Here is a 91,309-nt window from a genome sequence, read left to right on the forward strand (position 1 = left end):
TGTTACCTCGAGGCTGCCCCCATGCCGGGAAACATGACGGTCGTGCCTTTCCTTATCTGTGAGCCATCCCATTATCGGCAGCCATCCCGATTGTGTAATCTCTAAACAGGCCCGATTTATTACCGGTCTATTTCCCTGATAGCCCCCATCATAAGTAATTGACGATCGAGCTGCAGCCCCTGTCACCCGAACCGCTTGCCGTTCACCCGGACGGCAGTTCAAACGAAACTGCCAGGGCCGGGATACATCCGTCGGCAGGCCGGTTTGGCGACTGCCGCGCTCGCCGGGCAGCACCATGCAGAAGACCCCCTGACACAGCCAGGCCTGCAGCCGGCGTCCCGGCGGCACCTGATAGCGCCAACTCAGGCTCACCAGCCGCCGATCGGCAAGCGTGACCGACTCGGGCACGGCCAGCTCGGCAGACAGGTATTGCCGTCCGGGCACCGCCACTTGCATGGCCGGGGCATTCACGATCCAGCTTCCTGCCGCAGCCCGGATCTCGGCCACCGGAAAAAGTGTCAGCAGCAACAGCCAACCCCTCATCCCCGGGCCCCTGTTCAGGGGGAAGCGCCTGGTCATCAGCTCCCCCCGACCAGGCTGGTCACCCTCAGGGTACGATCATCCGGGATCTCCGCCTGGGACATCACCACCAGATAATTGAGTCGCCGACGCAGAAAGCGCGACATCAAGGCGCGCAGATGATGCTGCACCACCAGCACCGGCGGCTCACCCGCCGCCTCCTGGCGGGCCAGAGCCTGTTCGGTCTGCTCCATCAGAGTCTGGGCCAGGCCCGGCTCCAGGGCACCACCGCCGTTGAGGGCCTGCATCAACACTTGCTCCAGGCCGGCATCCAGCCCCAGCACATGCAGCTCCTGTTGGCCCTGAAACCACTGCTGGGTAATGGTCCGGCCCAGGCCAACACGCACCAGGGCGGTCAGTTCATGGGGATCGGACTGGTTCACCGCATATTCCGCCAGGGTATCGAGTATGGTGCGCATATCGCGGATCGATACATCTTCTTCCAGCAGGCTCTGCAATATTCGCTGCAGCTGGGTCAGGGACACCAGCTTGGGTACCACTTCTTCCACCAGCGTCTTGTTTTCGACCCCCAGCTTGTCGAGCAGCTGCTGAACTTCCTGACGGCCGAGCATCTCGGCCGAGTGACGCTGCAACAGGTGATTGAGGTGGGTGGCCGCCACCGTACTGGCATCCACCACCGTATAACCGTAGATCTGGGCATGTTCCCGCTGGCTGACATCGCTCCACACCGCCGGCAGGCCAAAGGCCGGATCCTGGGTCGGAGTACCCTCCAGCTTGCCGGTCACCTGACCCGGATCGATCGCCAGCCACTGGCCCGGGAAGACCTCGGCGCGACCAATTTCCGCCCCCTTGAGGGTGATAACATAGGTATTGGGGGGCAGTTCCAGGTTGTCGCGAATATGCACCACCGGTGGCAGGAAGCCCATGTCCTGGGCAAATTTCTTGCGCACACTCTTGATGCGGCCAAGCAGCTCGCCCTGCTGGCGTTGATCGACCAAAGGGATCAATCTGTGGCCCACTTCCATGCCCAGGGTATCGACCAGCTGTACATCATCCCAACTGGCTTCCGGCGCTTCCGGCATGAGCAGGGGCGCATTGACCACCTCATCGACGACCTGCTGTTCCCTATTACGTATGATCCACCAGGCCAGCCCTCCCAGCAGGGCGGTAAACAGCAGGAACACCAGGTTGGGCATGCCCGGTACCAGACCCAGCAGGCCCATCACCCCGGCGGCGAGGATCAGCACCTGCGGGTTGACGAACAGCTGGCTTAACATCTGCTGGCCCACATCCTGTTCGGTATTGACCCGGGACACGGTCACGCCGGCGGCGGTAGAGATCACCAGCGCCGGGATCTGCGCCACCAGACCATCACCGATGGCCAGTAACACATAGGTCTCGGCCGCCGTACCAAAACTCATATCATGCTGCATTACGCCGATCATCAGGCCGCCGATGATATTAACCACCATGATCATCAGGCCGGCTACCGCATCGCCACGCACAAACTTGCTGGCGCCGTCCATGGAGCCGTAAAAATCGGCTTCCTGGGAAACCTCGGCACGCCGCCGGCGAGCCTCATCCTCGGCGATCAGACCGGCGTTCAGATCCGCATCTATGGCCATCTGCTTGCCGGGCATGGCATCCAGAGTAAAACGGGCACCCACCTCGGCGATACGCCCGGCCCCCTTGGTGATCACCATAAAGTTGATGATCACCAGGATCATGAACACCACCAGACCCACCGCAAAGTTGCCGCCCACCAGAAACTGGCCGAAGGCCTCAATCACCTTGCCGGCCGAGTCTCCTCCCTGGTGCCCTTCCATCAGCACCACCCGGGTCGAGGCCACGTTCAGCGACAACCGCAGCAGGGTGGTAAACAGCAGCACCGCCGGAAAGGCGGCGAAATCCAGGGGCTTCTGGGTGAACATACTCACCAGCAAAACCATGATGCCCAGCGCAATATTGAAGGTAAAAAACAGATCCAGTGCAAAAGGCGGCAGCGGCAGTATCATCATCGACAGTATCATGATGATCAGCAGAGGGCCGGCCAGCACCTTCAGCTGCTCGCGATTCATTCCCTCAAGGCCCGCCAGGTAGCGACTCAACTCCTTCATTCACTCTCCTGCTGTGGTGGTCTAGTCCGGTGTTCGGACAGTTCTTCAGGTACCGGCAGATCCCGTGGGGTAACAGGCGGCTCGCCCCCTTCCGTCTGCGCCCGCCTGAGCTGGAATGCCCAGGCCATCACCTCCGCCACTGCGGTATACAGCGCCATGGGGATCTCCCGATCCAGATCCACATGATGGTAGAGGGCTCGGGCCAGAGGAGGCGCCTCCAGCAGCGGCACCCTGTGTTCACGACCCAGCTCGCGGATCTTCGCCGCCACCGCCTCGGCGCCCTTGGCCACCACTCTGGGTGCCGCCATCTTGCCGTCTTGATAACGCAGGGCGACCGCATAATGGGTGGGGTTGGTGATGATCACATCGGCCTCGGGCACCTTGCTCATCATTCGATTGCGGGCCATGGCCTGCTGTTGCGAACGGATCCGCGCCTTGATATGGGGATCGCCGTCAGATTCCTTGTGCTCGCGCTTGATCTCTTCCTTGCTCATGCGCAGCTTTTTGGCATGGCTCCACAACTGATAAGGTACATCGATCAGCACCACCACGATCAGGGTCAGTACCATGAGGCCACAGGCCTGGGCCGCCAGCATCAGGGCATTGGCCGTCGCCTGCTGGATGGATTGCTGCATCAGCGCCATCAGCTCACCGCGCTTGGACATAAGGAACAGCACCGCCACGCTGCCAACCAGCAACGACTTGGCAATCGCCTTGACCAGCTCCGCCAATGCCTGGCTGGAAAAGATGCGTTTCAGTCCCTTGAGCGGATTCAGCTTGGAAAATTTCGGTGTGAGCGACTTGACCGAAAACAGCCAGCCGCCCAGCAGGATAGGTGCCGCCAGCGCCAGCACCGTTAGCAGCAGGAACAGCGGCAACAACACCAGCAAGGTTCGCCGGCCCAGCTCGAAAGCATGGCTGAGCATGGCCATGGCATCGAACGCTTGGCGGCGTTCAAACAGGAAAGAGCGTTCCATCACCAGCCCCAGCTGGTCGTACAGGGCTCCGCCCATGGCCCACAAGCCCATAACGCCCCCGAGCAGCAACAGAAAGGTCGCCAGCTCCCGGGAACGGGCAATCTGGCCATCTTCCCGCGCTTTTTCCAGGCGTTGGGGCGTCGCGGCTTCGGTTTTTTCCTGATCGCTGCTGTCGTCGGACATGATATCGGGGTCAATTCAGGCTGGCGGTAATCAAATGGCCGCCATTGTCGGAAAAGCAGGGAGGGAGCAATACGCAGAACAAGGCCGGGAATCATGCCTTATTCCCGATTCGCTCACCCAACCGGGGATACTGTAGTGGTCAACTGTCCGATACGTCGGAGCAGCGCATCTGTGCTCTCGGACGCAGTAGCCAGCTGTTCATCGTCACCCATTCTCATCTCTCCATGGCGGGAGTGATTATCACCTATGTCGGTATCGATCACTTATTTACCCAACTTCTCGAAGATCTTGTTGAGTTTTGCTTCCAGTGTGGCGGCGCTGAACGGCTTGACCACATACCCGCTGGCGCCGGCCTGAGCTGCGGCAATGATGTTTTCTTTCCTGGCCTCGGCGGTCACCAGCAGTACCGGCAGCTGCTTGAGGCGCTCATCGGCACGGATCTGCTTGAGCATCTCCAGCCCGTCCATATTGGGCATATTCCAATCGGATATAACAAAATCGAAGTCGCCGCTGTTAAGCTTGAGCAATGCGCTGCTACCATCCTCGGCCTCCTCGATATTGTTAAAGCCCAGTTCTTTCAGCAGGCTGCGCAGGATGCGGCGCATGGTAGGGAAATCATCCACCACCAGTATGCTCATCTTCTTGTCGGCCATTTCACTTCCTTAATTTGTTATCACTATCGTGACCGACCGCCTGGGCCAACCCGCCCCGGAAAGGTTCACTGGCTGTTTTTACATGACTCAGACGGTGCATATCCACAATATCCAGGATCAGTGCCATCCTGCCGTCCCCCAATATGGTGGCGGCGGAAATCCCCGGCACCTTGCAATAATTGGTCTCCAGATTCTTGACCACTACCTGTTGCTGACCAAGCAACTCATCGACCAGCAAGGCATATCTCCGGCCTTCGCCCTGAACCACCACCGCAATACAATCGGTTGGCCGGGTCCGGGCATGGTTCACATTCAGCACCTGTCGCACGGCGACCAACGGCAGATATTCCTCCCTCACCTTCAGCAGGCAGGTCTGATCCGCAACCGTATATAAGATACCGGTCGTCGGCTGCAGCGACTCGATCACCGAACTCAATGGCAAGATAAACACCTCGCCGCCGACCTTGATCAGCATGCCCTCGAGGATCGCCAGCGTCAGGGGCAGGACAATACGGGTGCTGGTGCCCTGCCCTGGCCGGGACTGCAGCTCAACATGCCCCCCAATGGCCTGGATATTGCGCTTGACCACATCCATGCCGACCCCCCGGCCGGACACATCACTGATCTGTTCCGCAGTGGAAAAGCCGGGGGCGAAGATCAACTGCCAGACTTCATCATCGCTCATGGTGTCGGACACATTCAGCCCATTGGCTCGCACCCTGGCCAGCAGCTTACTCCGGTTCAGGCCGGCACCATCATCCTTGACCTCAATCAGGATGTTGCCACCCTGCTGACGGGCCGACAGGGTAAGCCGGCCGGTGGCCGGCTTACCCGCCGCAACACGAATATCGGGCCGCTCTATGCCATGATCCAGGCTGTTACGCACCAGGTGGGTCAACGGGTCTATGATGCGTTCGATCAGGCTCTTGTCCAACTCGGTGGATTCGCCCAGGGTGACCAGTTCCACTTCTTTATCCAAGCTCCCGGCCAGATCGCGCACCAGACGCGGAAAACGGCCGAACACGGAACCCATCGGTACCATGCGCACCGACATCACCGCTTTCTGCAAGTCCCGGGCGTTACGCTGCAGCAGGTTCATGCCATTGACCAGGCCGCCGTTTGTCCCGCCATCCAGTTCACTGATTGTCTGCACCAGCATTGAATGGGTGATCATCAGCTCATCCACCAGCTTGATGAGCTGATCAATTTTAGCCACCGGCACCCGCAACGATAAAGCTTCGCCAACGCCTTTCCGCTCCCGAAAATCAAGCTCGGGCACCGTCGGTAATGAGGTTCCGACAGCGGCGGCCTCCCTGGCTGCCGAGGCAACGGACGCGACAGCCTCTGGGCTGACAGCGGACAATGGCAACTCGGGCCTCGGATCCAGAACGCGAATTTTCAGCTGATCGGGCTCAAGAATAAAACACATGACGGCGGCAATATCATCGGCACTGGCCTGGGCGTCGAGTAGCACTTCATGACCATCAGCCAGCTCACGCACCTCGACCAATTCGCCAAACAGGGTCAATTCTTCCAGCAAGAGCCGATAATCCTGGTCGGTCACACCAAGCAAGGTGACCAGCAAGCGACAGGATGACACCTCCTCTTCCGGTTGTGCCATTGGAGCTGTCATCGAAGCGGGTAGCGCGATCGGTTCCGGATCAGCGGCAACAGGCATTTCCAATCTGGCGGTACTGGCCGAAGTTACCGATGTTGCCTCTGGATTATCGAGCTGTACGTCTTGCTCCAGGGCCATTTGCTGCAACATCTGGCAAATACGCTGATAGGTATCCGGATCCGGCTCTTGCCCCTGGCGATAGTCATCCAGTTGATCTTGCAGCATGTCTTTGGCCACCAGAAAGATATCGATGATATCGCGGCGTAATATCAGCACTCCCCGACGACTGCAGTCGAGAAGATTTTCAAGCAGATGAGTGCTGCCCTGCAGAGCAGAAAATCCAAAGGTGCCCGCACCTCCCTTTATCGAATGAGCCGCCCTGAAGATGGCATTCAGCCGCTCCGGATCCGGTTTATCCAGATCCAGCGCCAGCAGCTGCCGTTCCATTTCATCGAGCAGCTCATCCGCTTCTTCAAAAAAAGTGTCGTAGAAATCGCTAAAATCCATCTTCGTTTCCACAGGGGCAATAAGGCAGTGGCTTGTTCCGAGGCCGGGCACCAGAGGGGATGTTATCAACCGGAACCTGGAGGTATGACCGGGTTCAGGCCTGCGGGATGCTAATCACCGAGCGGCATCGACCCACCGGGGCTCTCACTCAGGCCCTGAGTGCGAATGGCATCGACGCTCTCTGCATTGTGAACAATCAGGCTTATCCGGCGATTGGCCGGATCCCCCGGATCCTTGTCATTCAACGGTACCCTGTCTGACATACCCGCCACCCGCAGCAGCTTGTCCGGACTCAGGCCCCCTGCCACCAACTCCCGACGCGAGGCATTGGCCCTGTCGCTGGACAGCTCCCAGTTGCTGTATCCCCGATGGCCACCGACATAGTTCAGACTGTCGGTATGGCCGCTGATACTGAGCTGGTTGGGTAACTCGTTCAGCAACGGCGCCAGGGTGAGCAGCAGCTCGCGCATATAGGGCGCCACCTGCTCACTACCCAGCTCAAACATGGGCCGACGTTCGGTATCCACCAACTGGATACGCAGCCCTTCACGGGTGATATCCATACGCATCTGGCTACGCAGCTCACTCAGGCTCTTGTTAGCCGCGATCACCGCCTCGATCCGTTGTTGCAGCCGGTGCAGGCGACTCCGGCTCTCATCGGGGCGAGGCAGGCTACGCACATCAATACGCATCCGCTCACCCTCCTGATGGATGGGATCCGGTCCACCGCCCGGAATGGCACTGGTGCTGGCTCGGCTTTTGTCGCCTCCTGCCATCGCCACCGACAAAGGGGTCCGGAAGTATTCGGCCACACTCTCCCGTTGACCTTGGGTGGAGGTCGACAATATCCACAACACCAGAAACAGCGCCATCAGCGCGGTCATGAAATCGGCGAAGGCAATCTTCCAGCTGCCGCCATGGTGGTGTTTGACCACCTTCTTGCGGCGAATGATGATGGGACGAGCGTTCTCACTCATGCGCTGCCCGCATCCCTGGCATTACGCACATAATTCTCCAGTTCGATGAAGGAGGGCCGCTCGGCGGTATGCAGCGTCTTGCGGCCAAACTCCACCGCCAGTTGTGGCGCATAGCCATTGAGGCTGGCCAGCAGGGTGACCCGCATGCACTGCAATACTTTCACCGCCTCGGCGACCTGGCGCTCGATACGACCGGCCACCGGAGCAACAAAGCCGTAGCCCAGCAATATGCCGAGGAAGGTACCCACCAGGGCTGACGCTATCATATGCCCCATCACATCCGGAGACGCATCGGCGGCACTCAAGGCCTTGACCACCCCCATCACCGCCGCCACTATGCCAAAGGCAGGCAGGCCATCGGCTACCTTGGTCAGGGCATCCACCGGAATATGGGCTTCATGTTCGAATATCTCTATCTCGTGGAGCATCAATTCATCGAGTTCATGGGGATTCATGCTGCCACTGGCCATCAGCCGCAGATAGTCGGTCAGAAACCCAATCATCATCGGATCCTGGAGGATCCTGGGGTGCTCGGTGAACAGGGCACTGCCCTCGGGATTATCGATATCCTGCTCGATCCCCAGCATACCTTCCCGACGGATCTTGGTCAGCAGCTTGAACTGCAGCGCCATCAGCTCCATATACATTTCTTTATTGTATTTTTTGGTGCGTTTTAGCCTGGAAGCACTGCGCAGGGTGGCTTTTATCGCCTTGCCGTTATTGGCGGCAACAAAGGCGCCCAGGGCTGCGCCACCGATCATCAACAGCTCTAATGGCTGATACAGAGGCCCCAAGTGTCCACCGGCCAGTAAATAACCGCCAAAGACGGAAAGCGTAACAATGATAAATCCCAGGGGTATCAGCACAAACGAACATCCTTAACAATGGTGCGACACAGGCAGTTTCAATGCTGTTATCGGCAGACAGGGCAGTAACTTGAGGACGAACAGGAAAAATCTTGCTCAGCCGAAGCAGGACCGGCCGGCTTCAGTTGCCAGTTTGATCCGCTTGCGGGTCTTGCCCGCCCGGGACGGTGGCTGGCAGATGCCGCAGACAAAGTCCTGACTGGGGGTGTGGGCATGAGCGACAAACTGCAGACCACAGTGGGTACATGCCGACAGCTGAAACATCTCGCTTTCAAAGAAACGTACCAGGGTCCAGGCACGGGTCAGCCCCAGCACCTGTTCCGATCCCTCCAGCTCGAGTTGCTCCAGATAAAGCCGGAATCCCCTGACAAACCCTTCCATCCGCTCACAGCCATGCTGCTCCGTCATCTGCAGGTAGATGTTATAGAAAAGAGAGGCATGAATATTGGGCAGCCAGGTCATGAACCAGTCTGTGGAAAAGGGCAGCAATCCCTTGGGCGGCGATATACCCCGCACTTCCTTGTATAAACGTATCAAGCGCCCGCGGCTCAGGGAGATTTCGGTTTCCAGCACCTGCAGGCGAGCCCCCAGCTCGATCAACTCGATGGCAGTCTGGACCTGCACTACTTCATCGAGCAAACTCTTTTCTGACATCGGATTGGCCCCCTTATACAGACGCCATCAGCAAGGCCAGGTGGGTTTGCGTCAGGCCTTGCTCGCGGGGATTACGCAGCAGCTTTTCCAGTTGTTCGGCATGCTCGAAATTCGGTCGACAGATCAACTGATTCATGCGAGCAAGCCGGCTAAGCTCCCTCGCCGACAGTGACAACAGCAAATCCGCCATCGGCTCGTCCATCTTCAGCCGATACATGGCCATGGCTTTGTCATCATTCAGCAGGCGCTTGACCAGCAGCAGATAAGAAAGGTTTAACTCCTGGATTTCATCCAGGATACTGTTTGTTTCCATCTTTTAACCTAACTCGACACGGAACAATATCCACATCCACGACTTCCCACCGGCCCGAGTATTTTTCATCAGGGTTTGATCTCAATCAAGGACTGTCGCGGAAAAAGGGAGCATACACTACCATTGTGTAGCAAATATTTCCTGAGGTATTAGGTTATTTAACCCTGCTCGATGTTGCTTTCGCTAACAGGACTACAAATAAATGTTCAAAAAGAAAACAAAGAGGAGTTAAAAAACAAACAAAAAGGAAAGTGGTATAACAATTCTGATCAAATATCACTCAACACGCTCGTCCAACATCAAAGGCGTAACCGGTCGTGGTCAGGTAATTTGTAGTCATTCAAACTTCAGCGAGCAAACCCGACTATCGGCGACTTACCCTTCATTATTGGCATAATCCTGTTCCAGTTCCCGGAGCCATAGCAGCAGTTCGGCTATCACCCGATACAGGGGCTGGGGTATCTGTTGATCGAGATCCAGCCCCATCAGCAGGCCGACCAGCTCGGGGGCATCGTGAATGAATATTTGCTGCCGCCTGGCCTCGGCAATAATCTGCTCGGCCAGTTCGCCATAGCCACTGGCCACCACTCGCGGAGCTTGAGTCCCTTCCCCGTAGGCCAGGGCCACCGCCTGCCGCCGCTTGATATCCTCTTCACTCATGGGTTTGCCGCTCGACCGTGCCGATATGCAGGCTCACCTCACGAAAGCCGCAGGCTGCAAGCCGCGGACGTATCCGTTCGAGATCGGCCTGCAGCCGAGCCGTGATAATTTCGGCCTCGGGCGCCAGGGTAATGGCCAATCGCTCCCCCTGCAACCACACACTTATCCGTATCTCGCCGAAATCACCATGCTGCAAGGTCAGTTCACTGCGCCAGCCCTGCCCCTCCGCTTCATCTTGCGGCTCTGCACCCGACTCCGGTCGATAACCGGTTTCGGGAGGCTGGATCAGCAACGCCATCAGGCACCCTGGCCAGGCCTGGCTCTCCCAGCGCAGGGTCGGCGTCACCAGCAACTCCAGTTGATGACGAACCAGCGCCTGCAACCCCTCATCCAGGGTGGCGCCTTCATCCATGCTGGTATTGTCCGCCAAATCCATAGCCTCTTGCCGCATCTGTGGTTCCTGTTCCAGCCGAGCACGCGGCCATTCGCCGCGAAACCAGCGGGCCAGATGGGATTCATAAAACAGACCGCTGTCACGAATGCCCAGTTCCAGGCGCTGAGCCAGCTCTGCCGCAGACAAAGGCTGAGCCGCCATCAATGGCAATGGGGGCCGGATCACTCCGGGCAGGGTGGGCTCGCCGTTCAGCAGCCTGGCAATGGTCAGTGCCGCCGGACTGAGATGGGTATGGATGGAGGCGGATAGCCCGGTCGCCGAAGCAGAGATACCGGCGTTGGCCTGGGTGAGCCGGGGATCGAGACGGGAATCACTGTGTAGCGGCCGGAGCGCCTCTGCGGGAGTCAGCGGCCTGACCTCCCGGTTAAGCTCAGATGCCACCGACTGCGGTTCTCGCCGGCCCAGCACCTGATGCAGCAGGGTATCGATAAGCGGGCTGATACCACTCACAATCAGCCCCGATCCTGCTTGCCCGCCCCTGGCATCATGGGGTATTGGAAGAAGAAGAGTAAGCGCGGTTCAGCTGGCGCTGGCGCTGGGACTGGCCAATCAGCCGGCTGAGCTCGGCCTTGCGCTGTGCCAGCCGCTCGCGGATCTCCCGATCCTGAACCAGGATCTGCGCCAACAGCTCAGCCTTGCGAACCACCTGCGCCGGTTCCAGCACAATGCCGGATTCCAGCCGGGTGAGTCGTTCCACCTGGGCGACATAGCTGGACTCTTCATCGATCAGCGAAACCCAGTCTTCGTCCTGCGCCTTGTGCAACATCCTGATCGAGCTGGCCAGCAAGGACTGGTAAGATGCGATGATGTCTTCCTGGGTAGTGGCATTTTCAGTCTGATGGCTGGGCATGTCAGGCTCCTTTGGCTCGTTCGCCAATCTCTCGCCAGGCCGAACCGATGCTTTCCAGCAGGCTGGCGGCTTCATCCAGGCGCTGCTGGTCGTTATGCAGGTTGGCCTGTATCAGGAGTCGGGCGGTATAGTCATAAAGTGACTCCAGCCGCTCGGCCAGTTCACCGCCCTGCTCCGAATCCAGTGCCGCCACCAGGCCATTGTTTACAATATCCAGTACCTTGGAAATAGCCTTTCCTTTCTCGGCGATATTGCCATTCTGCATGTGCAGCCGGGCGGTACGCAGACCGGACTGGGCGCCGTCAAACAGCATCATGATCAGCTGATGCGGGCTGGCTGACATCACATTGCTTTCGATCCCCACCCGCGCATAGGCGCCGGCACCCCTGCCGTAGGCGGCCGCTCCGCGCATTGAATTCATCGTTGTTAACCCCTCTTTATCTATTTCTGTCTAGCGAATGGGTGCAGCCATGCCTGCTGCTTTATTACCCCAACTGGGCATTCATCATCTCGAACTGCTGCGTCAGATAACTGCTGGTTGAATTCATGTTGGCCACCAGGCTGTCCATCTGGGCAAACTGGACACGATAGCGCTCTATGGTGGACTCGATACCCGATTCCAGCCGCTCGTAACGCAGATCCACCCGCTCGATACTGTTCTTCAGGCCACTGGTGGCATTATCCAGACGCCCGTCTTCCGCCAGAAACTGCGACAGGGTCTGGCCCAGCTGCCCGGCCAGGCCGGTTTCGTCGCTGCTGCCGGCAAAGAAGTCGGACAGGGCCGCCATATTGTCATCCAGCAGGGGATCCAGCTTGTCTTCATCCAGTTTCAGCTTGCCGTCCAGTTGCAGGCTGATGCCAATATCGCTCAGCATCTGCAGCTGACCTTCGGCCACCCCGTCGGTGATGGCCGTGCGCAGCTTGCTCTGTACATGACGCAGGGTACTGTCGCCCAGCAACAGGCCGGCAGAGCCGGTGGCGGCGTCAAAGCTGCTCAACTCCGACATACTGCCCTGCAGCGTGTTATAGGCGCTGACAAACCCCTTGACCGCGTCCTTGATCGACGGTGTATCCCGCACCACGCTCAGGCTGCTGGTGCCGGTTTCGGTCAGATCCAGGGTCACCCCCTGAATGGCCTCTTCAACCCGGTTGCTCTGGCTGACAATATTAATGCCGTTCACCGTTAGCGCGGCGTTTTTCGCCGACACTTCGGTATTGGTATCAATGGCTAGTCCGCCCACGGAGCCAAACTTGATTTTGGTAATCTCCGCCTCGGTGCCTGTCTCGGTGGAGGCAAAGACCAGCCGGTAGGGAGTACCGCTGCCGTCATTGATGATAGAGGCACTCACCCCGGCGTTTTTGGCATTGATAGCGTCGCGGATCCCCTCCAGCGAGCTTTCCGCCTGGGTCACATCGACTTCAAGCTCCTCGCTGGGATTGGCATTGCCGAAGGTAAAGGTCAGGGTGCCCGCCCCCAGTTCGGCTGTTTTATCGGCTATGCCGTCCGTCGCCACGCTGTAGGCCTTGGCCAGCGTGGACACCTCAATCTGGTAGCTGCCCACAGTAGCATCGGTGCCGGCCGCTGCCGTGACCGCGGTGCCGGTTACCTTGCTGGTTACGCTGTTATAGAATTTGGCATCGTTCAGCTTGTCCACCGCCACCTGGAACTGGGACAGGCTTCCCTCCAGCTTGCCATAGGCGGAGATCTTCGCCTGATAACTGCCTTTCTGCTGGGTGAGCGGCGTCAGCTTTTGCCGTTCTCCTGCCGCCAGCTGATCGAGCAGCCCGCTCAAGTCCAGGCCCGAGCCGATGCCCAGTGATGAAATGCTCGCCATAATGCCGCCCCCTGCTCATTGCCCTGTATTCTGACGCCCAATCGCCGTGGTCAGCGGCCGAAAAAACGCATTAATTACCGTTAATTCAGATTATCGGCGCCGGCTCAGCCAACTTTAGCCGGCACCACTATAGCCGGCACCACTATTTCCTTAATCGGCCCCAGCATGGCCAGCTCCCGCTTACGCAACACCTGACCCAGTGCGGGTCCGGGAGGTACCGGCTCTGAGGTCAGTTGTACCTGGCTCGGCTGTTTATCGGCATCCAGCCGCTGCACCCAGGCCAGTTCGCCCCCGCCATAACGCACCAGGGCACCGATGGGCCAGCGCCCAAAATGCCGCATATAACGTTTTACCCAGCGCTCGTCGTATTGCTGCGGCTGGCTGAGCAGATAGCGATAAATAACATGGATGGAATAAGCGGATCTGTCTGGCCGGGGCCGGCTCATGGCATCCGTGGTATCGACCACCGCCATCAGACGGGACAACTCGTGCAGCATGTCTCCGGCCATGCCCCTGGGGTAACCACTGCCGTCAAGCCGTTCGTTGGCGCCGCCGACCACGGCACTCAGTACCGCCGGCGCCAGCCATTGACAAGCCGACAGGCGTTCCTGCAGCAGGGTTACGTGCGCCTTGAGTTGTTGATACTGATCGTCAGCCAGGCTGGCCGCACCCAACAGCTCTGCCGGCAGCAGCGCCTTGCCCAGATCATGCACCAGGGCGCTGGCCGCCAGCGCCTTGCGTAACTCGCCGGGGATCTTCCGTACCCCGACGAGGTCCACCAGCCGCACCGCCACACTCAGGCAATGGCGCACCAGCGGTGGCTCATGATCCAGACAGACGGTGGCAAACAGCAGCGCCTCGCGATCCTCATCCAGCAGGCTCAGCAGCAGATCCGCATGGCGCGATAACTGTCGAGAGTCTATCCTGCCGTCCTGCCGTAACTCCAGCTGCAGCAGATCCAGATAGGCGGCCAGCCTGGCCAGCCGGCGGGCCATGGGAGTGGCGTAGTCCCGGGTATGACGCCGCTCAACCGCGGCCAGCGCCGCCTCGTCGGCCTGAAACAGCGTGGACGGCAACAGCGAGCCCTGATCATCTACCGCATTGCGGGCCGCTTCCCGTTCGATCTCACGTACCAGAAACCACAGGCGCCGCTCCCGCTCCGGGGTGCCCGGAGTAAACTCGAAGCCGACGGTAATCACCTGCCGATCATTATCGGCCTGCCGGTGCCGGATCTCGCCCTCGATGGCAAAATGCTGGCCGCCGGGAAAACACAATTCCAGGCTCAGTGGTCCATCACCCAGCATATCGGCCATTCCCGCGACCAGCGAAAACTCGACCCGACAGCCGGCCAGCGACAGATCCTTGAGATCGCCCTGCAGGGCAGGCTCGTCGCCCGCTGGCCTCAGACTCACGCCGACCGCCATGCCGATGCGCAAGCGGGCACGAAAGCTGCTTCGCCGCTGCATCAGCTCCAGCTCCGCCGGATAATCACAATAGCCCTGCAGCCGACCCTCAACCTCCCGACAGTCACGCAGTGTCATCGGCAGGGTACGCAATATCCCGTCCTGATTATGCCCCAGCAGGCGGAACGGCAAGCCCTTTATCAGCTCAAAGGCCAGCTCGCGGATGGCGCTGATATCCAGCAGCAGCGGTTGCCCCGGTTGTTGTTCCACCACCACCACTGGCAGCAGCCGGCTGTCTGCCTGCTCCGGCAGCAGGGAGGCCCCGCCCGGCTGAGTCAGGGTGTCCAGCAGCGATTGAATAGCGGCCCGGTTGACCACAGGAGTAAAGTCGTTATCTGCATGATCCATGGATTTCATCAAGGAGGTGAATACATTCCTGTCTTATCGGCCGGTCTGGCCATGACTTTAGGACTCACCGGCCCGCATGCTACGCCCGGGCCATCCCCGCCGGCCGCAAGCAAAAAAAATGATTCATCACCCTAAAGCTTGCGCGGCCGCGCCCGATATAAGGAGTAACAGCCCGACATACCGGCATAGTCCCGGCCAGGCAGACACAGTTACCCCGGGGCTCGCCCCGCCAAAAGGAAGGACACATCCATGTCAGTCATCAATACCAACATTACCTCGCTGATCGGCCAGCAGAACCTGAACAAATCCCAGAATGCCCTGTCGACCGCCATGGAGCGGCTGTCGTCCGGCCTGCGCATCAACAGCGCCAAGGATGACGCCGCCGGCCAGGCCGTCGCCAACCGCATGTCCAGCCAGATCAAGGGGCTAGCCCAGGCCCAACGCAATGCCAACGACGGTATTTCCATGGCCCAGACCGCCGAAGGCGCACTCAACCAGATCAACGATAACCTGCAGCGGGTGCGGGAATTGACGGTACAGGCCCAGAATGGTACCAATTCCGCTGATGACCTTACCTCGATCCAGGGCGAAATAAATCAACGCCTAGGTGAAATTGATCGCATTTCTAAAGAAACCAACTTCAACGGAACAAAAGTTTTATCAGATACAACTGGGTTAAATATCCAGGTTGGTGCTAACGATGGTGAATCGATCACAGTAAATTTAAATAAAATTGATTCTGACACCCTAAGTTTATCTGGTTTTTCAGTTGAAAAAGCATCACTAAAAACAAGTGCAGCAATCACCCAGCTCACAGATGGCCAAGGAGTGACTATAAGCGTAGATTTGTCAGCGGCGGCGACAACCCTTACGACCCAACTTGGTGAAACTGTCAAGGCTGAGGATCTGACTTATCGTAATATTCTTGATTCTAGCACTGGCGCATCTACGGCTGAGTTTGTTATAGAGTACAAGGGCCAAAACTATGCAGCTATGGACGCAACAGGCGGTGGTAGCGTCGATGTCGTAACTGGCGCTGACCTTGGGGGCACTGTTTCTACTGACGAAAACTTTGCAGTCAAAGTTTCGTACGATAAAGATGGTGTGGTAACCGGCTATACTGAAAATAAAGATGGCAACTTGGTTACCGTGACTACCCCATTTAATACAGCAACAGCCATAGCAACTGCGGCTACATTTGAAGGTGCTGCGACAGCTAATCCTTTGGATAAACTCGACGATGCTTTGAAAACTGTCGATACCTTGCGCTCCGATCTGGGTGCCATACAGAACCGCTTCGAATCGGCCATTACCAACCTGCAGACCAACCAGACCAACCTGACCGCCGCCCGCTCGCGCATCGAAGATGCCGACTATGCGGTGGAAGTGGCCAATATGACCCGGGCCCAGATACTGCAGCAGGCGGGCACCTCGGTGCTGGCCCAGGCCAACCAGGTGCCCCAGGGCGTGCTGTCGCTGCTGGGCTAAAGGCTGGAAGCTGAAAGCTGAAAGCTGAAAGCTGAAAGCTGAAAGCTGAAAGCTGAAAGCTGAAAGCTGAAAGAACAGACTATCGGGTGGGGCTCTGGCCCCACCTTTTTATTACCTTTTATTCCTTACACCGGCATATTCATCACGTCCTTGTAGGCGCTGACCAGGCGGTTTCTGACCTGAACCCCCATCTGGAAGGCGACACTGGCCTTTTGCATATCGACCATCACTTCGTGCAGGGCCACACCGGGGTCGCCGGTCTGAAACGCCATCGCCGTGTTGCCGGCACTTTGCTGCAGTTCATTGATGCGTCCGACCGCCGCCTTCAGCTCACCACTGAAGCTGCCCGGTTCAGTACCCTTGAGCGGCTGCTCATCGGCACTCTTGCCGGCACTCGGGCCGGCAGCCTGGGTGGCCAGGCTTGCCATCTGCTGCAGAGTCGATTCAATCGCTGACACGCTCATGCTAATTACCTTGTGAAAACTTCTCGTGAAAACATGGAGATGCAAGACTAGCAGTCCCGGTCGCTGGCCATATAGTCAATTGACGGCTAAAATGCCGTCTTTTCTGTCCATTGGCCTCTGTGCCACTGCGCATAATGAAATCCTTATATAGTTCAGCCCGAACGGGCGGCCGACACTGACGGATGTAACCATGTCTCCGGCTTTCATGCCTGCATCTTTCCAAGTTAGTCACGCCTTCCTGCCAGAAAGGTGTGCATGAACCAGGACGCCACCACCGCCCCTTCACGTCAGAACACTTCAACACAAGTGACTGGTATCGGTCGGCTGCTTGCCCGTGCGCGCAATAATCCCCTGCTGCCCCTGTTGCTGGCCGCCGCCGCCGTGGCCGCGATTGTCATTGCCCTGTTGCTGTGGGCGAGCAGCCCCGAGTACCGGGTGCTGTTCAGCAACCTGAGCGAAGCCGACGGCGGGCGTATCATCTCCGAACTGGACAAACGGGCCGTGCCCTACCGCTTTAGCGAAGGTGGGCACAGCCTGCTGGTGCCTGGCGATCAGGTGCACCGCCTACGCCTGCACCTGGCCGAACAGGGCCTGCCCCAGAGTGGCAATACCGGCTTCGCGCTGCTGGATGAACAGGCCTTCGGCATCAGTCAGTTCGCCGAGCAGATCAACTTTCAGCGGGCGCTGGAAGGAGAACTGGCCAGCTCTATCGAGTCCCTGGGACCCGTGGCCCGGGCCCGGGTGCATCTGGCCATGGCCAAGTCGTCGGTATTTATCCGGGACCGGGAGCCGGCCAAGGCATCAGTGGTGCTGAATCTGCACCCGGGGCGGGTCCTCGACGAGGGCCAGATCAGCGCCATAGTGCACATGGTATCGGGCAGCGTGCCCGAACTGGCGGCAGACAAAGTCACCCTGGTCGATCAACGTGGCAGCCTGCTGTCGCGTACCGGCAGCAGCCGGGGCGATCTGGACGGCACCCAGCTCAGCTACATAGAGGAAGTGGAGCGCTCTTTCCGCCAGCGTATCGAAAATATTCTGACGCCCATCATGGGCGCCCACAATGTGCGGGCCCAGGTCGCCGCCCAGATCGATTTTTCCAACCGGGAAGAAACCTCGGAGCGTTATTCCCCTAACCAGGGGGGCAGCCCGGCTACCGTGCGCAGCTCCCAGCACAGTGCCTCCTACAACGGCAGCCAGCAGCCGGCTCAAGGGGTTCCCGGAGCATTGAGCAATGTGCCGCCGGGTACTGCCGCCTCGCCCATCGAGCAGCCAACCGATGACAACGGCGCCGGCACCACGCCCTCTGCCGATGCGGTTCAGGCTGCCGCCTTGCAACAACAAAACAATGTCATCAACTACGAGGTGGATCGCAATATCACCCATATACAGTATCGCCAGGGCCACATCAAACGATTAACGGCGGCGGTGGTAGTGAACTACCGGAGCCTGCCCGGCGAGGGCGGAGAGTATATCAAGACCCCGCTCAGCGATACCGAGCTCGAGCACATCACCCGCCTGGCACGCCAGGCCATGGGTTTTTCCGAGATCCGCGGCGACCAGCTGGAAGTGGTCAACAGCCTGTTTATCGAGCAGCAGTCAACGCTGCCGCCCAGAGAATGGTGGGAGTCGCCGTCACTGCAGCGCCTGGCACTGACCTTTGGCCGCTACCTGCTGGTCGGCCTGGCCGCACTGTTGCTGTACCTGCTGCTGCTGCGACCACTGCTGCGCCGCTATGCCCCGCCGCCAGAACCAGCCGGTATTCAGGTGACGGTGGACGATGAGCAGAACGACGAGCCAGGACCGGAGAAGATGGTCGAAGCCACCTATGAAAGGGTACTGCAAAAGCGCAAGACCCACCCCCACGAGCAGCACCTCGCCCTGCTCCGGAAACTGGCCAAGGAAGACCCGCACCTGGTCGCCATGATCATTCGCAGTTGGATACATAAATATGAGTAACGATTTCCTCCTTGATATCAGCGGCGCCCGCCGGGGTGCCATCCTGCTGATGGCGCTGGATGAAGACAGCGCGGTCGACGTGTTCAAGCACTTTTCAGGCCCCGAGGTCCAGTTGCTGACCCAGGAGATGAGCAACCTGAGCAAGCTCACTCAGGAAGAAATGCGCCACATACTGCAGGAGTTCAAACAGGAAGCGGAAGAGTTTTCCGATATCAACCTGCATTCCGACGAACACCTGCACGGCATGCTGAGCAAGGCGCTGGGCAAGGAACGGGCCAGCAGTCTGCTTGAGGATGCGAACGAACACCGGCAGAAAAACACCGGCATCGACGCCCTCAACCTGATGGAGGCCTCGGTGATCGCCGAGCTGATCCGCGATGAACATCCACAGATTATCGCCACCATACTGATCCATCTGGAGCGGGCGCAGGCCTCAGACGTACTCGGGCACTTCAACGACCGGCTGCGCAACGAAGTCGTGCTGCGCATCGCCACCTTTACCGGCGTCCAGCCGGCGGCATTGCAGGAACTCACCGAAGTGCTCGGCGGCATGCTGAACGGCCAGACCCTGAAACGCAGCAAGATGGGCGGCATCAAGACTGCCGCCGAAATCCTCAACCGGATGAGCACCCATCAGGAAAGCGCAGTCATCGAGACTATCCGCGCCCACAACGAAAATCTGGCCCAGAAGATCATCGACGAAATGTTCCTGTTTGAAAACCTGCAGGATCTGGACGATCACAGCATACAGCTCCTGCTCAAGGAGATTAACGCCGACAACCTGATGGTAGCGCTCAAGGGCGCCTCCGAGGGTCTGCTGCTCAAATTCATGAGCAACATGTCCCAGCGGGCCGCCAAGCTGATGCGTGAAGAAATGGATGCCAGAGGCCCGATTCGCCGCTCGCTGGTGGACAGCGAGCAAAAGGCCATCCTGCAGGTGGTCAGGCGCCTGGCAGACAGCGGCGAGATAGTGCTGGGCGGAGGCAACGACAGCTATGTCTAAAACCTTCGAGCCCGATGTTCGTCCGTTCACCACGCAAGTACGGCAAGAGGCCTGGCAACCCTGGCAGATGGGACAGCTGGACCCCGCCAGCTCGGCGCGGCCATCGGCCGAGACACCGGAGCTGCAAGAATCCGCCCGCCAACAAGAACTCGATCAGCAGAGCGAACTGGACACTCTTCGGGAACAGATCCGCCAGCAAGCCCATGAGCAGGGCTACCGGGAAGGCCTGGAAGCCGGTCGTCAGCAGGGCTATGACCAGGGTCTGGAACAGGGTCGGGCCGCCGGCGCCGAGCAGGGGCTGGAGCAGACCCGGCAGGCACTGGCCCCCCTGCTGCCCCTGGCTCAGAACTTCAGCATGGCACTGACCAACCTGGATGATGATATCGCCGAGGCTCTGGTCGAGCTGGCGCTGAATACCGGCCGGCAACTGGCGGCCGATGCCCTCAAAGCCCGGCCGGAGCAGGTGCTGGTGCTGGTGCGTGAATTGTTGCAGGTAGAGCCAACCCTGTCCGGCTCGCCCCGTCTATGGCTGCATCCGGCGGATCTTGAGCTGGTGCAAGCTCAGCTGGGCGCCGAACTGGCCACTGCCGGCTGGCAACTACAGCCCGACGAACAGCTCGGCCGTGGCGGCTGTCGCGTGACCAGCGCCAGCGGCGAGCTGGACGCCAGCTGGGAAAGCCGCTGGCAGGCCATTACCGGCCAACTGCGACACCGTCATGCTCAGGTCGAGCAAGCGGGCACGGAATCGGCGCAATGACCATCAGCACCGCCACCAACGCCCATCAGCGTCGCTGGCTGCTGATCATGAACAAGGTCGGCAGCCGGATTGAGTCCCTGCCCGGTTACCGGGCCAGCGGCCGGATTATCCGCGCCACCGGCATGGTGCTGGAGGCTGTCGGGCTCAGGGTTCCCCTGGGCAGCGCCTGTCGTATCGAGCTGTCGAGCCCGGATGGTTCCCCCCAGGATCGTTTCGCCGAGGCCGAGGTAGTGGGCTTTGCGGGGGAGCGATTGTTCCTGATGCCGCTGGAGGAACTGAGCGGCCTGGCACCGGGAGCCAAGGTATATCCGATGGGGGAAGGCCCGACCAGCGGTGCTCGTCGCTTTCCCCTGGGAGAAGCCCTGTTGGGCCGGGTGCTGGACGGTAATGGCCGGCCCCTGGATGGCAAGGGACCTCTGGATGATGCGCCCCGGGCTCCGCTGGCCACGGCTCCATTCAACCCACTGATGAGGGCGCCTATCGACAGCCAAATCGATGTGGGCATTCGCGCCATCAATGGCCTGCTCAGCGTCGGTCGGGGGCAACGCATGGGACTGTTTGCCGGTTCCGGGGTCGGCAAGTCGGTGTTGCTGGGTATGATGGCCCGCTATACCAGGGCGGATGTGATCGTGGTCGGCCTGATCGGCGAACGGGGTCGGGAAGTACAGGATTTTATCGATAATATTCTGGGTGAAGAAGGCCGCCGCCGCGCCGTGGTGGTCGCCGCCCCCGCAGACACGTCTCCGTTGCAACGGCTGCAGGGCGCTGCCTATGCCACCCGTCTGGCGGAGGGCTTTCGCGATCAGGGCCTTGATGTCTTGCTGATCATGGATTCCCTGACCCGTTATGCCATGGCCCAGCGTGAAATCGCCCTGGCCATCGGTGAGCCCCCGGCCACCAAGGGCTACCCGCCCTCTGTATTTGCCAAGCTGCCCCGCCTGGTGGAACGTGCCGGCAACGGTCCACCCGGCGGCGGTTCGATTACCGCCTTTTATACGGTGCTGACCGAAGGCGACGATCAGCAGGATCCCATTGCCGATTCGGCGCGGGCCATCCTCGATGGCCATATAGTGCTGTCACGGTCGCTGGCCGAAGCCGGCCATTATCCGGCCATTGATATCGAGGCGTCGATCAGCCGGGTAATGAGCGCCATAGTCCCGCCTGATAGGCAACAGCAGGCTCAACAGTTCAAGCAACTGTTCTCCCGCTATCAGCGCAACCGGGATCTGATCAGCGTCGGCGCCTACAGCCCGGGTAAGGATCCCCTGCTCGATCGGGCGGTACAGCTCAACCCCCGGCTGGAAAGTTTTCTGCAACAGCATATTCATGAACACGCGGATCTCGATGCCACGCAACAGGCCTTGGCAACACTATTTGGAACTCAATGATGACAACTGCCAGCCCCCTGCACACCCTGATAGAACTGACCCGGGAAGCCAGAGACAAGGCCGGTCAGCTGCTGGCCAGCGAACGGCGTAGCGAAACCCAGCTGACCACCCAGCTGCAGACCCTCAATCACTACCGGCTGGAATATGCCGGACGCCTGCAGCAGCTGCTGTCCACCGGCATAGATCCGGCGACCCTGCACAATTATCAGCAATTTCTCGGCTCGCTGGACGCCTCCATCACCCGAGCCCGCCAGGCTATCGATCAGCAGCAGCAGAGAGTCAGCGCCGGTCAGCAGCACTGGCAGCAGCAACAACAACGCCTGTCTTCCTATAGCACCCTGACCCAGCGCCGAACAGCCGCGCTTCAGCGCCAGACCCAGCGTCAGGAGTTGCGTCAGAGCGATGAGCTGACCACCAATGCCCTGGCACGCCAGGGCGTGAATGGGCTGCACGAACATGAGACACAGGAGCGCTAATGGAGATCTGCGCCCTGATCAACACAGGCACATCCGCCATGCCCACGCCGGCGAAATCCCGCCAGGCGGCGCCCGAGAAAGCGTTTTCCCACCAGCTGGCCCGGCACGAAAAGCCCACCGCGCACAAAGCGGAAGGCAGTCGGCCCGGTTTGAAAAAACCAGAGCCCGAGCCGCCTGAAACCGTCTCGGATCCTGTCCTGGCTGCCAGCCAGCTCCCGCCCCAGGATAACGGCCTGCTACTGGCGATGGCCTTGCCCGGCGGCTTCAGCCCGGCGCCTGTGCCTGTGCCGACCACAGCAACCCCGGAGGCAGCACCGGAGATCACCGGCCTGCCACCGGCGCTGGTGGATATTCACCAGCGCCTGGCACTGATTGACCAGGCCGGCAGGCAGACCAGTATCCCGGTCGAGCCCTGGCCGCCGACCGAGGGGGGAAAACCGACGCTATTTGCTTTCGCTCCCCTGACAGGAGCCGGTCCGGAGGCGACAATGCAGGCCGGCAACCCGCTGCCGGAACCGGAGACGACAGCGCAGGCCGGTGACCTGCTGCCGGGACCTGAGACCATCATGAATACAGTCCAGGGCATTGCTCCGGGGATTGCCGACCGAGGGTTATTGCCGGCGAATGGCACACAGCTCAGCCCGGCACCGGGCATGGTGAGCCTGGCCGCTCCGGTCGCCAGTCAGGCCTGGCAGCAACAGCTTGGCCAGCAACTGATCGGGCTGGCGTTGCGTTCCGATCAAAGCATGGAGCTGCATCTTAACCCGGCTGAACTGGGGCCCTTGCTGGTCAGCCTGAAGCTGACCGAACAGGACGCCCAGGTACAGTTTTTATCCGCTCATGGCCCTGTGCGTCAGGCGGTAGAGCAGGCCATTCCCCAGCTGCGCGAGGCGCTGGCCGAACAGGGTATCAGCCTGGGTGAAACCTCGGTCGGGGAACAAGGGCAGTCATTTGCCCGTGAACAGCCCTCCCCGCCCCCCATGACCACCGAGCCCCAGTCGGAAGAAAATCTGGAACAAGCCGTCGAGCATAGTCAGGCAATCCGTCCCGTGCTCCTGGATGGCCGGGTGGATCTGTATGCCTGAACAGCCCAATCGGGGAAGATAAGCCGACCTGGCCCTACTTTCCGGTCAACGGTCATGCTGCTTTTCCGGTATACTCCCGAACCGCACGGACACCATAACTCACAGACAGTAAGACAAAAGGTAACAAAATGGCGAATGCCAAAGGCAACAGCAAGATGAAGTGGCTTATGGCGATAATGATGCTGGTCATGGTGGCGGTGACCGGTGTCAATGGCTACTTTCTGCTGGAAAACATGAACAACAAGGCAAGCAATGTCGAAACAGCAGAGCAGGAGGATGTTCAGCCTGCCCCCGAGCCCATTTTTGTCAAGATAGACCCCTTCACTGTGAATCTGCAGGACGATCGCTATGGCCCACGCCTGCTCTACATCGGCCTGACCCTGAAGGTGGGCAACAGTAAAACGGAAACCGTGCTGGCCAGCCACATGCCCCAGATTCGTAATCGGTTATTGCTGTTGCTGTCCGGGCAACAGGCCGATGAAGTCACCTCTACCGGCGGCAAGGAACTGCTGGCTGCCCGTATCCTCGAGCGGCTGCGTGCCCCCATGACCAACGCCCAGCCGGAGTTACTCATTGATGATGTGCTCTTTACCGAATTTATTGTCCAGTAACCGGTTAATGTTATTGCATCATGTCTAAAGACGAACTGTTGTCACAACAAGAAATCGACACCCTGCTCAATGGTGTCTTTGATGAAGAAGAGCATGCTGTCATCCAGCAGTCGCCGCGGGCGCGCCTGTTTGATCCCGCCACCCAACACAGGATTATTCGTGAACGCCTGCATGCCCTGGATGTCATCAATGAACGCTTCGCCAGGCAGTTTCGAATGGGTCTTTTTAACCTGATACGGCGCAGCGCCGATATTACCGTGGAATCGGTACGCCACCAGAGTTACAGCGATTTTGCCCGCAATGTGCCGGTGCCGACCAATATCAACCTGATAACCATGAAGCCCCTAAGGGGTACGGCTCTGGTGGTCTTTCCTCCCGGCCTGATCTTTATGGTGGTGGATAACCTGTTTGGCGGGGATGGCCGTTTTATTAGCCAGTCCGACGGGCGCGACTTCACCAATACGGAACAGCGTATCATCAGGCGTATCCTCAACCTGGCCATCGACGCCTATCAGGATGCCTGGAAAGCCGTCTATCCCCTGGAGATCGGCTATCTACGCTCGGAAATGCAGACCAAGTTCGCCAATATCACCAACACTCAGGCCGACATAGTGGTCAACACCAGCTTCCATATGGAAGTCGGCAACCTGTCCAATGATTTTCAGATTTGCATCCCTTATTCAATGCTGGAGCCGCTGCGTGACCAGCTCAGCAAACTCAAGGCCGAGAACAGCACTGCCAGTAACGGTGACGGTATGTGGACCCGACGCATGGCCGGAGAAATCAAGCAGTCCGAAGTCGAGCTGGTGGCGAATTTTGTCACCCTGCCTTCTCGCCTTGCTCAAGTGATGACACTCAAGGTCGGCGACGTGCTGCCCATGGAGCTGCCCGACTCAGTGCTCGCCGGTGTTGACGGTGTGCCTGTGCTGGAGTGTGAATTCGGCAGCGAGAACGAGCAACGGGCTCTGCGGGTGACCCGTATCATAGATCATACCGCCCACGCTGCCGATAACGCCGACAATTTTGTCAGGAACCTGTTACCGAAAGATCCGCTGAAGGAAACCAATCATGACTGATCATACCCCCTCCGAGCAGGGCACGGCCGACGATGAATGGGCCATGGCCATGGCTGAGCAGCAAGGCCAGGAATCGGCCTCACAGGAAGCCCCCAGAACCAGGGCTCTGGCCGAGCAGCTTCAGGGTGGTGAAAACAGTCCCTCGGGGGGGGTCCGCCCTGCCGGCAAGAGCGTGTTCAAGCCGCTGAAAAACAATGCCAATAGCGAGACGCCCCGAGAGCTGGAAATGATCCTGGATATTCCGGTCAAGCTCACCGTCGAACTGGGCCGCACCCGACTCACCATCAAGCAGCTGCTTGAGCTGGCCCAGGGCTCGGTCATCGAACTCGATGGGCTGGCCGGGGAGCCCATGGATATACTGATCAACGGCTACCTGATCGCCCAGGGCGAAGTGGTGGTGATGGATGACAAGTACGGGATCCGTATTACCGAGATCGTCACCCCTTCCGAGCGGGTGCAAAAGCTGAACCGATGAACGACACTTCCCTCCCCCTTGCCGGCACCGGCGGCGATGCCTTGCTGGGCATGGCTGCTCTGGGTAAAACCGCCGCCGTGCTGGCGCTGATCATCATGCTGATCCTGCTGTGCGGCTACCTGTTCAGGCGCCTGGGTAGAGCGGGTACGGGGATTGGGCCAAACATGAAGGTCATTGCCAGTACCGCCCTCGGTAACCGGGAACGGATTGTGGTGGTCGAACTGGAGGACACCTGGCTGATACTGGGCGTGGGCGGCGGTCAGGTCAACAAGCTGCATGAAATGCCGGCACAGCGGCGATCATCTGCAGAGCATGCCGGGCCTGACGTTGAGCCGGGCTTTGCCAGCCGTTTTGCCCTGGCCCTGAAACAGCAGGCCGGAGCGCGTACTGGCAGGGGACGCGCCGCGCCCCGCGACGGATCCTGAACATGAAGGCTTATGCTTGTCTCAGGATGTTGCTGCTTGCCGGCCTGTGCTGCTGGCCGGCGTTCACCGCCGCCCAGTCGCTTCCGGGCATTATCAGCCAGCCCACCGCCGATGGCGGCCAGCAATGGTCCATCCAGCTACAAACCCTGCTGCTGCTCAGCAGCATGGCTTTCCTGCCCGCCATGCTGCTGATGATGACCAGTTTTACCCGTATCATCATCGTCTTCAGCCTGCTACGCACCGCCATGGGCACCCAGTCCACGCCGCCCAATCAGGTGTTGCTGGGGCTGGCCCTGTTCCTGACCTTTTTTATCATGTCGCCGGTATTCAGCCAGATCTACGACACCGCCTGGCAGCCCTTGTCCCAGGACAAGATCAACATGGAGCAATTTTTATCCCTGGGCAGCCAGCCCCTGCGGGACTTTATGCTGGCCCAGACCCGGGATGCGGATCTGGCGCTGTTTGTGCGCCTGGCCGATGTCGGCCCGCTGCAGGGCCCGGAAGACCTGCCCATGCGGGTGCTGATGCCGGCCTTTGTCACCAGCGAGTTAAAAACCGCCTTTCAGATCGGATTCACCATTTTCATCCCCTTCCTGATTATCGATCTGGTGGTCGCCAGCGTGCTGATGGCGCTGGGCATGATGATGGTACCGCCGGCCACCATTTCCCTGCCGTTCAAGCTGATGCTGTTCGTGCTGGTGGATGGCTGGCAGCTGCTGATCGGCTCACTGGCCCAGAGTTTCCATGTCTAGCACGATCAGTCCGAGGAGACGGACATGACCCCGGAAGCGGTGATGAACCTGGCCTATCAGGGCATGCGGGTCACCCTGCTGTTGTCCGCCCCCCTGTTGCTGACCGCGCTGCTGGTCGGCCTGCTGATCAGCCTGTTTCAGGCCGCCACCCAGATCAACGAGATGACGCTGTCGTTTATTCCCAAGATACTGGCGGTACTTGCGGTGCTGGTGGCCAGCGGTCCCTACCTGTTGAAGCTGATCGTCGACTTTACCCGGGAACTGTTCACCAATATCCCGTTCATGGTGATGTAAGCGACCGTGGTCGAGGTCACATTTGCCCAACTGCAGGGCTGGCTGGTCACCTTTCTCTGGCCCTTTACCCGCCTCAGCGCCTTCCTGGTGGCCGCCCCCCTGCTCGGCCACTCCAGTATTCCCAATCGGGTAAAAATCGGCCTCGCCGCCTTGCTGACCCTGATTATCGCCCCCGGCCTGCCGCCACTACCGGATACCCCCGTGATGTCCTGGGCGGGACTCGGCATCCTGGTCGAGCAGATGCTGATCGGTCTGGCCATGGGTCTGACCATGCACATCCTGTTCGCCGTGGTGACGGCGGCGGGGGAATATATCGGCCTGCAGATGGGTCTCGCCTTCGCCACCTTCTTCGCCCCGGACACCGGTGCCAATACCATGGTGCTGGCGCGGCTGCTGTATATGATCAGCCTGCTGCTGTTTCTGGCCTTCGATGGCCATCTGATGGTTATCGAGATCCTGGCCGGCACCTTTTTCGCTCTGCCTGTCGGCAGCAGCGGCCTGAATACCGGCGCCTTCGAGCTGCTGGCCCGGTTCGCCAGCACCATCTTTGTCTCCGGGCTGCTACTGGCCTGGCCACTGGTCGCCGCCCTTCTGATCATCAACCTGTCGCTGGGCATCCTTAACCGGGCGGCCCCGCAGCTGACGGTGTTTTCGGTGGGTTTTCCGCTGACCATGATGGTGGGGCTGGTGCTGTTGATGGTTATGATGACCGATCTGGGTCGTTTCCTGCAGCGGCTGTTCGGCCAGGGGCTGACCTTTATGCAGCAGCTGGTAGGGGCCATGGTGCCGCTATGATGGGATCAAGGGAATGGGGAATCGGGAATCGGGAATCGGGAATCGGGAATCGGGAATCGGGAATCGGGAATCGGGAATCGGGAATCGGGAATGGGGAATGGGGAATGGGGAATGGGGCCATTACCCCCAATCCCTAATCCCTAATCCCTAATCCCGGACATTATTACTTGAGGAAGTTGAACAGCGACATTCCCTGAATGTCCACAAACGACTTCTGGGCAGCCTGCAACCCCACCTTGCGCAGACTGTAATTGGAGACCGCCTCCACATAATCCAGATCCACCAGATCCGAGAGCGTCTGCTCGTAGTTGAGCATACGGTTGCCGGCCACCGTATCGATCACATCCAGTTCGTTCAGCCGGGCGCCGACCGAGGCTCTCGCCGTCAGCACAGTATCCAGGCTGTTATCCAGCTTGCGCATCACAGTGCTCAGGGTGTTACTCAGCGCCGCCCGCTGCTGTTCGGTCCCCCCTGGCGCCTCCAGTGCGGCTATTGCCTGTTCCAGAGTGGTAAACAGATCCGCATCCATATTCTTCGCCAGTCCCAGATTGATGCGGTCACCGGTCACCGGGCTGCCTTCCAGGGTCAGGGACAGACAGCCAAAGCGGATCGCCTGTCCGGCTTCATATACCTGGGGATCACCGTCGTTGATACGGTAGCTGACGCTGTCATCGCTGACCTCGAAGGTCAGCGTAAAACTGACACCATAATCCGGATCGGTCGCATCCACCACGGCCGGCCCCGTAAAGATGACATTGCCGGCATTGGCGGCACCGGCCTCGGCCACATAACCGGCACCGGCAGTCACGCTGCGAAAAATGGTGTTGCCATTATCACCGACCGGCATCAGCCGGGAGGCGTCAATCCGTTGTTCACGAACCTGGTCATCGCCCACATAATTCACCGCACCGTCGACATTTTTGACAAAGGGGGGGCTATCACTCTGATAGCCACCGAACAGGAAGCCGCCGTTGCCGTCGCTGGCGTTGGCCTGCCCCAGAATCGACTCGTAAATGCCCCGCACCTCACTGACATTGGAACCACTGACAGACGTGCCATTGGCCGCCTGTATCATCAGCGTCTTGGCGCGGGTAATGCCGTCGCCCAGGCTGTTGAGCACGCTCTCTTCCTGGGCCAGCATATTGCGTACCGTGATCCTGGCATTGGTATATTGTTCGGTGACCGCCATCGATTGCTTGACCCCTACCGCGCGGGAGGCCGCCTGGGGATCGTCCGATGGGTTGACCACCCGGCGTCCGCTGGCAATCTGTTGACCCACCTTGAGAAATTCTCCCTGCTGGCGGTTCATCGACGAGATGTTCTGTTCAAAGATGGTCAGGGTACTGATGCGCATATCGGCTCTATCTCTTTAATCACTCTCAGGCACGCAGGCCCAGCATGGTATCAAACAGGGTGGCACCAACTTCGATGACTTTGGCATTGGCCTGGTAATACTGCTGATAGCGCACCAGGTTGGCGGCTTCTTCATCCAGGTTGACCCCCGACTCGGACTGCTGCTGGGCCCGTAGCTGCTCGTTCAGGGCCATCTGTGCGGTCAGATTGACCTGCACCGTCTGAGCCCGATTGCCCACTTCGCTGACCAGGGCGCCATATGACTGGCTCAGGGTGGCTCGCCCCGCCACCAGCGGCTGGTTCTGTAATTGCTGCAGAGCCAGGGCATTGCGATTATCTCCACTGCCCGACGCCGTACCTGCGGCGATGTCTGCGGTATCACTAATCAGGCTCTGCAAGTCACCGGCAGCCTGCTGCAGCGGATTGACATAAAAGCTATCACCCGCTGCCGGACTACCGCTCAGCGTCAGTGTCATGCCACCAAAGCTCAGGGTACCCGCAGAAGGATCATGGTCGGCCGCCACCTCGGCGCCGCTGTCGCGCCGGGTAACGGTAAAGGCGCCACCATCAAAGCGCAAATCATAGCTGCTACTGGTCAGCTGCGTGATGTCACTGAAGGCGGCACTCAGCTCGCCATTCCCCGAATTACGGGCATGGCTGTAAACCTGCGGCTCACCTACCGCAAAAAAGGCTGCGCCCGCCTCGCCATTGAGATCGATTCCCTGGCTGTGCTGTTCATTGAATCCCAGGGCCAGGGACACCGCCAACTGACCCAGTTTATTCTGGGTTGCATCCAGGGTTTCCGAACGGAAGCCCAGCAGCCCCCCCAGGGAGCCACCCTTGACGGCACTGTCGTTCAACTCGATCAGGTTACCTGCCGAGTCCTGGTACCCCACCGCCGTGCGTGAAGGATCGAGCGACGAGCTCATCGCCTCAAGCGAGTAGAACTGGCTGCCCGTCACCAGCGGCTGACCATTGCCGAAGGTCAGGTTATAGCTGCCGCCATCCTGCACATTAACCCGAACCCCAAGGCGTTCGCTCAGTTCCGACACCAGCTGATCCCGCTGGTTAAGCAAGGCATTGGGCTGACTGCCGGTTTTGGCATTGGCCAGACCGATTTCCCGGTTAAGCCCGGCGATTTGCTCGGCCCTGTTGTTGATCTGGATGACTTCGTCATGGATCTGCCCGTTGATACCCTGTTGCATACTGTCCAGATAATCATCGACAGAACGGAACTGGCTGGTCAGGCTGCTGGCGCTGCCCAGTACCCCCTGGCGCGCGGCCGGATCGGCCGGGGCGCCAGCCAGATCCTCGAGGGAGGAGAAAAACTGGTTCATCAAGGGTGCCAGACCCGCTTCCTGATCGGCCAGCAGGTTGTCTATTTGCCCGACCTGAAACTGATAGGACGCCAGCGCACTGAGGCTGCTGCTCGAGCTATTCAGCTGCGAGTTCACAAACTGGTCGAACTGACGCTGAACAGCATTGACCTGAACGCCATCGCCATACGTGCTCTCACCCAGCTGAACCACTTCGCGGCTATGACCTGGGGTGTATACGTTGCTGATATTATTGCTTGCGGTATACAGCGCCTGCTGTGCGGCATGCAGACCACTGATGCCGATGGAAAAAATACTCATGATCCCATTCCTTTAACACCTTGCGTATGGTTATCGGCAGTGAGCCCGGATCCTTGAGACGAATCCACCAGGATCAAAATATCTGGTCCAGCCTCCCCCCTCCGGGGAGTGAGTCAGCTTGAGCCAGCTGAAGCTCTTCGCTCACGGGGCCCATCAGTTTCATCACCGCCACCAGCTTGTCGGCATAACCGGGATCCGTGGCATAGCCGCCTGCCTGCAGGGCCTTGGCCGCCTGTTGGGCATCCGGTGCCGCCACCACACCCGCATAGCGCGGGTTGTCGCCGATCAGCCGGGCATAATCGGTAAACGCCTGCTCAAAGGAGTCATAGACCCGAAAACTGTCGCTGACCGCCACCCGCTCCCCTCGCACATATTCATGGGTGCCGACCTCTGTAGTCTTGCCCTGCCAGTGGCCACCCGCCTTGATGCCGAACAGGTTATGGCTGTTGCCGCCATCCGGGGTGGCGATCTCGTACCGTCCCCAGCCGGTTTCCAGCGCCGCCTGGGCCAGGATCAACTCGGCCGGCACCCCACTGGCCCGGCTGGCGGCAAGCGCGGGGGCCTCGAGCCGTTCCACAAACGTCTGAACATGGGCCGGAATATTCCGTTTGTTATCCGATGACGAAAGATTCGGTGATTCGGTGATGACCGCATTCCTGGCAGGCACTGGTTCGCTGGCTGCCTTGGGCTCGGCCATGGGCTGCACTGCAGCCAGGCTACCGGTCAGGACCCGGGGCTGGCCTCTGGGGATACCGGCAATCAAGGCTTCTGCCTGATTGCCACTGTCTGCTGCCCCCCCCTGCATTCGGGGGCCCAATTGCCGTAACAGCTGCTCGGCCAGGCCGATGCCACGGCCGGCCACATCCTGGGAAAGCTGTTGATCAAGCAACGAAGTATAGAACTGCCGCTGATTACCTTCGGTCAACCCGGAATCAGGCACCGCATCGCGCATGCTTTTCATCATCATCTGCACAAACAGCGCCTCGAACTGCCGGGTCGCCTGCTCCAACCCCAGCTCGGGATCCCGCCCTGCACTCTGTTTGAGCCGCTGCAAGCCCTGCATATCGAGGGAAAAGTGGGAGTTTACGCCAGAGCCGCTCATCAGATGATCTCCAGCTCGGCGCGCAGGGAACCCGCCGCCTTGAGTGCTTCGAGAATCGACATCAGATCCGCCGGGGTCGCTCCCAGGGCATTGAGGGCATTGACCACCGCCAGCAAATCCGCGCCTTCCACCACATGCAAGGCGCCCTCCTCCTGCTGCACGGAAATATTGCTGTCGGGCACTACCGTGGTCTCACCCTGGCTGAAAGGCGCCGGCTGGCTGACCTGGTACTGAGTATCGATCACAATGGACAAGTTACCGTGGGCGACGGCGGCCCTGTGCAGGGTCACGGCGCCATTAAGCACCACAGAGCCGGTGCGGGAGTTGATCACCACCCTGGCCGGGGCCGCTAGCGGCTCGACCTGCAGGCTCTCTATCCGTGCGATAAAGCGTACCCGCTCGTTCGCATTCAAAGGGCCACGCAAGCGGATCACCCGGCCGTCGAGGGCACTGGCTACCTGGCTGCCGAAGGACTGGTTTATGGCGGTCACCACCCGTTCGACGGTGCCGAAATCCGCCTCCTTGAGCTGCAGCTCCATCTCACCGGTCGCACCGCCCAGCTGCAACGGAACCTCCCGCTCCACGATGGCGCCGCCGCTGATGCGGCCGCCGGCCTGCTGGTTTATCTGTACGCTGCTGCCCCCAGACTCGGCGCCGGCGCCCCCCACCAGCAGGTTGCCCTGAGCCATGGCATAGGTATCGCCGTCTGCACCCTTGAGCGGGGTCATCAGCAGAGTACCGCCGCGCAAGCTGCGGGCGTTGCCGATGGATGAGACCACCACATCAAGCCGCTGCCCCGGTCGGGAAAATGGCGGCAGGTTGGCGGTCACCATCACCCCCGCCACATTGCGCAGCTGCATATTGGTACCCGACGGCACCGTAATGCCCAGCTGGGACAGCATGTTGGTCAGGCTCTGACCGGTAAAGGGCGCCTGCATGGTCTGGTCGCCAGAGCCGTCAAGGCCGACCACCAGGCCATAACCCACCAGAGGATTGTCACGCACCCCGGCGAAGGTGGCCAGTTCACGCAGCTGCTCGGCCCGGACCGACTGAGTGGGCGCCAGCCAGAGCAGGGCAAGCAGGCCGATGCCAATAACTTCCCGGACTGTCCTGGTCCCGGAGAGGCGCGAGAATGGGAGAGTCACTGACCGGCGTAACATTGAGAACAGCATAATAACCACAACTCAGAAAGGAGACACATTGAGGAAGAAGCGCTGCAACCAGCCCATATGCTGCGCCTCGTTGATATAGCCCTCACCCACATACTCGATGCGCGCATCGGCCACCTGAGTAGACACCACCGTATTCTGACCGGTAATGGTGCGGGGGTTGACCACCCCGGAGAAGCGGATGAACTCGATTCCCTGGTTGATGGCGATCTGCTTTTCTCCGCGCACCCGCAGATTGCCGTTATTCATCACCTCCAGCACCGAGACCGTGATGGTGCCGGTGAAGGAGTTATTCGCCTGGGAGCCTCCGCCCCCGGAAAAATCGTTGTTCCCGGACAGATCGAAACCATATTCCGCCAATGTGGCCAGCGCATCCGGCAACTCGGTGAGTCCCAGGCTGGCCGAACCACCCCGGTTGGCATTGGAAGCCGAGGTCTTGCTGGCACTGACCTGCTCGTCGAGCACTATGGTGAGGATCTCCCCCGCCATGCGTGGGCGCCGGTCTTCAAACAACGGCTGATAGCCGCGATGGGCCTGAAAGATGGCACCATTGTGCCTGGGGGGCGGAGATTCGGGGATGGACATCTGTTCCTGCTCCCCCACCACCGAAGAACGCGGCAGCTGGGCACAGCCGTTCAGCAACAGCACGACCAGGCCTGATAGCCAGACCTTGCCCATATATCTTTCCTGCCATCTCATGCGTATTGTTCCTGTTACAGCTGGGTCAGGCGAGCCAGCATCTCATCGCTGGTTTTGACCGCCTTGCTGTTGATTTCATAGGCCCGCTGGGTCTGGATCATATTGACCATTTCCTCCACCACATTGACATTGGAGGTTTCTACCTGCCCCTGATAGAGACGGCCGGCCCCATTCATGCCCGGTATGCTCTCATTAGCCGGCCCCGAGGCGGTGGTTTCCAGGTAGAGGTTGCCGCCTATGCTTTCCAGCCCGGTGGGATTGACGAAGGTCGCCAGGCTGATCTGCCCCACTTGCAGGCTTTGGGCGGTACCGGGCTGGGTCACGGAGACAGTGCCATCTTCTCCTATGGTCACCGACAGGGCGTTGTCGGGCAAGATCACCGCCGGCTCCATCGGGTAACCGTTGGCATTGACCATCTGACCGTTCTGATCGAGCTGAAAACTGCCATCCCGGGTATAGGCGAGGTTACCATCGGGCATCACTACCTTGAACATGCCCGCGCCGTTGATCGCCAGATCCCGGGAGTTTTCGGTGCTGACCAGACTCCCCTGATTATGCAACCGTTCGGTGGCCACCGGCCGCACCCCTGTGCCGATCTGCATACCCGAGGGCAGCGTATTCTGTTCATTGTTCATGGCGCCCGGCTGACGCATGTTCTGATAGAGCAGGTCTTCGAACACCGCCCGGGAACGTTTGAAGCCATTGGTATTGACGTTGGCCAGGTTGTTGGCGATCACGTCCATCTGCACCTGCTGGGATTCCAGGCCGGTCTTGGCGGTCCATAATGCTTTAATCATGAGTCATCCTTCGTTATCCCTGGAGCGACAGCAGGCTGTTGGCCCGCTGAGCATTGTCATCGGCACTGGTGATCACCTTCATCTGCATATCGTAGCGCCGGGCATTGTCGATCATCGCCACCATTGACTCAATGGCACTGACATTGCTGCCCTCCAGAGAGCCTGATACCAGCCGCAGGTTTTCATCCTGGGCCAGCACAGGTACATTGCCATTGGCATCGGGAGCCGGACGAAACAGGCCGTCGACACCACGCAGTAGCTGCCCGGGCTCGGGAGAGACCAGCTTGAGCCGAGCAACCTGCACCAGCGCATCCGGATCTTCCCCGGTGCCGATGGCACTCACGGTGCCGTCGCTGCCAATCGACAGCCGGGCACCGAGCGGCACGATAACGGGGCCACCAGCACCCAGCACAGGGAGGCCACCACTGAGCAGCAGGCCGTTTCCATCCAGCTGCAGATCGCCACGCCGGGTATAAGCCTCGTTGCCATCGGCACCCTGCACCGCCAGCCAACCGTTACCTTCGAGGGCAATATCCAGCTCACGTCCAGTGGAGGTAATGGGGCCGGGGCTGAAGTCGGCGCCCGGGGTCGACCCCACCACCGATACCCGGGTCGACAAGGCAGCATCGCCCTGAACCGGTACCGCCCGCATCGCCGACAATTCGGCCCGAAATCCCGCCGTTGATACATTGGCCAGGTTATTGCTGATCACCGCCTGTGAGTCGAGCGTCTGTTTGGCGCCGCTCATGGCGGTATAGAAAATGCCGTCCACGGTTCAGCCTCCGTTAGCGCAGGTTAATCGAGGTTTGCAATACCTCATCCTGGGTCTTGATGGTCTGGGCATTGGCCTGATAGTTACGCTGGGCAATGATCAGATTGACCAGTTCACTGGTCAGGTCGACATTAGAGGCTTCTACCACCCCGGACTCGACCCTACCAAACTGGCCGATACCCGCCACTCCCATTTGAGCCAGGCCTGAAGCCTGGGTTTCCACCCAGGCGTTATCACCGACAGAGGTCAGACCTTCCGGGTTGGTAAAATTGGCCAAGGCTATGGTGCCCAGTACCACGGATTGCTCATTGGAATAGTTACCGAGCACCTGCCCCCGTTCATCGATGGTTATCCCTACCAAACTGCCCGAGGCAAAACCGTCCTGGGCCTGGGAGCTCAGTTCGAATCCCCCCCCGAACTGACTGGAACCGCTGACATCCAACGACAGGCTCAAATCATCGGCGCCCCCTCCCAGGGTGAAAGTAAATGCATCCATTCCGCTGGCCGATTGCAGGGTCCCATTACTGTTGAAGGCAAGGCTCCCGGTTTCCGCTGCTGCCTCACCACCGAGGGCCTGTTTCACCTCCCATTTGTTATCCGCCGTCTTGGTAAAATACTGGGTCACGATCTGGGCATTACCCACAGAATCAAACACGGTGGAGCTGTTGGCGTAGGAATAGCTGTTGCTATCGGCCGCATCGAAAGGCACTGTGTCACGGTCGATAACCGCTGAGCGTGTATCCAGGTTCAGGCTGGCCTTGATGGCCGAGGTGGCGCGGGCCTGCAAGGCTTCTGCGGGTACCTTGATCTGTTGGGGCAGGGCGCCGGTGCCGGTATCGGCCGGATAACCGGTCAAGCGGGCACCCTGGGCATTGGCCAGGTAGCCGTCGGCCGTCATGGTCAGCTGACCATTGCGGGAATAGAGGATCTGATCGTTCTGTTCGAAGCGGAAGAAGCCGTTACCGCTGATCGCCAAATCAAGGTTGCGGTTGGTCGACTCCAGGCTGCCGTTGCCAAAGTTCTGTAGCACCCCGGCAACGCGGGTGCCCAGGCCGGCCTGGGCACCCGCGTACACATCGGAAAACTGGACGCTGGCCCCCTTAAACCCGACTGTCTGCGAATTGGCAATATTGTTGCCGACCACCTCAAGGTTGGTCGCCGCCGCTCTTAGGCCGCTGAGCGCCTGAGAAAAACCCATTTATCCGCTCCTTCAAGCTTATCTATTAATCGGTTACGCATCGTAACCTCAGAGTATTTGACGAACATCATCCAGACGAGCCTGCTCGGAAACACCACCCAGATCCAGACGCGGGCCATCACCGGCAGCGGTACTGATGCCAAGTACCCGGGCGTAATTAAGGCTGGTATGACTCAATGGCTGCCCTTCGGACAGCGCTGTTACCGACAACCGATAAGCACCGGCCGGTGCCTGGGTGCCATCATTCAGGGTACCGTCCCAGACAAATGACTCGACACCTGCTGCGATCTTGCCCAGTTCAAAGCTGCGCACCGGCTGGCCACTACCATCGAGGATACTGATAGTGACCTGATCGGCGGGGCTGTCGAGTTCGATACCGAAGGGGGTGCTGGCCCCGTCCTCACCCAACAACAGCCGATTGCCGGGCACCAGCACATCTTTGCCTATCAGGGCCGTGGCCTGCAGAGTCTGGCCGGCATCTATCTGGCCGGTAATGTTCTGCAGGGTTTCATTGAGGGATTCTATGCCGCTGACGGTATTGATCTGCGCCAGCTGAGAGGTCATCTCCGAGTTTTCCATCGGATTGAGCGGATCCTGATTTTTCAGCTGGGTAATCAACAGGCTCATGAAACTGCCCTGCAAATCTTCACTGACACGAGTGCCGCTCGTCTGAGCCGCTCCTGAATTCAGCGTGTTGATAACACCGCTATCTATGGTGCCGGCCATGGTCACCCCTCACCCAGGGTCAGGGTTTTGAGCATCAACTGTTTGCTGGTATTCATCACCTCGACGTTGGCCTGATAGGAGCGTGATGCCCCGATCATATTCACCATTTCATGTACCGGCTCCACATTGGGCATGGTGATATAACCCTGCTCGTCCGCCAACGGATGCCCGGGGCTGTATTCCTGACGCAGGGGGGTCGGATCCTCAATAACCTGGCTGACCCGAACCCCGCCGAGCCCCTGGCTTCCTTGTGTCTGAGCTTCAAACAATACCTGCTTGGCTCGATAGGCCTGACCGTCCGGGCCTGCCACGCTATCGGCATTAGCCAGATTGCTGGCCGTTACATTCATACGCTGAGACTGGGCACTCATGGCCGAGCCGGAAATGTCAAAGATGGAAAACATCGACATGGTCTACTCCTGTCAATTGCTCGGGTGGTGATTATTCCGGCTGCATCGCCGATTTAAGGCTCTGAATCCGGCTGTTGAGCAATACCAGACTGGCCTGATAGCGCACCGCATTATCGGTAAACTGGGCTCGCTCCGCGTCCATATCAACGGTATTGCCGTCCAGGCTCGGCTGGGTAGGAACCCGATACAGGAGATCCACCTTGCCCACACTGCTACCAGCCGAGGGCTGGATATGCCGTGCCGATGTGGTCGCCACGGTCAGATCCGGGCGGGCCGGTTGCTGCTGTTGCGTCACCCGGGACAATTCCTTGGCAAAGTCCAGATCACGCGCCTTGTAATTCGGCGTGTCGGCGTTGGCGATATTGCTGGCCAGTACCTTCTGGCGCTCATGGCGAAGATTCAGGGCCTGCTGATGGAAACCCAGGGCCCCTTCCAGTTTGTCGATCATGCTGTTGACCCTGTTGGCGGCTGGAAATATGTCAGACTGGAGCATACCCCCGCTTCTATCAGCATAAAGGCATAAACAAGCCGGTATTTCACCGTCAATTCTGTTCTTGGGCGCCGAGCCAGCCCCTTATAATACGAGCCATCACTGCGACACCTATCCAATCACGGGAAACATTCTATGCCTGTCTCCGAGTCCCGGGACACCCTCTACCCTCGCTTGCTGTCGCACCTGGTTGCCCTGCCGTGGCTGATGGTTGTCCTGCTGTGGCTGATGGCTCTTGGCTTGCCCGCACAGGCGAACCAGCCCGGGTTGATGGAAACCGTGCATGCCTTCCTCTACCAGCAGAGCCAGGAGCTGGGTGATGAGCTCAATATCGAGGTGTTTCCCCCCTCTGCCCGGCTGCCCGAGTGCCGGTATCCGCAGCCGTTTTTGCCCGGCAATGGGCAACAACAATGGGGGCGTATCTCGGTGGGTGTGCGCTGCGGGGAACAGGGGGAACAGGTCCGCTATATGCAGGCGGAGATCAGCGTCATGGGTCGCTACCTGGTGACGACCCAGCCCATTGCCGCCGGTAGCCGCATCGATGCCCACATGCTGGAGTTCCGACAGGGTGATCTCAGCCGGCTACCCCGGCAAACTGTCTTTGACCCAGATGAAGTGATTGGTCAGCAAACCAAACGGCCGCTGGCCGCCGGCACCGCCATACAGCGCCATCAACTGCGCTCAATCCCTCTGGTAGAGCGAGGGCAGCAAGTAGTGCTCGAGGCAGGCGGAGTCGGGTACCTGATTACCCGGGAGGGGAAAGCCCTGGATCCCGGCGGTCTGGGCGAACTGATCCGGGTCAGGATTTCCAGGCGTACCATCCTGAATGGCGTGGTGGTGGGACAGGCCAGGGTCGCCGTGAATGCCCACTGAGCCTTTGGACCGGTACCGTCTGAACGACTATGCTGCCAACAGCATTAAAGTTGCGACACCCGCTGCCGATATTACCGATAAGCCCATCAAGAGGAAGCTCCCTTGAAAATCGATCTTCATCAGCCACTCTCCCGTGCCGCTCAGCCGGAACAGGGCAGGTCCAACGGCAAGGTGGACTCCGTGCCGGCAGCCGCTGCCAGCAAGGCTGGCCCGGCGGTCGTTACACACCTGAGCCCGGCACTGCAGGACAGCAGCCGGGATATAGACATGAACCGGGTGAATGAACTGCGTCAGGCAATCAGCGAAGGGCGCCTGGAGATCCGTGCCGATAAAATAGCGGACGGCCTGCTGAACAGCGTACGCGATCTGCTGGATGATCAGAGCCGATGAGTCTGGGTCACCATCTTGCACAGCAACAGCAGCGTCTGGCGCAGCTGACCGAGTTGCTGACCGAAGAACAGGGTGCGCTCAGCCAGGTACAGGTAGACGGCGAGCTGCTGTCGCGACTCGCCGCCGACAAACAGGCCCTGCTCACCCAGCTGGAAACTTTTGAAAACCAACGGCGCCAGGCGCAAGTGCGTCTGGGCTATGGCCAGGATATGGCGGGCGCCGAGCAGGCCGCCAGGGACGCCGGCTGCCTGCCCCAGTGGTATGACCTACTGGACAGCACCCGGCGTATAGCTCATCTAAACAGCCTCAACGGCACCCTGATCAGCCAGCGCCTCCAGCATAATCAGCGCATGCTCAACTTCCTTAACGAAGCCACTGGTCAAACCCTGTATGGCCCCGATGGTCAGTCACACAGACGCGGCGGCAAGCTGAACTCCAGAGCCTGAGTCCCAGAGGCTTGTCTATCTCCTCATAGTCCTTCCACATAGTCCCTCCCCACAAGTCCGCCGCCAGCGGATAAGCAAGGCACCGCGGCAGGGAATCAGTCCAATCTGCTGAAGTATTCCTTCTGCTGGCTTTCAGTAAAGTTGCCCAGGTCACAGCCAGCACTATCGGCTGTATGTTAATATTAATGCAGACCTAAAAACCACTTTGACCACCAATAACAAAACTTATGACCACTTTTTTTAATCCTTTTGAAATCATGATGTTGCCATCTGAAATGGCACATCATCACCATGATTACAATCAAATCGTTATCGGCCTTGATGGCCGGACAGAATTTGATGTAGCAGGCAATGGTCATCTGCTGGGGCCGGGTCAGGGTTGCCTGGTATCATCAGATGTTAAGCATGCTTTCGGGGGCCTGGGCAGCAATACCATACTGGTGGTCAATCTCGCCCCGGAAGCGGATAGCGCACAGCAGCAAAGGGTCAATGAACTGTTTCAACACCCTGGGTATTTTCAGCTGAGCCCCCAGGCCCGGCAACTGGTCTCGGTGCTGAGTAACGAGATGAACAACAACCCGGATGACGAACTGCTGGGGCAGGCCTGTGCCCATACCCTGATGTGCGCCCTGCACCGGCATATGGCGCTTCCCTCCCGCCTTCAGGCAAGGCGTCTTAACCTGGACGTGATCGACAGCTATATCGAGCAGCATATAGGCCGCAAGATCACGGTGGCACAACTGGCAGGCTGCGCCTTTCTGGGTGAGAGCCAGTTTCATGTGCTGTTCAAAGAGCAGACCGGCATGTCACCCTATCAGTACCTGCTGGAAAAGCGGTTGATCGAGGCCCGCCAGATGCTGGCCCACAGCCATCACAGCCTGGCCTATATCGCCCAGCATTGCGGTTTTTCCAGCCAGAGTCTGTTTACCCAGGTGTTCTCCAGCCGACTGGACATTTCTCCCGCCCGTTACCGCCGGCTCCATCACTGACTTGTGCCCGACAACAGAGTCCGTCATGCCAGATACAGGGCGCAAGACAGCAACCTGCTGCGGAAAACCTGCGTTTGTGATCACCTTTCTCGAACTAGCGGAGTTTTCCTGAAAAATAACGCAGCAAAGCAAAAGATCCCGGCCTCGGTTCCCCCTACTATCCTTGTGAAGTAACAAAATTTTAACCACGCATTGTGCAAGCTCAGCCACGCGTTGTGCTCTGCCTGATAGCAAACAGGAAACCATCCTGGAGGAACAGGGAATGATAGAATCCAACTATGCCATTACCGGCACCTTTCTCGTATATCTGATTGGCATGATGGCCATTGGCTACTACGCCTATAAACGCACTTCCAACTCGGCCGACTACTTCCTCGGTGGTCGTTCTCTGGGTCCCTGGCCTGCGGCCATTTCCGCCGGCGCCTCGGACATGAGTGGCTGGCTGCTGCTGGGCCTGCCCGGCTTCGCCTATGCCGCCGGTTTCGAGTCCTTCTGGCTGGCCGGCGGTCTGCTGCTGGGTACCTGGGCCAACTGGATGTTCTGTGCCAAGCGCCTGCGCACCTATACCCTGGAAGTGGATAACGCCATCACGATACCGGCCTATCTGTCTCGCCGCTTCGAAGACAAATCCAAGGTGCTGCAGATTATCTCCGCCCTGATGATACTGCTGTTCTTCCTGTTCTACACCAGCTCGGGCCTGGTCGCCGGCGGCAAGCTGTTTGAAACCGTGTTCGGTCTGGATTATCAGATTGCCGTGGTGCTCGGTACCGTCTGCATCGTGTCCTACACCATGTTCGGCGGTTTTCTGGCTGTATCCTGGACCGATCTGGTACAGGGTCTGATGATGGCCGCTGCCCTGATGATAGTGCCGATAGCGGCGATGGAAGGCGGTTTTGGCCAGCTGGAAACCGATCTGAACAATCTTAATCCCGAACTGCTGACCCTGTGGAACGGTATCGATGGCGAGCCCCTGTCCGTCATCGCCATTGTGTCGCTGGCTGCCTGGGGTCTGGGCTACTTCGGCCAGCCTCATATTCTGGCCCGCTTCAATGCTACCCGTACCAATAAAGACATCACCACCGCCCGCCGCATCGCCGTAATCTGGAGCTTCCTGTCCATGGTCGGCGCCCTGATGGTCGGGCTGGTTGGGTTGCTCTATGTGCAGAAAAACATGGGTGGCGAGCTGGCCGATGCAGAAACCATCTTCATGGTACTGGTCAACGCCGTGTTTCACCCGGTGATCGCCGGCATTCTACTGGCCGCCATTCTGGCCGCCATCATGAGTACCGCCGACTCCCAGCTGCTGGTGTCATCTTCCGCCCTGGCCGAAGATTTTTACAAGCAGATGTTCCCCAACACCAGCGCCAAAAGTCTGGTCAACATCGGTCGTTTTGCGGTAGTCGCCCTGTCGCTGGTGGCACTGATGCTGGCGATGAACCCGGACAGCACGGTACTGGGTCTGGTGTCTTACGCCTGGGCCGGCTTCGGCGCCGCCTTCGGCCCGGCCCTGCTGTTCAGCCTGTACTGGCGCAACATGAACCGTAACGGCGCCTTGGCCGGCGTGCTGATCGGTGGCATCACAGTCGTTATCTGGAAGCAGATTTCCGGCGGCATCTTCGACATCTATGAAATCGTCCCCGGCTTCATCTTCGCCTCCATCGCCATCGTGCTGGTCAGCAAGATGACCGGCGGCCCCAAGGCTTCGGTCACCAAGACTTTCGATAGCTATCAGAAGAGTCTGGACACCCTGGACTAACCTCATACCAGCCCGGCACTCGCCGGGCTTTTTTAACACCGATCTTTTTCAAGCCTGTCGGCTAAGCTTGTGTCTATCCGCACCACACAAGAGCCGATGCCATGACCCCGCCTTTCCTTTATCTCGGCAGTAATCACCAACACCAGCCAATAGCGCTTTCCCTACTCATGGCCAACCGCCACGGGCTAATCGCCGGCGCCACCGGCACCGGAAAAACCGTCACCCTGCAACGCCTGGCCGAGAGCTTTTCTCGCGCCGGCACTCCGGTATTCATGGCCGATATCAAGGGCGATTTGTCGGGGCTGGCCGCTCCCGCCACGCCCGGCGGCAAGGTCGCCCAGAGGCTGGAGCAACTCGGGCTGAAAGACTATCAGCCGCGTGCTGTCCCCACCCTGTTCTGGGATCTGTTCGGGGAGCGGGGTCATCCGGTACGCACCACCATCTCGGAGCTGGGCCCGCTGCTGCTGGCCAACATCATGAACCTTAACGACACGCAAACCGGCATTCTCTACGGCTGCTTTCGCATCGCCGACGATCAGGGCCTGCTGCTGCTCGATCTCAAGGATCTTCGCGCCCTGCTGACCTGGGTGGCTGACAACGCCAAAACCCTGAGCAAGCAATACGGCAGCCTGCCCGGCAACAGTCTGGGTGCCATCCAACGGCGGCTGATGGTGCTGGAGCAAGAAGGGGCCGAGCGCTTCTTCGGAGAACCGGCGCTTAACCTGCGTGATTTGATGCAGAAGGACTTTTCCGGCCAGGGCGTGGTCAGCATTCTCGACGCCACCCGACTGATGCAGACACCCAGGCTGTATTCCACCTTTCTGCTCTGGCTGCTGAGCGAACTGTTCGAAACCCTGCCGGAAGTCGGGGATCCGAAACAACCGGTGCTGGTGTTCTTCTTCGATGAGGCCCACCTGCTGTTCGATTCGGCCCCCAAGGTGTTGCTTGAAAAAATCGAACAACTGGTGCGACTGATCCGCTCCAAGGGCGTGGGTATCTATTTTATCAGCCAGAATCCGCTGGATATTCCCGACAGCGTACTGGGTCAGCTCGGCAACCGGGTGCAACATGCCCTGCGCGCCTTTACCCCCCGTGATGAACAGGCGGTCAGAGCCGCCGCCCGCACCTTTCGCGCCAACACGGGGTTCGACATTCAAGACGCTATCACCCAGCTTGGCGTAGGCGAAGCGCTGGTGTCGGTGCTGGATGAACGGGGCAGCCCCACCCAGGTGGAGATCACCCTGATCTGCCCTCCCGAATCCCGCATAGGGCCGCTGAGCGCGGAAGAAAGAGCCGCGCACCTTCAGGCCTCCCCCCCTGGCCGGCCGCTATGAGCCGCTGCTGGACAGAGACTCGGCCTTCGAGATGCTCGCCCGCCGTGTGCCCGAGCCTGCGGCCATCACACCGGCGCCAGCACCGGCGCCGAAGCGTGGCCGCCAGCGGGACTCACTGCTCGAAAGCGTGGCCAAAAGTACCCTGCGCAGCATAGGCAGTCAGCTGGGCCGTCGCCTGGTTCGCGGCCTGCTCGGCTCACTGCTGGGCGGACGTTGAGTCTGTCGCTCTGCGCCAAAAAGCCTGACATCGAGCATCGATGTCAGGCTTTAACGGAAGCAAACGTGAGCTGTGGTGTGTGTTACCCCTCACGCCTCACATCTAACACCTCACCAGCAAACCTTACTACATTTGCGATTGCAGGTAGTTGGGCAGACCAATACGGTTGATCAGGCCCAGCTGTTGCTCCAGCCAGTGGGTATGGTCGTTTTCGGTGTCTTCCAGCAGCACCTGCAGCATGTCGCGGGTCTGGTAGTCACGTACTTGTTCGCACAGGGCCATGACGTTGCGCAGATCCTCGATCACCTTGTATTCCAGGTTCAAGTCGCTCTGCAGCATGGCCGGCACGTCCTTGCCGATATTCAATGGGACCCGGGTTACCATATCCGGGGTGCCACCCAGGAACAGGATGCGTTCAATCAGCTTGGATGCATGGCCCTTTTCATCTTCAAACTCATGATCGATGCGCTCGAACAGCTTCTTGAATCCCCAGTCGTCATACATGCGAGAGTGAATAAAATACTGATCCATGGCGCTCAGTTCGCCGCCCAGCAGCTCATTCAGCGCCGCTATCACCTTTGCATTACCTTTCATTTTCGGCTCCCCTTACATTTGCGACTGTTGGTAGTTTTCGAGTCCGATCTTGTCGATCAGATCGAGCTGGGTATCTACCCAGTCAAGGTGGGCTTCTTCGTATTCTTCTATTTCAGAGAGCAACTCGCGAGACACGTATTCCTGCACCGACTCGCAATAGGCGATGGCATCTTTCAGCACCAGTAACTGTTCTTCCACCTGCTGCTTGTCACATTGCAGCATTTCTTCTGTGTTTTCACCGATACGCAGGCGGTTGAGGTGCTGCAAGTTGGGCAGGCCTTCGAGAAACAGGACGCGTTCGATCAGCTTGTCGGCCTGCTTCATGTCTTTGATGGACTTCTTGTATTCGCGCTCGTCCAGCTGATGCAGACCCCAGTTCTTGAACATGCGGGCATGCAGAAAATACTGATTGATGGAGGTGAGCTCTATGCTCAGCACCTGATTCAGGTACTCAATGACTTTCTTGTCGCCTTTCATATCTTCCCCCTCTGAATAATGCGTCGATCATAGCCTCAAGTGAGCTGCTTTACAAACACCACAAAAACTAAGTTATTGATTTTACTTGTGTAAGGTCGTGCTAATAAGAACAAGTCTGATTGGTAGCCAGACTTGCCCACCGTGCTCTATGGTTACTACAGAATAGCCGCATATCCGGTCGGCGCCTTATACAAGCTGCCCACCTGCCGATGCGGCGCAACGGGTAATCGAAAAGGGCTTCCCGATATGGGAAGCCCTTGAAGAAGACCTTTACTTGATCCAGATGGGGTTGGAGTAAGCCCGGTTGCCCTGCTTGTCTTCCACTACCCACTGCATCCAGGTGCGCTTGGGCGGCACCGGTACGCCGGTTCTGAACCACTTGGCACCGTTAATTTTCCAGCCGGCTACCTGCTTGCCGTCCAGCCAGACCTCGGCCTTGGCCAGCCCTACACCAGAGCGGAATTCAACCTGGGTTTCACTGTAAGGTGTCGCCTCGCCACCGAAGTTGGTGGTGATGGGGTAAACCTCGGGACCAAAGCTGACGAAGCTGTGACCGCGAGCTGCGGCACTGGCAAAATCGGCGGTAATACGGCCCTTGGGAGTATAAGCGTAGAGCTTGCCACTGTTGTGCCGTGCATCCTTCAGCAGGGGGCCGGCATTCAGGTAAACGCGCTCGCCCCGGTTCCAACGCTGGCGCATTACCGACAAATAGGACTCGAAGTTACCGGTCATCGGCTTCAGATCAAATAACCCCAATTCGGCCTGAGGGCTGGAGGTGGTGTACATCTCTTTATCAGACAACAGATTACCCAGCGAGCCGGCACTGAGCCAGGCGGTGAAGTCACCATTCTGAACCGCAGCAGAAGAGCGGCGCAGATCATCGGTTTCATACAATTCGTTCAGACTGTTCTGCAGCTGGGCCGCAGTCCAGTGGCTGTGCACCATGCGCGTCATGTCGTTATAGCTGGGTAAGTCCGGATTAACCGGCTCGTTACGCTGCAATCGATAACCGGCAAACAGGGTTTCCTTTGCCGGATCCAGCATTTTAGTGCTGAGCTTGATGCCGGGGTAGTCTTTGTCCACCTCGTAACGGCTCAGCAGACGATGTCCGTTCCATTTACGCGTCAGCTCAATCACCAGCTGCTCCGGGGTATGCTTGACCACCTCCAGCTTTTCAACGGCCAGCTCGCCCTCGCCGGGAACGAAATCAACCGACTCGACAAGATCCGCGCCAAAGACACCATTTTCCACCATGGCCAGATCCACAATCCCGCCCCGGGAAAGGGCAAAGGTGAAATGCGGAGTACGAACGGTCATATCATCGGCACCGCGGGCATCACCACCGGCAATCTGGGTCGGGCCATGCACTACTTCAATACCGGCAGGCGGTGCATTCTTTGCGGAGTTGGATGAACAGGCAGTCAAAACCATGGCGGCCAGCAGCGACAGGCCGGATTGATAAAAGCGCATCTTGAAGAAACCCTGAATAAAGGAACGACGATGAAGCAGCGATTCTGACAGCTCCTTGCCAGAACTCAAGCTCCGCAAAAAAGAACCCACTGCCGTGGAATAGCGCCAGCCCCGTTAACTCCGGCATGCCTAGCAAATGCCATGTAACGGCCCGCTTGGCGCCGCGACGAACGGGGTCGCTCAGGGCTCGTTTTGCTCCAACCAGGCCCTGGCATCCTGCAGATGCTCGAAATACTGCACCTGACTACTGAGCAAAAACCAGTCCACCACCATGGCCATCAGCTTTTCCCTGAGATCGACCCCCACTATCGCCAGCTTGCTGAACTCATCACCATGCTTACGGGTAAACTGAATATCTTCCCACAGGGCCCGGGCCTCCCAGCCGTTGAAGTCAATCATGTCTACCAGGGCCTTGATCCTGGGGCTGTCCATGCCAACCAGAGCCTGTTCGAGCTCTTGCTCCATCTCCTTGAAGTCGTCGTAGGCGATATCGCCATAAATCTTGATGGTGAGCCACAGGGTATGGTTATCCTGCTTGCTCATCTCAACGGACATGCCGTGTGCTTCCAACATAATGGCTGCTCCCTGATGTGTGCCTCATGGTCATAATTATGGTCGCTACCGCCGCTTGCGCCTTTGATTGTCGCTAAAAAGTGACTAAAAATGACTTCCCGCCAATTTCAGCTTGCCTGAAGATCCCGTTGCAGGCAGCCTGACGCGAATATTGGTTTCCTGGAGTTTTAAGTCCGTGCGCAAAACAAAATATGTGCTGTTATTACTGATCCTGGGCGCTGTCGGCTACGTCGTGGCCGCCCCCTGGTTAACCGCCTACCAGATCAGCGACGCCGTCGACCAACGCGACAGCGCGGCGCTGGCCGAACAGGTGGAATTCGACAGCGTGCGCCTGAGCCTGAAGCAACAACTAAACAGCCGGGTGTTGCGCGAGCTGGGCGCAGATAACAAACAAAACCCCTTCGCCGCCCTCGGCGCCAGCCTGGCCAACATGATGGTGGACGGTCTGCTAGATACCTACATGACCCCGGTCGGCATAGAGCGACTGATGCGGGGAGAAACGCCAGCGCCAGGCATTCCCGAAAGCAGCCCGCTCCCGCCTTCCGATACCGGCGGCAGTAACGACTCCGATACCGGCAAGTCCGACGCCGAGCGTAAAAAACTGTTCTCGGACGCCCGCATGGGTTACCAGACGCTGGATAGATTTGTGGTGACCGTGACCGATGAAAAAGGCAGAGAAGCCGACTTTGTGTTGAGCCGGCGCGGCCTGGACTGGAAGCTGACCGCCATAGTACTGCCGCTGGACTAAAGGGCCATGGGCGGTCTCCCTCGGGAGGCGCCTAGGACTAATAGTGAAGACCCGGGCAGAGCCTGTGGATCGATGCCAGACTGATGATATGACTGGCGGGCCCTGCCCGGGCTTCGCCGGCGCCATCTTGATCCAAGGAGAATCATGCCATGCGTCACTGGTTCCAGTTTCCCATCCGTGAAGGCGACACCTCACGTCAGGCCCACTGCGACATGCCACCGGGAACCTTCGAACGAGAAATCGGCAAGGAAGGTTTTTTCGGCCCCGCCACCCACATGTACCATAGTCACCCGCCCACCGGTTGGAGTGACTGGGAAGGCCCGTTACGCCCCCGCGCCTTCGACACCAACAAGCTTCCGTCACTCGGACACAGCCCCTGGGATGCCACGCCGCTGCTGCACAACGCAAGCCTGAAGGTACGACTCTGGCAGAGTGACAAGTCGATGAATCATCTGGTGCGTAACGGCGACGGCGACGAATGTCTGTTCGTACATCGGGGAGAGGGCCGGCTTTTTTGCGACTACGGTCATCTGAGCTTCAGCGAAGGCGACTATATTATCCTGCCCCGCGCCACCAGCTGGCGGCTGGAGATCGAACAGCCGGTTACCCTGCTGATGATAGAGGCGACCCACGGCTCCTACATGAATGCCGAACGGGGTCTGGTCGGCCATCACGCGGTATTCGATCCGGCCATACTCGAATACCCACGCCTGGACGATGCCTTCAAGGCCCAGAGCGAGCAGCCCGGCGAGTGGCAGGTGCTGCTCAAGGCTCGGGGGCAGATAAACCGCATCTGCTTCCCCTTCAATCCGCTGGACGCCCAAGGCTGGACCGGCGATCTGACCGTGTTCAAGCTCAACTGGCGCGACATTCGCCCCTTGATGAGCCACCGTTACCACCTGCCGCCCTCGGCGCACACCACCTTCGTCGCCAACGACTTCGTGATCTGTACCTTCGTGCCCCGACCTATCGAGTCCGATCCCGGTGCGCTCAAGGTGCCCTTCTACCACAACAACGACGATTTTGATGAGGTCATCTTCTATCATCAGGGCAACTTCTTCAGCCGGGACAATATAGAAGCGGGCATGATCACCCTGCATCCCTGCGGCTTTACTCACGGCCCTCACCCCAAGGCCTTCGCCGCCGGCGCCAGGCACTCCCGCACCGAAACCGACGAAGTGGCGGTAATGATAGACTCACGGCTGCCGCTGGAAGTGGCAGAGCTGCCGGACGGGGTGGAAAACATCGACTATGTTAATTCGTGGCAGGTGAAATCGTAGCGCTAAAGAAGGCGCTGGATACATCAAGGAGGCAATGGTGAAACTGGCTTCTCTGAAACAAGGTCGTGACGGCCAGCTGCTGGTGGTGTCTCGGGATCTGAGCCGGGCGGTAACCGCCGACGGCATTGCATCCACCCTGCAGGCGGCTCTGGATTACTGGGCCGAAACCGAACCGGCATTGCAGGCACTCTATCAGCAACTGAATCAGGGCGGCTGTACCGACAGCTTCGCGTTTGACCCGGCCGCCTGTGCCTCGCCCTTGCCCCGAGCCTATCAGTGGGCCGACGGCAGCGCCTACGTCAACCATGTCGAGCTGGTGCGTAAGGCCCGGGGCGCCGAGATACCGGCCAGTTTCTGGACCGACCCGTTGATGTACCAAGGCATGTCCGATGGCTTTATAGGCCCATACGAAGACATCCGCCTGGCCGAGGAGGCCTGGGGCATCGACTTCGAAGGCGAAATCGCGGTGATCACCGACGATGTGCCTATGGGTACGACCGCAGAGCAGACAGGCTCCCATATCAAGCTGCTGATGCTGGTCAACGATGTTTCTCTGCGCAATTTGATCCCGAATGAGCTGGGCAAGGGGTTCGGTTTCTTCCAGTCCAAGCCGGCTTCCTCTTTCTCGCCGGTGGCCATCACCCCGGACGAGCTGGGCGATGCCTGGCGAGATACCAAGGTGCATCATCGCCTGCGGGTTCATCTGAACGGCAAGCTGTTCGGCGAGCCGGATGCGGGCACAGATATGACCTTCAACTTCGCCCGGCTGGTGGCACATATCAGCTTCAACCGGGCGCTGTGCGCCGGCACCATCATCGGCTCGGGCACAGTATCGAACACGGATCGCAGCACCGGTTCCTGCTGCCTGGCCGAGCGGCGCATGCTGGAGATCCTGGAGCAGGGGGAAGCCAGAACACCTTTTATGAAGTTTGGCGACCGGGTGCGTATCGAGATGCTGGACGCACAGGGCCAGTCCATCTTCGGCTCCATCGATCAACAGGTGATTAAATATGAAGCTCTATGATTATGTGCGCTCTTCCGCCGCCTACCGGGTACGGATTGCGCTCAATCTAAAAGGTCTGGTCTATGAAAGTGTCCCCATTTCGCTACTGGAGGGCACCCAGCTGGGCGAAGATTACCGGGCGCTCAATCCGACTGGTCTGGTACCCAGTCTGGCTATTGATGATCAAGGAAGCGGCGAAGGCATCCTCGGCCAGTCGCTGGCCATCATCGAATATCTGGACGAATGCTATCCCGAGCCCGCCCTGATGCCGGCTACCCCGCTGAAGCGAGCCCGAACCCGGGCCCTGGCGCTGCAGATCGCCTGCGATATTCACCCGCTCAACAACCTGCGGGTACTCAAGTACCTGACCGGCGAACTCGAACTCAGCGAAGAGCAGAAAACCACCTGGTATCATCACTGGCTTAAACAGGGGCTGTCCCCGCTGGAACAACAACTGGGCGGAGATGATAGCCGCTATTGCTGCGGCGACACGCCGACCCTGGCGGACATCTGCCTGGTGCCCCAGCTTTACAATGCCCGCCGCTTCAAGCTGGATCTGACGCCTTATGCCAGGCTTGTCGCCATCGATCAGGCCTGCAATCAACTCACGGAGTTCCGGCAGGCGCATCCGGACCAACAGCCATCTCATCCCGGCGAGAACCTGACCAGGAGGTGAACATGCCCCGGCAACAGTCACCCTTGTGGCGCCCTTCTCCCGCCCGGATAAAACGCAGCCAGCTGTATGAATTCATGCAACAGGCAAACCATCGTTATGGACTTGAACTAACCGACTATCAAAGTCTGCACGCCTGGTCGGTACAAGACAGTGCCACCTTCTGGAATCTGGTGTGGGACTTCGCCGAGGTAGTAGGTGAAAAAGGTGAACAGCTGGTGCTGAACGCCGCCAACACCCGGGAAGCGGTCTGGTTTCCCGAGGCCCGGCTTAACTTCGCCGAAAATCTGCTGCGCCATACAACAACACATCCGGCTCAGGACGCGCTGCTGTTTCAGGCTGAAGGCCAGAGCCAGCGGCGCCTGAGCTGGGCCGAGCTGACCGAACAGGTGGCGGCCATTCGTGCCGCCCTGGAGCACTTTGGCGTCAAACCCGGTGATGTGGTGGCCGGTTATCTGCCCAATCTGCCGGAAACCCTGGTGGCCATGCTGGCCACAGCCGCGCTGGGTGCAATCTGGACCTCGACCTCCCCCGACTTCGGCGCCGACAGCGTGATCGATCGCTTCAGTCAGACCCGGCCCAAGGTGCTGTTCAGCGCCGACGGTTACCGTTATAACGGCAAGCTGCACGACACCAGCGACAAGGCCAGAACCATGGTCGCCGTCATCGACAGCATCGAACACTGGGTGCAAATCCCCTATATCGGCACGCATCGGCTCAGCCCGAACGACAAGGTTCAGCACTGGCCGGAATTACTGGTTCGCCATGCCGGACAGCCGCTGCGCTTCACTCCCATGCCCTTCAATGCCCCCCTCTATGTGCTCTACTCCTCGGGTACCACCGGCCAGCCCAAGTGCATCATTCATTCGGCAGGCGGCATCTTGCTCAACCACCTGAAAGAACATCGTCTGCATTGCGACATTAGCCCCGGCGACCGGGTGTTCTATTTCACCACCTGCGGCTGGATGATGTGGAACTGGCTGGCCTCGGCGCTGGCCAGCGACGCCACCCTGCTGCTTTATGAAGGCTCGCCTTTCTTTCCCGATGGCAAGGTGCTGTGGGACTGGGCCGAAAAGGAAGCGATCACCCTGTTCGGCACCTCCGCCAAATACCTGGAAGCCATGGAAAAACAGCAAATCCACCCGCGGGATCACCATTATCTGGGGGCGCTGCGCACTCTTTGCTCCACCGGCTCGGCCTTGGCTCCCGAGCAGTTCGACTTTGTTTACCGCCGCATCAAGTCCAACCTGCAACTGGCGTCCATCGCCGGCGGTACCGATATCTGCGGTTGTTTCGTGCTCGGTAATCCCATTAGCCCGGTCTATCGTGGCGAGTGTCAGGGAATCGCTCTGGGGCTGGATGTACAGGTGTTCGACGAGCAAGGCCAGCCGTTACTGGAGCAGCAGGGCGAGCTGGTCTGTTGCAACAGCTTTCCCAACCGGCCTCTGGGGTTCTGGGGAGACGACGACGGCCATCGCTACGATGCCGCCTACTGGCAGACCTATCCGGGCTGCTGGCATCATGGCGATCTGGTGGCGTTGACCACGCACGGCGGCATAGTGTTCTATGGCCGCTCGGATACGGTGCTCAACCCGGGTGGTGTGCGCATCGGTACCGCCGAGATCTATCGCCAGGTCAGCCGCTTCGAACAAATAGTGGATTCGGTGGTGATAGGCCAGCGCTGGCACAATGATGAGCGGGTGCTACTGTTCGTCAAACTGGCCGACGGCGAAGAACTGAACGGCGCACTGAAAGCCGCCATTCGCCGACGAATTCGCAGCCAGTGCAGCCCCCGTCATGTACCGGACAAAATTCTGCCGGTCGCCGATATACCCAGAACCAAGTCGGGCAAAACCGTCGAGCTGGCGGTGCGCAACGTGGTCGAGAACAAACCGGTGAAAAACATCGGGGCCCTCGCCAATCCACAGTCGCTGGCATTGTTTCGCGATCTGCCCGAACTCAACGAATGATGAGCACAAGCCGGAGCCTTACCACCTGTGTCCGGACGGCGGGGAAATCACTCGATAGCCACGCTGATAGGGACGATAGTAATTGCCGCTGTGGTAGTAGTAGGGGTCGCCGCCCAGGCTGAAGCTGACATAACCGCCAGGCAGGCCGTGCACTATGGTACCCAGGGGCAGGGTCACCGAAATGTGGGCTCCCGAAGATCGGTGCTCACGGTAATAGTGACGGGGCGACTCCTGATAATAATATTGTTCTACCACTCTCACCCTGCGTGGTGCCTGGCGATAGTGGCGTTGGTATCTGTGATGCCTGAAGTGTTTACGATGCTTGAAGTGCTTGCCGTAGTGTTTACCTTGGTGCCTGTCGTAGCCCTGATCATAACTTCGGTCGTGGCCCCGGTCATAACTTCGGCCATCGCCGCGATCATCTCTGTCTGCCAGCACCTGAGGTGCCATCAGACCGAAGGTCAGTACCCCGAGCAGAGGCAACAGGCAGCGACGACGTTTGAACAGTTGCAGGATCATGGGTTTCTCCTCCTCTGAACAACTATCGGTATTGGGATAACCGATGAGTGTGGAGATACCTTAATTATGGGCCATATCCGGAGATAACGACAACCCGGCCTGACGTTGAAGTCAGCCTGTCTCTGTTGAATGCAAGCCTGTATCTGGAGTTGCCAGGAGCTATCGCCCTGTCTGACTCAAGCGGCTTTTATTGATCGAGAAAACGTCCCTGCAGCATTTCACGTTCACGCTGACATTCGGCCAGGTAGATGGCGGCGACAACGGCAGAGTGAGTGTGATAATCATCAATGGCTTTGGATACCATTAATTCCAGTGTCCTGTCATTCTTGGCCATGCGAAATTTACGCAGCCAGTACAGCTTGTCGGTCAATTCCCGATCAAGGGTGTTTTCTTCTATCATAGATGGGAAGTAATCCAGTGAGATAATCGAACCAGTGAAACTATCAATAACCCATCAATAGCCTATCAATCAACTATCAATAAATTATCAATAAATTATCGAGAAGTTATCAAATAGGTGAAGTTATCGAAAAAGGAGCCTTGACGGCTCCCTTAAGTATTAACGGCTTTTGGGTACAAAGCCAATCACATCATATACCTTTTCCAGGGTCTGTACAGCCTTCACCCGGGCCTTGTCGGCGCCCAGCGTCAGGATCTTGCACAGTTCGCCTTCGTCTTCCCGCAGCTCATGGAAGCGATGCTGAATCGGCTCCAGCATGGCCAGAACCGCTTCGGCAGTCTCGGTCTTGAGGTGGCCGTACATCTTGCCCTCGAAGTGTTGCTCCAGCTCGGGAATGGAACGGCCACTGGCACCGGCCATCAGCGTCAGCAGGTTGGAGACACCGGCTTTGTTTTCCACATCGAAACGCACAGTGGGCGGATCCTGCGAGTCGGTGACCGCCCGCTTGAGCTTCTTGGCGATGACCTTGGGGTCTTCCAGCAATCCGATGAAGTTATTGACGTTGTCGTCGGACTTGGACATTTTTTTGGTCGGCTCCTGCAGGCTCATGATGCGGGCGCCGTCTGCGGGAATAAAAGGCTCGGGCACGGTGAATACCTCGCCGTAGAGCTGATTGAAACGATAGGCCACGTCCCGGGTCAGCTCCAGATGCTGCTTCTGATCGTTACCCACCGGCACCTGGCTGGTCTGATACAGCAGTATGTCCGCCGCCATCAGCGCCGGATAAGTGAACAGGCCGGCGTTGATGTTCTCCGCATAGCGGCTGGATTTATCCTTGAACTGGGTCATGCGCGACAGCTCGCCAAACTGGGTATAGCAGTTCAGGATCCAGGACAACTCCGCATGTTCCGGCACGTGAGACTGCACAAAAATGGTGCTCTGGTCCGGGTCCAGGCCGATGGCCAGGTAAAGCGCTGCGGCATCCAGACAGGCCGCACGAAGTGCCTTGGGATCCTGGCGTACGGTAATGGCGTGCATGTCCACGATGCAGTACAGGCAGTCGTAGTCCTGCTGCATCTTCACCCACTGGCGCAAGGCGCCCATGTAGTTGCCTATGGTCAGCTGCCCGGAAGGCTGGGCGCCGCTGAAAACAATTGGTTTAGCCATGATTATCCTTTCTGTGTTCATTTTTTAGCAATAGGTCGAGCAGCCCGCGAATATCGCTCATCACCCAGTCGGGGTGGCTTTCGGCAATATCCCGGCCGTAGTTGTAGCCATAAGTCAGACCCACCACCGCCATACCAGCCGCCTTGGCCGCCAGTACATCGTTTTCGGAATCACCGATCATCAAGGAGCGCGCCGGCTCGATATTCAGTTCGCGACACACATGCAGCAGCGGGGCCGGATCGGGCTTTTTCTGTGCCAGGCTGTCACCGCCCAGCACCAGTGAGAAATAATCGCTCAAGCCCGCCGCCGCCAATATGGCAGGAACAAAACGGTAAGGCTTGTTGGTGACGATAGCCAGTGTCTTGCCTGACTGATGCAGCTGTTTCAGGGTATCCAGCACACCGGGATAAAACACCAGTTCGTGCTCGGCTACCCCTTCATAGGCGACGTCGAAAGCCATTCGCGCCTGTTGCTGCTGTGCTGCATCCGGTTCACACCCGAGCGCCGCGATGAGGGCCCGCCGTACCAGCATATCGGCACCGTTACCCACCCAGTTGCGCACCGCCAGCTCTTCCGCCGGGCCATGCCCCTGCTGCTCCAGCATGCGGTTTACCGCCAGCCGAAGCTGGGGCACGCTGTCGATCAGGGTACCGTCAAGATCAAACTGGACCAGTTCAATCTTATCCACGTACTTTGGCCAGTTCGCTGCGCATCTGGTCGATAACCGTCTTGTAGTCGGGCTGGCTGAAGATGGCGGAGCCGGCCACAAACATGTCGGCACCGGCCTCGGCGATGGCGCGAATATTGTCGACCTTGACGCCACCGTCTATTTCCAGACGGATGTTGCGACCGCTTTCATCGATGCGACGACGGACCTGACGCAGCTTGTCTAGGGTTCCGTCGATAAAAGACTGTCCACCAAAACCGGGGTTGACCGACATCAGCAGGATCACGTCCACCTTGTCCATCACGTAATCCAGGTAGCTGAGCGGGGTTGCCGGGTTGAACACCAGGCCGGCCTGACAGCCCTGTTCCTTGATCAGTCCCAGGGTGCGATCGATATGATCGGACGCCTCAGGATGAAAGGTAATGATGGAGGCACCGGCCTCGGCAAACTGCGGCACCAGGCTGTCTACCGGTTTGACCATCAGGTGAACATCGATGGCCGCCTGAATGCCGTAGTCGCGCAGCGCCTTGCATACCATGGGGCCTATGGTCAGGTTGGGCACGTAATGGTTGTCCATCACATCGAAGTGCACCACATCGGCGCCCGCTTGAAGAACCTGGGCCACATCGTCACCCAGGCGGGCAAAGTCGGCGGAAAGAATAGAGGGGGCAATCAGGTAGTCGGTCATCAAAGTTCCCTTGAGCGCAAAAAACCGTCCAATTCTACCCCAGTGTCCGGTGATTCTCTAGCAAGCCGTCTATGCTTGGCTCAAGTTGGGCCAAGCGAGGACATAATGAGCTGGAAACACAGGCTACAGGCGGTGGTGGCGGCGTTGTTTGGCGTGCAGTCACAGCAGAACCGGCAACAGCAGTTCAGCGGCAGCCCCTGGCCCTATCTGGGCCTGGGAGCGCTTGCCATCGTCGGGCTGGTGGTTATCTTGCTGCTGGTGGTACGGCTGGTACTGGCGTGAGTCAGGGCTTCTCTGCCAGAGTCTCGAGGGTGAACAGGGCCAGTAGCTCGTCCACTTTCTTGCGATTGTGCGCATGACGGCTGATGGTGCGCTTGACCGCCACCACATCCAGATCTGCATCGCGATACAATTCACGAGTCAGCGGAATATCATGATTGCTGATCAGCACAGGCACACCACGGGCTGCGGTTTCCCGCGCCAGTCGAGCCAGAATAGCCTGATCGTCCAGAGTAAAACCGTTGGCGGCATAGGTGGTAAAGCTGGCGGTGGACGATAACGGCGCATAAGGTGGGTCACAGTAAAACACCTGATCCGCACTAGCCTGGGCAAACACCTCGGTGTAGCTCTGGCAGACGAAGGTGGCTTTCTGGGCTTTCTCGGCGAAGAACCACAGTTCCCGCTCGGGAAAATAAGGCTTTTTGTAGGCACCGAACGGTACATTGAAACCGCCTTTCTTGTTGTAGCGGCAGAGGCCGTTATAACCATGTCGGTTCAGATACAGGAACAGCAGGGCTCGCCGGTAGATATCCCGCTCCTGATTAAAATCGACACGAAAGTCGTAATAGGTGGTTTTGTCGTTGTTGGCGGCGGTAAACAGAGCGGCTGCATCGCGGATAAAGGCATCCGGCCGGTTTTTGAGCAGCTGATAAAGATGGATCAGATCCGCATTGATATCGGCCAGCACATAGGCTTCAAACTCGGAATTAAGAAATACCGAGCCTGCGCCTACAAAGGGTTCCACCAGTACTCGGCCTTCGGGTAGACGTCGATTGATGCTGTCTACCAGGCCGTATTTACCGCCGGCCCATTTCAGGAATGCCCGAGTTTTAGTCATTGTCGTCATCAAAGCCTAACCGGTGAGGGGCGCGCATTGTAACCGCAAGCCAACCTCATGACTATGGTTTGACTTCTTTTTGCACCTGAGCAAAGGGTTTGGGCCAGGGCTTGGCCGCCTGCAGATCGGTTGACAGCACGCCGATGGCCCGTCGTGCCTGCTGAGGCGAGTCGAAATCGCCAAACACCAGTACAAACCAGGGTTGTCCGTTGATGATGCGTGGATAGACCCAGGCCGGCGTCAGGGTATGACGGAATGCCAGCTTCTCCAACCCGGCCCGGTCACGCCCGGCCATCAGCTGCAGGGTATAGCGTCCGCCCGGCTTTTGCATCAGCGCCGACAGCTGGCTCAGCCCCTCGGTTTTGGCCGGTTCCCGTGTTGCCGATGTAGCCGGTTTTGCCGATGGCTCAGTACCTGCCTTGCGCTGCATCAGCTTGCTGACCACCTGATCTTCGATCACCACACGTTCTTTGTCGCTGTCGTCCGGAGACTCCGCAACGCGGGTATTGATGGCCGGTGTCTCGGGCAATGATTCGGCCGGCCATTCCCGCACCTGACTATCGCCCGATGGCGTTAACGCCTCGGCATAGGGTACGGGAGCCGGTAACGACAACTCTCTTTTCTGCCCGAAGGGCTGGGCCAGTTCGGAGGCCGGCTTCTCGGAGCTACTCAGCAGGAGGACGATAATAATCAACAGCACCACCACGATCAGGGCGGTGAGCAGCATTTTGACTGACTTCTGCTCCAGCAACTGGAGATAACCTTGTGTTTTCATCTGCGGCTCCATCGTGTCAATCACATCGTCGGGATACTGAATCTCATGCGATGTGGCGGGGGGGGACTGATATCCTGGCGCTTGCCATAAATCCTTCTTCTCCGCCTCTGTCAACGACGGCACATCCACTTTAAACACCTGAGATCTCATCTCATCATCGAGCTGCTGACGAAGCTGTCTGGCCCAGTCAGCCGAACCCAGCAACACCATGAAGGGCCTAACCGAAGCAGATAACGCCAGATACAGCTGCACCAGCTCCTGCAGCAAAATGTCGGTCAGCCATTCGGCATTATCCACTACCAGCAATCGCTTGTGCTGATTGGTCGGCAGCAGCCTGGTCATCGTATCGGGTAGTGAATCGTCGGCATCGAATACCGCTCCCGGAAACCAGCTGCCAAGCAATACATCGCGAAAACGGGCATGACTGTCGAGCGCTTTCGCATCAAGCTGCGTGGGCAACATCAAGGTCGTTTCTTCGATCAACCTATCGACCAGATGAGACTTGCCGGCGCCTTGTGGGCCGGTGAGCAGAATAAAATCGGTATCGAGGCGGGAAAGGTGCAGCAGCCGCGCCAGCAACTGCTGCTGAGAGGAAAAGAGAAGATTAACCGGGTCGGTCACGGCTTCCGTTCCGACACCACCTGAGCCAGCTGCTGCTCGGTGACATCGTCTACTACCTGGGCCCGGCCTATACCCACCGGCAGCACCAGCCGCAACTTGCCGGCCAGCACCTTCTTGTCACGCAGCATATGCGGTAGATAATGGTCGAGTTTCATCTCGCCGGGCCCCAGCACCGGCAGATGCGCCTTGATCAACAGGGCTTCTACCCGCGATACCTCGGCTACACTCATTTCACCGCGCAGGCGAGCGGTATGGCAGGCCTGCATGGTCCCGGCGGCCACCGCCTCGCCATGCAGCCAGTTACCGTAGCCCATTTCTGCTTCGATGGCATGACCGAAGGTATGGCCCAGGTTGAGCAAGGCGCGCACTCCGTGCTCCCGCTCATCGCTGGCCACCATTTCCGCCTTGATTTCACAACAGCGACGAATGGCATAGCCCAGCGCGTCGGCCTCCAGCCGTTGCAGCCGCTGCAGGTTCTGCTCCAGCCAGCTGAAGAAGTTGGCGTCCCAGATGATACCGTACTTGATCACCTCGGCCAGGCCGGCAGCAAATTCCCGCTCTGGCAGCGTTTGCAGACAGAGGGTATCGATCAACACCAGCTGGGGCTGATAGAAGGCACCGATCATGTTCTTGCCGAGAGGATGGTTGACCGCGGTTTTACCGCCGACGGAAGAGTCAACCTGTGCCAGAAGGGTGGTCGGAACCTGAATAAAGGGGACTCCACGCTGATAACAGGCGGCCGCAAAGCCGGTCAGGTCACCAATCACGCCACCACCGAGGGCGACCAGGGTGGTGTCCCGACCGTGATTGCCGGCCAGCAGCGACCCCATCACCTGATTAAAGGTGTCCAGGGTCTTGAACTGCTCGCCATCGGGCAACACCAGTGATTCGACCTGCAGCGGTGCCAGCGCCGCCAACAGGGTATCGAGATACAGGGGCGCAACCACCTCGTTGGTGACGACCAGTACCTTGTTGCCCTTGACCATGTCCCGCAGCAGCGAGCCCTGTGACAGACTCCCTTCGGCAATAATAATGGGGTAGCTGCGCTCACCCAGATTAACGGTTAACCTTTCCATGGAGCTCCTGTCCGTTACAGGCCGATCAGTTCGGCTATCTGATTCGCTACCAGTTTGGCGCCCTGCTCGTCGGTGCGCACCACATAGTCGGCAATTTCCAGATACAAGGCGTTACGCTCGGCAGCCAGTCGCTCCAGCACTTCCTGCGGCGGCTCTTCGGTTTGCAGCAGCGGACGACGCTTGTCTTTCTGTACCCGGGCCAGTTGCTTCTCTACCGGCGTTTCCAGATACACGACGATGCCACGGGCCGACAGCCGATTACGGCTTTCTTTGCTCTTGATGGAACCACCGCCGGTGGCCAGCACTATGCCCTGCAGTTCGCTCAGATCGTTGATCACCTTTTCTTCGCGTTGGCGGAAGCCTTCTTCGCCTTCGACATCAAACACCCAGCTGATATCGGCACCGGTGCGATGCTCGATTTCATGATCGGAGTCATAAAACTCCATATGCAGTTGCTGCGCCAGGTATTTACCAATGGTGCTCTTGCCCGCACCCATAGGCCCTACAAGGAAGATATTGCGTTTCTCAGCCATGTTATTCGAAATTCTCACAAACAAATGCACCTCACGAACACCGCGAGGTAGAGGATGAACCCTTTACTTTCTGAAATTGGACGCCGGATTATCGCAACTGCGCCGGTCGCTGGCAAGGGTAACACCCGCCATGGAGCCAAAGTAGCCCGGAGCAAGGCACTGCCTCGCCATCTTGCTCTTGCGCCCATATTCCCGTTTTGGGTCTGTTTGGTGACGGCTTTGCCCCTGCTGGCAGGGGCAAAGCGTCCTGGAGTTCAAATACTGTCGTGCACAATACGGGGGGTGACGAAGATAATCAACTCGCGTTTCTTATTGCTGTCACTCGTGGTTTTAAACAGCCGGCCCACTACAGGGATATCGCCCAGCAGGGGCACCTTGGCGACACTGCGCAGGATATTCTGCTGAAATATACCCCCCAACACAAGGGTTTCACCATCGTTGACCAGCACCTGGGTGGTGATTGACTGGGTGTTGATCGCCACCGCTTCCCCCCCCGTCGCCTGAGGTATGCGCTCGCCAATAGAGTCCTGAGTAATGGTCAAATCCAGCACTACCCTGTTATCTGGGGTGATTTGCGGCGTGACCTTGAGGCTGAGCACCGCATCCTGAAATTCGACCTGAGTGCCACCATCACTGGCGGAGGAAAACGGCACCTGGGTGCCCTGCTCTATCAACGCCGGCTTCTGGTTGGAGGTGGTCACCCTGGGGCTTGCGATAATCTCGGCTCGGTTTTCCCGCTCCAGCGCCGACAACTCCAGATCGAGCAGGCGACCGCCACCGAGCTTGGCTACCTGAAAGGCGATGTTACCTGCCGCCCCCGCCGCCGGTAGATTGACGTTCAGAGAATTATCATTTACACCGGCACGAATGCCTTCCAGGGTGCCGCTCACCGACTGCTGGTTGCTGCCGGAACTGCTGTCGTTACTATAACCCCAGCGCACCCCGAAGGCCTCTTCGAAGCCGTCATCGATGGTCACCATGCGCGCTTCGATCACCACCTGCTTGATGGGAATATCGAGCAGAGACAGCATTCGTTTGATGTTATCGATACTTTGCTGGGTATCCTTTATAACCAGCATGTTGGTTCTGTCATCCACAGCAATGGCGCCCCGTTCCGTCAGTAAACCGGTACTTTCATTGGTCAGCAGCGCCACCACATCCACCGCCTTGGCATAATTCACCTGCAAAAACTCGGTGACCAGCGGCGCCAGCACTTCCGTGGCCTGACGATTTTCCAGCAGCTGCTGCTCTTGCTGAGACAACTCCGCCGCCGGTGCTATCAATAAAATATTACCGTCCAGCCGCTTATCAAGCCCCCGCACCTGCAGTATGGTGTCCAGCGCCTGTTCCCAGGGTACGCCATCGAGGCGCAGGGTGAGGTTGCCCTGTACCGAGTCGGTGGTGACCAGGTTGAAATTATTGAAATCGGCGATCAGCTGCAACACGGTACGCACCGGAATATCTTGAAAATTCATCGAGATCGGCTTGCCGGTGTATTGTCGGCGTGTTTTCGCCGACGCATTCGCCGCCACCGGTTTGGCCAGCTCCAGCACAAACAAGCGCGCAGATTGATCGTAGTGATAATCGAAAGTCCCACTGGTGTCGACCATCAGCAGCACATCGCCGCCCTCCCGACGGCTGCTGACACGGTTGACCAGGGTGCCAAAATCGTTGACATCCAGCACCTGCAGCAGCGCATCGTCGATATGGGTATTGTGAAACTTGGCGGTCAACCGGTTACCCTTGACCTGCATGTCGACTGCGGCGGTAGACTTGTCCAGCTGCACCAGCACCTGGCCCTGCCCATCGCGACCACGGCGAAAATCGATGCCGGTGATGGCATTGATCGCCCCCGGCGGCAGTACGGCTCCCTGACCATCCACACCGCTGACGCCCTCTCCCAGCAACAGCATCAGGCGATTGCCCTTGCGCTGTAACCGGTACGCCTGCATGGAGTCCATCATCAAGGCCACTTCCAGATTGGTGCCGACCCGACGTACATCCACGGAGCTTACGCCCTGTCGTTCGATGGGAAGCTGATTTTCCGGTAATGCGGAGAAACCATCCGGGATTTGCAGCACCAGCCGATCCGGATTTTGGCGAACAACATCAGTTACCAGCAACGGGGGGGCGTCAAACTCCAGCTCCAGCATCAACTGTTCTCCTGCCAACGGATTCACCCGCAGGTTTTCCAGGCTAACGGCGGCCAGTAGCTGACCAAGCGGAGCCATGCTGAGTGCCAGGCCGCACATCAGCTTTATCACCATATTTCTTGTCATAGCGCACTCCATGCCTATTGTTTTTATTTTGTTTCGGATAACACCAGTTGGGTTTCCCGGGTTTCCCAACAGCCTCTGCCATCGGGAATATGTTCTTTCAGAATCACTTCGTTGCCGGTGATCCTCACCACCTCTCCGTGATTAAGCCCCATGCGCTGTCCCATCCCCACCTGATGCGTCACCCCGTCCTGGGTACGGATCAGTGCCGATAGTCCCCGCTTGTCACCCAGGGTACCGCGCAGTGACAGATTATCGAGTGAATAACGTTCAAGAGACTCCGCCGGCCGTTCCTTGTTCGGCAGCTCACAGTCTGCCGCCGAACTGCCCGGCTTCCTGGTATTTTCCGGTTGAGGATGTACGAAGGGGCTACGCTTCGAGTCCGGCTGATAGTCATCCGGCACAAACGCCTTGGCCGTGGGCGGTGGTTCAGGCGGCGCGACAGGACGAGCTTTCACTTCAGCCACATAATGGCTCAGATCCTCGCCATCGGTACACGCAGTCAACAGCAGCAGCCCTGTCAACAGGCACAAAGCTCTCATTTTGCCTCCTGCTCGTTATATTTGTAGGTCTTGGCCAGCATGGACATGTTCAGCTGAGCACCTCCGGCCTGGGACAGGCTGAAGTTGTCGATGATCACGATTCGCGGCAAGGCCGCCACATCGGCCACAAAGTGCCCAAGCTGATGATAATCGCCGCTGACGATGATGCGCATCGGCAGTTCGGTGGAAAACTCGCTCGGCCTTTCCGCCTCCCAGTTGATACGCTCCAGACGCAGACCTGTGTCGGTTGCCATAAAGCTGATGTCGTCGAGCAGCCCGGCGATTTCCAGCGTGTTGGGCAGTTTGCGCAACTGGGCATTCAACTCCGCCTGCAGCTCCGCCAGTTGAAGCTTGGAGCCGGGTAACCCGCCCGCGTGTCGCGCCTTCTCCTCGAAGGTGGTTTTCAGTTGTTCCTGCTGCACCTTGCTGCTGTCCAGCCGGGTGAGGCTGTCTGTAATAAAAAAATAACCGACGGCACCGGCCAGAAGTACGCATATCAGGGCAATCGCAATGGCCTTGACCGGCCGCGGCCACTGGCCGACATTATCAAAGTCCAGTTCGTTCAGCTGTTGCAAGTTCATTGGATCACTCCTGGTGTGTGTTCACGAACCTTTAGCTGCATGGAAAACTGGCTCAGGGCGATGGGTTGCACATCACTGGCAAAAATGGAGCTGAGACGGGGATCATACAGCCAGTCACGACGCTCAACCTCGCGGATCATGTTGGCCACCCGAGGATAAGCTTCGGTTTTACCGACGATATCGATTTGGTTGTTGACCACATTAAGCGAGCTCAGATAAACCCCGGGCGGCACCAGCTCGGGCAACTGATTGAACAACCGCACCGACAGGTTACGCCGTTGCTGAAAACTGTCGATCAGGTTCATCCGTTCCAGCAGCTTGAGACGCTGTTCCCTGATGTTACTCATCTCACCCAGTATCAAATCGAGTTTGGCTGTTTCGCTCTGCAAAAACTGATTCCGCTGCTGCTGTCGGGCTGTCTGCTGATTAATCCACATATTCGCCACCAGCATCACCGACACCGTTATCAAGGAGGCAACCGACAATATCACCATGAATTGTTTTTTCTGAGCTGCACGTACGCTTTCGCGCCAAGGTAACAGGTTTATATTGGACATGGGGTAAAACTCCTCAAGGCCAGCCCCAGCGCCGTGGTAAAGGCTGCCGCATCGGGGGGATTCTTCGACATACCGTTGAACAGACGATCAAAATCCGGCTGCAGTACAGGCATGCTCAGTTCCTGCTGCAGTATCTGCGCCAGTTCCGCTAACTGACTGCCGCCGCCGCTGAGAAACAAGGCTGAGGGGGGCTTGTTACCGGAGCTGCTGCAAAACAGCTGAATATTACGCCGAATATGCTGCAGCAAGGTATTGATATGCAGCTGCTCGATATCCTCCCGGATTTCGGCGGGAAAGGTATTGTCTACCTTGGCCTGTTCCACGCGGTCTGCCGGCATGTCACTCATTCTGGCCAGCTCCCGGCTCAGCTGAGCACCGCCGAAGTTCTGCAACCGACTGTAGATGACCTCTCCCTCCTCCATCACCACAAAGGTCAGGCATTCGGAACCGATATCCACCACCGCCAGCAGTCTGGCTTCGGTTTTTTCCGCCGCCAGGCAGGCATCAACTCCCCGCGCCAGTGCGTGCACACCGATATCCACCACCCGGGTCTGCCAGCCTGCCAGCTCCAGGGCACTGACGCGGCTGTTGATGCTTTCGGTACGGGCCGCACTCAACAGGACATTATCCCGTTCCGGATGGCTGGCATTGATACCGAGGCTTTCGTAATCCAGGCTGATTTCATCGAGCGGAAAAGGAATATGCTGCTCGGCTTCGAGCAATATCTGTGTTTCCAGCTCCTCGTTAGACAAACTACGCGGCACCAGGATCGTCTTGGTCGTCACACTACTGCCGGTCACAGCGGTCGCCACCCAGTCACAACGGCTGTTCAGCTGCCGCCGCAACAGCTTGAGCGCCATTACCACCTGATCCACATCCTGCAACTGATGATCGACGATGCTGCCTTTGGGCGTGGGGACACTGGCCATCGCTTCGATCTCATACTGACCCGGTTTTCCTTTCAGGGCCAGGGCCTTGATGCTGCTCATGCCGAAATCGATTCCAATCATCCCTTGAAAATCTTTTCGTCTCTTCAGGTTCAACATAATCATCCATGTGTTTGTTATGATTGGTCTTGGTAATAATATACAGACTCAAGCAAATCGCTAAGGTTATCGCAGTATAAAAACAAAGCGCTCGAATAACACCGCCGACACAGGATATACTTGCTCACTATTTGGTTAAAAATGATTTTTCAGGTGTTATCTTCATGCTCAAATGGCTCATTCGCCTGTTTTTATTCGGTCTCTTTCTCGCTCTGAGCGGCGTGGCTGCAGTATTTGTCCTCTACCAACAGATCAAACCCGAGCTGCCGGATGTATCCACTCTTAAAGATGTGCGCCTGGAAACACCAATGCGCATCTTCAGTCAGGACGGTGAACTCATCTCCCAGTACGGCGAGCAGCGCCGGTATCCCATTACCGTGGCGCAGATGCCGCCGATGCTGATCGATGCCTTTCTGGCCACCGAAGACGACCGTTTCTATGAGCATCCGGGCATAGATCCCATCGGCATCAGCCGGGCGGCGTTCGTCTGGCTGACCACCGGTGAAAAGCGCCAGGGCGCCAGCACCATTACCCAGCAGGTGGCGAGAAACTTCTTCCTCAGCCGGGAAAAAACCATCATACGCAAGGTAAAGGAAATTTTCATAGCCCTGCATATCGAATCGCTGCTCAGCAAAGACGAAATTCTCGAGCTCTATCTCAATAAAATTCCGCTCGGGCATCGTTCTCATGGTGTCGGTGCCGCCGCCCAGGTGTATTACGGCAAAGAAGTCGGCGACCTGACGCTGGCGGAAACGGCGATGATCGCCGGTCTGCCCAAGGGGCCCTCCATATTCAACCCCATCAGCAACCCGCGCCGGGCCGCCGAACGTCGAGCCACCGTACTCGGCCGCATGCTGGACACCGGCAAGATCAGCCGCTCGCAATATGATGAGGCGATGGCAACGCCGGTTGCGGCCCGCTATCACGGTGCCGAAATCACCCTCGATGCTCCCTACCTGGCAGAAATGTCACACCAGTTTGCCCTGGCGATGTTCGGCAAGGAAGCCTATACCCGAGGGTTGAGCGTGTACACCACAGTGCAGTCAGACGAGCAGAAGGCCGCCAATACCGCACTGGTCGATGGGCTGCTGGCCTACGATCTGCGCCATGGTTATCGTGGCCCAGCGGCCACCCTGTGGCAGAACAGCCCCTGGAGCCTGGAGCAGATTGAACAGCATCTTGAGCAGCAACCGAGCTACTGGCCGTTGGAGCCTGCCGTGGTAACCGCCGTGGCCGAGCGTCGCGCTACCCTGATCATCAAGAACAGAGGCGAGGTGCAGCTCGGGTGGGATGGCATTAAATGGGCGCGTCGTTATATCTCCGACAAGCGTCAAGGCAACGCCCTGCGTCAGGCCAGAGAGGCCCTGAGCCCGGGCGATCAAATCTGGGTCCGACCTCAGGGAGAACAATGGATGCTGGCTCAGCTGCCCGAGGTCAACGGCGCCTTGGTGGCCCTGGAGCCGTCAAGCGGAGCTGTTACCGCGCTGGTGGGCGGCTTCAACTTCACCCTCAACAAATTCAACCGCGCTCAGCAAGCCGAACGACAGATGGGCTCCAATATCAAGCCTTTCATCTATTCGGCCGCGCTGGACAGCGGCTTCACCCTGGCCAGCATGATCAACGATGCGCCCATCAACCACTGGGATGCCGGCAGCGGCAACTCTTGGAAGCCCCGCAACTCTCCCAATGTCTATGATGGCCCAATACGGATACGGGAAGCACTGGCCCGCTCCAAGAACGTGGTGTCTATTCGCCTGTTGCGGGATACCGGAATTCCGGTGGCCATGCAGCGACTGAATGCCTTCGGCTTCGACACCGCCAACATTCCGGCGACCGAAAGCCTGGCGCTGGGCTCTCCTTCCGCCACCCCGCTGCAGATGGTGACCGGCTTTGCGGCCTTTGCCAACGGCGGCGCTCGGGTGACTCCCTTCGTGGTGCAGCGCATCGAGGATGCGCAGGGAACCGTGTTATATGAGACAACCCCCAGCAGAGTGCCGGTGATCAGCAAAGAAAATGCCTTCCTGATAAGCCAGGCGCTGAACTCCGCCATCCAGGGCGGAACCAGTGCCGGTCGACGCTGGACCGGCACCGGCTGGCGTGCCGGCCGAGCCTTGCAACGACAGGACATCGCCGGCAAAACCGGCACCACCAACGACTCCCGCGATGCCTGGTTTTCCGGCTTTACCCCCGACAGGGTGGCGACCGCCTGGGTCGGGTTCGACGATTTCGGTCGCCCGCTGGGCCGCACCGCGCACAACCCCAACCTGGGTGCGGATCAAACTGCCGGTGGCGAGTTTGGCGGTAGCACCGCCTTGCCCATCTGGGTGAATTACATGAAGGTGGCGCTGAAGGACTATCCGGAGCAGACACGCCCGGTGCCGGAACATCTGGTTACCGCCACCATAGACACCGGCAGCGGTTTGCTCAGCCATGGCGAGGGCATGACCGAATACTTCATAGAAGGCACCGAGCCCAGACGCTACGGTCGTCCGGAAACTCAGCAGCAGTTTGGCGGCACCAGCATTACCGACGAGCTGTTCTGAGCCACCGGCAGCTTTATTCCAATTCCATTAAGAACCAGATCATCTTGTGGGCCCTGACACCAGAGGAAACACAGCCGTCTCCCTCGACTCGCTTCGAGTACACCCATGTAGGCTCGGACATGCCATCCATGGCATGTCACGGTCGTGGGAGCCGTTCTCTGTTGCCTCTTATCGTACACCGAATTGTCTGTAGACGGCGCCAACAGGCGACTCTGCAGCATAAGGAGGACAAAGGGATCTGCTCCGCCGACCATTACATGACAGGGACGTCATGTGCTAAGCGTCACAGGAAGGTGCTTGAGCGGGTCGGCGGGGCGGGCCCTTTGTTCGGGATTGATGTAGCACTCAAGAAGATAGATTCTTTAAATGGGTTCGGTATTACAGCAGCCCCTTGATCAGCTGGCTGATGACCTTGGCCATTTCATTGAAGCAGGGTCGACGCACCGAATGAATGCGATACAGCAGGGCGATGGTGCGGCAGGGTTCGGGATCCGTCACCGGTAGGTAACTCACCCCCAGGTTGCCATTGTGCTGGCCGATGGCCAGCTGCGGGATCAGGGTCAGCCCCGACCCTGCCGCCACCATGTTGCGCAGGGTTTCCAGACTGGTGGCCTGAAAATGATTGTCTTCACCGATGCCGGCGGCAAAGCAGAAGCCCATGGCCTGATCCCGCAGGCAATGACCGTCTTCCAGCATCAGCAGTTTTTCTCCCTGCAGCTCGCTCAATGCAATCTGTTCACGTCCGGCCCAGGCATGCTCTGTCGGCAGCGCCAGCATCATCGGCTCGTCGTATAACGGCAATGAGCCGAAGTTATCCATGTGCTCGAGTTGCGCCAGGATCAGGCAGTCCAGATCCCCATCCGCCAGCTGTTTCAGCAAACTGTGGGTCTGGGCTTCATACAGATAGATATGCAGCTCGGGAAAATGCTGTTTCAGTACCGGAATGATATGGGGCAGCAGGTAAGGGCCTACGGTCGGGATCAGGCCGATGTGCAGTTCACCGGACATCGGCTCGGTGAAGGTGCGGGCGATATCACGCAGCTCCTTGGTCTCTGCCAATACCCGGCGGGCCTGGGCGGTGATGGCGTCTCCCGCCGGCGTAAACAATACCTTGCGGGAAGTGCGCTCCATCAGCACCACACCCAGCTCGTCTTCCAGCTTGCGCAGCTGACCACTCAGGGTAGGCTGACTGACGAAGCATTTTTCCGCCGCCTTGCGAAAGTGGCGCTCTTCGGCCAGCGCCACCAGATATTCCAGATCCCTTAGATTCACGTCTTCCCCGTTGTTTTTATGCCGCTTCTACGGTCATCATCACCGATTTGACGGTAAATAGAAAGTCGCGCTCAGGGCGTTACCGACTCTAGATCACAGAACGAAAAAAGGGGCTTTCGCCCCTTTTTCTTGCTTTCGTTTATGCCCGCGTTTATGCCAGATGCTCGGCCAGCTCATCGCTGCCGCCGATGTGGCGGCCATCGATGAAGATCTGCGGCACCGTGGACCGGCCCGACACCGCCTTCAGGGTAATGCTGGTGGCATCCTGACCCAACACCACTTCTTCGTAACGCATGCCCTGATCCAGCAGCATCTGCTTGGCACGGGCACAGAAGGGGCAGCCCGGCTTGCTGAACAGGGTAATGGAAGATGGCTTGGCCGCCTGCGGGTTGATGTGCGCCAGCATGGTATCGGCGTCGGACACCTCGAAGGGGTCACCGGGCTTGTTCGGCTCGATGAACATCTTCTCGATGATGCCGTCCTTCACCAGCATGGAATAACGCCAGGAGCGCTTGCCGAAGCCCAGATCCTGTTTGTCCACCAGCATGCCCATGCCATCGGTGAATTCGCCGTTGCCATCGGGAATCACCCGAATGTGCTCCGCTTCCTGCTCCTTGAGCCAGGCGTTCATCACGAAGGTATCGTTGACGCTGAGGCAGATGATGTCGTCCACACCGTTTTCAAACAATACCGGTGCCAGCTCGTTGTAGCGCGGCAGATGGGTGGAAGAACAGGTCGGGGTAAAGGCGCCGGGCAGGGAGAACACCACCACCGTCTTGCCTTTGAAGAGTTCGTCGGTGGTGACATCGACCCACTCCTCGCCCTGACGGGTTCTGAAAGTAACCTGGGGAACGGCCTGGCCGGTTTTATCAGTCAACATATAGTGATCCTTATCTAGTGAGGTTCCGCTTGAGTGGACTCAGTATGCCAAGAATCGTTCTATTGCTGAAATCGTTATAATCAAAGAAATTGATAGCCAGGGACTATTAACATTAACTAATGAAAACGGGAACTTCGTTTCATACCTGCCCCACTAAACAAATGATCTCTTTCATTTCTGTACCAATGTCGGACAAAGAGTCTGCTCCACCGACCCGCTCGAGCACATCCATGTGACGGTCGGTGGAGCAGATCCCTTTGTTCTCCTTGATGCAGCGGAGTTGCCTGTTGGCATCGTCTACAGACAACTCGGTGCTCGAGAAGAGGCAACAGAGATCGACTACCACGACCGTGAAATGCCATGGACGGCATTTCCCGAGCCCTCAGGGATGAGTTTATGGCGCGTCGTGGGAGGCGGCTGTGTTGCCTCTGAGCTCGGATTTAAAAATGATCAGATGTTTATTCAAATTGGTATTACCACCGTTCCCGTTTGAATGACTCCAGGCCGTTGTGCTGATGCTGGAAAATGTGATGATCAGCCAGGAGTCCTTAGCTGTAGTCAAGCACCGTCTCGGGTACCGACTCCGGTACCTTGGCCATGGCCGCCTCCACCACCTCGATACCGGAACCGGCCTTGTGGGCATTTTCGCTCAGATGACGCCGCCAGGCCCTGGCACCCGGCAGCCCCTGAAAGATGCCCAGGGTATGACGAGTGATACTGCCAAGATAGGTGCCCCGGCTCAGCTCCTGCTCTATATAGGGCAGCAGGTTGCGTACGACCTGATGGCGGCTGGGCACCTCCTGCTCGTCACCAAACAGCTCGGCATCCACCTGCGCCAGCAGATAGGGATTCTGATAGGCCTCACGCCCCAGCATGACCCCATCCAGCTGCGCCAGATGCAGTTTCGACTCATCCAGAGTCTTGATGCCGCCATTCACGGCGATGGTCAGCCCCGGATAATCGCGCTTGAGCTGGTAGACCCGTTCGTAGTCGAGCGGCGGAATTTCGCGGTTTTCCTTCGGGCTCAAACCCTTGAGCCAGGCCTTGCGGGCGTGCACCACCAGCGCATCGACCCCGACGTCCACCAACCCGTCCACCAGGGTGCAGAGAAACTCGTAGCTGTCCTGCTCATCGATGCCGATACGGGTTTTCACCGTCACCGGTATCGCCGCCGCCGCTTTCATGGCCGCCACGCTGTCGGCCACCCGCTTAGGCTCCGCCATCAGGCAGGCACCGAACATGCCGTTTTGCACCCGATCCGAGGGGCAACCCACGTTGAGGTTGATTTCGTCATAGCCGCGCTGTTCGGCAAGCTCAGCACAACGCGCCAGCGCCACCGGATCACTCCCACCCAGTTGCAGCACCAGCGGGTGCTCTTGTTGACTGAAGGCCAGATAATCGCCCTTGCCATGCAGAATGGCGCCCGTGGTCACCATTTCGGTGTACAGCTGGGCATGGCGGCTGAGCAGTCGATGAAAATAACGGCAATGACGGTCCGTCCAATCCAACATGGGGGCGACGGAAAACCTGCCAGAGCTGAAACCGCCAGCCCTGGCGGCTCCGTCCTGAGTTCTTGCGGTGTTGGGCGTTGTGCTGTTTTCACTCATTAAGCGTTGTTCTCTGCTATTTTTACGGCTACGGTATCCCGCCGAGTATCCCAGATAAATGGGATACCAGACCAAGGGGGCGTTGTGGCCAGTTTTACGGTAGAGAAACGCAAGACGGCGGCCGGGGTGATCCGGTATCGCTGCATCGTGCGTGTCAAAAAAGATAGTGCAATAGTGTATCAGGAGTCTCGCACCTTCGGGAAATTGGCGGACGCCCGCGCCTGGGGCAAGCTGATGGTGTCCCATATCGAGACCCAGGGGATACCGGGCCAGCAGCCGGCCGTGCCCACCATTCGAGAGCTGATAGCCATGTATCGGAACGACCCGGATATCAGCAAGAAGATCGGCCGCACCAAGGGGTATGTGCTCGACCTGCTGGCCGATAGTGACATATCAAGGCTGCAGGCCGATCAGCTCAGTACCATGGCCATCATCAACCACTGCCGCGACCGGAACGCTGCCGGGGCCAAGCCCCAAACCGTGGCCCAGGACATCAGCTATCTGAAATCGGTGTTTGCTGCCGCCCGCCCTGTGTTTGGGATACCCGTGGGTGACGACGTGATCCGGGAGGTGATCCCTGTGTTGCACAGCATGGGCCTGATAGGCAGGTCGGAGCGCCGGAGTCGGCGGCCAACCGAGGCTGAGCTGGACAAGCTGCGCGCCGGGCTGGCCAGCCGCATGAATCATCACGCCAGTAAAATACCGTTAACCGATATTCTCGACTTCTCCGTGCTCAGTTGCATGAGGATCAGCGAAGTCTGCTCCATCTTGTGGGCTGATGTGGATGCCGCTGAGAGGGTGGTGCTGGTGCGCAACCGGAAGGATCCCCGTAAGAAAGCCGGGAACCATATGTGGGTGCCGTTGCTGGGTGACGCCTGGGATATCGTGCAGCGGCAGCCAAGAGACTCCGACCGGGTTTTTCCCTACGAATCGACCAGCGTCACGGCGGCATTTCAACGGGTGCGCAATGCGCTGGGCATTGAGGACCTACGCTATCACGACCTGAGACGAGAGGGTGCCAGCCGCCTGTTCGAGGCAGGTTATGCCATTGAGGAAGTCGCACAAGTGACCGGTCACAGAAGTTTGAATTTGCTGTGGCAAGTCTACACCGAGCTGTTCCCTGGGCGACTGCATGCAAAAATGAAGGTTGAGAAATAAAAAGGGCGCTTATCGCGCCCCTTCCAGTTCCTTCAATAGATCCCGTTGCATCTCTGGTGCCAGTGATTTGACCAACTGAAACGCCATCTGGCTGGCGGTCTTGGCGCTTGGGCTCAGGGTGTGTCGATAACCGAAGCCACCCACCCAGGTGTGGCCGCACTCGGCATCGTTGCACTGGCAATACAGTTCGGTGTAATCCCGGCTCAGGCGATTGGTATTTGTTATCCGCCCCTTGTTTCCGCACTCTCTGCAGTACACGCGCATCTTTATTTTTCTCCCGTACAAACAAGCACCTATCATACGATATCTGGCATCACACGGCACCCATGCAACTGGTTATTTATACAGTCATTCCAGCGCAAACTGCAGGGCTAGCCGGGCCGGAATATCCGGGTCCGAATTCACCTCGTCGGCAATCAGCTCGCACAGCGGCAGCACCTCGTTACGGGTGTAGACCGCGTCCGTTTTTTCCGGGTCGCCCAGGCCGGCGGCGTTGCTGGGGATAATGCCCGCCTGCCCTGGCGGGAACCGGTGCGCGGTCAGTACGTCCTGGGCGCTGATGTTCTTGATGCGGTCAAAGTCGTCTTTGGTGGCAATGTCGCCCACCGGGATCAGCTTGACCCCGTCCGGGTTGCCGTTGGGAATGTTGATAAACAGGCTGCGAAAGTTACCCACCCCCTTCGAGCTTTGGATCTTCTTCTTTAGCTCTTCTTCCTGGTCTTCGCTCAGGTTCGGATCGGTGGCGTAGAAGATAAAGCCCATGTGCGCCCCGTTCTGGTAATAGCGCCGGCGAAACATGGTGGCGTCCCGGTTCAGCAGCGCCGACTGAATGCCGCCCAGGTAATCCGGCAGACCATAGATTTGCTGGCGGGGGTCGTATTGGGTCAGATAGATCACGTCTTCCTGCCGGTAACGGATTTGTTCGTTGTTGGCCTGCAGCAACACAAAGTCGCCGCTCTGGTGCCGACGCAAATAGATGGACGGCAACGGGTGTAACCGAACCACTCGGCCCAGGCTGTTGCGGATTTTCAGAAAAGCCGCATCACCAAACTGGATCAGGTCATGAGCGAAGGCCTGCATCTGCCGGCGTTTCAGGCCGCCGCCGCCCTTGAATCGCCCCGCCACCATGTTGCGCCGGGCATAAATCAGCGCCCCGTGGTGGGCGTTGGTGTTGGCAATCTGGGCCAGCCCCTGGCGGCTGATGGGGGTGCTCCAGTAATCGGCAAAGTGGTCGTAAAACAGCTCGGTGTAATCGGTGAGCCAGCGGCCGCTTTCTATCGGTTCCGGCTCGCCAAAGTTAAAGGCGGTCATCGGGTTGGAGGCAGGGTTGGAAATAGCTTGCTCGGTCATGCTTGTATGGCCCAGGTTGAAGAACGTTTGTTCGAGTGATCCAGCGGTTCGTTGATCACCGCGTGAGAAATGGCAAAGAAGGCGTCGGCGTGGCCGGTGGTGGCGTCCCGCCCCGCCTTGAAGGTCATGGCATTACCGCTGCCGGTAGTGGTGCGCTTGATGGCCATGAACGACAGGGGTATGTCTTTATGCTCCTGATCCCAGCTGATGCGGCCGGCCTCCACCACGTCGATCATCTTCAGTACCAGGCGGTTCTTGCTCTCAACCGAATAGTGAATAGCGTGTGCCTCGCGCGGATACTTGGTCTTGATCAGGTCAAACACCCCGGCGCCGATGCCGGTGATATCGACCCCGATGTAGGTCACCCGATAGCGTTTGAACAGCTTGGCAATTTCCGCCACATGATGCTGAAAGTTAAGCCCTCGCCAGTGGTGCTTTTCCAGCACCCGAAACGGCTCGTCGGTGACTTCCGGCGGGGCCAGTACCACCAGGGTGGCATTGTCCCGGGTGCGGCTGGGGTCATAACCCAGCCACACTTCCCGGTTGCCGAACGGTCGTACCTCTCGTGGTTTGAAGTCGGTCCAGATATCGGTATCCACGCCGCAGCCTTCCAGCTGGTTGAACTTGAACACGCTGGCCGCATCGTCCACAAACTCGCACATGAACAGGTTGCGAAATACCTCATCGGCGTATTCGTCGCGCAGCTCGTCCACATCAATCAGGTTGCAGCCACTGGCCACCGCGTCTTCTACGGTAATGGCATAACGCCATTGCCGGTCCGGGCACACCCGGCCGCCGTCGCGGATATCGTCGAGCGTCGGGAATTCAATGTCTTTGCGGCTGTCTTTGCCTTCCTTCCAGGTGTCGCCGGTCCAGAAGCCATAACCCGGATGCGACTTGGCCGAAGGGGTCGAGAAGTAGGTTTTTCGCCAGCGGGTTTGGGTGGCCATGGCCGAGGCCACGTTGCTGAGCTTGGTGAAGCCGGGGATCCAGAAGTATTCGTCAATGTAGACGTTGCCGCTTCGCGACTGGGCGCTGTTGGAGTTGGTGGATAGAAAATGCAGCTCGGCGCCGTTGCTCAGAATAATCGGGTTGCCCGACAGCTCCACCTGCAGGAACTCGCGGGCGATGTTGATGATGTAGGCCCGAAATACTTCCGCCTGGGCCCGGGTGGCCGACAGGAAGATCTGGTTGCCACCGGTGACCACTGCGTCTTCCAGCGCCTCGCCGCCAAAGTAGTAGGTCATGCCCACCTGGCGCGACTTCAGAATGTTGCGGGTACGCGGCACGCTGGGGTCGTCTTTCGCCTCGCGGCAGCGCAACTGGTAGCCGAACAGGGTGCCAAGCCAGTCATCAAAGTCTTCCGGCAGCAGTTCGCTGATGTCGTTCTTGCGCTGCTTGCCCTTCTTGCCCTTGCCGCCCTTGTTCTGCCCGCCCCCGCGTCTGCCTCTCGGTGCCGCCAGCTCGGGCAACTCATCGGCCTGCACCCCGGCGGCAATGGCCGCTTCCCGCTCCTTCAGGCCCACTTCTTTCTCGCGCAGCTGCAGCAGCTCTTTCTTCAGCCGCACGTGCTGACCAATCAGCCGATCCAGTTCGTCCAGCTCGGTCTGGTTCTTTTTCTCGCGGCCCAGCAGCAACTGCACTCGCCGGGCAATGGCGTCTTCCAGTTGCTCGTCCGACAGCAGCGCGTCCCAGCTGTATTTCTCCACCCACTGATACACCACCCGCACCGATGCCAGGTTAAGTTCCAGGGCAATCTCCCGGGGCAGCCAGCGCTTTAAATACAGCCCTTTGGCGGCGTTGCGGATTTCTTCGGTGTAGGCCATGACAGTCCGTATTTCCGATTAAGGCGCATGATAAATGCGGCCATCATACCCACCGTAAATACGCTTCTATCTCACTGAAATTGCGCGGTTTTGCGATTTATCAAAAATCGCAATTCGGCACAATTTAACAGAGTGAAATCAACATGGATTGCTCATAGCCTGTCGCCATCACAGGAAATGGGCAGGACCATGAGCACCGATTCAAAGTTGAGAACAGGTTGGGTTTGCATCGCCACCGAAGGCAACAGCGTCGACGAACGCGTTATCTCTCGCGAGTGGCTGACCGACATGGCCGAAACCTACGATCCCGACCACTACACCGCCGTTATTTGGCCGGACCATTACAAGTGGTCAGCCATGGGCACCGTAGAGGCGCTCAAGGCCGAAGAGGTTGACGGCAAGATGAAGCTGTTTGCCATCCTGCGCCCGACTCGCGAGCTCATCTATCAGAACCAGCAAGGTCAGTACCAGTTCTGCAGCATTGAACCCAAAGAGCAATTTGCCGGTAGTGAGAAAACCTACCTCGCCGGTCTGGGCGTGACCGACCGACCGGCCAGCACCGGTACCACTCGCATGCAGTTCAGCGCCAAAGACCAGCCCCCGAAAGTCATTGGCCAGAGCGAGCCGTTTAGCCTGGCCGACATGGCCGACCGCGAACAAGAAGCCGGCATGTTCAAAAAGTTCATGACCTGGTTCAAAGCCCAGGAACCTGACACCCCTGCCCCCCAAATACCAGAACCCGAGGAACCCATGGATAAAGCACAGTTCAGCGAATTGCTCACTGCCGTGAACAGCGTTGCCGACAAACAAGGCGAGCTGGAAGCCAAGTTCGAGCAGTTCAGCAAGAAAGAACCCGAGCCTGCCCCAGCCCCAGCCATAACGCCCGATCCACCGCCGGTGCCTGCAGAAACAGGCGTCACGGCCGAGCAGTTCAGCGAGTTGATGACGGCGGTAAAAGGCATGACCGATAAGCAGGGCGGGCTGGAAATCCAGTTCTCTACCCTGCTGAAAGAAAAGCCCGGCCAGACCCCTAATCCCGCCCCCGCCGGCGGCGACATTTACCACGTGGTGTAAGGAACCAGCATGAGCATGATTCTCACCCAGGCCGCCGAGTCCCAGCTGAATAAATACTTTCAGGCGCTGGCCACCGGCTATGGCATCGATGTTAGCCGCATCAAAGAAAAGTTCTCCGTTACCGGCCCGCAAGAAAACCGCCTGCGCGCCGCCCTGCTGGAGTCAATCGATTTCCTGCGCATGATCACCCTGGCCGACGTCGACCAGATCAAGGGCCAGGTTATCGATGTCGGTATCGGCGGTATCCACTCCGGCCGCAAGGCTAATGGCCGTTTCCTGAAAAACGTCGGTGTCGATGGCCACAACTACGAGCTGACCGAAACCGACTCCGGCGCCGTGCTGCCCTGGGCCACCCTGGCCGTGTGGGCCAACGCCGGTAACGAAGGCGAGTTCCTGCGGAAGGTGAACGAGTTCATCAACCGCAGCTTTGCGCTGGATATGCTGCGCGTCGGCTTCAACGGTATCTCCATTGCCGCCGACACCGACCCCGACACCAACCCCCTGGGCCAGGACGTCAACAAGGGTTGGCAGCAGTTGGTGGCCGAGTGGAATAGCGGCTCACAGATTGTCGGTAGCGCCGGCAGCAAGGTCTACTTCGAGCCCGAAGGCACCAAGGGCGAATACAAAACCCTGGACGCCATGGCCTCGGACCTGATCAACAGCACCATAGACCCGGCGTTTCGTAACGATCCGCGTCTCACCGTATTGGTCGGTGCCGACCTGGTCGCCGCCGCCCAGGGCCGTTTGTACAGCGAGGCAAACAAGCCCACCGAGCAGATTGCCGCCCAGCAGTTGGCCACCTCCATTGCCGGCCGTCGCGCCATGACGCCGCCGTTTTTCCCCGGCAAGCGCATGGTGGTCACCATGCCCGGCAACCTGCACCTGTATACCCAGCGCGGCACCCGACAGCGCAGCGCGGCCCAGAACCAGGACCGCAAGGGCTTCGAGTCCCAATACTGGCGCATGGAAGGCTATGCCGTGGGCGACTACCGCGCCTATGCCGCCTTCGACGAAGCCCATGTGGTTATCGGCCCCGATCCGGCGGTGTAAGGACTAACCCATGAGCACCCCGGCCCAGCGACACAGAGACAAGCACCGCGCCATGCAGGCGGCTGAACACGCCGCCGCCACCGGTCAGGCGGTGGGTGATTTGGCGCACAGCCTGCATCTGCAGTTACTGGCCCTGGAGCAAGACCAGCAGCGACTGAAGGCGCTGGACCGCATCGCCGACAAGGTCACGCTCAAGCGGGAACTGCTGCCCAAGTATCGCCCTTATGTGGAGCAGTACCTGGCCGGGGAAAAGACCCACCAGAACCCGCTGTTCGCCACCCTGGTGGTCTGGCTGTTCGACCTGGGCGAGTTCGAGCAGGCGCTGGACTGGGCCGAAGTGGCCATCGCTCAGGGCCAGCACACGCCCACCCGCATGAAGCGCGACTTCCCCCACTTTGTGGCGGATACCGTGCTGGAGTGGGCCGAACAGCAGGCGGCAGAGGGTCAGGCGGTCGAGCCTTATTTCAGCCGGGTGTTCGCTCATGTGGCCAAAGACTGGCGACTGAACGAAAAGCTGACCGCCAAGTATTTCAAGTTCGCCGGGCTGCTGTTGCTGCGCGATGCACTGGGAGAACCCAGGCCCAGCGCAGTGAGCGACCCGGACGTACTGGAGCAGGCCGATACCCTGCTGGTGAAAGCACATGAATGGGATCCGGTGGGTGCCCAGGTAAAAACCCACCGGAGCCGAATTGCCATGCGCCTGCGGGCACTTGAGCAAGACTAGCTCCACGCCGCCGCGCCCCGGCGGTGCGGGAACAGCCAGGCAATGCCTTAACGCTGTTGCCCAACACCGTGGCCAGGGGCGCACCTATTTAACGCAGAGGGCAAGCCATGTTTAACGGCAAGACCACCGACTACCAGCAAGCCACCATCACCAACGATGGTTTTTGGCCGGACATCGAGGTCGGCGAATTCGAGCAAGGCCGGGCCATACCGGCCGATATGCAGCCGGAAACGGTTGCCGCCGCCGTGCTCTCTGCCGTCGCCCAGGTCAACATCGAGCTGATGATCACCAAAAGCAAGCTGCAGGCCGAAGGGCACTGGATGGCCGCCGAAGTCGACGGCCCCCACATCAACGGCCAGAACCAGCTGGAAATACTCTACCGCCAGGCGGTGTTTGCCCGTGCAAAGGCCGATTTGGTAGTTGAGTTCGGCAGCGTGACCCAGCGCGACACCGGTAATAACCAGGCCACCCAAAGCGGTGATGCCCGCGCCGCCCTGCTGGCCGAAAGCCAGCAGCACATCCGGGCCATCAAGGGCGTGCACCGTTGCGGGATCGAACTGTTATGAGCGAGCTGTTATGAGCCAGGGTTATTACCTGCAGGCCCTGAGCGGGGTTATCAAGGAGCTGCTGCCACGCAAGTGCCACAAGGACTTTGATGCCTGGATGCAGAACGGCACCCTGCGCCTTGCACCCAAGCACGGCGGCAACGGCATGCAACTGGCCCGGCTGGATTACCAGGCGGTGTTTTTGATTGAAGACTTGCCGTTTAAAGAGCTGGACCCGGCCCTGGTGCTGGCCACCGTGGCCGCCTGGCTGCAGGACGTTGATACCGAGCGGGAACAGTTCGAGCTGCCCGATCCGGATTACGACGTGGAGCCGATAGACGACCGCACCGCCGATTTGACCATCAGCGTGCAGTTCAGCGAGCCGCTGTTTCTGCTGCCGGACGCCGCCGGCCCCATCGCCTACGGCGGCCAGCGTTATAGCGTAGCCCCCTACGAAGTCTGGGTGGCCGAAACCGGTCAGGTGCGGGTCAATGGTGGTCAGCCGGGTTCGACGGAGGAGCAGCCGTGATCGCGTTTGATTTAAAAGGCGCCGTTTCCGTCTCCGACCGGCTCAAGCTGGCCATGATGCCGCCAGAGCGCCGCAAGCGGCTGCTGGAAAAAGTCATGCGGCAGGCGGTGAAAGACACCAAGGCCAACCTGAAAGCGCAGCAAGGTCCAGATGGCCAGCCCTGGCCCAAGCGACAGCAGGGCCGAAAGAAGATGCTCCGCAAGATGGGGCGCGGACTAAAAGTGCAGGTTAGCAAAAACGAAGGCACCGCAGCCTGGAAAGATAAAAAGGCCGGCCAAAACGCCTTCAAGCATCAGTACGGATTGCCCGAGATTTACACCAAGGCCAAGGCCAGAAAGCGCAGCGGCAAGTCAAAAGATGCCGCCGACCCTGACGGCCCGGCGACCCGCCACCAGGCGCGGCTGCTTCGGCGGCTGGGCTACAGCATCACCGTCGGCAAAAAGGTGAAGCGTACCCGCAAGCCGGGGCTGGCCTGGATACAGAAAAACATGAGCTTCGAGCAGGCTGGCCAGACCCTGAAGATGCTGATCGCCGAGAAGCGCAACAAACGAGCCGGCAAGACAAGCTGGGAAATAAAGGTACCGGCCCGCCCCTTTATGGAGCTGGATCCTCAACTGGTCATCAATGCCCTGGCCGCCGAATTTAACCGGAGACGTTAACCATGATCCCAATCATTCAAGTCAACAACCTGAACCAGATGCAGGGGCCGACCAACGAAGTTGAACGCCACTTCCTGTTTGTGGGTCAGGCCGCCGCCAACAGCGGCAAGCTGCTGTCGGTCAACACCCAGTCGAAGTTTGACGAACTGCTGGGCACCGAAGACAGCACGCTTAAAACCAACGTGCTGGCCGCCATGCAGAACGCCGGCCAGAACTGGAGCGCCCACGTGCACGTGCTCGCCGTGGCCGAAGACTGGAAAGCCGCCGTTCGCGCCGCCCAGGCCGCCGCCTCTTTTGAAGCCGTGGTGCTGACCGAGCCGGTCGCATCTGCCGCCGCCATCAATGACGCCCAGACCCTGCGCAATGAGCTGATCGCCACCTGGGGCCGCTGGCAAACCATGATCATCGCCGTGCCGGGTATCGATAATGCCAGCCAGGACTGGCCCGCCTACGAGGCCGCCATGGCCACCCTGCAAGAGGGTATTGCCGCCGATGGCGTCATGCTGGTGCCCCAACTGCACGGCAACAACGCCGGCGTGCTGGCCGGTCGCCTGTGCAACCGGCTGGTGACCATTGCCGACACCCCCATGCGGGTGAAGACCGGTGCCGTCGTGGCTCTGGGCGCCGAGCCCCTCGACAGCAATAGCGCCCCCTTGACCCTGGCCACCCTGCAAACCCTGGAATCAAACCGTTACTCGGTGCCCTGGTGGTTCCCGGACTACGACGGCGTCTATTGGGCCGACGGCAACATGCTGGACGTAGAAGGCGGTGATTACCAGGTGATCGAAAACCGCCGGGTGGCCGACAAAATCGCCCGCAAGCTGCGCATTAGAGCCATCGCCCGCATCGGTGATCGCCAGCTCAACAGCACCCCGGCAAGCATGGCCGCCGCCGAGCTCTATTTCACCCAGGACCTGCGGGCCATGAGCAAGTCGGTAACCATTGCCGGCCTGACCTTTCCCGGCGAAATCACGCCGCCCGACGACGGCGATATCGTCATCGAGTGGCTGAGCAAGTACGAGGTGGCCATTTACACCCTGGCCCAGCCTTACGACTGCCCCAAGAAGATTGGCATTAACATCATGCTCGACCTGAGCAACCCAGGAGGTAACACCTGATGAGCCGCCGCATATCCGGCATTAACTTCGACGTGGAGCTGCTGGGCGCCATGATCCACCTCGAAAAAGCCACCCTCACCATTAACGACAGCACCGCCGTCACCCAGACCCGCGGCATTACCGACGGCTTTGTGGACGGCGACGTCACCGCCGACGTGGAATACGAGCTGGATACCAAGAACTTCAACCTGCTCAGTCAGGCCGCCAGAAGCGCCGGTTCGTGGCGCGGTATCGAGCCCCACGACGTGCTCTATTACGCCAACACCGGTACCGAAGAGCTCAAGGTAGAAGCCTTCGGCGTAAAGTTGGTGCTGTCCGACCTGCTCGACATCGACACCAAGGGCGGCGACAAGAGCATCCACAAGATCAAGGGCTTCATCACCAGCCCCGACTTCGTGCGCATCAACGGCGTGCCCTACCTGTCCCGTGACGACACTCGTCACCTGATTGGGTAACCGCCATGGATGTCATCGACCGCGCCAATGACATGAGCGACTGGCTGCTGGCCAAGCAGCTGGCCGCCCAGACCGGTCGCAGCACCAGCGGCACCAGTCGCCACCAGTGCGACGAGTGCGCCGAGCCCATTCCCGAGGCCCGCCGGGTTGCCCTGCCCGGCGTTGACCTTGTGTGTGGATTGCCAGACCCTGATGGAGAAAAGACGCTGATGTTCAACACCGTATTTGATCGCACCGTGGGCCACGAGGGTCGCTTTCAGGCCCACCCGGACGACCGTGGCAACTGGACCTCTGGCCAGGTAGGCAAAGGCCAGCTCAAGGGCACCAAGTTTGGTATCTCGGCCATGACCTACCCCGAGCTGGATATCGAGGGGCTGACCGTCGAGCGAGCCAAAGCTATCTACTGGCGCGACTGGTGGGATCGCCTGGGCATGGCGCGCTTTCGTCCCGCCACTCAGTACCAGCTGTTTGATGCCGCCATCAATCATGGCATGCACCACAGCACCCGCATGCTGCAGCGGGCCGTGGGCGTCAAGGACGACGGCGTCATTGGCCCTCATACCCTGGCCGCCGCTCAGGGGGCCGAGCTGAATGATCTGCTGATGGCCTTTCTGGCCGAGCGGCTGAACTTCATGACCGGCGTGCGTACCTGGGCGCAGTTCGGCCGTGGCTGGGCCCGCCGCATCGCCCTTAACCTGCACTATGCCACCGAGGATAACGACCGATGAGCGACTGGAAAGACATTGCCACCACCGTAGGCCGCATTGCCGGCACCGTAGCTCCGCTACTGAGCGGCCCCGTGGGCGTGGCGGCTACCATTGGCGCCCAGATAGCCGGGGCGCTCGGTACCGATAACCGGCCCGATGCCGTACAGCGGGAGCTGGTGCAGAACCCCGGCGCCGCGCTCAAGTTGCAGCAGTGGGCCCATGAAGAGCGGGAGCAAATCCGCCAGGCCAACCTGAAGTTGGTCGAACTGCACCTGAAGGAAACCGACCTCTTTCTGGATGACGTAAAGAACGCCCGCACACAACACCACGACAGCCCCATGCCGGCCCGCCTGACCCTGTCACTGGCGATCATGGTGGTGGCCTTGACCGTGGCACTCATGGTCATGCCGGTACCCGACAGCTCCAAGGAAGTGGTGTTCTACCTTGCCGGGCAAATCGTGACCGCCTTTCTGGCCGCCGTCACCTACTGGCTGGGAAGCTCACGCGGCAGCGCCGAAAAACAAAAACAAATCGACCGAATCGCAGGAGGTCACATTGGACCAGGTAACCGAGTGGCTGGGCGTGGGGATCTCGATGGGTCTGCTGCTGGCCGCCGTGCTGACGCCCGTCCTCAATAACCTGGGCGGCAAGGTACACAAGAATCAGGTAGATAACGCCAACCTGCGGGCCCATGTGGCAGAAAACTACGCCACCAAGCCCGAGCTGAAGGAAGGCATAGACCGCATAGAAAAACGCATCGATGACGGTTTCGACCGTCTGGATAAAAAACTGGAGAGACTGCAAAAATGAGCAAACAAACCATCACCCTGATTGTAAGCGGCGCCGAACTGGCGTTTGAGCCCACCACCCAGGCATACAACAAGTACATCAACGAACTGACCATGGACGACAAGGTGGCCCCGGCTCACAACTACCTGAACCGCATCGTGGCCGCCGACGGCAAGGAAGCCCTGGCGAAGCTGCTGGCCTTGCCCGGTGCCGGCTTGAAGCTGGCCGCCAAGGTGAACGAGGCCTTCATTCCCGAGCTGGAAATCTCGGTAAAAAACTAACCCGCCGGGCCGAGGCCATAGAGCACAACCAGCTGGAGCAGATACTGACGTTACGCCGCCACTATCTGCCCCATGAGCCGGACGATGAAGAAGCCCTGGCCCGGGCTATCTGGCTGAACAAGCAGCACTGGGACAACACCTCTCACGCCATCGCGGCGGGTATAGCAAAGGCATTTAACGGCGCATGAGACATCTGGAACAATTAATGCTCACGGTTGGCCTGGTGGACAAGGTCACCAGGCCCATACAGGGTATTAACGATCAGATAAGACAGACCGGCGACCTCGGCCGTCAGAGCATGGATCGCATCGTGGGTGGTGTGGCCGGCCTGGCTGCGTCCGGTGTTGCCCTTTATCAGGCGCTGATGCCCGCTATCGAGATGGACCGGGTGCTGGGAGAAGTGAAATCGCTGGGCGTGGTGCAGCAAGACCTGGATCTGCTCAGCCAGACCGCCACCGAGTTTTCCATCGAGTTTGGCAAGTCGGCCACCGAGTTCGTGGGTGCCGCCTACGATATCAAGTCGGCCATGGGGGAGTTGTCCGGCGACGAGCTGGCCGGCATTACCAAGGCATCCGCCGTGCTGGCTGCCGCCACCAAGGCCGACACCGCCACCATTACCAGTTACATGGGTACCATGTACGGGGTGTTCAAGCGGCAGGCCGATGCCATGGGCAAAGACAACTTTGCCGCCATGGTTGCCGGCCAGACCGCCCAGGCGGTGGAGTCCTTCAAAACCACCGGCGCCGAGATGAGTGCCGCCTTTACCAGTATTGGCGCCACGGGCACCGCCGCCGGGGCCAGCATGGCCGAACAGATGGCGGTACTCGGTACCCTGCAGGCCACCATGTCCGGCTCCGAGGCCGGTACCAAGTACAAGTCGTTTCTGAACGGCATTGCCGGTGCTCAGGACAAGCTGAACATGAGCTTTGTCGACGGCAACGGCAATGCCCTGGGCATGGTCGAGATACTGCAGAAGCTGAAAGACCAGTTTGGCGACACCCTTACCGTGGCCGAGTCGGACGCGCTGAAAAAAGCGTTCGGCTCCGACGAGGCGGTGGCGCTCATCAAGCAGATGCTGCCGGACATCGACGGCCTCGCCGCCAGTATCAATAACGTCGGCCAGCAGACCGGCATGGACAAGGCCACCCAAATGGCCGGCGCCATGACCGACCAATGGGAGCGGCTGGGCGCGGCCTGGTTCGCCTTGGCGGCTGGGGCCGGGGGTAGCGTGCTGCCCGCCATCAACGACATGGTGAGCGTCCTGGTGGATGGCATGGCGGTACTCACCCAGTGGACCGAGATGTTCCCGAACCTGACCGAAATGGTGACCTGGGCGGCTATTGGTGTCGGCGGCCTTACCGCCGTAATGGCGGCATGGAGCGTCGTCGCTGGCATTGCCGCCCTGGCACTGGGCGCCGTGAGCTGGCCGATCCTTGCAGTGGTGGCAGCCATTGCCGCGCTTATATGGCTGTGGGAACCGCTTTCCGCCTTTCTGGGAGGATTTATTGGCACTCTGGCACCGGCAATTGGCCAGGTATTCGAACCCTTTGGCGATATTCTGGGGGCTATTGGTAACGGCATTGTCTGGCTGATAGACCTGTTTGGTCTGGCGGGGGAAGCCCTGGACGGTATGGGTGTAGGTTTTGTCACTATGCAGGGACTGGGTCAGGCCGCAGGTACCATTATCGGCACTGTGTTCAAGCTACTGCTCGCCCCCTTGTGGGCAGCGGGAAAAGTGGTGCAATGGGTACTGGAAAAACTGAGCCTGATCCCGGGCGTGGATATTGATATCGGCGGCGCAGATATGTCGCTGCCGGAAGTTCCCGAAATGCCCTCTATCACACAGGAAGTCGAGCGCACTGGCAGTGGAGTGCTTCCTGCTGAAGCAGTGGCAGGCACTCCTAATATGCCCAAGAGCTTATCTCAGGCCAAACAAAACACCATCAACCAGCAACTCAGCAACGCCCGCACACCGGACACCATCAAGGCGCCGGCGGCACCGCTGATGCCACAAATGGCCAGAGTCGCCAGCCAGAACGCCGGTAAAACCGTGCAGTTTGGCGATGTGCACATCAAAGCCGAGCAGGGCATGGGCCCGCAGCAATTGGCCGAATGGGAGGAACTGCAGCATGGCTTCTGACCGCCAATACATCGACCTGCTGATTGAAGACGGCGGCATCGTGCTGGATGCCGGCGCCCAGCCGGTTTATACCGACAACCGCCACAGCATCGGCCAGGACATCAAGCACGCCGTGCTGGAGTCCGGGCTGGCCCGGGCACTCATTGGCGAACGCAGCCCCACCCTGCGCGCCGACGTGCGCACCCAAATCCGCATCCTGGTCGAGCAGGACAGGCGGCTGGTGCCCGGCACCGCCGAGCTGCGTGAAGAGGCCGCCGACCGCTACCTGCTCACCGCCACCACTTACGATTTCGGCCACCTGGAGGTAACACTGTGACCGCTCGCCCTACCGTGGATTTTACCCGGCTGGTTGCCGCCGAAGGCATCCCGACCACCGAAGAAGCGCTGGCCGTCGAGCTGGCCACCGAGGTAACCGCCTCCGGATCGGTGATCACCAACGACAGTCGCATGAGCCCGTTTTGGAGGTTACAGCAGGCGCTGGTGATCAAGCCCGCCCTTTGGCTGCTGCGCAACCTGCTGGTTGGCCATGTGCTGCCCAACAGCTTTGCCGCCACCGCCAAGGGCTACTATCAGGATCTAAAAGCCTGGGACGTGGGACTGACGCGCAAGCCCGCCACCCGCACCCGCGGCACGGTCGAGCTGTTCAAGGGCGCCGCGCTGGATGAGACTCTGATCCCGGCCGAAACCCTGATCAGCACCGAGCGCATTAACGGCGTGACCTACACCGTCAAGTCGGTGGCCGATGTCGTGATTTCGGCCGGTTCCGACTCCGGCCTGGTGCTGTGCGAAGCACTCGAACCGGGCACGGCATACAACCTGCCCGCCGGCTATTTCAACATTCTGCCCAAAGCGGTACCGGGCATCTCTCATGCCAGCAACCCGGAAGACTGGATCACCCAGCCCGGCGACGACGAAGAAGACGACGACGAACTGGGCCTGCGCATTCAGAATCAGTATTCCGTGGTCGGCCGCTACCATATCGACGCCGTTTATCGCTCCATGCTCGCCAGCGTGGCCGGCATTCGCTCCGATCACATCTTCTTCGAGCACGACGCCCCACGCGGCCCCGGCACCGCCAACGCCTATATCCTGATGGAGGTCGGTGCCACGCCCCAGACCCTGATCGACAAGCTTAACCACCATGTCAGCACCGAGGGCAACCACGGCCACGGCGACGATTTGCAGTGCTTCGCCCTGCCCTATACCGACCACGCCCTGGTGCTGGATATCTGGCCCCGGGCCTTTATCAGCGACGCCGACAAGGCAGCCCTGCAGGCCGAGGCCGACAGCCTGGTGCGCGCCGCCTTTCGCGAAACCGCCGCCTGGCCCACCGTGACCCGGGTGCAGCCTTTTTCCCGCTTCTCGTTCAGCCGCCTGGGTCAGCAGCTGCATAGCCTGCTGCCCGATATCGACGGCGTCGATTTTTCCGACGACCTCGGCGAGACCACGGCGCCGGTCGCCAACATCGAGAGCGGCCAGAGCATTCCGCGACTCACCAGCCTGACGGTGATCATCCATGACTAATCAGTCAGGGCATGATATCGAGATAGTCGAGGGTCGGGGATTCGCCCTGCCCCTGGTGCTGGAAGCCGGCGCCGGTCAGATGGGTCTCACCGGCTATCGGGTGTCCGCGCAGATCCGCCAGACCTTTGAGCAATCGTCTCCGGTGGTGATTGAGCTGACCGCCACCCTGGCCGACCCGGCGCGGGGGCGGCTGAACCTGTCGCTCACGGAGCAGCAAACCCGAAAGCTGTTCCCTAAGGCGCTGCACCCGCGCGCCCCTGTCGGCTATTACGACGTTTTCATCACCTCGCCCAGCGGCGCAACCCGATATCTGATGGGCGGTCAGGTGCTCTATACCGCCGAGCCGGACACCCATCAGCAGCAGGCAGTCGCCTTGCCCGAGCACATGGCACCCTGGTGGATGGACGGCAATGGCATGCAGGAGCCGCATTTCATGACCAGGGGCGTTAATGCCTTTTGGCGGCGCTGCTGGCGGTACCTGTTGTTTCCGCTGCGTCAGTCCGACCCGCTCAACTGCTCCGAAGCCATGCTCAACCTGCTGGCCTGGGATCGGGGTATCCGTCGCTTCACCAATGAACCGTTAGACCTGTACCGCAAGCGGGTGAAGTACGCCTTTGTGAATGCCCGTGACGCCGGCGAAACGGCCGGGTTCAAGCGCATCTTTGAACGGCTGGGCGTCGGCTGGGTCGGCATTCACGAGCGTCGCCCCGGCGAGCCCTGGGACCTGATCACCATCGAGCTGAGCGACAGCAACCTGGCCCAAAACCAGACCCTGCTGCAAAGCCTGATCGAGCAATACGGTCGCACCTGTCGCCGCTACCAGTTTGAAGTGACGTTCCCGATCAAGGTGCAACTCAATCACGGCCGCTTCGACGGCAGTTATCAGATCATTGGAGCCAGTCTGTGACCCAATCCGTTATTACCTCCGCCTTCGAAACCTACCTGGCCGATCGATTACAGGCCGGCGAGCCGACGATCCTGGATGAAATGGTACTGGCCTATATTCCAGACCTCGACTTACAGCAGCCCATCGACAGAACCCAGGGCTTGCCCCCCATCGGCCAGATAGTGCACCGCCAGCCCATCGACCAGGCCGGCCGCGTCAACAGTAACGCAGTGGTCTACTCCGTGGTCATGGATGCCACGGTCGGCGACTTCGACTTTAACGCCCTTTACCTGGTCAACAGCACCGCCGACATGGTGGCCATGGCCGTGCATAAAGAGACGGAGCAAAAAATAAAAACCGCGGGGGCGTCCGTGGGCAACTCTCTGGTGAAGTCGCTGCTGATGGAATACGACGGCGCCGTGGCCGCTACCCAAATCAATGTGGATGCCGGCACCTGGCAAATCGACTTTTCGGCCCGCCTGCGCGGCATCGATGCAGACCTGCAGGCTCAGGCACAGGACCACTACGGCCAGGCCGCCTTTCACGCCGCCGCCTTTGCCGTGACCGCCGCCGGTGGCAACGACTACAGCCTGGCCCCCGGCCGTGCCTACATCGGCGGACTGCGTGCCGAACTGGCCGCCAGTCAATCGGTAACCGTGCCCGCCCGCCCCGCCACCATCTATGCCGACGCCTATTACGCCGGCAGCCTGCTGTCGGACTGGGACACCATGCTGACCATCACCGTCAGCACCGATCCCTTGCTCGACTACATCGACGGCGCCGGCTATCAGCACCGCGTCACCCCCGTCGCTCGCATCGAAGTTAGTGGCGCCATTACCGACCTGCGCGGCCGCGGCGGACTCTGGTGGCACGAACAGCGCCCCGCCGCCCACACCAAAGATCAGGTTGGCCTGGATAAGCTGGATAACTTCGCCACCGCCAGCCAGGCCGAAGCCGAAGCGGGCAGCAAAGCCGACCGCTTCATGACCCCGCTGCGCTCAAGGCAGCTGGCCGACAAGCTGATCCAGGCGCACAAGGGCGAAACCAGCCCCCACACTAAAGGCCAGGTTGGCCTGGACAGCGTCGACAACTTCGCCACCGCCAGCCAGGAAGAAGCCGAGGCGGGCAGCAAAGCCGACCGCTTCATGACCCCGCTGCGAGTTAAGCAGGCCATCGCCAAGCTGGTACCGGCGACCTTTCCGGCCGGCACCCGCATGTTGTTTCAGCAAACGTCGGCCCCCGCCGGCTGGGTAAAAGAAACCGCCAGCTTCAACAACCACGCCTTGCGTGTGGTCACCGGTACCGCCGGCAACGGCGGCGGCACCGACTTTACCGCCGCCTTTACCGCCAATCGCGCAACCAGCGAGAGCGGCGAACACAACCACTCGATCACCGTGAACAATCACACCCTGACCCTGAGTCAGATCCCGGCGCACAAGCATGGCGGTTATGTGGGTAAGGGAAGTTATTCATTTGAGCACCATCAATACAACTCACGCATGCCCATCGGCAGTTACCAAGATGGCACCGACAGCGCCGGCGGCGGCCAACCCCACAGCCACGGCGGTAGCTCAGATCTGAACGGCAAGCACAGCCACACCCTGAAAATGGACGTGAAATACGTCGACATCATCATCGCCACCAAACAATAAGGAGCCGTCATGCAAATCAAACCCGGCAGCTACTGCCCGTTACTCAAAAAAGACTGCATCGGCATCAAGTGCGCCTGGATGACCCAGGTAAAGGGCACCCACCCGCAAACCGGGCAGGACGTGGATGAATGGTCCTGCGCCATTACCTGGCTGCCCCTGCTGCTCATCGAGAACAGCCAGCAGCAACGCCAGACCGGCGCCGCCGTCGAGTCGTTCCGTAACGAAATGGTTAACGGTAACCAGGTGCTCGGCCTCTTGCTTGCCGAGGGCGCCCAGCTGGAAGCAAAGCCATGAGCCTGACATCTACACCAAAATACGACATCACCATCACCGAAGGCGCAGATTTCACCCTGTCACTGGTGCTGGAAGAAGACCGCGAGCCCATGGTTCTGACCGGCTACACCGCACAGGCCCAACTGCGCGAGAGCTACGACCAGGGCGCCGCCCTGATCCGCGAGTTCCGCGCCGACATCATCAATCCGCCCAGCGGCGAACTGATCCTGTCACTGACCAGCGCTCAGACCATGGCCCTGTTCCCGGTTGCGCACCCGCAGCGCCCGCGCACCCTGGCCGGCTATTACGATGTCTTTATTACCTCCCCCACCGGCACCGTGACTTATCTGCTTGGCGGCCGCGTTATCTATTTCCAGACCATTACCCGGAGCTGAATTTATGGCTATCACCGTCAAAGTCTCCCCCCTGACCAGTCAGGCCTCGGTGGATGACCTCATCAACATCCGCAACGCCGCCCAGTCGGCCGCCAGCGGTG

99 protein-coding genes and 1 pseudogene are annotated in these 91,309 nt (G+C 59.1%); 49 read left to right on the plus strand and 51 right to left on the minus strand.

What is annotated here, in order from left to right; genetic code table 11:
• The 15 genes from UN63_RS07330 to UN63_RS07400 form a co-directional block, all read right to left on the minus strand.
• Positions 1 to 528: flagellar protein FlhE (locus UN63_RS07330; RefSeq protein ID WP_181068200.1), on the minus strand; the 528-nt coding region annotated here is incomplete at its 3' end.
• Positions 529 to 578: 50 nt separating this feature from the next.
• Positions 579 to 2,657 (minus strand): flagellar biosynthesis protein FlhA, encoded by a 2,079-nt coding sequence (flhA, locus tag UN63_RS07335; protein WP_104486126.1) that lies wholly within the window; start codon positions 2,655 to 2,657, stop codon positions 579 to 581.
• A complete protein-coding gene (flhB, locus tag UN63_RS07340) occupies positions 2,654 to 3,817 on the minus strand; it encodes a flagellar biosynthesis protein FlhB (RefSeq protein ID WP_104486127.1) in 1,164 nt (387 codons plus the stop codon). The genes flhA and flhB overlap by 4 nt, the downstream gene beginning before the upstream one ends.
• A 263-nt stretch (positions 3,818 to 4,080) precedes the next feature.
• A complete protein-coding gene (cheY, locus tag UN63_RS07345) occupies positions 4,081 to 4,470 on the minus strand; it encodes a chemotaxis response regulator CheY (protein ID WP_104486128.1) in 390 nt (129 codons plus the stop codon).
• Between the two features lies 1 nt (position 4,471).
• Entirely contained in the window at positions 4,472 to 6,595 is a 2,124-nt protein-coding gene (gene cheA / locus UN63_RS07350; protein ID WP_104486129.1) for a chemotaxis protein CheA, read from the minus strand.
• A gap of 110 nt (positions 6,596 to 6,705) precedes the next feature.
• Positions 6,706 to 7,572, minus strand: a complete 867-nt coding sequence (gene motB / locus UN63_RS07355; RefSeq protein WP_104486130.1) for a flagellar motor protein MotB — start codon at positions 7,570 to 7,572, stop codon at positions 6,706 to 6,708.
• Positions 7,569 to 8,438 (minus strand): flagellar motor stator protein MotA, encoded by an 870-nt coding sequence (gene motA / locus UN63_RS07360; RefSeq protein WP_104486131.1) that lies wholly within the window; start codon positions 8,436 to 8,438, stop codon positions 7,569 to 7,571. The genes motB and motA overlap by 4 nt, the downstream gene beginning before the upstream one ends.
• A gap of 96 nt (positions 8,439 to 8,534) precedes the next feature.
• A complete protein-coding gene (gene flhC, locus UN63_RS07365; RefSeq protein ID WP_104486132.1) occupies positions 8,535 to 9,092 on the minus strand; it encodes a flagellar transcriptional regulator FlhC in 558 nt (185 codons plus the stop codon).
• A 13-nt stretch (positions 9,093 to 9,105) separates the two neighbouring features.
• A complete protein-coding gene (flhD, locus tag UN63_RS07370; protein WP_104486133.1) occupies positions 9,106 to 9,405 on the minus strand; it encodes a flagellar transcriptional regulator FlhD in 300 nt (99 codons plus the stop codon).
• 375 nt (positions 9,406 to 9,780) lie between these two features.
• Complete coding sequence (locus tag UN63_RS07375; protein ID WP_104486134.1) at positions 9,781 to 10,065, minus strand: EscU/YscU/HrcU family type III secretion system export apparatus switch protein; 285 nt, start codon at positions 10,063 to 10,065, stop codon at positions 9,781 to 9,783.
• On the minus strand, positions 10,058 to 10,969 hold the full coding sequence (gene fliK / locus UN63_RS07380) for a flagellar hook-length control protein FliK (RefSeq protein WP_104486135.1): 912 nt from the start codon (positions 10,967 to 10,969) through the stop codon (positions 10,058 to 10,060). Before fliK ends, UN63_RS07375 begins: the two co-directional genes overlap by 8 nt.
• Positions 10,970 to 11,003: 34 nt before the next feature.
• Complete coding sequence (locus UN63_RS07385) at positions 11,004 to 11,369, minus strand: flagellar protein FliT (protein WP_181068201.1); 366 nt, start codon at positions 11,367 to 11,369, stop codon at positions 11,004 to 11,006.
• A gap of 1 nt (position 11,370) precedes the next feature.
• On the minus strand, positions 11,371 to 11,790 hold the full coding sequence (gene fliS, locus UN63_RS07390) for a flagellar export chaperone FliS (RefSeq protein ID WP_104486137.1): 420 nt from the start codon (positions 11,788 to 11,790) through the stop codon (positions 11,371 to 11,373).
• Between the two features lie 64 nt (positions 11,791 to 11,854).
• Positions 11,855 to 13,204 carry a flagellar filament capping protein FliD gene (fliD, locus tag UN63_RS07395; protein WP_104486138.1) on the minus strand — a complete coding sequence of 450 codons (1,350 nt, stop codon included), beginning with the start codon at positions 13,202 to 13,204 and terminating at the stop codon, positions 11,855 to 11,857.
• Positions 13,205 to 13,308: 104 nt separating this feature from the next.
• Positions 13,309 to 15,024 carry an HD domain-containing phosphohydrolase gene (locus UN63_RS07400; protein ID WP_104486139.1) on the minus strand — a complete coding sequence of 572 codons (1,716 nt, stop codon included), beginning with the start codon at positions 15,022 to 15,024 and terminating at the stop codon, positions 13,309 to 13,311.
• Positions 15,025 to 15,264: 240 nt separating this feature from the next.
• Between UN63_RS07400 and UN63_RS07405 the strand changes: the two genes are divergently transcribed.
• Entirely contained in the window at positions 15,265 to 16,503 is a 1,239-nt protein-coding gene (locus UN63_RS07405; RefSeq protein WP_104486140.1) for a FliC/FljB family flagellin, read from the plus strand.
• A gap of 125 nt (positions 16,504 to 16,628) precedes the next feature.
• Here UN63_RS07405 and fliE read toward each other — a convergent pair whose 3' ends face one another.
• Complete coding sequence (gene fliE / locus UN63_RS07415; protein ID WP_104486141.1) at positions 16,629 to 16,967, minus strand: flagellar hook-basal body complex protein FliE; 339 nt, start codon at positions 16,965 to 16,967, stop codon at positions 16,629 to 16,631.
• 255 nt (positions 16,968 to 17,222) lie between these two features.
• Between fliE and fliF the strand changes: the two genes are divergently transcribed.
• From fliF to fliR, 13 genes are all read left to right on the plus strand, one after another.
• Positions 17,223 to 18,923: a flagellar basal-body MS-ring/collar protein FliF gene (gene fliF, locus UN63_RS07420; RefSeq protein ID WP_104486142.1), complete on the plus strand. Its 1,701-nt coding sequence runs from the start codon at positions 17,223 to 17,225 to the stop codon at positions 18,921 to 18,923.
• The gene (fliG, locus tag UN63_RS07425; protein ID WP_104486143.1) at positions 18,916 to 19,926 is read left to right on the plus strand and encodes a flagellar motor switch protein FliG; all 1,011 of its coding nucleotides are present in this window, start codon (positions 18,916 to 18,918) and stop codon (positions 19,924 to 19,926) included. The genes fliF and fliG overlap by 8 nt, the downstream gene beginning before the upstream one ends.
• Positions 19,919 to 20,683, plus strand: coding sequence for a flagellar assembly protein FliH (fliH, locus tag UN63_RS07430; RefSeq protein WP_104486144.1), 765 nt, complete (start codon positions 19,919 to 19,921; stop codon positions 20,681 to 20,683). The genes fliG and fliH overlap by 8 nt, the downstream gene beginning before the upstream one ends.
• Before the next feature lie 47 nt (positions 20,684 to 20,730).
• Positions 20,731 to 22,071 carry a flagellar protein export ATPase FliI gene (gene fliI / locus UN63_RS07435; RefSeq protein WP_181068206.1) on the plus strand — a complete coding sequence of 447 codons (1,341 nt, stop codon included), beginning with the start codon at positions 20,731 to 20,733 and terminating at the stop codon, positions 22,069 to 22,071.
• Positions 22,068 to 22,547: a flagellar export protein FliJ gene (gene fliJ, locus UN63_RS07440; RefSeq protein ID WP_219821088.1), complete on the plus strand. Its 480-nt coding sequence runs from the start codon at positions 22,068 to 22,070 to the stop codon at positions 22,545 to 22,547. The genes fliI and fliJ overlap by 4 nt, the downstream gene beginning before the upstream one ends.
• Positions 22,547 to 23,632, plus strand: a complete 1,086-nt coding sequence (locus tag UN63_RS07445; protein ID WP_104486147.1) for a flagellar hook-length control protein FliK — start codon at positions 22,547 to 22,549, stop codon at positions 23,630 to 23,632. The genes fliJ and UN63_RS07445 overlap by 1 nt, the downstream gene beginning before the upstream one ends.
• 128 nt (positions 23,633 to 23,760) lie before the next feature.
• Positions 23,761 to 24,243: a flagellar basal body-associated protein FliL gene (gene fliL, locus UN63_RS07450; RefSeq protein WP_104486148.1), complete on the plus strand. Its 483-nt coding sequence runs from the start codon at positions 23,761 to 23,763 to the stop codon at positions 24,241 to 24,243.
• A gap of 20 nt (positions 24,244 to 24,263) precedes the next feature.
• Complete coding sequence (gene fliM / locus UN63_RS07455) at positions 24,264 to 25,319, plus strand: flagellar motor switch protein FliM (protein ID WP_104486149.1); 1,056 nt, start codon at positions 24,264 to 24,266, stop codon at positions 25,317 to 25,319.
• Positions 25,312 to 25,794: a flagellar motor switch protein FliN gene (fliN, locus tag UN63_RS17405; RefSeq protein ID WP_104486150.1), complete on the plus strand. Its 483-nt coding sequence runs from the start codon at positions 25,312 to 25,314 to the stop codon at positions 25,792 to 25,794. Before fliM ends, fliN begins: the two co-directional genes overlap by 8 nt.
• Complete coding sequence (fliO, locus tag UN63_RS07465; protein WP_104486151.1) at positions 25,791 to 26,219, plus strand: flagellar biosynthetic protein FliO; 429 nt, start codon at positions 25,791 to 25,793, stop codon at positions 26,217 to 26,219. The genes fliN and fliO overlap by 4 nt, the downstream gene beginning before the upstream one ends.
• A 2-nt stretch (positions 26,220 to 26,221) precedes the next feature.
• Positions 26,222 to 26,971: a flagellar type III secretion system pore protein FliP gene (gene fliP / locus UN63_RS07470; RefSeq protein ID WP_219821089.1), complete on the plus strand. Its 750-nt coding sequence runs from the start codon at positions 26,222 to 26,224 to the stop codon at positions 26,969 to 26,971.
• 24 nt (positions 26,972 to 26,995) lie between these two features.
• Positions 26,996 to 27,265, plus strand: a complete 270-nt coding sequence (gene fliQ, locus UN63_RS07475; protein ID WP_104486152.1) for a flagellar biosynthesis protein FliQ — start codon at positions 26,996 to 26,998, stop codon at positions 27,263 to 27,265.
• Between the two features lie 6 nt (positions 27,266 to 27,271).
• Complete coding sequence (fliR, locus tag UN63_RS07480) at positions 27,272 to 28,060, plus strand: flagellar biosynthetic protein FliR (protein ID WP_104486153.1); 789 nt, start codon at positions 27,272 to 27,274, stop codon at positions 28,058 to 28,060.
• Positions 28,061 to 28,223: 163 nt separating this feature from the next.
• Here fliR and flgL read toward each other — a convergent pair whose 3' ends face one another.
• The 11 genes from flgL to flgB all read right to left on the minus strand — a co-directional run bounded on the left by flgL (position 28,224) and on the right by flgB (position 38,371).
• Positions 28,224 to 29,414 carry a flagellar hook-associated protein FlgL gene (gene flgL / locus UN63_RS07485; protein ID WP_104486154.1) on the minus strand — a complete coding sequence of 397 codons (1,191 nt, stop codon included), beginning with the start codon at positions 29,412 to 29,414 and terminating at the stop codon, positions 28,224 to 28,226.
• A gap of 25 nt (positions 29,415 to 29,439) precedes the next feature.
• Positions 29,440 to 31,050 carry a flagellar hook-associated protein FlgK gene (gene flgK, locus UN63_RS07490; protein ID WP_104486155.1) on the minus strand — a complete coding sequence of 537 codons (1,611 nt, stop codon included), beginning with the start codon at positions 31,048 to 31,050 and terminating at the stop codon, positions 29,440 to 29,442.
• Positions 31,051 to 31,123: 73 nt separating this feature from the next.
• Positions 31,124 to 32,152: a flagellar assembly peptidoglycan hydrolase FlgJ gene (gene flgJ / locus UN63_RS07495; RefSeq protein WP_104486156.1), complete on the minus strand. Its 1,029-nt coding sequence runs from the start codon at positions 32,150 to 32,152 to the stop codon at positions 31,124 to 31,126.
• Positions 32,152 to 33,297: a flagellar basal body P-ring protein FlgI gene (locus UN63_RS07500; RefSeq protein WP_280530383.1), complete on the minus strand. Its 1,146-nt coding sequence runs from the start codon at positions 33,295 to 33,297 to the stop codon at positions 32,152 to 32,154. Before UN63_RS07500 ends, flgJ begins: the two co-directional genes overlap by 1 nt.
• A gap of 39 nt (positions 33,298 to 33,336) precedes the next feature.
• Positions 33,337 to 33,999, minus strand: a complete 663-nt coding sequence (locus tag UN63_RS07505) for a flagellar basal body L-ring protein FlgH (RefSeq protein WP_229793438.1) — start codon at positions 33,997 to 33,999, stop codon at positions 33,337 to 33,339.
• Between the two features lie 35 nt (positions 34,000 to 34,034).
• Entirely contained in the window at positions 34,035 to 34,817 is a 783-nt protein-coding gene (gene flgG / locus UN63_RS07510) for a flagellar basal-body rod protein FlgG (RefSeq protein ID WP_104486158.1), read from the minus strand.
• A gap of 13 nt (positions 34,818 to 34,830) precedes the next feature.
• Positions 34,831 to 35,589 (minus strand): flagellar basal body rod protein FlgF, encoded by a 759-nt coding sequence (locus UN63_RS07515; protein ID WP_104486159.1) that lies wholly within the window; start codon positions 35,587 to 35,589, stop codon positions 34,831 to 34,833.
• Between the two features lie 13 nt (positions 35,590 to 35,602).
• On the minus strand, positions 35,603 to 36,787 hold the full coding sequence (gene flgE, locus UN63_RS07520; RefSeq protein ID WP_104486160.1) for a flagellar hook protein FlgE: 1,185 nt from the start codon (positions 36,785 to 36,787) through the stop codon (positions 35,603 to 35,605).
• Between the two features lie 48 nt (positions 36,788 to 36,835).
• Complete coding sequence (locus UN63_RS07525; protein WP_104486161.1) at positions 36,836 to 37,513, minus strand: flagellar hook assembly protein FlgD; 678 nt, start codon at positions 37,511 to 37,513, stop codon at positions 36,836 to 36,838.
• 2 nt (positions 37,514 to 37,515) lie between these two features.
• Complete coding sequence (flgC, locus tag UN63_RS07530; RefSeq protein WP_104486162.1) at positions 37,516 to 37,923, minus strand: flagellar basal body rod protein FlgC; 408 nt, start codon at positions 37,921 to 37,923, stop codon at positions 37,516 to 37,518.
• A gap of 31 nt (positions 37,924 to 37,954) precedes the next feature.
• The gene (flgB, locus tag UN63_RS07535; protein ID WP_104486217.1) at positions 37,955 to 38,371 is read right to left on the minus strand and encodes a flagellar basal body rod protein FlgB; all 417 of its coding nucleotides are present in this window, start codon (positions 38,369 to 38,371) and stop codon (positions 37,955 to 37,957) included.
• Positions 38,372 to 38,548: 177 nt separating this feature from the next.
• Between flgB and flgA the strand changes: the two genes are divergently transcribed.
• The 6 genes and pseudogenes from flgA (at position 38,549) to UN63_RS07565 (ending at position 44,418) form a co-directional block, all read left to right on the plus strand.
• Positions 38,549 to 39,286 (plus strand): flagellar basal body P-ring formation chaperone FlgA, encoded by a 738-nt coding sequence (flgA, locus tag UN63_RS07540; protein ID WP_104486163.1) that lies wholly within the window; start codon positions 38,549 to 38,551, stop codon positions 39,284 to 39,286.
• Positions 39,287 to 39,388: 102 nt separating this feature from the next.
• Entirely contained in the window at positions 39,389 to 39,676 is a 288-nt protein-coding gene (flgM, locus tag UN63_RS07545) for a flagellar biosynthesis anti-sigma factor FlgM (RefSeq protein WP_104486164.1), read from the plus strand.
• On the plus strand, positions 39,673 to 40,122 hold the full coding sequence (locus tag UN63_RS07550; protein ID WP_104486165.1) for a flagella synthesis protein FlgN: 450 nt from the start codon (positions 39,673 to 39,675) through the stop codon (positions 40,120 to 40,122). The genes flgM and UN63_RS07550 overlap by 4 nt, the downstream gene beginning before the upstream one ends.
• A gap of 257 nt (positions 40,123 to 40,379) precedes the next feature.
• Positions 40,380 to 41,111 carry a helix-turn-helix domain-containing protein gene (locus UN63_RS07555; protein ID WP_219821090.1) on the plus strand — a complete coding sequence of 244 codons (732 nt, stop codon included), beginning with the start codon at positions 40,380 to 40,382 and terminating at the stop codon, positions 41,109 to 41,111.
• A 262-nt stretch (positions 41,112 to 41,373) separates the two neighbouring features.
• Entirely contained in the window at positions 41,374 to 42,867 is a 1,494-nt protein-coding gene (gene putP, locus UN63_RS07560) for a sodium/proline symporter PutP (protein WP_104486167.1), read from the plus strand.
• A gap of 101 nt (positions 42,868 to 42,968) precedes the next feature.
• Positions 42,969 to 44,418 (plus strand): annotated as a pseudogene (locus UN63_RS07565) (helicase HerA-like domain-containing protein).
• Positions 44,419 to 44,544: 126 nt separating this feature from the next.
• Here the strand turns inward: UN63_RS07565 and bfr (UN63_RS07570) are convergent.
• The 4 genes from bfr (UN63_RS07570) to UN63_RS07585 form a co-directional block, all read right to left on the minus strand.
• Entirely contained in the window at positions 44,545 to 45,012 is a 468-nt protein-coding gene (gene bfr / locus UN63_RS07570; RefSeq protein WP_104486168.1) for a bacterioferritin, read from the minus strand.
• 12 nt (positions 45,013 to 45,024) lie between these two features.
• Positions 45,025 to 45,489, minus strand: coding sequence for a bacterioferritin (bfr, locus tag UN63_RS07575; protein WP_104486169.1), 465 nt, complete (start codon positions 45,487 to 45,489; stop codon positions 45,025 to 45,027).
• 270 nt (positions 45,490 to 45,759) lie between these two features.
• Positions 45,760 to 46,959, minus strand: coding sequence for a CehA/McbA family metallohydrolase domain-containing protein (locus tag UN63_RS07580; RefSeq protein ID WP_104486218.1), 1,200 nt, complete (start codon positions 46,957 to 46,959; stop codon positions 45,760 to 45,762).
• 180 nt (positions 46,960 to 47,139) lie between these two features.
• Positions 47,140 to 47,532: a SpoIIAA family protein gene (locus UN63_RS07585; RefSeq protein WP_104486170.1), complete on the minus strand. Its 393-nt coding sequence runs from the start codon at positions 47,530 to 47,532 to the stop codon at positions 47,140 to 47,142.
• A gap of 175 nt (positions 47,533 to 47,707) precedes the next feature.
• Between UN63_RS07585 and UN63_RS07590 the strand changes: the two genes are divergently transcribed.
• The 5 genes from UN63_RS07590 (at position 47,708) to UN63_RS07610 (ending at position 53,206) form a co-directional block, all read left to right on the plus strand.
• Positions 47,708 to 48,280 carry a DUF2939 domain-containing protein gene (locus tag UN63_RS07590; protein ID WP_181068202.1) on the plus strand — a complete coding sequence of 191 codons (573 nt, stop codon included), beginning with the start codon at positions 47,708 to 47,710 and terminating at the stop codon, positions 48,278 to 48,280.
• A 149-nt stretch (positions 48,281 to 48,429) separates the two neighbouring features.
• Positions 48,430 to 49,560 carry a homogentisate 1,2-dioxygenase gene (locus UN63_RS07595; protein ID WP_104486172.1) on the plus strand — a complete coding sequence of 377 codons (1,131 nt, stop codon included), beginning with the start codon at positions 48,430 to 48,432 and terminating at the stop codon, positions 49,558 to 49,560.
• Positions 49,561 to 49,597: 37 nt separating this feature from the next.
• Positions 49,598 to 50,584: a fumarylacetoacetate hydrolase family protein gene (locus tag UN63_RS07600; RefSeq protein WP_104486219.1), complete on the plus strand. Its 987-nt coding sequence runs from the start codon at positions 49,598 to 49,600 to the stop codon at positions 50,582 to 50,584.
• Positions 50,571 to 51,239, plus strand: a complete 669-nt coding sequence (maiA, locus tag UN63_RS07605) for a maleylacetoacetate isomerase (protein ID WP_104486173.1) — start codon at positions 50,571 to 50,573, stop codon at positions 51,237 to 51,239. The genes UN63_RS07600 and maiA overlap by 14 nt, the downstream gene beginning before the upstream one ends.
• 2 nt (positions 51,240 to 51,241) lie before the next feature.
• Positions 51,242 to 53,206, plus strand: coding sequence for an acetoacetate--CoA ligase (locus UN63_RS07610; RefSeq protein WP_104486174.1), 1,965 nt, complete (start codon positions 51,242 to 51,244; stop codon positions 53,204 to 53,206).
• Between the two features lie 18 nt (positions 53,207 to 53,224).
• On the opposite strand, the gene UN63_RS07615 is transcribed toward UN63_RS07610, so the two are convergent.
• From UN63_RS07615 to rpe, 5 genes are all read right to left on the minus strand, one after another.
• The gene (locus UN63_RS07615) at positions 53,225 to 53,725 is read right to left on the minus strand and encodes a DUF6515 family protein (protein ID WP_104486175.1); all 501 of its coding nucleotides are present in this window, start codon (positions 53,723 to 53,725) and stop codon (positions 53,225 to 53,227) included.
• 187 nt (positions 53,726 to 53,912) lie between these two features.
• Entirely contained in the window at positions 53,913 to 54,125 is a 213-nt protein-coding gene (locus tag UN63_RS07620; protein WP_104486176.1) for a hypothetical protein, read from the minus strand.
• A 159-nt stretch (positions 54,126 to 54,284) separates the two neighbouring features.
• A complete protein-coding gene (trpS, locus tag UN63_RS07625; protein WP_104486177.1) occupies positions 54,285 to 55,292 on the minus strand; it encodes a tryptophan--tRNA ligase in 1,008 nt (335 codons plus the stop codon).
• Positions 55,285 to 55,980 (minus strand): phosphoglycolate phosphatase, encoded by a 696-nt coding sequence (locus UN63_RS07630; RefSeq protein ID WP_104486178.1) that lies wholly within the window; start codon positions 55,978 to 55,980, stop codon positions 55,285 to 55,287. The genes trpS and UN63_RS07630 overlap by 8 nt, the downstream gene beginning before the upstream one ends.
• Positions 55,973 to 56,647 (minus strand): ribulose-phosphate 3-epimerase, encoded by a 675-nt coding sequence (rpe, locus tag UN63_RS07635; RefSeq protein WP_104486179.1) that lies wholly within the window; start codon positions 56,645 to 56,647, stop codon positions 55,973 to 55,975. The genes UN63_RS07630 and rpe overlap by 8 nt, the downstream gene beginning before the upstream one ends.
• A gap of 105 nt (positions 56,648 to 56,752) precedes the next feature.
• Between rpe and UN63_RS07640 the strand changes: the two genes are divergently transcribed.
• Entirely contained in the window at positions 56,753 to 56,929 is a 177-nt protein-coding gene (locus UN63_RS07640) for a DUF2970 domain-containing protein (protein ID WP_104486180.1), read from the plus strand.
• A 1-nt stretch (position 56,930) separates the two neighbouring features.
• Here the strand turns inward: UN63_RS07640 and UN63_RS07645 are convergent, their stop codons facing one another.
• The 9 genes from UN63_RS07645 to pilM form a co-directional block, all read right to left on the minus strand.
• Entirely contained in the window at positions 56,931 to 57,764 is an 834-nt protein-coding gene (locus tag UN63_RS07645; RefSeq protein ID WP_104486181.1) for a Dam family site-specific DNA-(adenine-N6)-methyltransferase, read from the minus strand.
• Between the two features lie 61 nt (positions 57,765 to 57,825).
• A complete protein-coding gene (locus UN63_RS07650) occupies positions 57,826 to 59,160 on the minus strand; it encodes an AAA family ATPase (protein WP_104486182.1) in 1,335 nt (444 codons plus the stop codon).
• Positions 59,157 to 60,236 carry a 3-dehydroquinate synthase gene (gene aroB, locus UN63_RS07655; protein WP_104486183.1) on the minus strand — a complete coding sequence of 360 codons (1,080 nt, stop codon included), beginning with the start codon at positions 60,234 to 60,236 and terminating at the stop codon, positions 59,157 to 59,159. Before aroB ends, UN63_RS07650 begins: the two co-directional genes overlap by 4 nt.
• Positions 60,237 to 60,250: 14 nt before the next feature.
• Positions 60,251 to 60,769, minus strand: coding sequence for a shikimate kinase AroK (aroK, locus tag UN63_RS07660; protein ID WP_104486184.1), 519 nt, complete (start codon positions 60,767 to 60,769; stop codon positions 60,251 to 60,253).
• A gap of 254 nt (positions 60,770 to 61,023) precedes the next feature.
• Positions 61,024 to 63,048, minus strand: coding sequence for a type IV pilus secretin PilQ (locus tag UN63_RS07665; RefSeq protein WP_181068203.1), 2,025 nt, complete (start codon positions 63,046 to 63,048; stop codon positions 61,024 to 61,026).
• 23 nt (positions 63,049 to 63,071) lie between these two features.
• Positions 63,072 to 63,587, minus strand: coding sequence for a pilus assembly protein PilP (locus tag UN63_RS07670; protein WP_104486185.1), 516 nt, complete (start codon positions 63,585 to 63,587; stop codon positions 63,072 to 63,074).
• Positions 63,584 to 64,168, minus strand: coding sequence for a type IV pilus inner membrane component PilO (locus UN63_RS07675; protein WP_104486186.1), 585 nt, complete (start codon positions 64,166 to 64,168; stop codon positions 63,584 to 63,586). The genes UN63_RS07670 and UN63_RS07675 overlap by 4 nt, the downstream gene beginning before the upstream one ends.
• Positions 64,165 to 64,725, minus strand: coding sequence for a PilN domain-containing protein (locus UN63_RS07680; RefSeq protein WP_104486187.1), 561 nt, complete (start codon positions 64,723 to 64,725; stop codon positions 64,165 to 64,167). The genes UN63_RS07675 and UN63_RS07680 overlap by 4 nt, the downstream gene beginning before the upstream one ends.
• On the minus strand, positions 64,713 to 65,735 hold the full coding sequence (gene pilM / locus UN63_RS07685) for a type IV pilus assembly protein PilM (protein ID WP_104486188.1): 1,023 nt from the start codon (positions 65,733 to 65,735) through the stop codon (positions 64,713 to 64,715). The genes UN63_RS07680 and pilM overlap by 13 nt, the downstream gene beginning before the upstream one ends.
• Before the next feature lie 200 nt (positions 65,736 to 65,935).
• On the opposite strand from pilM, the gene UN63_RS07690 reads away from it, so the two are divergent.
• Positions 65,936 to 68,314, plus strand: coding sequence for a penicillin-binding protein 1A (locus tag UN63_RS07690; protein ID WP_104486189.1), 2,379 nt, complete (start codon positions 65,936 to 65,938; stop codon positions 68,312 to 68,314).
• Between the two features lie 378 nt (positions 68,315 to 68,692).
• Here UN63_RS07690 and oxyR read toward each other — a convergent pair whose 3' ends face one another.
• On the minus strand, positions 68,693 to 69,586 hold the full coding sequence (gene oxyR / locus UN63_RS07695; protein WP_104486190.1) for a DNA-binding transcriptional regulator OxyR: 894 nt from the start codon (positions 69,584 to 69,586) through the stop codon (positions 68,693 to 68,695).
• A gap of 151 nt (positions 69,587 to 69,737) precedes the next feature.
• Positions 69,738 to 70,466 (minus strand): glutathione peroxidase, encoded by a 729-nt coding sequence (locus UN63_RS07700; protein ID WP_104486191.1) that lies wholly within the window; start codon positions 70,464 to 70,466, stop codon positions 69,738 to 69,740.
• Positions 70,467 to 70,698: 232 nt separating this feature from the next.
• Between UN63_RS07700 and UN63_RS07705 the strand changes: the two genes are divergently transcribed.
• Positions 70,699 to 70,959, plus strand: a complete 261-nt coding sequence (locus UN63_RS07705) for a hypothetical protein (RefSeq protein ID WP_104486192.1) — start codon at positions 70,699 to 70,701, stop codon at positions 70,957 to 70,959.
• 55 nt (positions 70,960 to 71,014) lie between these two features.
• Here UN63_RS07705 and dusA read toward each other — a convergent pair whose 3' ends face one another.
• Positions 71,015 to 71,977 carry a tRNA dihydrouridine(20/20a) synthase DusA gene (gene dusA, locus UN63_RS07710; RefSeq protein ID WP_229793436.1) on the minus strand — a complete coding sequence of 321 codons (963 nt, stop codon included), beginning with the start codon at positions 71,975 to 71,977 and terminating at the stop codon, positions 71,015 to 71,017.
• Between the two features lie 180 nt (positions 71,978 to 72,157).
• Between dusA and UN63_RS07715 the strand changes: the two genes are divergently transcribed.
• Positions 72,158 to 73,231, plus strand: a complete 1,074-nt coding sequence (locus UN63_RS07715) for a tyrosine-type recombinase/integrase (protein WP_104486194.1) — start codon at positions 72,158 to 72,160, stop codon at positions 73,229 to 73,231.
• Positions 73,232 to 73,240: 9 nt separating this feature from the next.
• Here UN63_RS07715 and UN63_RS07720 read toward each other — a convergent pair whose 3' ends face one another.
• From UN63_RS07720 to UN63_RS07730, 3 genes are all read right to left on the minus strand, one after another.
• Positions 73,241 to 73,495: an Ogr/Delta-like zinc finger protein gene (locus UN63_RS07720; RefSeq protein WP_104486195.1), complete on the minus strand. Its 255-nt coding sequence runs from the start codon at positions 73,493 to 73,495 to the stop codon at positions 73,241 to 73,243.
• Positions 73,496 to 73,579: 84 nt separating this feature from the next.
• Complete coding sequence (locus tag UN63_RS07725; protein ID WP_104486196.1) at positions 73,580 to 74,581, minus strand: phage portal protein; 1,002 nt, start codon at positions 74,579 to 74,581, stop codon at positions 73,580 to 73,582.
• Positions 74,578 to 76,407 (minus strand): terminase large subunit domain-containing protein, encoded by a 1,830-nt coding sequence (locus UN63_RS07730; RefSeq protein ID WP_104486197.1) that lies wholly within the window; start codon positions 76,405 to 76,407, stop codon positions 74,578 to 74,580. Before UN63_RS07730 ends, UN63_RS07725 begins: the two co-directional genes overlap by 4 nt.
• A 189-nt stretch (positions 76,408 to 76,596) precedes the next feature.
• On the opposite strand from UN63_RS07730, the gene UN63_RS07735 reads away from it, so the two are divergent.
• The 20 genes from UN63_RS07735 (at position 76,597) to UN63_RS07830 (ending at position 91,208) form a co-directional block, all read left to right on the plus strand.
• Positions 76,597 to 77,481, plus strand: coding sequence for a GPO family capsid scaffolding protein (locus UN63_RS07735; RefSeq protein WP_104486198.1), 885 nt, complete (start codon positions 76,597 to 76,599; stop codon positions 77,479 to 77,481).
• Between the two features lie 9 nt (positions 77,482 to 77,490).
• Entirely contained in the window at positions 77,491 to 78,531 is a 1,041-nt protein-coding gene (locus UN63_RS07740) for a phage major capsid protein, P2 family (protein ID WP_104486199.1), read from the plus strand.
• 10 nt (positions 78,532 to 78,541) lie between these two features.
• Positions 78,542 to 79,255, plus strand: coding sequence for a phage terminase small subunit (gpM, locus tag UN63_RS07745; RefSeq protein ID WP_104486200.1), 714 nt, complete (start codon positions 78,542 to 78,544; stop codon positions 79,253 to 79,255).
• A 107-nt stretch (positions 79,256 to 79,362) separates the two neighbouring features.
• Positions 79,363 to 79,821: a head completion/stabilization protein gene (locus UN63_RS07750; protein WP_104486201.1), complete on the plus strand. Its 459-nt coding sequence runs from the start codon at positions 79,363 to 79,365 to the stop codon at positions 79,819 to 79,821.
• Positions 79,822 to 79,831: 10 nt separating this feature from the next.
• Positions 79,832 to 80,329 carry a phage tail protein gene (locus tag UN63_RS07755; RefSeq protein ID WP_104486202.1) on the plus strand — a complete coding sequence of 166 codons (498 nt, stop codon included), beginning with the start codon at positions 79,832 to 79,834 and terminating at the stop codon, positions 80,327 to 80,329.
• Positions 80,326 to 80,988 carry a phage virion morphogenesis family protein gene (locus UN63_RS07760; protein WP_104486203.1) on the plus strand — a complete coding sequence of 221 codons (663 nt, stop codon included), beginning with the start codon at positions 80,326 to 80,328 and terminating at the stop codon, positions 80,986 to 80,988. The genes UN63_RS07755 and UN63_RS07760 overlap by 4 nt, the downstream gene beginning before the upstream one ends.
• Positions 80,989 to 80,990: 2 nt before the next feature.
• Positions 80,991 to 82,106, plus strand: a complete 1,116-nt coding sequence (locus tag UN63_RS07765) for a DUF2586 domain-containing protein (protein WP_104486204.1) — start codon at positions 80,991 to 80,993, stop codon at positions 82,104 to 82,106.
• Positions 82,106 to 82,561: a DUF2597 family protein gene (locus UN63_RS07770; protein ID WP_104486205.1), complete on the plus strand. Its 456-nt coding sequence runs from the start codon at positions 82,106 to 82,108 to the stop codon at positions 82,559 to 82,561. Before UN63_RS07765 ends, UN63_RS07770 begins: the two co-directional genes overlap by 1 nt.
• A 5-nt stretch (positions 82,562 to 82,566) precedes the next feature.
• Complete coding sequence (locus UN63_RS07780; protein ID WP_342352434.1) at positions 82,567 to 83,289, plus strand: glycosyl hydrolase 108 family protein; 723 nt, start codon at positions 82,567 to 82,569, stop codon at positions 83,287 to 83,289.
• Positions 83,286 to 83,906 (plus strand): hypothetical protein, encoded by a 621-nt coding sequence (locus UN63_RS07785; protein ID WP_104486207.1) that lies wholly within the window; start codon positions 83,286 to 83,288, stop codon positions 83,904 to 83,906. Before UN63_RS07780 ends, UN63_RS07785 begins: the two co-directional genes overlap by 4 nt.
• Positions 83,863 to 84,078 (plus strand): hypothetical protein, encoded by a 216-nt coding sequence (locus tag UN63_RS07790; protein WP_104486208.1) that lies wholly within the window; start codon positions 83,863 to 83,865, stop codon positions 84,076 to 84,078. Before UN63_RS07785 ends, UN63_RS07790 begins: the two co-directional genes overlap by 44 nt.
• Positions 84,075 to 84,338 carry a putative phage tail assembly chaperone gene (locus UN63_RS07795; RefSeq protein WP_104486209.1) on the plus strand — a complete coding sequence of 88 codons (264 nt, stop codon included), beginning with the start codon at positions 84,075 to 84,077 and terminating at the stop codon, positions 84,336 to 84,338. The genes UN63_RS07790 and UN63_RS07795 overlap by 4 nt, the downstream gene beginning before the upstream one ends.
• A 44-nt stretch (positions 84,339 to 84,382) precedes the next feature.
• A complete protein-coding gene (locus UN63_RS17470; protein ID WP_425320321.1) occupies positions 84,383 to 84,526 on the plus strand; it encodes a DUF6890 family protein in 144 nt (47 codons plus the stop codon).
• A gap of 17 nt (positions 84,527 to 84,543) precedes the next feature.
• Complete coding sequence (locus UN63_RS07800) at positions 84,544 to 86,478, plus strand: phage tail tape measure protein (protein ID WP_229793435.1); 1,935 nt, start codon at positions 84,544 to 84,546, stop codon at positions 86,476 to 86,478.
• Entirely contained in the window at positions 86,468 to 86,794 is a 327-nt protein-coding gene (locus UN63_RS07805; protein WP_104486211.1) for a DUF2590 family protein, read from the plus strand. Before UN63_RS07800 ends, UN63_RS07805 begins: the two co-directional genes overlap by 11 nt.
• Entirely contained in the window at positions 86,791 to 88,002 is a 1,212-nt protein-coding gene (locus UN63_RS07810; protein WP_104486212.1) for a baseplate J/gp47 family protein, read from the plus strand. Before UN63_RS07805 ends, UN63_RS07810 begins: the two co-directional genes overlap by 4 nt.
• Entirely contained in the window at positions 87,995 to 88,909 is a 915-nt protein-coding gene (locus UN63_RS17285; protein WP_229793434.1) for a phage tail protein, read from the plus strand. Before UN63_RS07810 ends, UN63_RS17285 begins: the two co-directional genes overlap by 8 nt.
• A complete protein-coding gene (locus UN63_RS07820; protein ID WP_104486213.1) occupies positions 88,906 to 90,540 on the plus strand; it encodes a phage tail-collar fiber domain-containing protein in 1,635 nt (544 codons plus the stop codon). Before UN63_RS17285 ends, UN63_RS07820 begins: the two co-directional genes overlap by 4 nt.
• Before the next feature lie 9 nt (positions 90,541 to 90,549).
• Positions 90,550 to 90,834: a hypothetical protein gene (locus tag UN63_RS07825; RefSeq protein WP_181068205.1), complete on the plus strand. Its 285-nt coding sequence runs from the start codon at positions 90,550 to 90,552 to the stop codon at positions 90,832 to 90,834.
• A complete protein-coding gene (locus UN63_RS07830) occupies positions 90,831 to 91,208 on the plus strand; it encodes a hypothetical protein (protein WP_104486214.1) in 378 nt (125 codons plus the stop codon). The genes UN63_RS07825 and UN63_RS07830 overlap by 4 nt, the downstream gene beginning before the upstream one ends.
• The last annotated feature ends 101 nt before the right edge of the window (positions 91,209 to 91,309 follow it).

The organism is Oceanisphaera arctica (assembly GCF_002936955.1).
GTDB lineage: Bacteria > Pseudomonadota > Gammaproteobacteria > Enterobacterales > Aeromonadaceae > Oceanimonas > Oceanimonas arctica.

Excerpts from the sequence above, each read along its gene's own strand:
- flhA (WP_104486126.1), bottom strand. The coding sequence starts at position 2,657 with ATGAAGGAGTTGAGTCGCTACCTGGCGGGCCTTGAGGGAATGAATCGC.
- flhB (WP_104486127.1), bottom strand. The coding sequence starts at position 3,817 with ATGTCCGACGACAGCAGCGATCAGGAAAAAACCGAAGCCGCGACGCCC.
- cheY (WP_104486128.1), bottom strand. The coding sequence starts at position 4,470 with ATGGCCGACAAGAAGATGAGCATACTGGTGGTGGATGATTTCCCTACC.
- cheA (WP_104486129.1), bottom strand. The coding sequence starts at position 6,595 with ATGGATTTTAGCGATTTCTACGACACTTTTTTTGAAGAAGCGGATGAG.
- motB (WP_104486130.1), bottom strand. The coding sequence starts at position 7,572 with ATGAGTGAGAACGCTCGTCCCATCATCATTCGCCGCAAGAAGGTGGTC.
- flhC (WP_104486132.1), bottom strand. The coding sequence starts at position 9,092 with ATGTCAGAAAAGAGTTTGCTCGATGAAGTAGTGCAGGTCCAGACTGCC.
- flhD (WP_104486133.1), bottom strand. The coding sequence starts at position 9,405 with ATGGAAACAAACAGTATCCTGGATGAAATCCAGGAGTTAAACCTTTCT.
- UN63_RS07375 (WP_104486134.1), bottom strand. The coding sequence starts at position 10,065 with ATGAGTGAAGAGGATATCAAGCGGCGGCAGGCGGTGGCCCTGGCCTAC.
- UN63_RS07385 (WP_181068201.1), bottom strand. The coding sequence starts at position 11,369 with ATGCCCAGCCATCAGACTGAAAATGCCACTACCCAGGAAGACATCATC.
- fliS (WP_104486137.1), bottom strand. The coding sequence starts at position 11,790 with ATGAATTCAATGCGCGGAGCGGCCGCCTACGGCAGGGGTGCCGGCGCC.
- fliD (WP_104486138.1), bottom strand. The coding sequence starts at position 13,204 with ATGGCGAGCATTTCATCACTGGGCATCGGCTCGGGCCTGGACTTGAGC.
- UN63_RS07400 (WP_104486139.1), bottom strand. The coding sequence starts at position 15,024 with ATGAAATCCATGGATCATGCAGATAACGACTTTACTCCTGTGGTCAAC.
- UN63_RS07405 (WP_104486140.1), top strand. The coding sequence starts at position 15,265 with ATGTCAGTCATCAATACCAACATTACCTCGCTGATCGGCCAGCAGAAC.
- fliE (WP_104486141.1), bottom strand. The coding sequence starts at position 16,967 with ATGAGCGTGTCAGCGATTGAATCGACTCTGCAGCAGATGGCAAGCCTG.
- fliF (WP_104486142.1), top strand. The coding sequence starts at position 17,223 with ATGAACCAGGACGCCACCACCGCCCCTTCACGTCAGAACACTTCAACA.
- fliG (WP_104486143.1), top strand. The coding sequence starts at position 18,916 with ATGAGTAACGATTTCCTCCTTGATATCAGCGGCGCCCGCCGGGGTGCC.
- fliH (WP_104486144.1), top strand. The coding sequence starts at position 19,919 with ATGTCTAAAACCTTCGAGCCCGATGTTCGTCCGTTCACCACGCAAGTA.
- fliI (WP_181068206.1), top strand. The coding sequence starts at position 20,731 with ATGAACAAGGTCGGCAGCCGGATTGAGTCCCTGCCCGGTTACCGGGCC.
- fliJ (WP_219821088.1), top strand. The coding sequence starts at position 22,068 with ATGATGACAACTGCCAGCCCCCTGCACACCCTGATAGAACTGACCCGG.
- UN63_RS07445 (WP_104486147.1), top strand. The coding sequence starts at position 22,547 with ATGGAGATCTGCGCCCTGATCAACACAGGCACATCCGCCATGCCCACG.
- fliL (WP_104486148.1), top strand. The coding sequence starts at position 23,761 with ATGGCGAATGCCAAAGGCAACAGCAAGATGAAGTGGCTTATGGCGATA.
- fliM (WP_104486149.1), top strand. The coding sequence starts at position 24,264 with ATGTCTAAAGACGAACTGTTGTCACAACAAGAAATCGACACCCTGCTC.
- fliN (WP_104486150.1), top strand. The coding sequence starts at position 25,312 with ATGACTGATCATACCCCCTCCGAGCAGGGCACGGCCGACGATGAATGG.
- fliO (WP_104486151.1), top strand. The coding sequence starts at position 25,791 with ATGAACGACACTTCCCTCCCCCTTGCCGGCACCGGCGGCGATGCCTTG.
- fliP (WP_219821089.1), top strand. The coding sequence starts at position 26,222 with ATGAAGGCTTATGCTTGTCTCAGGATGTTGCTGCTTGCCGGCCTGTGC.
- fliQ (WP_104486152.1), top strand. The coding sequence starts at position 26,996 with ATGACCCCGGAAGCGGTGATGAACCTGGCCTATCAGGGCATGCGGGTC.
- flgL (WP_104486154.1), bottom strand. The coding sequence starts at position 29,414 with ATGCGCATCAGTACCCTGACCATCTTTGAACAGAACATCTCGTCGATG.
- flgK (WP_104486155.1), bottom strand. The coding sequence starts at position 31,050 with ATGAGTATTTTTTCCATCGGCATCAGTGGTCTGCATGCCGCACAGCAG.
- flgJ (WP_104486156.1), bottom strand. The coding sequence starts at position 32,152 with ATGAGCGGCTCTGGCGTAAACTCCCACTTTTCCCTCGATATGCAGGGC.
- UN63_RS07505 (WP_229793438.1), bottom strand. The coding sequence starts at position 33,999 with ATGGGCAAGGTCTGGCTATCAGGCCTGGTCGTGCTGTTGCTGAACGGC.
- flgG (WP_104486158.1), bottom strand. The coding sequence starts at position 34,817 with ATGATTAAAGCATTATGGACCGCCAAGACCGGCCTGGAATCCCAGCAG.
- flgE (WP_104486160.1), bottom strand. The coding sequence starts at position 36,787 with ATGGGTTTTTCTCAGGCGCTCAGCGGCCTAAGAGCGGCGGCGACCAAC.
- UN63_RS07525 (WP_104486161.1), bottom strand. The coding sequence starts at position 37,513 with ATGGCCGGCACCATAGATAGCGGTGTTATCAACACGCTGAATTCAGGA.
- flgC (WP_104486162.1), bottom strand. The coding sequence starts at position 37,923 with ATGTCGATGTTTTCCATCTTTGACATTTCCGGCTCGGCCATGAGTGCC.
- flgB (WP_104486217.1), bottom strand. The coding sequence starts at position 38,371 with ATGATCGACAAACTGGAAGGGGCCCTGGGTTTCCATCAGCAGGCCCTG.
- flgA (WP_104486163.1), top strand. The coding sequence starts at position 38,549 with ATGCCTGTCTCCGAGTCCCGGGACACCCTCTACCCTCGCTTGCTGTCG.
- UN63_RS07550 (WP_104486165.1), top strand. The coding sequence starts at position 39,673 with ATGAGTCTGGGTCACCATCTTGCACAGCAACAGCAGCGTCTGGCGCAG.
- UN63_RS07555 (WP_219821090.1), top strand. The coding sequence starts at position 40,380 with ATGATGTTGCCATCTGAAATGGCACATCATCACCATGATTACAATCAA.
- putP (WP_104486167.1), top strand. The coding sequence starts at position 41,374 with ATGATAGAATCCAACTATGCCATTACCGGCACCTTTCTCGTATATCTG.
- bfr (WP_104486168.1), bottom strand. The coding sequence starts at position 45,012 with ATGAAAGGTAATGCAAAGGTGATAGCGGCGCTGAATGAGCTGCTGGGC.
- bfr (WP_104486169.1), bottom strand. The coding sequence starts at position 45,489 with ATGAAAGGCGACAAGAAAGTCATTGAGTACCTGAATCAGGTGCTGAGC.
- UN63_RS07580 (WP_104486218.1), bottom strand. The coding sequence starts at position 46,959 with ATGCGCTTTTATCAATCCGGCCTGTCGCTGCTGGCCGCCATGGTTTTG.
- UN63_RS07585 (WP_104486170.1), bottom strand. The coding sequence starts at position 47,532 with ATGTTGGAAGCACACGGCATGTCCGTTGAGATGAGCAAGCAGGATAAC.
- UN63_RS07595 (WP_104486172.1), top strand. The coding sequence starts at position 48,430 with ATGCGTCACTGGTTCCAGTTTCCCATCCGTGAAGGCGACACCTCACGT.
- maiA (WP_104486173.1), top strand. The coding sequence starts at position 50,571 with ATGAAGCTCTATGATTATGTGCGCTCTTCCGCCGCCTACCGGGTACGG.
- UN63_RS07610 (WP_104486174.1), top strand. The coding sequence starts at position 51,242 with ATGCCCCGGCAACAGTCACCCTTGTGGCGCCCTTCTCCCGCCCGGATA.
- UN63_RS07615 (WP_104486175.1), bottom strand. The coding sequence starts at position 53,725 with ATGATCCTGCAACTGTTCAAACGTCGTCGCTGCCTGTTGCCTCTGCTC.
- UN63_RS07620 (WP_104486176.1), bottom strand. The coding sequence starts at position 54,125 with ATGATAGAAGAAAACACCCTTGATCGGGAATTGACCGACAAGCTGTAC.
- trpS (WP_104486177.1), bottom strand. The coding sequence starts at position 55,292 with ATGGCTAAACCAATTGTTTTCAGCGGCGCCCAGCCTTCCGGGCAGCTG.
- rpe (WP_104486179.1), bottom strand. The coding sequence starts at position 56,647 with ATGACCGACTACCTGATTGCCCCCTCTATTCTTTCCGCCGACTTTGCC.
- UN63_RS07640 (WP_104486180.1), top strand. The coding sequence starts at position 56,753 with ATGAGCTGGAAACACAGGCTACAGGCGGTGGTGGCGGCGTTGTTTGGC.
- UN63_RS07645 (WP_104486181.1), bottom strand. The coding sequence starts at position 57,764 with ATGACTAAAACTCGGGCATTCCTGAAATGGGCCGGCGGTAAATACGGC.
- aroB (WP_104486183.1), bottom strand. The coding sequence starts at position 60,236 with ATGGAAAGGTTAACCGTTAATCTGGGTGAGCGCAGCTACCCCATTATT.
- aroK (WP_104486184.1), bottom strand. The coding sequence starts at position 60,769 with ATGGCTGAGAAACGCAATATCTTCCTTGTAGGGCCTATGGGTGCGGGC.
- UN63_RS07665 (WP_181068203.1), bottom strand. The coding sequence starts at position 63,048 with ATGACAAGAAATATGGTGATAAAGCTGATGTGCGGCCTGGCACTCAGC.
- UN63_RS07670 (WP_104486185.1), bottom strand. The coding sequence starts at position 63,587 with ATGAGAGCTTTGTGCCTGTTGACAGGGCTGCTGCTGTTGACTGCGTGT.
- UN63_RS07675 (WP_104486186.1), bottom strand. The coding sequence starts at position 64,168 with ATGAACTTGCAACAGCTGAACGAACTGGACTTTGATAATGTCGGCCAG.
- UN63_RS07680 (WP_104486187.1), bottom strand. The coding sequence starts at position 64,725 with ATGTCCAATATAAACCTGTTACCTTGGCGCGAAAGCGTACGTGCAGCT.
- pilM (WP_104486188.1), bottom strand. The coding sequence starts at position 65,735 with ATGATTGGAATCGATTTCGGCATGAGCAGCATCAAGGCCCTGGCCCTG.
- UN63_RS07690 (WP_104486189.1), top strand. The coding sequence starts at position 65,936 with ATGCTCAAATGGCTCATTCGCCTGTTTTTATTCGGTCTCTTTCTCGCT.
- UN63_RS07700 (WP_104486191.1), bottom strand. The coding sequence starts at position 70,466 with ATGTTGACTGATAAAACCGGCCAGGCCGTTCCCCAGGTTACTTTCAGA.
- dusA (WP_229793436.1), bottom strand. The coding sequence starts at position 71,977 with ATGTTGGATTGGACGGACCGTCATTGCCGTTATTTTCATCGACTGCTC.
- UN63_RS07720 (WP_104486195.1), bottom strand. The coding sequence starts at position 73,495 with ATGCGCGTGTACTGCAGAGAGTGCGGAAACAAGGGGCGGATAACAAAT.
- UN63_RS07725 (WP_104486196.1), bottom strand. The coding sequence starts at position 74,581 with ATGACCGAGCAAGCTATTTCCAACCCTGCCTCCAACCCGATGACCGCC.
- UN63_RS07730 (WP_104486197.1), bottom strand. The coding sequence starts at position 76,407 with ATGGCCTACACCGAAGAAATCCGCAACGCCGCCAAAGGGCTGTATTTA.
- UN63_RS07735 (WP_104486198.1), top strand. The coding sequence starts at position 76,597 with ATGAGCACCGATTCAAAGTTGAGAACAGGTTGGGTTTGCATCGCCACC.
- UN63_RS07740 (WP_104486199.1), top strand. The coding sequence starts at position 77,491 with ATGAGCATGATTCTCACCCAGGCCGCCGAGTCCCAGCTGAATAAATAC.
- gpM (WP_104486200.1), top strand. The coding sequence starts at position 78,542 with ATGAGCACCCCGGCCCAGCGACACAGAGACAAGCACCGCGCCATGCAG.
- UN63_RS07750 (WP_104486201.1), top strand. The coding sequence starts at position 79,363 with ATGTTTAACGGCAAGACCACCGACTACCAGCAAGCCACCATCACCAAC.
- UN63_RS07755 (WP_104486202.1), top strand. The coding sequence starts at position 79,832 with ATGAGCCAGGGTTATTACCTGCAGGCCCTGAGCGGGGTTATCAAGGAG.
- UN63_RS07765 (WP_104486204.1), top strand. The coding sequence starts at position 80,991 with ATGATCCCAATCATTCAAGTCAACAACCTGAACCAGATGCAGGGGCCG.
- UN63_RS07770 (WP_104486205.1), top strand. The coding sequence starts at position 82,106 with ATGAGCCGCCGCATATCCGGCATTAACTTCGACGTGGAGCTGCTGGGC.
- UN63_RS07780 (WP_342352434.1), top strand. The coding sequence starts at position 82,567 with ATGGATGTCATCGACCGCGCCAATGACATGAGCGACTGGCTGCTGGCC.
- UN63_RS07785 (WP_104486207.1), top strand. The coding sequence starts at position 83,286 with ATGAGCGACTGGAAAGACATTGCCACCACCGTAGGCCGCATTGCCGGC.
- UN63_RS07790 (WP_104486208.1), top strand. The coding sequence starts at position 83,863 with ATGGGTCTGCTGCTGGCCGCCGTGCTGACGCCCGTCCTCAATAACCTG.
- UN63_RS07795 (WP_104486209.1), top strand. The coding sequence starts at position 84,075 with ATGAGCAAACAAACCATCACCCTGATTGTAAGCGGCGCCGAACTGGCG.
- UN63_RS07800 (WP_229793435.1), top strand. The coding sequence starts at position 84,544 with ATGCTCACGGTTGGCCTGGTGGACAAGGTCACCAGGCCCATACAGGGT.
- UN63_RS07805 (WP_104486211.1), top strand. The coding sequence starts at position 86,468 with ATGGCTTCTGACCGCCAATACATCGACCTGCTGATTGAAGACGGCGGC.
- UN63_RS17285 (WP_229793434.1), top strand. The coding sequence starts at position 87,995 with ATGACTAATCAGTCAGGGCATGATATCGAGATAGTCGAGGGTCGGGGA.
- UN63_RS07825 (WP_181068205.1), top strand. The coding sequence starts at position 90,550 with ATGCAAATCAAACCCGGCAGCTACTGCCCGTTACTCAAAAAAGACTGC.
- UN63_RS07830 (WP_104486214.1), top strand. The coding sequence starts at position 90,831 with ATGAGCCTGACATCTACACCAAAATACGACATCACCATCACCGAAGGC.